The organism is Bacillus sp. EU55, from assembly GCF_038005925.1.
In the GTDB taxonomy this organism is placed as follows: Bacteria; Bacillota; Bacilli; order Bacillales; family Bacillaceae; genus Bacillus; species Bacillus velezensis.
The window spans coordinates 172501-287843 of the sequence record NZ_JBBOUE010000001.1; the positions used below are offsets into that span (position 1 = coordinate 172501).

The 115343-nt window shown below is 45.7% G+C and carries 101 protein-coding genes, 5 tRNA genes, 7 pseudogenes and 1 other annotated feature (2 of these 114 only partly in view); of the genes and pseudogenes, 77 read left to right on the plus strand and 36 right to left on the minus strand.

Features of this window, described 5'->3' with window-relative positions; genetic code table 11:
- A protein-coding gene (locus tag NYE50_RS01005; RefSeq protein WP_172870144.1) for an MFS transporter crosses the window boundary here: on the minus strand, positions 1 to 1191 show its 5' portion. Its footprint begins 21 nt before the window's first position; the window shows 1191 of its 1212 coding nt (coding positions 1-1191); it begins with the start codon at positions 1189 to 1191; its stop codon lies beyond the left edge, outside the window.
- Between the two features lie 229 nt (positions 1192 to 1420).
- Between NYE50_RS01005 and NYE50_RS01010 the strand changes: the two genes are divergently transcribed.
- The 5 genes from NYE50_RS01010 to NYE50_RS01030 all read left to right on the plus strand — a co-directional run bounded on the left by NYE50_RS01010 (position 1421) and on the right by NYE50_RS01030 (position 7414).
- On the plus strand, positions 1421 to 2689 hold the full coding sequence (locus tag NYE50_RS01010; RefSeq protein WP_007408029.1) for an aspartate aminotransferase family protein: 1269 nt from the start codon (positions 1421 to 1423) through the stop codon (positions 2687 to 2689).
- Positions 2686 to 3636: an inositol monophosphatase family protein gene (locus NYE50_RS01015; RefSeq protein WP_014416764.1), complete on the plus strand. Its 951-nt coding sequence runs from the start codon at positions 2686 to 2688 to the stop codon at positions 3634 to 3636. Before NYE50_RS01010 ends, NYE50_RS01015 begins: the two co-directional genes overlap by 4 nt.
- Positions 3611 to 4657 carry a zinc-dependent alcohol dehydrogenase gene (locus NYE50_RS01020; protein ID WP_003156784.1) on the plus strand — a complete coding sequence of 349 codons (1047 nt, stop codon included), beginning with the start codon at positions 3611 to 3613 and terminating at the stop codon, positions 4655 to 4657. The genes NYE50_RS01015 and NYE50_RS01020 overlap by 26 nt, the downstream gene beginning before the upstream one ends.
- Positions 4658 to 4888: 231 nt before the next feature.
- Positions 4889 to 6322, plus strand: a complete 1434-nt coding sequence (locus NYE50_RS01025; RefSeq protein WP_224988730.1) for a SulP family inorganic anion transporter — start codon at positions 4889 to 4891, stop codon at positions 6320 to 6322.
- 150 nt (positions 6323 to 6472) lie between these two features.
- The gene (locus NYE50_RS01030) at positions 6473 to 7414 is read left to right on the plus strand and encodes a bile acid:sodium symporter family protein (protein ID WP_088056555.1); all 942 of its coding nucleotides are present in this window, start codon (positions 6473 to 6475) and stop codon (positions 7412 to 7414) included.
- Here NYE50_RS01030 and NYE50_RS01035 read toward each other — a convergent pair.
- The 12 genes from NYE50_RS01035 to NYE50_RS01090 all read right to left on the minus strand — a co-directional run bounded on the left by NYE50_RS01035 (position 7403) and on the right by NYE50_RS01090 (position 20963).
- Positions 7403 to 8155, minus strand: a complete 753-nt coding sequence (locus tag NYE50_RS01035) for an alpha/beta hydrolase (protein ID WP_224988731.1) — start codon at positions 8153 to 8155, stop codon at positions 7403 to 7405. The two genes, NYE50_RS01030 and NYE50_RS01035, sit on opposite strands and share 12 nt — an antisense overlap.
- Positions 8152 to 9162 (minus strand): iron ABC transporter permease FeuC, encoded by a 1011-nt coding sequence (feuC, locus tag NYE50_RS01040; RefSeq protein WP_038461736.1) that lies wholly within the window; start codon positions 9160 to 9162, stop codon positions 8152 to 8154. Before feuC ends, NYE50_RS01035 begins: the two co-directional genes overlap by 4 nt.
- Position 9163: 1 nt before the next feature.
- Entirely contained in the window at positions 9164 to 10171 is a 1008-nt protein-coding gene (locus tag NYE50_RS01045) for a FecCD family ABC transporter permease (RefSeq protein ID WP_007609051.1), read from the minus strand.
- A gap of 19 nt (positions 10172 to 10190) precedes the next feature.
- Positions 10191 to 11147: an ABC transporter substrate-binding protein gene (locus tag NYE50_RS01050; protein WP_003156778.1), complete on the minus strand. Its 957-nt coding sequence runs from the start codon at positions 11145 to 11147 to the stop codon at positions 10191 to 10193.
- 87 nt (positions 11148 to 11234) lie between these two features.
- Positions 11235 to 12830, minus strand: coding sequence for a bacillibactin transport transcriptional regulator Btr (gene btr, locus NYE50_RS01055; RefSeq protein WP_172870143.1), 1596 nt, complete (start codon positions 12828 to 12830; stop codon positions 11235 to 11237).
- A 137-nt stretch (positions 12831 to 12967) separates the two neighbouring features.
- Positions 12968 to 14212: an exo-beta-N-acetylmuramidase NamZ family protein gene (locus tag NYE50_RS01060; protein WP_159353714.1), complete on the minus strand. Its 1245-nt coding sequence runs from the start codon at positions 14210 to 14212 to the stop codon at positions 12968 to 12970.
- Positions 14213 to 14227: 15 nt separating this feature from the next.
- Positions 14228 to 16141, minus strand: coding sequence for a glycoside hydrolase family 3 protein (locus NYE50_RS01065; protein WP_224988732.1), 1914 nt, complete (start codon positions 16139 to 16141; stop codon positions 14228 to 14230).
- 46 nt (positions 16142 to 16187) lie between these two features.
- Complete coding sequence (pbp4b, locus tag NYE50_RS01070; protein ID WP_224988733.1) at positions 16188 to 17471, minus strand: penicillin binding protein PBP4B; 1284 nt, start codon at positions 17469 to 17471, stop codon at positions 16188 to 16190.
- Positions 17468 to 18859 carry a PTS transporter subunit EIIC gene (locus tag NYE50_RS01075; RefSeq protein ID WP_224988734.1) on the minus strand — a complete coding sequence of 464 codons (1392 nt, stop codon included), beginning with the start codon at positions 18857 to 18859 and terminating at the stop codon, positions 17468 to 17470. Before NYE50_RS01075 ends, pbp4b begins: the two co-directional genes overlap by 4 nt.
- 127 nt (positions 18860 to 18986) lie before the next feature.
- Positions 18987 to 19916, minus strand: coding sequence for an N-acetylmuramic acid 6-phosphate etherase (murQ, locus tag NYE50_RS01080; RefSeq protein WP_159353716.1), 930 nt, complete (start codon positions 19914 to 19916; stop codon positions 18987 to 18989).
- A 99-nt stretch (positions 19917 to 20015) separates the two neighbouring features.
- Entirely contained in the window at positions 20016 to 20492 is a 477-nt protein-coding gene (locus NYE50_RS01085) for a GNAT family N-acetyltransferase (RefSeq protein ID WP_007408015.1), read from the minus strand.
- 18 nt (positions 20493 to 20510) lie between these two features.
- Positions 20511 to 20963 (minus strand): DUF523 domain-containing protein, encoded by a 453-nt coding sequence (locus tag NYE50_RS01090; RefSeq protein ID WP_014416775.1) that lies wholly within the window; start codon positions 20961 to 20963, stop codon positions 20511 to 20513.
- Positions 20964 to 21143: 180 nt separating this feature from the next.
- Between NYE50_RS01090 and NYE50_RS01095 the strand changes: the two genes are divergently transcribed.
- The 16 genes and pseudogenes from NYE50_RS01095 to NYE50_RS01170 all read left to right on the plus strand — a co-directional run.
- A tRNA-Glu gene (locus tag NYE50_RS01095) sits at positions 21144 to 21215 on the plus strand.
- A gap of 3 nt (positions 21216 to 21218) precedes the next feature.
- A tRNA-Val gene (locus NYE50_RS01100) sits at positions 21219 to 21294 on the plus strand.
- Positions 21295 to 21299: 5 nt separating this feature from the next.
- Positions 21300 to 21372 (plus strand) — tRNA-Thr (locus NYE50_RS01105).
- 19 nt (positions 21373 to 21391) lie between these two features.
- Positions 21392 to 21476 (plus strand) — tRNA-Tyr (locus NYE50_RS01110).
- A 4-nt stretch (positions 21477 to 21480) separates the two neighbouring features.
- A tRNA-Gln gene (locus NYE50_RS01115) sits at positions 21481 to 21552 on the plus strand.
- Positions 21553 to 21781: 229 nt separating this feature from the next.
- Positions 21782 to 22345, plus strand: a complete 564-nt coding sequence (gene sigW, locus NYE50_RS01120) for an RNA polymerase sigma factor SigW (RefSeq protein WP_159353717.1) — start codon at positions 21782 to 21784, stop codon at positions 22343 to 22345.
- 13 nt (positions 22346 to 22358) lie between these two features.
- Entirely contained in the window at positions 22359 to 22985 is a 627-nt protein-coding gene (gene rsiW / locus NYE50_RS01125) for an anti-sigma-W factor RsiW (RefSeq protein WP_003156765.1), read from the plus strand.
- 165 nt (positions 22986 to 23150) lie between these two features.
- Entirely contained in the window at positions 23151 to 23972 is an 822-nt protein-coding gene (cdaA, locus tag NYE50_RS01130) for a diadenylate cyclase CdaA (protein WP_003156763.1), read from the plus strand.
- Positions 23965 to 25404: a CdaR family protein gene (locus tag NYE50_RS01135; protein ID WP_159353718.1), complete on the plus strand. Its 1440-nt coding sequence runs from the start codon at positions 23965 to 23967 to the stop codon at positions 25402 to 25404. The genes cdaA and NYE50_RS01135 overlap by 8 nt, the downstream gene beginning before the upstream one ends.
- Positions 25405 to 25421: 17 nt before the next feature.
- The gene (gene glmM, locus NYE50_RS01140; protein WP_007408011.1) at positions 25422 to 26768 is read left to right on the plus strand and encodes a phosphoglucosamine mutase; all 1347 of its coding nucleotides are present in this window, start codon (positions 25422 to 25424) and stop codon (positions 26766 to 26768) included.
- Between the two features lie 431 nt (positions 26769 to 27199).
- On the plus strand, positions 27200 to 29002 hold the full coding sequence (gene glmS / locus NYE50_RS01145) for a glutamine--fructose-6-phosphate transaminase (isomerizing) (RefSeq protein ID WP_159353719.1): 1803 nt from the start codon (positions 27200 to 27202) through the stop codon (positions 29000 to 29002).
- A 522-nt stretch (positions 29003 to 29524) separates the two neighbouring features.
- Positions 29525 to 30973 (plus strand): Eco57I restriction-modification methylase domain-containing protein, encoded by a 1449-nt coding sequence (locus NYE50_RS01150; protein WP_224988735.1) that lies wholly within the window; start codon positions 29525 to 29527, stop codon positions 30971 to 30973.
- Positions 30954 to 33260, plus strand: a complete 2307-nt coding sequence (locus NYE50_RS01155) for a sensor histidine kinase (RefSeq protein WP_224988736.1) — start codon at positions 30954 to 30956, stop codon at positions 33258 to 33260. The genes NYE50_RS01150 and NYE50_RS01155 overlap by 20 nt, the downstream gene beginning before the upstream one ends.
- Before the next feature lie 12 nt (positions 33261 to 33272).
- Complete coding sequence (locus tag NYE50_RS01160) at positions 33273 to 33938, plus strand: hypothetical protein (RefSeq protein ID WP_224988737.1); 666 nt, start codon at positions 33273 to 33275, stop codon at positions 33936 to 33938.
- A gap of 5 nt (positions 33939 to 33943) precedes the next feature.
- Complete coding sequence (locus NYE50_RS01165; protein ID WP_224988738.1) at positions 33944 to 34555, plus strand: HNH endonuclease; 612 nt, start codon at positions 33944 to 33946, stop codon at positions 34553 to 34555.
- Between the two features lie 1043 nt (positions 34556 to 35598).
- A pseudogene (locus NYE50_RS01170) lies at positions 35599 to 36141 on the plus strand (DUF4885 family protein); the annotation flags it as partial.
- Positions 36142 to 36193: 52 nt separating this feature from the next.
- On the opposite strand, the gene NYE50_RS01175 reads toward NYE50_RS01170, so the two are convergent.
- The 3 genes from NYE50_RS01175 to NYE50_RS01185 form a co-directional block, all read right to left on the minus strand.
- Entirely contained in the window at positions 36194 to 37039 is an 846-nt protein-coding gene (locus NYE50_RS01175) for an aldo/keto reductase (protein ID WP_079890943.1), read from the minus strand.
- A gap of 110 nt (positions 37040 to 37149) precedes the next feature.
- Positions 37150 to 37842, minus strand: a complete 693-nt coding sequence (locus NYE50_RS01180; protein WP_007408978.1) for an LrgB family protein — start codon at positions 37840 to 37842, stop codon at positions 37150 to 37152.
- The gene (locus NYE50_RS01185) at positions 37812 to 38216 is read right to left on the minus strand and encodes a CidA/LrgA family holin-like protein (RefSeq protein WP_003156751.1); all 405 of its coding nucleotides are present in this window, start codon (positions 38214 to 38216) and stop codon (positions 37812 to 37814) included. The genes NYE50_RS01180 and NYE50_RS01185 overlap by 31 nt, the downstream gene beginning before the upstream one ends.
- Before the next feature lie 195 nt (positions 38217 to 38411).
- Here NYE50_RS01185 and NYE50_RS01190 point away from each other — a divergent pair, with 195 nt between their 5' ends.
- The 12 genes from NYE50_RS01190 to NYE50_RS01245 all read left to right on the plus strand — a co-directional run bounded on the left by NYE50_RS01190 (position 38412) and on the right by NYE50_RS01245 (position 48571).
- A complete protein-coding gene (locus NYE50_RS01190; protein WP_060562998.1) occupies positions 38412 to 38843 on the plus strand; it encodes a MarR family winged helix-turn-helix transcriptional regulator in 432 nt (143 codons plus the stop codon).
- A 424-nt stretch (positions 38844 to 39267) separates the two neighbouring features.
- The gene (locus NYE50_RS01195) at positions 39268 to 40653 is read left to right on the plus strand and encodes an amino acid permease (protein WP_022552512.1); all 1386 of its coding nucleotides are present in this window, start codon (positions 39268 to 39270) and stop codon (positions 40651 to 40653) included.
- Positions 40654 to 40745: 92 nt separating this feature from the next.
- Positions 40746 to 41459 carry a YjjG family noncanonical pyrimidine nucleotidase gene (locus tag NYE50_RS01200; RefSeq protein ID WP_021495325.1) on the plus strand — a complete coding sequence of 238 codons (714 nt, stop codon included), beginning with the start codon at positions 40746 to 40748 and terminating at the stop codon, positions 41457 to 41459.
- 10 nt (positions 41460 to 41469) lie between these two features.
- Positions 41470 to 42600 carry a sensor histidine kinase gene (locus NYE50_RS01205; RefSeq protein ID WP_159353723.1) on the plus strand — a complete coding sequence of 377 codons (1131 nt, stop codon included), beginning with the start codon at positions 41470 to 41472 and terminating at the stop codon, positions 42598 to 42600.
- 4 nt (positions 42601 to 42604) lie between these two features.
- Positions 42605 to 43249 carry a response regulator gene (locus tag NYE50_RS01210; protein ID WP_159353724.1) on the plus strand — a complete coding sequence of 215 codons (645 nt, stop codon included), beginning with the start codon at positions 42605 to 42607 and terminating at the stop codon, positions 43247 to 43249.
- A 141-nt stretch (positions 43250 to 43390) separates the two neighbouring features.
- On the plus strand, positions 43391 to 44326 hold the full coding sequence (locus NYE50_RS01215; RefSeq protein WP_224443489.1) for an ABC transporter ATP-binding protein: 936 nt from the start codon (positions 43391 to 43393) through the stop codon (positions 44324 to 44326).
- 8 nt (positions 44327 to 44334) lie between these two features.
- Positions 44335 to 45522, plus strand: a complete 1188-nt coding sequence (locus NYE50_RS01220) for an ABC transporter permease (RefSeq protein ID WP_021495321.1) — start codon at positions 44335 to 44337, stop codon at positions 45520 to 45522.
- Complete coding sequence (locus tag NYE50_RS01225; RefSeq protein ID WP_014416794.1) at positions 45519 to 46661, plus strand: ABC transporter permease; 1143 nt, start codon at positions 45519 to 45521, stop codon at positions 46659 to 46661. Before NYE50_RS01220 ends, NYE50_RS01225 begins: the two co-directional genes overlap by 4 nt.
- A gap of 13 nt (positions 46662 to 46674) precedes the next feature.
- Positions 46675 to 46854 (plus strand): hypothetical protein, encoded by a 180-nt coding sequence (locus tag NYE50_RS01230; RefSeq protein WP_159353727.1) that lies wholly within the window; start codon positions 46675 to 46677, stop codon positions 46852 to 46854.
- A 103-nt stretch (positions 46855 to 46957) separates the two neighbouring features.
- Positions 46958 to 47434, plus strand: coding sequence for a DUF4879 domain-containing protein (locus NYE50_RS01235; protein WP_224988740.1), 477 nt, complete (start codon positions 46958 to 46960; stop codon positions 47432 to 47434).
- A gap of 80 nt (positions 47435 to 47514) precedes the next feature.
- Positions 47515 to 47763 carry a sigma-G-dependent sporulation-specific acid-soluble spore protein CsgA gene (locus NYE50_RS01240; protein WP_029974790.1) on the plus strand — a complete coding sequence of 83 codons (249 nt, stop codon included), beginning with the start codon at positions 47515 to 47517 and terminating at the stop codon, positions 47761 to 47763.
- A 109-nt stretch (positions 47764 to 47872) separates the two neighbouring features.
- Entirely contained in the window at positions 47873 to 48571 is a 699-nt protein-coding gene (locus NYE50_RS01245; protein WP_100261577.1) for a YqeB family protein, read from the plus strand.
- A 45-nt stretch (positions 48572 to 48616) separates the two neighbouring features.
- Here NYE50_RS01245 and NYE50_RS01250 read toward each other — a convergent pair whose 3' ends face one another.
- On the minus strand, positions 48617 to 48877 hold the full coding sequence (locus tag NYE50_RS01250) for a hypothetical protein (RefSeq protein ID WP_003156732.1): 261 nt from the start codon (positions 48875 to 48877) through the stop codon (positions 48617 to 48619).
- Positions 48878 to 49057: 180 nt separating this feature from the next.
- Here NYE50_RS01250 and NYE50_RS01255 point away from each other — a divergent pair, with 180 nt between their 5' ends.
- Positions 49058 to 50677, plus strand: a complete 1620-nt coding sequence (locus tag NYE50_RS01255; RefSeq protein WP_159353728.1) for an APC family permease — start codon at positions 49058 to 49060, stop codon at positions 50675 to 50677.
- A 404-nt stretch (positions 50678 to 51081) separates the two neighbouring features.
- Entirely contained in the window at positions 51082 to 52971 is a 1890-nt protein-coding gene (locus NYE50_RS01260; RefSeq protein ID WP_029973956.1) for a glycosyltransferase family 2 protein, read from the plus strand.
- A 68-nt stretch (positions 52972 to 53039) separates the two neighbouring features.
- On the opposite strand, the pseudogene NYE50_RS01265 reads toward NYE50_RS01260, so the two are convergent.
- Both NYE50_RS01265 and NYE50_RS21890 read right to left on the minus strand, forming a co-directional pair.
- Positions 53040 to 53180, minus strand: a pseudogene (locus NYE50_RS01265) (glycerophosphodiester phosphodiesterase family protein); the annotation flags it as partial.
- Positions 53178 to 53285, minus strand: a pseudogene (locus NYE50_RS21890) (glycerophosphodiester phosphodiesterase); the annotation flags it as partial. The pseudogenes NYE50_RS21890 and NYE50_RS01265, both read right to left, overlap by 3 nt.
- A gap of 347 nt (positions 53286 to 53632) precedes the next feature.
- Here NYE50_RS21890 and NYE50_RS01270 point away from each other — a divergent pair.
- On the plus strand, positions 53633 to 54835 hold the full coding sequence (locus NYE50_RS01270) for a hypothetical protein (protein WP_021495315.1): 1203 nt from the start codon (positions 53633 to 53635) through the stop codon (positions 54833 to 54835).
- 65 nt (positions 54836 to 54900) lie between these two features.
- The gene (locus NYE50_RS01275) at positions 54901 to 55149 is read left to right on the plus strand and encodes a DUF2651 family protein (protein ID WP_031304552.1); all 249 of its coding nucleotides are present in this window, start codon (positions 54901 to 54903) and stop codon (positions 55147 to 55149) included.
- A gap of 181 nt (positions 55150 to 55330) precedes the next feature.
- On the opposite strand, the gene NYE50_RS01280 is transcribed toward NYE50_RS01275, so the two are convergent.
- Entirely contained in the window at positions 55331 to 56218 is an 888-nt protein-coding gene (locus NYE50_RS01280; protein WP_014416802.1) for a glycerophosphodiester phosphodiesterase, read from the minus strand.
- A 95-nt stretch (positions 56219 to 56313) separates the two neighbouring features.
- Positions 56314 to 57637 (minus strand): annotated as a pseudogene (gene glpT, locus NYE50_RS01285) (glycerol-3-phosphate transporter).
- A 334-nt stretch (positions 57638 to 57971) separates the two neighbouring features.
- Between glpT and NYE50_RS01290 the strand changes: the two are divergent.
- Positions 57972 to 58214, plus strand: coding sequence for a DUF2651 family protein (locus NYE50_RS01290; RefSeq protein ID WP_109566659.1), 243 nt, complete (start codon positions 57972 to 57974; stop codon positions 58212 to 58214).
- Positions 58215 to 58269: 55 nt separating this feature from the next.
- On the opposite strand, the gene hpaB is transcribed toward NYE50_RS01290, so the two are convergent.
- The 3 genes from hpaB to NYE50_RS01305 form a co-directional block, all read right to left on the minus strand.
- Positions 58270 to 59715 carry a 4-hydroxyphenylacetate 3-monooxygenase, oxygenase component gene (gene hpaB, locus NYE50_RS01295; protein ID WP_182072780.1) on the minus strand — a complete coding sequence of 482 codons (1446 nt, stop codon included), beginning with the start codon at positions 59713 to 59715 and terminating at the stop codon, positions 58270 to 58272.
- A gap of 150 nt (positions 59716 to 59865) precedes the next feature.
- The gene (locus NYE50_RS01300; protein WP_029973953.1) at positions 59866 to 60753 is read right to left on the minus strand and encodes a hypothetical protein; all 888 of its coding nucleotides are present in this window, start codon (positions 60751 to 60753) and stop codon (positions 59866 to 59868) included.
- Positions 60754 to 60824: 71 nt separating this feature from the next.
- Positions 60825 to 63032: a glycoside hydrolase domain-containing protein gene (locus NYE50_RS01305; RefSeq protein ID WP_224988742.1), complete on the minus strand. Its 2208-nt coding sequence runs from the start codon at positions 63030 to 63032 to the stop codon at positions 60825 to 60827.
- Positions 63033 to 63410: 378 nt separating this feature from the next.
- On the opposite strand from NYE50_RS01305, the gene NYE50_RS01310 reads away from it, so the two are divergent.
- The 9 genes from NYE50_RS01310 to trhO all read left to right on the plus strand — a co-directional run bounded on the left by NYE50_RS01310 (position 63411) and on the right by trhO (position 70656).
- Entirely contained in the window at positions 63411 to 63854 is a 444-nt protein-coding gene (locus tag NYE50_RS01310) for a Ser-Thr-rich GPI-anchored membrane family protein (protein ID WP_159353730.1), read from the plus strand.
- A 264-nt stretch (positions 63855 to 64118) separates the two neighbouring features.
- On the plus strand, positions 64119 to 64589 hold the full coding sequence (locus NYE50_RS01315) for a helix-turn-helix transcriptional regulator (protein WP_003156718.1): 471 nt from the start codon (positions 64119 to 64121) through the stop codon (positions 64587 to 64589).
- A gap of 71 nt (positions 64590 to 64660) precedes the next feature.
- On the plus strand, positions 64661 to 65731 hold the full coding sequence (locus NYE50_RS01320) for an iron-containing alcohol dehydrogenase family protein (protein ID WP_224988744.1): 1071 nt from the start codon (positions 64661 to 64663) through the stop codon (positions 65729 to 65731).
- An 81-nt stretch (positions 65732 to 65812) separates the two neighbouring features.
- Entirely contained in the window at positions 65813 to 66967 is a 1155-nt protein-coding gene (purT, locus tag NYE50_RS01325) for a phosphoribosylglycinamide formyltransferase 2 (protein ID WP_032870218.1), read from the plus strand.
- A gap of 477 nt (positions 66968 to 67444) precedes the next feature.
- Positions 67445 to 67978, plus strand: a complete 534-nt coding sequence (gene pssA, locus NYE50_RS01330; protein ID WP_007409002.1) for a CDP-diacylglycerol--serine O-phosphatidyltransferase — start codon at positions 67445 to 67447, stop codon at positions 67976 to 67978.
- Complete coding sequence (locus NYE50_RS01335) at positions 67969 to 68457, plus strand: DedA family protein (protein ID WP_003156711.1); 489 nt, start codon at positions 67969 to 67971, stop codon at positions 68455 to 68457. Before pssA ends, NYE50_RS01335 begins: the two co-directional genes overlap by 10 nt.
- Entirely contained in the window at positions 68450 to 69265 is an 816-nt protein-coding gene (locus NYE50_RS01340; protein WP_015239079.1) for a phosphatidylserine decarboxylase, read from the plus strand. The genes NYE50_RS01335 and NYE50_RS01340 overlap by 8 nt, the downstream gene beginning before the upstream one ends.
- Before the next feature lie 42 nt (positions 69266 to 69307).
- On the plus strand, positions 69308 to 69583 hold the full coding sequence (locus NYE50_RS01345) for a hypothetical protein (RefSeq protein WP_014416812.1): 276 nt from the start codon (positions 69308 to 69310) through the stop codon (positions 69581 to 69583).
- Positions 69584 to 69687: 104 nt separating this feature from the next.
- Positions 69688 to 70656 (plus strand): oxygen-dependent tRNA uridine(34) hydroxylase TrhO, encoded by a 969-nt coding sequence (trhO, locus tag NYE50_RS01350; protein ID WP_014416813.1) that lies wholly within the window; start codon positions 69688 to 69690, stop codon positions 70654 to 70656.
- A gap of 36 nt (positions 70657 to 70692) precedes the next feature.
- Here the strand turns inward: trhO and gltP are convergent, their stop codons facing one another.
- Positions 70693 to 71943 (minus strand): glutamate-aspartate/proton symporter GltP, encoded by a 1251-nt coding sequence (gene gltP, locus NYE50_RS01355; RefSeq protein ID WP_007409006.1) that lies wholly within the window; start codon positions 71941 to 71943, stop codon positions 70693 to 70695.
- A 369-nt stretch (positions 71944 to 72312) separates the two neighbouring features.
- Between gltP and NYE50_RS01360 the strand changes: the two genes are divergently transcribed.
- Both NYE50_RS01360 and NYE50_RS01365 read left to right on the plus strand, forming a co-directional pair.
- Positions 72313 to 73380, plus strand: coding sequence for a branched-chain amino acid aminotransferase (locus NYE50_RS01360; RefSeq protein WP_015416722.1), 1068 nt, complete (start codon positions 72313 to 72315; stop codon positions 73378 to 73380).
- A 164-nt stretch (positions 73381 to 73544) separates the two neighbouring features.
- Positions 73545 to 75113, plus strand: a complete 1569-nt coding sequence (locus NYE50_RS01365) for an IS1182 family transposase (protein ID WP_340762868.1) — start codon at positions 73545 to 73547, stop codon at positions 75111 to 75113.
- Positions 75114 to 75219: 106 nt separating this feature from the next.
- Here NYE50_RS01365 and NYE50_RS01370 read toward each other — a convergent pair whose 3' ends face one another.
- From NYE50_RS01370 to NYE50_RS01385, 4 genes are all read right to left on the minus strand, one after another.
- On the minus strand, positions 75220 to 76623 hold the full coding sequence (locus tag NYE50_RS01370) for an amino acid permease (RefSeq protein ID WP_224988810.1): 1404 nt from the start codon (positions 76621 to 76623) through the stop codon (positions 75220 to 75222).
- 113 nt (positions 76624 to 76736) lie between these two features.
- The gene (gene mmuM / locus NYE50_RS01375) at positions 76737 to 77684 is read right to left on the minus strand and encodes a homocysteine S-methyltransferase (protein ID WP_224988812.1); all 948 of its coding nucleotides are present in this window, start codon (positions 77682 to 77684) and stop codon (positions 76737 to 76739) included.
- A gap of 115 nt (positions 77685 to 77799) precedes the next feature.
- Entirely contained in the window at positions 77800 to 79236 is a 1437-nt protein-coding gene (locus tag NYE50_RS01380) for an alanine/glycine:cation symporter family protein (protein ID WP_095061516.1), read from the minus strand.
- A 24-nt stretch (positions 79237 to 79260) separates the two neighbouring features.
- Positions 79261 to 80244, minus strand: a complete 984-nt coding sequence (locus NYE50_RS01385; protein ID WP_007409011.1) for a glutaminase — start codon at positions 80242 to 80244, stop codon at positions 79261 to 79263.
- Between the two features lie 243 nt (positions 80245 to 80487).
- Between NYE50_RS01385 and NYE50_RS01390 the strand changes: the two genes are divergently transcribed.
- The 4 genes and pseudogenes from NYE50_RS01390 (at position 80488) to NYE50_RS01405 (ending at position 84341) form a co-directional block, all read left to right on the plus strand.
- On the plus strand, positions 80488 to 81780 hold the full coding sequence (locus NYE50_RS01390) for a sensor histidine kinase (protein WP_063096089.1): 1293 nt from the start codon (positions 80488 to 80490) through the stop codon (positions 81778 to 81780).
- Position 81781: 1 nt separating this feature from the next.
- Positions 81782 to 82729: a DNA-binding domain-containing protein gene (locus tag NYE50_RS01395; RefSeq protein WP_011996260.1), complete on the plus strand. Its 948-nt coding sequence runs from the start codon at positions 81782 to 81784 to the stop codon at positions 82727 to 82729.
- A 295-nt stretch (positions 82730 to 83024) separates the two neighbouring features.
- Positions 83025 to 83789 (plus strand): annotated as a pseudogene (locus tag NYE50_RS01400) (macrolide 2'-phosphotransferase).
- A gap of 48 nt (positions 83790 to 83837) precedes the next feature.
- Positions 83838 to 84088, plus strand: a binding site (T-box leader).
- Between the two features lie 88 nt (positions 84089 to 84176).
- The gene (locus NYE50_RS01405) at positions 84177 to 84341 is read left to right on the plus strand and encodes a tryptophan RNA-binding attenuator protein inhibitory protein (RefSeq protein WP_007409016.1); all 165 of its coding nucleotides are present in this window, start codon (positions 84177 to 84179) and stop codon (positions 84339 to 84341) included.
- A 38-nt stretch (positions 84342 to 84379) separates the two neighbouring features.
- Here the strand turns inward: NYE50_RS01405 and NYE50_RS01410 are convergent, their stop codons facing one another.
- A complete protein-coding gene (locus NYE50_RS01410; RefSeq protein WP_003156684.1) occupies positions 84380 to 84763 on the minus strand; it encodes a DUF2512 family protein in 384 nt (127 codons plus the stop codon).
- A gap of 153 nt (positions 84764 to 84916) precedes the next feature.
- Here NYE50_RS01410 and NYE50_RS01415 point away from each other — a divergent pair, with 153 nt between their 5' ends.
- The 4 genes and pseudogenes from NYE50_RS01415 (at position 84917) to tatC (ending at position 88357) form a co-directional block, all read left to right on the plus strand.
- On the plus strand, positions 84917 to 85345 hold the full coding sequence (locus NYE50_RS01415) for a cell wall hydrolase (protein ID WP_003156683.1): 429 nt from the start codon (positions 84917 to 84919) through the stop codon (positions 85343 to 85345).
- 263 nt (positions 85346 to 85608) lie between these two features.
- Positions 85609 to 87360 (plus strand): annotated as a pseudogene (locus tag NYE50_RS01420) (alkaline phosphatase D family protein).
- Between the two features lie 12 nt (positions 87361 to 87372).
- A complete protein-coding gene (locus NYE50_RS01425; protein ID WP_003156681.1) occupies positions 87373 to 87570 on the plus strand; it encodes a twin-arginine translocase TatA/TatE family subunit in 198 nt (65 codons plus the stop codon).
- Between the two features lie 61 nt (positions 87571 to 87631).
- Positions 87632 to 88357, plus strand: coding sequence for a twin-arginine translocase subunit TatC (tatC, locus tag NYE50_RS01430; RefSeq protein ID WP_089072404.1), 726 nt, complete (start codon positions 87632 to 87634; stop codon positions 88355 to 88357).
- Here the strand turns inward: tatC and pcp are convergent.
- Positions 88354 to 89001: a pyroglutamyl-peptidase I gene (gene pcp / locus NYE50_RS01435; RefSeq protein WP_022552532.1), complete on the minus strand. Its 648-nt coding sequence runs from the start codon at positions 88999 to 89001 to the stop codon at positions 88354 to 88356. The two genes, tatC and pcp, sit on opposite strands and share 4 nt — an antisense overlap.
- Positions 89002 to 89072: 71 nt before the next feature.
- On the opposite strand from pcp, the gene NYE50_RS01440 reads away from it, so the two are divergent.
- Positions 89073 to 90200 (plus strand): aminotransferase class V-fold PLP-dependent enzyme, encoded by a 1128-nt coding sequence (locus NYE50_RS01440; protein ID WP_159353735.1) that lies wholly within the window; start codon positions 89073 to 89075, stop codon positions 90198 to 90200.
- A gap of 34 nt (positions 90201 to 90234) precedes the next feature.
- On the opposite strand, the gene lmr(B) is transcribed toward NYE50_RS01440, so the two are convergent.
- Positions 90235 to 91674, minus strand: a complete 1440-nt coding sequence (gene lmr(B), locus NYE50_RS01445; RefSeq protein ID WP_224988814.1) for a lincomycin efflux MFS transporter Lmr(B) — start codon at positions 91672 to 91674, stop codon at positions 90235 to 90237.
- Positions 91675 to 91710: 36 nt separating this feature from the next.
- Positions 91711 to 92277: a TetR/AcrR family transcriptional regulator gene (locus NYE50_RS01450; protein WP_007409030.1), complete on the minus strand. Its 567-nt coding sequence runs from the start codon at positions 92275 to 92277 to the stop codon at positions 91711 to 91713.
- A gap of 177 nt (positions 92278 to 92454) precedes the next feature.
- On the opposite strand from NYE50_RS01450, the gene NYE50_RS01455 reads away from it, so the two are divergent.
- The 4 genes and pseudogenes from NYE50_RS01455 to NYE50_RS01470 all read left to right on the plus strand — a co-directional run bounded on the left by NYE50_RS01455 (position 92455) and on the right by NYE50_RS01470 (position 96682).
- Positions 92455 to 93570, plus strand: a complete 1116-nt coding sequence (locus tag NYE50_RS01455; RefSeq protein WP_159353737.1) for a type II asparaginase — start codon at positions 92455 to 92457, stop codon at positions 93568 to 93570.
- Positions 93571 to 93766: 196 nt separating this feature from the next.
- Positions 93767 to 94411, plus strand: coding sequence for an esterase/lipase family protein (locus tag NYE50_RS01460; protein ID WP_016936851.1), 645 nt, complete (start codon positions 93767 to 93769; stop codon positions 94409 to 94411).
- Between the two features lie 137 nt (positions 94412 to 94548).
- Entirely contained in the window at positions 94549 to 95619 is a 1071-nt protein-coding gene (locus NYE50_RS01465) for a helix-turn-helix domain-containing protein (protein WP_017419344.1), read from the plus strand.
- 129 nt (positions 95620 to 95748) lie between these two features.
- Positions 95749 to 96682, plus strand: a pseudogene (locus tag NYE50_RS01470) (aldo/keto reductase).
- Between the two features lie 43 nt (positions 96683 to 96725).
- Here NYE50_RS01470 and NYE50_RS01475 read toward each other — a convergent pair.
- Positions 96726 to 97721 (minus strand): DUF5105 domain-containing protein, encoded by a 996-nt coding sequence (locus NYE50_RS01475; protein ID WP_224988816.1) that lies wholly within the window; start codon positions 97719 to 97721, stop codon positions 96726 to 96728.
- A 106-nt stretch (positions 97722 to 97827) separates the two neighbouring features.
- Between NYE50_RS01475 and NYE50_RS01480 the strand changes: the two genes are divergently transcribed.
- The gene (locus NYE50_RS01480; RefSeq protein WP_159353738.1) at positions 97828 to 99234 is read left to right on the plus strand and encodes a YcdB/YcdC domain-containing protein; all 1407 of its coding nucleotides are present in this window, start codon (positions 97828 to 97830) and stop codon (positions 99232 to 99234) included.
- A 200-nt stretch (positions 99235 to 99434) separates the two neighbouring features.
- On the plus strand, positions 99435 to 100793 hold the full coding sequence (locus tag NYE50_RS01485) for a YcdB/YcdC domain-containing protein (RefSeq protein ID WP_159353739.1): 1359 nt from the start codon (positions 99435 to 99437) through the stop codon (positions 100791 to 100793).
- Here NYE50_RS01485 and NYE50_RS01490 read toward each other — a convergent pair.
- Positions 100790 to 101293, minus strand: coding sequence for a M15 family metallopeptidase (locus NYE50_RS01490; RefSeq protein ID WP_159353740.1), 504 nt, complete (start codon positions 101291 to 101293; stop codon positions 100790 to 100792). The two genes, NYE50_RS01485 and NYE50_RS01490, sit on opposite strands and share 4 nt — an antisense overlap.
- Before the next feature lie 109 nt (positions 101294 to 101402).
- Between NYE50_RS01490 and NYE50_RS01495 the strand changes: the two genes are divergently transcribed.
- The 6 genes from NYE50_RS01495 to NYE50_RS01520 all read left to right on the plus strand — a co-directional run bounded on the left by NYE50_RS01495 (position 101403) and on the right by NYE50_RS01520 (position 107874).
- Positions 101403 to 102524 (plus strand): response regulator aspartate phosphatase, encoded by a 1122-nt coding sequence (locus NYE50_RS01495; RefSeq protein WP_224988818.1) that lies wholly within the window; start codon positions 101403 to 101405, stop codon positions 102522 to 102524.
- Positions 102525 to 102640: 116 nt separating this feature from the next.
- Positions 102641 to 103420 carry a glucose 1-dehydrogenase gene (locus tag NYE50_RS01500; protein WP_021495285.1) on the plus strand — a complete coding sequence of 260 codons (780 nt, stop codon included), beginning with the start codon at positions 102641 to 102643 and terminating at the stop codon, positions 103418 to 103420.
- An 81-nt stretch (positions 103421 to 103501) separates the two neighbouring features.
- Positions 103502 to 105181: a glycoside hydrolase family 13 protein gene (locus NYE50_RS01505; RefSeq protein WP_094296353.1), complete on the plus strand. Its 1680-nt coding sequence runs from the start codon at positions 103502 to 103504 to the stop codon at positions 105179 to 105181.
- Positions 105182 to 105367: 186 nt separating this feature from the next.
- The gene (locus NYE50_RS01510; RefSeq protein WP_029973931.1) at positions 105368 to 106327 is read left to right on the plus strand and encodes a metal ABC transporter substrate-binding protein; all 960 of its coding nucleotides are present in this window, start codon (positions 105368 to 105370) and stop codon (positions 106325 to 106327) included.
- 54 nt (positions 106328 to 106381) lie between these two features.
- A complete protein-coding gene (locus NYE50_RS01515; protein WP_021495283.1) occupies positions 106382 to 107077 on the plus strand; it encodes a metal ABC transporter ATP-binding protein in 696 nt (231 codons plus the stop codon).
- Positions 107035 to 107874 (plus strand): metal ABC transporter permease, encoded by an 840-nt coding sequence (locus NYE50_RS01520; protein ID WP_224988820.1) that lies wholly within the window; start codon positions 107035 to 107037, stop codon positions 107872 to 107874. The genes NYE50_RS01515 and NYE50_RS01520 overlap by 43 nt, the downstream gene beginning before the upstream one ends.
- Positions 107875 to 107917: 43 nt before the next feature.
- Here the strand turns inward: NYE50_RS01520 and NYE50_RS01525 are convergent, their stop codons facing one another.
- Positions 107918 to 108913 carry an LLM class flavin-dependent oxidoreductase gene (locus NYE50_RS01525; RefSeq protein WP_224988822.1) on the minus strand — a complete coding sequence of 332 codons (996 nt, stop codon included), beginning with the start codon at positions 108911 to 108913 and terminating at the stop codon, positions 107918 to 107920.
- A gap of 275 nt (positions 108914 to 109188) precedes the next feature.
- Between NYE50_RS01525 and NYE50_RS01530 the strand changes: the two genes are divergently transcribed.
- From NYE50_RS01530 to NYE50_RS01560, 7 genes are all read left to right on the plus strand, one after another.
- A complete protein-coding gene (locus tag NYE50_RS01530; RefSeq protein ID WP_061861821.1) occupies positions 109189 to 109785 on the plus strand; it encodes a TerD family protein in 597 nt (198 codons plus the stop codon).
- A 23-nt stretch (positions 109786 to 109808) separates the two neighbouring features.
- Positions 109809 to 110390 carry a TerD family protein gene (locus tag NYE50_RS01535; protein ID WP_003156648.1) on the plus strand — a complete coding sequence of 194 codons (582 nt, stop codon included), beginning with the start codon at positions 109809 to 109811 and terminating at the stop codon, positions 110388 to 110390.
- 32 nt (positions 110391 to 110422) lie between these two features.
- The gene (locus tag NYE50_RS01540; RefSeq protein WP_003156645.1) at positions 110423 to 111001 is read left to right on the plus strand and encodes a TerD family protein; all 579 of its coding nucleotides are present in this window, start codon (positions 110423 to 110425) and stop codon (positions 110999 to 111001) included.
- A 38-nt stretch (positions 111002 to 111039) separates the two neighbouring features.
- Positions 111040 to 111813, plus strand: a complete 774-nt coding sequence (locus tag NYE50_RS01545) for a TerC family protein (RefSeq protein WP_003156644.1) — start codon at positions 111040 to 111042, stop codon at positions 111811 to 111813.
- Between the two features lie 73 nt (positions 111814 to 111886).
- Positions 111887 to 113509: a YceG family protein gene (locus tag NYE50_RS01550; RefSeq protein WP_159353744.1), complete on the plus strand. Its 1623-nt coding sequence runs from the start codon at positions 111887 to 111889 to the stop codon at positions 113507 to 113509.
- Positions 113510 to 113515: 6 nt separating this feature from the next.
- Positions 113516 to 114604, plus strand: coding sequence for a toxic anion resistance protein (locus tag NYE50_RS01555; RefSeq protein WP_007609246.1), 1089 nt, complete (start codon positions 113516 to 113518; stop codon positions 114602 to 114604).
- A gap of 111 nt (positions 114605 to 114715) precedes the next feature.
- Positions 114716 to 115343: the 5' portion of an MFS transporter gene (locus NYE50_RS01560; RefSeq protein WP_045508657.1), read on the plus strand. Its footprint extends 575 nt past the window's final position; only the first 628 of its 1203 coding nucleotides appear in the window; the start codon lies at positions 114716 to 114718; its stop codon lies off the right edge, out of view.

Genomic DNA, 115343 nt, shown 5'->3' on the forward strand with positions numbered 1-115343 from the left:
GTTATGATTTTGAAGATTGTTTGATTTTATTGTCTCGAGCATTCTTAAACTGAACACAATCAGCAGCATAAGGAGCATCAGTGCAGTAAACAGCCAGAACGCAGTTTGTACGGGATATTCATCTAAGCTCCAGCCGACGGCGATCGGAAGGAGTGAACCTCCTAATCCGTTTGAAGCGAGCAGAATACTGGTAGTTGTTTCTGTCTTTCCGGGATAAAAATGATTCGTGATGATTAGGGCTATTGCAAACATGCCTGCCATGAACAGTCCTAAAAAGAAGCAAAGGGCAAAACCGAACCATACGTTTTTACTTAATGCTAATACGGTAAGTGCTGCCAGACCGCCAATGCTTATGAGACGGAGATAACGGTGATATGTCAGCTTTTCTGATACCGGGCCTGTTAATAACCTTCCGATGATCATACCCGTCCAATACACTGTAACTGTTATTGTTGCCAAAGAGTTGGGGATATCCCATTTCTCAGCGAAGATGGAGGGGATAAAATGTACAATGGAAACTTCACTGCCGCCGTAAAAGAAGAAGTAAGCACCCGCCAAGGCAATAAAAAGCAATCCTTGTGACCGATAACCGGTGCTTTCTTTTTGAGTGTCAGCAGAAGAGACCTCTTTGCGGATGAGAAGCTGATCAATACTGCCGAAACTCATCTGCTTCCATGCGATTAAAAGTGCAAAACTGGATAACCCTAATACTAAAAAAGCAATTGTCCACATGTGGTTGTTGATAAGAAAGCCTGAGAGCAGAGGCATGAAAAGCGCACCTAATCCGTAGGCCACTTCCATCTTGCTCATGGCCACAGCCTGTCTTTCTTTAATAGCGGTGAGGATGATCGTGCCTACGCAGGATTCCACCAGTCCGGCGCCAAGCCCTGCGATGCTGACGAGAAGAAAGAGCAGCGGCCAGGGCGGCAGGAAGGTGATGAACATTTCACAGCTGATGAGTGCCAGGCCAAAGATAACGACGTTTTTGCGCCCAAGCTTTTTCACCATGTATGGCATTCCGATGACACCGATGAGAAAGCCCATGAACTGAGAGAATACCAATACTCCGCCATTACTGTAGCTTTGTGAATAATGTGTGAGTAACTCAGGCAGTACGGCTCCCAGAATAACAAGTGTAAAAGCAATCGATCCATAAGAAAAACAGCTTATCCACAGCAGACGAGTTTTCATCATTTTATCTCCTTATTGGTAAAATAATATTTCTCTCTACTCGTATGACCATGATGTTTTTACAAAAAATCCAAGTATTGTTACTATATCACATAACTTTTTCTCGTACATCCCTTATGGTAACGTTAACAAATTGTTAACATTTTTTACAAGAAACATCGTTGACATTATTTTCAATAATTTATACGATAAAAAGCGAAATTCTAATAATTTCATAGGGGTGGTATTTGTGGGAACGAAGGAAATCACGAATCCAGACAGCTTGTATTACAGTGTTGACGATGTAGTAATGGAGCGCGGAGAAGGGATTTACCTGTACGATCAAGAGGGAAATGAGTACATTGATTGCGCTTCTGCCACATTTAACTTGAATTTAGGATACGGTAACAAAGAAGTCATTGATACGGTTAAAGAACAAGCCGATAAGCTGATCCATGTGACATCATCCTTTCAAACAGACGCCGTAAATAAACTGGCAGAAAAACTAGTAGAAATCGCCCCCGATAATCTCACAAAAGTACACCCTAAAGTCAGCAGCGGTTCCGGTGCAAATGAAGGAGCTATTAAAATGGCTCAGTATTACTCCGGAAAAACCGATGTCATCTCCTTATTTCGAAGCCACCTCGGACAAACGTATATGACTTCCGCTTTGTCCGGCAACTCATTCAGAAAAGAACCTTTCCCGCCGCAAATTTCTTTTGGCCTGCAAGTCCCCGATCCGTATTGCAGCCGCTGTTTTTATAATCAGAAACCTGATTCATGCGGTATGCTGTGCGTAGAAAGAATTAATGATTTTATTGAGTATGCGAGCAATGGAAAAATTGCCGCCATGATTATTGAACCGATATCCGGAAACGGTGGAAACGTCGTTCCGCCTAAAGAGTATTTTAAACAGCTGAGAAAGCTTTGTGATGAACATGATATCGCCCTGATTTTTGATGAAATTCAGACCGGGTTCGGACGGACGGGTAAAATGTTTGCCGCGGACCACTTCGATGTGAAACCTAATATGATGACGGTAGCAAAAGGGCTCGGGGGCACAGGCTTCCAAGTCGCCGCCACTCTGACGGAGGACAAGTATACCGGGCTTCCGGGGTATACGCACTCCTTCACGTACGGCTCAAATGTGATGGCCGCCGCTGCCGCGTGTAAAACCATAGATATTATGCAGCGCCCGGGATTTTTGGAAAATGTAACGACAGTCGGTCATTATATTATGGATCGCTTAGAAACGATGAAAGAGGATTTCGCTTTTATTTCTGAGGTAAGAGGCGTCGGTCTTATGATCGGTGTGGAGATTGTTAAAGAGAACAATGAACCGGATGTGGAGCTGACCAATTATATTGCTAAACGGGCAATGGATTACGGGCTGATTCTCCGGACATCCCGTTACGGATTCGGAAATGTATTTAAAATCCGTCCGCCTTTAACCATTACACTTAGTGAAGCCGAAGTGCTCTGCTACAGACTTCGCAAGCTATTGGAGGAAATCAAGTGAGAGACTATATCATTGGGCTTGGACAATTTGTTTATCAAAAGGTGAAAAATCAAAAAGGCACGCTGAAAAACCGGCTTGTAAACGGCTATTCTCCGGGAGGCGACGCCCAATTTAACATAGACGCCGCTGCTGAGGAGGCGGTGCTGGATTATATTCAAGAAAAGGGCCATCCGGTTGCTTTTTACACGGAGGATGGCGGCCTGAAGCTGATTGGAGAAGATCCGCAATATATTTTAATTGTAGATCCGATAGACGGAACGCGCCCGGCCGCCGCGGGACTTGAAATGTCGTGTATTTCGATTGCGCTTGCTTCGTATAAGCCAAACGCAAAGATTAAGGATATCGAATTTGCTTTTTTACTTGAATTGAAATCAGGCGCTTATATGTACGGTGATATATACAGCGATGCGATTCATTTTGAAGGGTATCATGGAGAATTGCCGAATTTGAGCGGAGTGCGGGATATTAAAAATATGTTTTGGAGCCTTGAATTTAACGGGCATCCGGCGCAGCTGATGACGGACGCATACGGCCATCTGATTGACCAGTCGGCCAATAATGGCGGGGTTTTTGTTTTCAACAGCGCTTCTTATTCGATTTCGCGAATAATCACGGGGCAGATGGATGCTTATGTGGATATCGGTAATCGTCTGCTGAAAGATGATCCGAAGCTGCTTTCAGATTTTCAGCAGGTCGGGAACGGGCAGGTGCTGCATTTGTTTCCTTATGATATTGCCGCAAGCGTCTTTTTGGCGAAGAAGGCGGGAGTGGTCATTACGGATGCATACGGCCGGTCTTTGGACGAAACACTTCTGACAGATTTAAGTTATCAGAATCAGCAATCATGTATTGCGGCATCAACGAAGGAGCTTCATCAAACATTGTTAGACCAAATCCGCTGGGGCAGAAAGGAAGAGAAATATGAAGGCGTTGGTCTGGACTCCTAATGATAAGCTTGAATATCAAGAGGTGGACGAGCCTCAAATTCGGAAATCCAATGATGTGAAAGTGAAAATTTTCGGCACCGGTATCTGCGGAACGGACTTAAATGTGCTGAAAGGAAAAATGAATGCAACCCATCATATGATTATGGGGCATGAATCGGTGGGAGCGGTCGTAGAAATCGGACCGGACGTGACAAATGTAAAAGTCGGAGACCGCGTCGTGATAGATCCTACGCAGTTTTGCGGGAAATGTCATTATTGCCGGAGAGGGCTGACGTGTTATTGCGAAACCTTCGAGGATTGGCAGCTCGGAATCGGGGCGCACGGAACGTTTGCGGAATATTACGTGGGGGAAGACAGGTTCATGTACAGAATTCCGGATTCAATGGAATGGGAGCGGGCCACATTGGTTGAGCCTCTCTCTTGTGTGCTGAATGTTGTGGACAAGGCTTCGATTCAGCCGGAGGACTCGGTCTTGGTTTTGGGGTCGGGACCGATCGGACTGCTTGTGCAAATGATGGTGAAAAAACTGGCGCGATTGACGGTTGCGACTGAAATAGGCAGTTTCCGAAGCGAGGCGGCGAGCCGGATATCGGATTATGTCTACCACCCTGAAGCATTAACCGTGGATGAAGTGAAACGGATTAATCAAGGAAGAAAATTTGATGTGATTTTTGACGCGATCGGCAATCAGCTTGATTGGGCTTATCCTTTTATTGAAAAGGGAGGCAGAATCGTGCCGATGGGCTTTGATGATACGTATGAGATGACGGTCAGGCCGTACCAGCTGCTGTCAAACGGCGTGACGATTGTAGGCACAGGTGAAGCCCGCCAGATCATGGAGGCCGCGTTAGCATGCGCGTCCGACCTTCCGCAGCTCTATGATTTTATTACGGAAAAGACGGAACTGAAGAATTATGAAGAAGCCATTGATCATCTCATGGGCATCGACCCGGTGACAAAAGAAAGAAAAGATATCAGCGCAATAAAAACGATTCTTGTGTCTGATCCGGAACTTTTATAAAAGCGGAAACGGCTCCAGTGAGAGCCGTTTTCTTTTCTTATTTATACGGTCTTGCACATTTCTTTAAAGTTTAATATGATACTCTTTGTTAACAATTCCTTTCCTCAATGACATTATACTCTGAGCGTGTCCTCTTTTTCCCCGTAAGATTGCCTCATATTCCCCAGATGAAAATCAATGTTTCCAACTGATAGGGTGCGGATTTTTATAGTGAAAAGGAGTCGTTATCATTTGAAAGATTATACGTTACAGCAGCAATGGTTCGGGAATGTCCGTAAAGACATTCTGGCCGGTATTCTGGTTGCTCTCGCTCTGATCCCTGAGGCGATCGGATTTTCAATTATTGCAGGTGTCGATCCGATGGTCGGCCTTTATGCATCATTTTGTATTGCGATTATTATTTCTATCTTCGGCGGCAGACCGGGAATGATTTCAGCCGCTACGGGTTCAATGGCGGTTGTCATGGTGACATTGGTGGCTGATTACGGGCTGCAGTATTTGTTTGCGGCAACCATTTTGACAGGTATTATTCAATTTATTCTAGGTGTCAGTAAGATAGCGAAATTGATGAAATTTATTCCGCGTTCGGTCATGATCGGATTTGTGAATGCTTTGGCGATCTTGATTTTTTCTGCGCAGCTGCCGCAGTTCAAAGGAGCTTCATGGGTCATGTACGCCATGCTTGCCGGATCACTGGCTATCATATATCTATTGCCGAAGGTTACGACGGCTGTGCCGTCTCCGCTGGTGGCGATTATTGTCATGACGATCATTGCGGTGGTCTTCCATGCGGATGTCCGCACGGTCGGTGATATGGGCGGGATTACAAGTTCACTTCCGCATTTCTTGATACCGGATGTTCCGTGGACGTTTGAGACATTGCGGATTATTTTCCCGTATTCACTGGCGCTTGCATTCGTCGGATTGCTCGAGTCATTGCTGACAGCCCAGATCATTGATGAAATGACGGATACGGATAGTGATAAGAACAAAGAAAGCCGCGGACAAGGCATCGCCAATATTGTGAACGGATTTTTCGGAGGCATGGCCGGATGCGCCATGATCGGCCAGTCTGTCATTAATACGAAAGCCGGCGGACGCGGCCGGTTATCGGCTTTTACGGCCGGAGCGTTTTTAATGTTTTTAATTGCCGTATTAAGCGGTATCGTCGTGAAAATTCCGATGGCTGCGCTGGTGGCCGTGATGGTTATGGTGTCCATCGGCACGTTTGACTGGTCGTCGATTAAAGGTTTGCGGAAAGCGCCCCTTACTGATTCGATTGTTATGGTTATTACCGTCTTGACGGTCGTTTTGACAAATGATTTATCAAAGGGCGTTTTCGCGGGTGTGCTGCTAAGCGCGATCTTTTTCACGGCTAAAATTTCTAAGCTGAAGATTGTGTCACATTCCGAACAGAATGATGTCAGGACATATAAGGTAACGGGACAGATCTTTTTTGCTTCCGTGTCTGAGCTGATGAATGCCATCGTTTATGATGAAGGTGTGAAGCGGATTGTCATTGATTTGACTGATGCCCATGTCTGGGATGATTCTGGAGCGGCGGCTCTTGAGAAAATTGTCGGCAAATGTAAAGAATACGGGATTGAAGCTGAATTAAAGGGATTAAATCAGAAAAGCCGAGATTTAATGAAACAAATGGCATAGAATTTGTGAAGTCCGGATGAATATATCCGGGCTTTTTTTCGGTTAAATTTGCCGGTGTGCATTGTTATAATGAATGAGACTTGAAAACCGTATATAGGGGACTTGCATATGATGTGGCTTCAGAAGTTGAACCAAGTGTTGGGGAGAATCATGCCTCTGTTGACTCCGTCAAGTGTGGCGGCGGGTGTGCTGTTATCTCAGCATATCAGCTGGATGGCCGGCGCTGTGCCGTGGATATTTGCATTTATTACATTTACGGGCAGTCTGAGTGCCAATTTTCAATCGCTGAAGCGCAGTATCGAGAAGCCGCTCCCGATGATCATGGCATTGTTTGTTCTGCATATTTTCATGCCTGTTTTTGCATGGGGAAGCGGCCATCTGATTTTCAGCGGTGACCCTTTAACTGTGACGGGGCTGATTATGGGTGTGGTGATTCCGACCGGAATTACGAGTTTGATTTGGGCTGCGATGTATAAGGGAAATGTCGGATTGACGCTGTCTATTATCCTGGTTGATACCGTGCTTTCTCCTTTTATCGTACCGTTAAGCCTGTCTGTCCTGGCCGGGGCGAATGTTCAGATGGATGTGTGGGGAATGATGAAAGGGCTGGCGGAGATGGTGGTGATTCCGTCCATCGCAGGGATGATGGTCAACCAGTTTTCCCCGCCGGTAAGGACTCAGGCGATAAGCCGGTCGCTGTCTCCTTTTTCAAAAATCTGTCTGATGATTGTCATTGCCATTAACAGTTCGGAAATCGCGCCGTATGTCACGCACGTGGATATCAAATTTGCGGGCATCGCAGGTATGGTATTTTTTATTGCCATGACGGGTTATGCCGTGGCTTGGCTGATCGGAAGACTGATGAAGCGGAGCCAGGATGAAATCGTGTCTCTGATTTATACAGGGGGCATGCGCAATATCAGCGCCGGAGCCGTTCTCGCCGTGTCTTTCTTTCCGTCTCAAGTGGCGGTTCCGGTCGTCATCGGGATGCTCTTTCAGCAAATCCTTGCCGCTTTGTTCGGCTATTTGCTGAGACGCTTTGAACTTAAGCCGGTCGTGATGAAGTATGAAAAAAACCGCTCAGCTACGTGAGCGGTTTTTTCCGTACAGCCAGCTTAGTGCTGCATTGAATTGTCGTTTGAATGCTTCTTGATGGTGCACGGCGCCTTCTTCAACAGTGAAAGAGAGCTGAGATTGAGAAAAGCCTTTTTGCCTCAGGCTTTCATGCACGTCTTTATTTTGTCGGATCATGGTGTTTTGGATGTTGTTTTTATGCTCAGCTTCGCGGCTGCCTACAGACATATAGATACGCCGCCGTGCCGGACGCAAAGATGCGGAGCGGACATAATCTGCTGATTTTTCATACCAGAAGGAACCGGAAATACAGCCGATTCTGCCGAATATTACAGGCTTTTGTAGCATCGCGTATATCGAAAACAGTCCGCCTAATGACGCGCCGATCAGTCCTCTTGTTTCCGGATGTGCAGAAATGTGATGCATATCTTCTACAGTTGGAATGATGGCATCTGTCAGCTCCTCGAGAAAGAGCCTCCCTTTGCCGCCGAAATCATGAAATGCAGGGCTCAGGGAAGTCGCGGGCCACGGTGTGTACTCATCGAGCCTGTCAGCCGGTTTGATGCCGGCAAAAATCAATTCGGGAAGTGTTCCGTTCGCAAATTGGGATTCAAGCTTATCCATCTGTTCTAAAAACAAAGAACCCCCGTCCAGTACGTACACACAGGGTAAAGCCCCTGTTTGAACCGAATAGGAGGGAGGAAGATACACAGTGCATTCCTTTCCGTTTATCCGGTGTGCTGTAAGTGTGCCCCTCATGCATCCAGCCCCTTCTTTTGCTTAAACAGAAGAAAAAAGAAATAAGGAACGCCGAGAATCGCAAGAATAATTCCCGCCGGCACTTCTGAAGGCTGAAAGAATAATTTGCCCGCAAAGTCGGCGGATATGACGAGGAGCATACCGACCAATCCGCTGACCGGTAATGAGTATCTGTGCTCAATCCCGGCGAGCCTGCGGGAAATATGGGGCGCGATCAGCCCGACAAATGCCATGCTGCCCGCTGCGGTTACACATGCGCTGATCAAAGCGATGCAGGCAATGAGTAAAATCGTTTTTTCTTTATTGGTTGAAACACCGAGACTTTTCACCGTGTCCTCATCGAAACGAATGGTATCCAGCAATGACGTTTTCGCCATAAGAAGAGGAATGAACAAGATCAGCCACGGAAGGATCGCCGTAATGGTCATCCAGTTTGCCGACCAGATGCTGCCGTTTTTCCAAACCATCGCCATCTCATAATCCTGCGGGTCCATTTTTAATGAAAGAAATAAAGACAGCGCGCTGAATCCTGAATTCATGGCGATCCCGACGAGAATAATTCTGCCCGATTCCAGATGCCCCCGGTGCCAGGCGAAAATATAGATCAGCACGGCCGCCATCAATCCTCCGATGAGGCCGAAGACAGGCATACCCATCGCAGAGGCAAGTGCCGTCGCTTCAGATTGTCCCTGAAACAGAAGCATAAACGCGACGATTCCCGCTCCGGCTCCTGCATTAATGCCCAGAATACCGGGATCGGCAAGCCCGTTTTTGGTAATGGCCTGAATAACGGCTCCGGCTATCCCCAATCCGAGCCCGATGGCAGCAGCCATGACAATGCGCGGCAGCCTCAGCTGAAACAGCAAAATGTCATATTGCGGATTCGGATGGATGCGGAAAAGCGTACTGAGCAGTTCACCCGGCTTTGCGGAAAAAGAACCGCTTGTCATGCTGAAATAGCTTACGAGCAATATGAGAGCAATCAGAATGATATAAATTCCGGCCATTTTACGCACCACGCTGATCCCCTCCTTTTCTTTTAATCAAATAAAGAAAGAAAGGAACACCGATGATAGAAGTGACAACTTCAATAGGCGTCTCAAACGGATAATTGATGAATCGGCTGGCAAGGTCGCAAAGGGTCAGGAAGACGCCGCCGATGATGCACGCGCATGGGATCAGCCTGCTGTAGTCCGATCCGACGAGAAAACGTGTGATGTGCGGAACGACCAAACCGACAAAGGCAATTTTTCCGGCGAGTGCCACCGAGCTTCCGGTCAATATGACAACGGCCGCCATCGCCATGAGTTTGATGGTTCTTTTCTGCTGTCCCAGACTTTTTGAAATGTCGTCTCCTAATGATACGGCAGTGACCTTTTTGCTGAGAATCATGGCCGTGATGATTCCGATCGCAAAAAACGGGACGGCCAGTTTCAAAAAATCAGGGTTCATTTGATGCAGTCTCGCACTGTACCAAAAACTGAGATCCTGCGAAATTTGAAAATAAATCGAAAGCGCAGCCGACAGACTGCTGAGAAGCATACTGGTCACCGTTCCGATAATGGCAAGCTGCACCGGGGTAAAACCGCCGGGAAGAATGGAGGCCAGCCCGAAAACAAGAGCGGCGCCGAATGCGGAACCGATAAACGAGTATATGATCATTTCAATGGATGTCGATTGAGGGAGCAATACCATGCAAAGGGTGATGATAAAAGCGGAGCCGTCCGACACACCCATGATCGAAGGCGAGGCCAGATAGTTCCGTGTGATTCCCTGCATGAGCGCTCCGGAAACAGCAAGGGCGGCGCCGATAAACATAGCGCCGGCAGCCCTCGGGATTCTTGAATGCCATATGATCTGATGGTCGGTATTCTCCGGATTAAAGTGCAGCAATGCGGAGAACACGGTATGGAAGTCAAGCTGCTTTGCGCCGTATAAAACGGAAAGCAGCAGTGACAGAACAATGGCAATCGGTGAAGCAATGATAATAATGTGTGTCCGCCGTTTTGCATACATGTGAAAAACCTACTCTTTATTAGTCTTGAGTCAATTTGTCAGCCGCAACCTGTAAGAAACTGATTTTACTCCATGCGGTTCCGCCTTGGGCTAATGGATCAATCGTATTGACGTATACATGGTCTTTTTTGACTGCCTTCAGGCTCTTCCAGATCGGATTTTTCTCTAAGTCTTTCAAAGCGTCCGGCTTATCTGCGTTTTCGTCATCAGAGAATTGTACGAAGATATGGTCAGGGTTCATTTCGCTTAATTTTTCAAGAGAAATCAGTTCCTGCGCTTTCGCCGCTTTGACTTCGTCCGGCGCCTTCAGGCCTAAATCACCGTAAAGCGTGGAATTGAAATAAACTTGTTCAGGATAAATATAAATATTGCCTTGTCTGATTCTGATGACCAGCGCGTTTGACTGTTTCGCTTTGCTGTTGATCTTTGTTTTTGTCTTTTTCAGGTCCTGTTCGTAATCTGCGATGATTTTTTTCGCTTTTTTCTCTTTATCTGTAAGCTGGGCGAGCAGCATCATGTTTTCTTTCCAGTTTGATGAGATATGAGAGACAGGGATCGTTTCAGCGGTGCCGCTCAATTTTTTCAACGTTTTTTCCGGGAATTTGGTTGATGCCAGAATGACGTCCGGCTGCAGCTCAAGAATTTTTTCCATGTTCGGCTGCATTTTTTCTCCCGTTGATACGGATTTATCTGTAATATCTTTAAACAGTTCCGGGAATTTGCCGGAGAAAGAAATTGCTCCTGCCGGATGAACGTCAAGCAATTTGGCGTCTTCCATTGATTCTACGCTGCCTGTAATGGCGATTTTGTCAGTCGGCGCTTTTACTTCATATGTTTTTCCTAGATATTCGATTTTCTTTTTATCTGAAGAAGCGTCCTTTCCTTTACTTGCTGTATCGGATGTTTCTGAGCTTCCGCAAGCCGCGGCCGTGAAAGCCAAAAGCAAAATCATGAAAGCGAATGCCAATTTCTTCATCTATTGTTCCTCCTGTTCAATTGATAACTATTATCAATTGGAATTATAGAGAATGAATTGGGATAAGACCATGGATAATTTCCGGCATTACCATGGACGATCTTCGGATAAAATGGAAATGCTTTGCTCGATCATCCGCTGATGTCCGCTTGGAGAATATTCAATCCACGGGTCAGATGAAATGGGAAACACGCGTTTATTGCTGACGGCTCTAAGGTTCTGCCATATCCCGGTCTGCTGAATCCGCTGAAAATAACGAAGCGTTTCCGGTTCTTTACAAGTGAAAAGCATGATGCAGTCAGCTTGGCAATCCGCCAGCATTTCCAAGGAAATCTTTTCGTCAGGAGCAAAAGATTCCGGTTTTGCGGAGGCAAAGCCTAAATCACCGAAGAAGACATCCTCAATACTGTTGTTATGGGCGATGTACATATTTTCTTTATATACACGGACAAATAAGAACCGCTGATGCCGCACGTGTTTAAGAGCATCTTTCGCTGAATGGGCGAGACTTTGATAAGCTTTAAGCCAGTGCCGCGCTTCCTGCTCTTCATTCAAATATGCGGCTGTGCGAAGAAACTGGTCTCTCCAATTCTCTTGAGCCGGAAGGTAAAAAACGTCAGTGATGTCATTCAGGCGCTGTTTTTCTTCTTCACTGACAGAATCAAGACTGAAAATGATGTCCGGGGCAGCTTGGGACAGCGTTTGCAGGTTCTCTTCCCAATTTGCATTATAACGGTAAGCACTCAGGTGAACCGGAATATCGGAAGAGAATTGTTTGTAATAATAGGCCGTCCATTTCGGGTGCAGCGCCGCAGCGTAAGGCACGTGATGCAGAGGAATCAGATGCCCCATCGTTTCTTTTCCGTACGCGGCCATTTTTACGCGCCTTTTTTTCATATAGCTTGTAGGTGAGCTGCCGGTATGTTTTTTAAAGATGCGGCTGAAATAAAATTCGTCCTGGTAGCCGATTTGATGAGCGATTTCCCGCAGTTTGCAGTTTGCCTTGGCCATCAGTTTTTTCGCATTGGTTATGCGGATGTCTGTGATATATTCAGTTACGCTCTGCCCGTATAGTTTTTTAAAGGTTTCACTGTAGTGCTTGGGACTGATTCCCGCCATATGAGCGAGCTGGGTGAGCGTGATTTTTGTGTCGGACTGAGCATGTATGAATTGTTTTGTCTGTTCGATCGCCGCTTTCGTATTATTTTGATGGCATACTTTTGCGGCATAAAGGTCGTACATCAGCTGCTGAAAGTCGGCTGTATATTTCATTTTCTGCAATGCATCCGCCGATCGCACGTTTTCAGAAAGTGACTGAAGCCGGCTTGTCAAATGATCAACCGTTTGTATATTCATTTGCTGAAGTCCGTGGAAGATGTCTTCCCCGTTATCCGGAAGCATCGCTTCATCATCTGATGAATAGGAGAAAACACGGAGTCTGACGATATACAAATGGATGCCGCCTGACGATATAGGGGCAATATTGAATGTCTCATCACAAGGACAGATGTAGAGCGTTTCCTTCTGCAGCGGAAAGCTGTCTGTTCCGATATCAATTTGTCCCTCGCCTTTCACATGAAAGATCAATACGGGGGAATCAGTGAGCTGATGCTCTGACAGAAGGTCGGCTGTTTTTTTTACGGAGATGATATCAATGGGCTGAAAGAATAATGTGTTTTTCATAAGAAACCACCTTTTAGGAAACATTCATTTAAATGATAACTGTTATCAATGAAATTGTACCAAATAAATGAATGTTTTCCTATAAAAAGCGGAAATGTGAAATGCGTCAAAATGTTACACGTGTAACACGAATTTTGTCAGTATATGAGGTATTGTTTTCTTAGAGTTTTGAATTGGTCCAGCCGGCGTTGATATGTGCCGGTGATGTCTTCAATGGAAGCGCCTTTTTCTATTTTTTTGCGTACCCAGCCGTTACCGATCAGCTTGTCAAAAGAGCCTGTCGGCAAGAACGAAAAGTCATTCGGATATAAGTCATGCATGGTTTTCAGAATGGAAAGCCCTGTTTTTGCCGCTTCAAATGTGTTTCTGTTTGTTACGTAGACTTGTACGCCGTGGCACAGCTTGCCCTGGTGCTTGGAGAAGCTGGGGATAAATGATGCGGCTCTGAAGGTGACGCCCGGAAGCTTGAGACTGTTCAGGCGTTCTTCGAGCTCGGTGCTTTTCATATAAGGCGCGCCGATCAGTTCAAACGGCTTTGTCGTGCCCCTTCCTTCGGATACGTTTGTGCCTTCGATTAGTCCTGTCGCCGAATATGCGAATATGCTGTCCGGGGTCGGGATATTAGGCGAAGGGAGGACGAACGGCAGGCCGGTATCTTCAATCGTCATCGTCCGCTTCCAGCGCTTCATTTTTACGACGGTGAGGTCGGCGCCAATATGAAACTCTTTATTGAATAAAAGAGCAAGCTCACCGATCGTCATGCCGTGCTTCAGCGGGATCGGATACAGTCCGACAAATGAAGCGTAATCCGGTTCAAGAACCGGACCGTCCGGATTTCGTCCGCCTTGCGGATTCGGCCGGTCCAAGACATAAAAAGGAATGCCTTTTTCTTTGGCCGCTTCCATGGCATAGGCCATTGTATAAATGTAGGTGTAGTATCGCGTTCCGACATCCTGAATATCGAAAATCAGCACATCTGTATCTTTCAGCATGTCAGGCGTCGGTTTCCTCGTTTCCCCGTACAGGCTGTAGACGGGAAGCCCTGTTTTTTCGTCTATATAGGATGTGACTTTGTCTCCGGCCTGAGCATCGCCGCGGACACCGTGCTCCGGTCCGAATAATGCCGTCAATTGGATGTCTGGTGCCTCATACAGCACGTCAACGCTGCTTTTCAATGAATTGTTCACACCGGTCGGGTTGGTGATCAGCCCGACCCTTTTTCCCTTCAGTTCCTGTTTATAATCTTTCAGCAGGCGGTCGATGCCTGTTTGGATGCTTGGTTTCTTGGCGGTATGAAGGTTTCTGTCAGAAGCCGCCGAGACTGCCGTCATAGCACTGATGACGACAAGTCCGGCGAGAAGTGCAGCCGTATGTGTTTTCATAATCAGCCCTCCTGTTTAAAGCGGTTTTCCGGTCTTCAGATTAATACCGAAACCATAAGGATACAGTGTCGTTCCCGGATGCGTGACGGAAGGAATGTCAGCGGGCAGCCTGCCTTGCGGTGTTGTCTGTCCGAATATCGCTTCAATGCCTGCCGGAATGTTTGGCTGGAGGAATTGTCCGTCTGTATATCCTTTAAAGCCGTAGACTGCGATAAGGGCTTCAGCTTCTTCAAAATTCGCGGCGTCGTAAGGATTACGCAGGCTCATCAGCACAAAGGGTTTTTGGTTCGATTGTGCGGCTTTCATGACGGCCCGCGGAAATGCAGTTGTCCACTTGCCGGGATCTGTGACGGAATCGTCAATCACGCCGTCGTTTACGACAGGGTCATTTTTTACGACATAGGAGCCTGTAATCACGTAATCCGCATCAGATACCAGCTTTTTGTGTTCATCATGAAATGTGCGCTCGGCGAAGTTCATTTTACTGATGGTTACCGGCCGGATTTTTTTCTTCTTGATGAGCTGCCGAATGGTTTGTTCCATTGACGCTGTTTGATCTTCATAAGGAGCGGCAATGAGAACGCGGCTGTTCTTTTTCGGTTTGAATGGGAGCGTGCGGTTTTTGTTTTGTAAGACGGTGACGGACCTTTCCGCGATTTGTTTTTCAGCTTTCAGGTGATTTTTGCTGCCGACGGTTTTCTTTGCTTTTGAAATCTTCTTTTTCAGATTTGTCTCTTTCGGTGCGGGATATATCCCTCTTTTTATTTTCAGGGAAATGATGCGTTTCACCGATTTGTTAATTTGCTGAAGCGGAATTTCCCCTTTTTGTACCGCCTTTTTTAAAGCGGAATGAACCCGGGCAAAGCGGTTTTCCGTTTGCAGCGATGTCACTTGGGCCGGCATCAGGGCAATATCGACTCCTGCTTTTACTGCCATGACGACCGCCTCTTCTTGGCCGAAATGATCGGCTATGGCTTTCATATTTAATGCATCCGTAACGATGACGCCGTTAAATCCCATTTCCTCACGGAGAAGATGAGTCATCACTTTTTTCGAGAGTGTGGCGGGTACGAGGATGTCTGAACCGTCCAGCTTGCTTTTATAGGTTGTATCGTCAAAAGCGGGAAATTGCACATGGGCTGTCATGATCATATCAGCTCCGGCCTGAATGGCCTTCCGGAACGGATAAAGTTCAATCTGACGCAGCCTTTCTTGATTGTGGGTGACAAGCGGAAGGCCGTAGTGGCTGTCGACATCCGTGTCGCCGTGTCCCGGGAAATGTTTGACGGCGGCAGCGACATCCTGCTTTTGCTGAGCCTTCATTGAGGCAAGGCCGAGTGAAGCTGTCAGATCTCGGTCTGAACTGAACGACCTGACGCCGATGACAGGGTTTCCGGGATTATTATTGATATCGAGAACGGGAGCGAAATTCGTATTAATGCCCAGTGCTTTCAGTTCTTTCCCGATAATGGCGCCGGTCTGGGACGCGTAGGCTGTTTTTCTAGCGGCTCCGAGCGCCATATTGCCTGGGAAATGAGTGCCTTCACCAAGTCTAGTTACGATGCCGCCCTCCTGATCAATGCTTAATAATAGCGGAATATCAGGGCTCGCCTTTTGAAAGGCATCTGTCAGGCGTACCGTTTGCTCAGTGTTTTTTACATTTTCTGCAAATAAGATAACGCCGCCGAACCGGTACTTTTGAATAAGCCCTGCGACTTCGTCATTCATTTGGGTAAGAGCCTCAGGTGATGACTGCCCCTTTTTTTGCCAATTGCGAAAATCAGGCATGAGCATCTGCCCTAATTTTTCATCTAATGTCATACGGGATACCGCTTGTTCCGCCTGTGACGGAATGTCCGGTTTTGTCGATGCATGATGCGTGCCGAAAACAATGAACAACAGTAATACAGCTGAGATGACAAGTTTCATGATGGTGCCCTCCTGCCGTCATAGTTTGGACAAAAGACATGGGTTATCATTCAATGGCTTCATAAATCGTTTTTATGACGCTGCCGTAGCTTCCGGTCGGGAAATGATCCCCTTCAAAAACATTCGGGTTTTCACCGGGACTGACGACGGGGGAATGCTTTTTATTGGTCAAAAGTGCGATCCCCAGCTTATAAGCGGGATCAATAATCGTGACGGTGCCGGTCCATCCCGTATGGCCGTATGCCTGCCTGCTTGCATAAGGGCCGAACATCCACTCCATATCCGGGCTGCCGTTTTTCCGCCAGCCGAGAGCAAAAGTCGGATCAGAGGATGCCGCCGTTGTGAACAAATCGGCCGTTCTTTTATTGAAGAGAGAAACGTGTTTATAACTGCCGCCGTTCAGCATGACTTGAAGAAGGACGGCCATATCATCAGCTCTGGAAAACAGCCCGGCGTGACCGGACACCCCTCCCATGGAGTAAAATGCTTTTTCATCGTGAACTTCCCCCTGCAGCGTATACGTCCTGATGTGAGGGAAATGGATGACTCCGTCACGTGTGTTGCCTAAACGTTCAGTAGCTGCGAATGCTTTTTCTTTAAAGCCTTTTTGCAGCGGATTGAACAGTGTGTGCGTCAGTTTCAGCGGTTTGTACAGTTCTTGTTCCGCATAGGCATCAAGGGTTTTTCCGGTTATGTTTTCAATGATGCAGCTGAGAAGCATGTAACCGATATCGCTGTATACGTGTTTTGTTCCCGGTTTGTATTCAAGCGGGATTTGGGTGAGAAAACGGATCGTTTTATCCCGTTCTTGTGAATACAAAGGGCCTGCGGTGTCCGGCTGATAGAAATAAAAGCTTGCCGGCAGACCGGATTGGTGCTGGAGCACATCGATGACGCGAATGCGGTCTTTTTCTTGAATCGGATCGCTTTTTCTGTCTTTGAAATCAGGAAGGTAAGCCGAGACTTTTTGATACACATCAAGCTTTCCCTGGCTGACGAGTCGCTGTAATGCAAAATTGGCCGCGTACATTTTTGTATTGGAAGCTAGATCAAACATGGTTGATGTTTTCATTTTTTTCGGACGGGACAAAAGGGTGTTCCCGTCATATTTTTTGCTGTAGCCGTATGCTTTCTTTTTGATCACCCGTCCGTCCTTTACGACGACGAGGACGGCTCCGGGGAATCCAGCTGCGATGTCTTTTTCAATCATTTGATCAACCTTTCTGAGCTTTGCTGCGTCGTATAATTTGGATTGGGCTTCGGCTTTGTGCTGCGGCAGGAAAGAGAGGCTGATGACCATTGTGAGTATGGCGGCTGTCAGTGTTTTCATATTCTGATCCCTCCCGGTTTAGTCAAATTCAGCAGCGCCATGTCATCCTTAAATCCGAACGCATAAGTGAAGACAAAGCCCGCCGCGTAAGAGATGAAGAGACCGATGATATACAAAACGATTTGAGCCGGCTGTACGAGAAACGAGAGCGGAAGGCCGGAGACACCGATTGAAAAAGTAGCCACCTGAAAATGGGCTTGAAACGCGCCGCCGATTCCCGCCCCTAAACACGCCGTCAAAAACGGCCGGCCGAGCGGGAGCGTGACGCCGAAGATGAGCGGCTCTCCGATTCCGAGCAGACCGGATGGAAGTCCTCCGCCGATCGCTCTTTTCAATGAGGCTTTTTTTGTTTTCATAAAGATGGCGAAGGCCGCCCCTACTTGACCCGCGCCTCCCATCGCGAGAATCGGAAGAAGCGGGTCATCTCCGATTGATCGGATTAATTCCAAATGTACGGGGGTCAAGCCTTGATGCAGGCCGGTGACGACAAGCGGCAGGAAGGCGGCTCCCAGTACAAACCCTGAGAGCACTCCCCCGACATTCAGCAGTGACAATAAACCTGATGTAATCAGATCAGAAATAAAACCGCCTGCAGGGATAAACACGACATATGTCACCAGCCCGGTGATAAGTAAAGACAATGTAGGCGTGACGATAATGTCGATGGATTGATGGACGTACTTTCTGATAAACCGTTCGGTATAAGCGATAAAAACCGCAGCGAAAAGAACGCCGATTAATCCTCCCCTGCCCGGGAGCAGATTCTCTCCGAACAAACTGATATTGGCGATCTCAGGGTTAAGGATCAATATGCCCGCAAGGCCGCCCATCGCGGGTGTCCCGCCGAATTCCTTCGCCGCATTGATGCCGACAAGGACGCCGAGGTAAGTGAACAAGCCTGAACCGATAACCGTTAAAATAAGTGCGATTTGGGATTCTTTCGGGAGCCAGCCGGCCTGAATGACGGCTTTCGTAATACCGGTGATTAAACCTGATGCAATGAGTGCGGGAATAAGGGGGATGAAGATGCTTGATATTTTTCTCAGAAACCGTGTGATGGGTGTGGTGTTTTTTCTGTTGAGATCGGCTTTTTTCCGTGAGGCGGCTTCTTTTAAATCAATGTTTTTTCCGGATGACATAAGTTTTGCGAAAGCGTCGGCGACATGATTGACGACACCCGTGCCAAGGATGATCTGCAGTGTTTCGGCTTCGACGACGCCTATTACCCCGTCAAGCTGTTTCAGCGCTTCAATATCCGTTTTGTCCTGATCTAAAGGTGTAATCCTCAGGCGTGTCATACAGTGGGTAAAGCCTGAAATATTCGATGAACCGCCGCAATTGTCCAGGATATCTTTGGCCAGTGACTGATAAAATGCCTCTTTGCTCATGGAGATCCTCCTTTGTCCGTGCGATTTTTCCCGGGGAGCTGTGCCTGAAACGCGTCCTAAAAGCGCCTGCGCCGATTATGAAAACGGCGCGGGCTCGTAAAAGCACATTATTTCCACCAAAGAACGATCAGCGTTCTTTTTCTTTTGAAACGTGCTGTTCAATGGCTTTGTCAATGAAGCCGTCTGATTCTTTGAGCAGTGCCTTCGCGTGTGTTTCGTCCGAATTCGTCTTCAGCATGACGATTGCCGTTTTGACATGGCTGCCTGCGGCCTCAAGCGTTTCTTTTGCCTTGTCGTACAGAACGCCCGTGATGCTTTGGATAATGCCGATTGCGCGTTCTTTCAATTTTTCGTTGCTGACATGAACGTCCACCATTAAATTTTCGTACACTTTACCGCTTTTGATCATCACGGCCGTGGAAATCATGTTCAGAATCATTTTATGTGCCGTCGCCGCTTTCATTCGTGTTGACCCTGTAATCACTTCGGGGCCGACGACGACTTCGATGCTGTGATCGGCATAAGTGCTGATCAATGAGTGTTTATTGCATGTGAGCGCGACAGTTTTGGCGCCGATTGTTTTTGCGTATTTCAGCGCACCGGCCGCATACGGCGTGCGCCCGCTTGCCGCGATGGCGATCACGGTGTCTTCTGAGGTAAGTCCAATCGTTTTGAGATCGAGAGCGCCGGTTTCCTCGCTGTCTTCTATACCTTCAGCCGCTTGCAAAAAGGCGTCTGCCCCTCCGGCCATCAGACCGATGACGGTGTCGGGACTTACGCTGTATGTAGGCGGGCATTCAACCGCATCCAGTACACCGAGCCTGCCGCTTGTGCCCGCTCCCGCATAAATCAGCCTGCCGTTTCGCCGTAAGGACTGATGGGCGAATTGAACGGCAATCTGAATATCGGGCAGCACCTGCTGAACGGCTTCAGCCACTTTGAAATCCTCTTCGTTAATGATGCGGAGAATTTCCATCGTGTCTGCTTGATGGATTGAAGCGGTCTGCGGATTTCTGGTTTCTGTGGTCAATCTGTGAATGTTAAGCCGGTCTGTCATGATTGTACCCTCCCAAGTCGTTAATACTTGAAGTATATGGGCTTCTGAATAGATGTTTCAAGAAAAATCGGCAGGGATGAGATGGATAATCAAGCGCTTTCACAAAAAATGATGCAGAATGTGCTGTTCACCGATCGGGCCGATCCTGCGCCGCCCTTTATCAATAAAACCGGAAGACCGGTACAGGTTCTTTGCACGATGATTGCGATGGTTTACTGCAAGCACGATTTCATCACACCAAGGAAAGTAATTTGCGACAAAAGCGGGGAGCTGCAGCATCGCTTGTTTGGCATAACCTTTTCCCTGATGCGGTGCATGTAAGGACAGCGCACTCAGCAAAATGGCAGACACATTGTTCGAATACGGGGCAATGGTTTCTTTTGAGGTATGTAAAATAAAAAAACCGACGGGGCGGTCTTCTTTTAAAATGACTGTCGGGTAGCGATCCCGGATGACAAGAGCCTGCGGCAGGACATCTATCGGCAGAGCTGTGAACTTTTTATCTTCTTCACTCAGCACAAACCCGTTAAGCCCGTCTGCATGCTCCGGTTTATAAAAGGACAGGGCTACATCCATGATATCTACTCTCCTTTTTTATAATTGATCCAATTCATCTTCTGATAGAACACGGCAGCCTGCCCGTTTTAAAAGAGCGGAAGTGATGCCGTCTCCGAGTATTTTTTTTCCTGAGAAAGTGCCGTCATAGATAAAGCTGCTGCCGCAGGACGGACTGTTTTCTTTAAGGATGACCGTTGCGGCGCCTATTTCTTTTGCGTATGCTAACGTTTTTTCCGCGCCGTCCATATATAAAGCCGTAACGTCTTCGCCTGATGCCGTTACGATTTTTGCCGTTCCGTTCAGCACGTCTTCGCCCGTGCCGCCGATGATTTCCGCCGGTTCGCGGGGAGTGGTGAAGCCGCCCAAAAGTTCGGGGCAGACCATAACAGCTTTCTTTTCTTCTACGAGTCTGCGGATTTTTTCCGAAGCGGCGTGAGAGCCGTTATACCTGCATTCGATACCGCCGAGACAAGAGCTGACTAAGATCATCTGTGTCCATTCCCTTCAATATTTTGATACTTTCATCATAAATGAAATAAGAGAGGAGGGATGAGTTTTTCAGTTAAAAAACGGGTAAAAAAGTTTGAAAATAAAAAAAATAATTTTTCTCTTTACAAATGGGGTACAACCTGTATATAATAACTTTTGTCAGCTCGACGCGGACACAACGGCCCGTTGGTCAAGCGGTTAAGACACCGCCCTTTCACGGCGGTAACACGGGTTCGAATCCCGTACGGGTCATATGGAGGATTAGCTCAGCTGGGAGAGCATCTGCCTTACAAGCAGAGGGTCGGCGGTTCGAGCCCGTCATCCTCCACCATATTTGCCGGCCTAGCTCAATTGGTAGAGCAACTGACTTGTAATCAGTAGGTTGGGGGTTCAAGTCCTCTGGCCGGCACTGTTTTTTAAAAAAATACGGAGGGGTAGCGAAGTGGCTAAACGCGGCGGACTGTAAATCCGCTCCCTCAGGGTTCGGCAGTTCGAATCTGCCCCCCTCCACCATTTTTGGGCTATAGCCAAGCGGTAAGGCAACGGACTTTGACTCCGTCATGCGTTGGTTCGAATCCAGCTAGCCCAGTATCAGACACCTTTTGCATAAAGGTGTCTTTTTTTATCAGCATTTTGTTTCGATTTCTGATTGTTCATCAGATATACTATTTTTAAGCTGCTGTTAAGGCAGTATATTCTGTATTTTCCATCTACACCCTGCCTGAAATTTGGTAAAATAAATGTAATAAAAAAATGAAACCTTTTAAAACAATCAACGTATAGATACAGACCGGTGAAGGGCAGAGGTAAGATAAAACATGGAAAACCTGATTAAAAAAAGAATCAAGCAAGTCAAAAAAGGCGATCAAAATGCGTTTGCAGAAATCGTTGACCTTTATAAAGATAAGATTTACCAGCTTTGCTACCGCATGCTCGGCAATGTTCACGAAGCGGAAGATATTGCGCAGGAAGCTTTTATCAGAGCGTATGTCAATATCGACAGTTTCGATATCAACAGAAAGTTTTCAACGTGGCTTTACAGAATTGCGACCAACCTGACCATTGACTGCATCCGCAAGAAAAAGCCTGATTACTATCTGGACGCAGAAGTAGCGGGAGCAGAAGGGCTGACGATGTATTCGCAGATCGCCGCGGACGGGGTTCTCCCTGAAGACGCTGTATTGTCATTGGAGCTGTCGGACACAATTCAGAAAAAGATTTTAAAGCTGCCTGACAAGTACAGAACGGTTATTGTATTAAAGTATATTGACGAACTCTCTTTAATTGAAATCGGGGAGATTCTGAATATCCCTGTCGGCACCGTCAAGACAAGGATACACAGAGGCAGAGAGGCTCTTAGAAAACAATTGAGGGATCTTTAAGTGGGGTGATGAAATGAGCTGTCCTGAACAGATCGTGCAGCTTATGCATAAGCATCTTGATGGAGATATCCTTCCTGAAGATGAAAACGTATTAAAACAACATTTGCAGTCGTGCGGGAATTGCAAACGGCATTTTCATGAAATGGAGAAATCCGTAGCACTCGTCCGAAGCACATCGCATGTCACGGCCCCTGCTGATTTTACTGCCAAAGTTATGGCGAATCTTCCAAAAGAGAAAAAACGCGCTTCTGTAAAACGATGGATCAAAACTCATCCGATGATTGCAGCCGCAGCGGTTTTTGTGATTTTAATGGGCGGCGGTTTTTTCAACAGCTGGCATAATGACCACAATTTCAGTGTGTCCAAACAGCCGAACCTTGTCGTGCAGAATCACACGGTCACCGTCCCTGAAGGCGAGACCGTAAAGGGCGATGTCACAGTAAAAAACGGCAAGCTGTTCATTGAAGGAAAAGTCGACGGCAATGTGACCGTCGTCAACGGAGAAAAATACATGGCCTCAGCCGGACAAGTCACCGGGCAGATTGAAGAGATTAACCAATTGTTTGACTGGGTCTGGTACGAACTGAAATCGGCGGGTCAGGGCGTCGTGAGCGCTTTGGACCCGAATGAAGATGAGTAAAGCGTATAATCGCTTTACTCTTTTTTTGTGCATCGCCGCGCTGGCTCATTTCACTTGAGAAATCAAAATGTGGTATAATGAGCACGCTATATGATGTACATATTGCTCATGCAGCACAATTCATAACAGAAAAACGAAATGACTGAATTCTTGGAGGACGAGGAAATGGCTTTTGAGGACATCCCATTTTTGCAATACCTCGGCAATGCCGTTGATATTCTCCTTGTTTGGTATGTGATATATAAATTAATCATGGTCATACGCGGGACGAAGGCGGTTCAGCTTTTAAAAGGAATCGTCGTCATCGTATTGGTCCGGATGGCCAGTTCATATTTGGGACTCAGCACGCTTCAGTGGCTGATGGACCAAGCGATAACATGGGGATTTTTAGCGATCATCATTATATTCCAGCCTGAGCTGAGACGGGCGCTTGAACAGCTCGGACGGGGCCGGTTCTTTTCCAGGAGCGGAACCCCCGTGGAGGAAGCGCAGCATAAGACAATTGAAGCGATTACAAAATCGATCAGCTACATGGCGAAACGCCGCATCGGCGCACTCATCGCGATTGAGCGCGATACGGGAATGGGCGATTATATTGAGACGGGCATCCCGCTTAATGCGCAGGTCAGCTCGGAGCTTTTGATTAATATCTTCATCCCGAATACACCGCTGCATGATGGAGCGGTCATTATGAAAAATAACGAGATTGCGGCGGCTGCCTGTTATCTGCCGCTTTCTGAAAGCCCGTTTATTTCAAAGGAGCTGGGGACGCGTCACAGAGCGGCTGTCGGCATCAGTGAAGTGACGGACAGCTTAACCATTATTGTATCTGAAGAGACGGGCGCCATCAGTGTGGCCAAAAACGGAGACCTTCACAGAGAATTGACGGAAGAAGCACTGAAAGAAATGCTTGAAGCCGAGTTTAAGAAGAACGCCAGAGATACTTCTTCTAACCGCTGGTACTGGAGGGGCAAGAAAAATGGATAAATTCTTAAACAACCGCTGGGCTGTAAAGATCATTGCATTGCTCTTGGCGCTGCTGCTTTACGTTGCGGTTAACAACAACCAGGCGCCGACTCCGAAAAAGCCGGGGGAATCCTTTTTTCCGACATCAACGACTGACGAGGCTACGCTTACTGATATTCCTGTAAAAGCATACTATGATGAAGCGAACTATGTCGTCACCGGCGTGCCCCAGACCGTAAATGTCACGATTAAAGGCTCGACAAGTGCGGTGAAAAAGGCGAGACAGACGAAGAATTTTGAGATATACGCCGATATGAATAAGCTGAAGACCGGGACTCATAAGGTCGAATTGAAGGCGAAAAACGTATCGGACGGCCTGACGATCTCCATTAACCCGTCAGTCACGACGGTTACGATTCAGGAAAAAACGGCTGAGAGTTTTCCCGTGGAAGTTGAATACTACAATAAAAGCAAAATGAAAAAGGGATACACCCCTCAGCAGCCGATTATCAGCCCGAAAAACGTGCAGATTACAGGTTCGAAAAATGTGATTGATAACATTTCACTTGTCAAAGCATCCGTGAACCTTGAAAATGCAAATGAGACCATTGAAAAGGAAGTGAAGGTGACCGTCTATGACAAAGACGGCAACGCACTTCCTGTTGATGTTGAACCGTCAGTCATTAAAGTGACAGTTCCCGTAGCCAGTCCGAGCAAAAAGCTTCCTTTCAAAATCGAAAGGAAGGGAAGTCTTCCGGACGGGGTGAGCGTTGCGAGCATTGACTCGAATCCGAGTGAGGTGACGGTTTACGGCCCGCAGGATGTGCTGGATTCACTGGAATTTATTGACGGCGTATCTCTTGATTTAGGCAAAATTGATAAAGATACCGATATCAATGCCGATATCCCGCTTCCTAAGGGTGTCACTAAGGTATCACCGGAAAAAATCACGCTTCATGTTAAAGTGGACAGTGAAGACAAAAAGGATTTTGACAATGTCGGAATCAAGACGGTCGGACTGGGAGGCTCACAGCAGATTGAGTTTCTCGATCCTGAATCGCAGGCGATAAATATTACGGCCAAAGGCTCTCCCGCCAACATTAAGGCGCTGAAAAAGTCGGACATTGAACTGTATGCCAATGTCTCGGACTTGGATGACGGAGAGCACTCTGTAAAGCTTGAAGTAAACGGCCCGCAAAACGTCACATGGTCCCTGTCAAAAGACACGGTTAAGATCAAGCTGACTTCTAAGAAAAACACAAGTTCAAATAAAAATAACGGCGGTTCCGCTGATTCCGGCAATAAGAACGGCACAAGCGGAGACGCAGACAAAGACAAGAACAAGAACCGGGAAGACGACACTGACAGCGATCAGAATAAAAGTCAAAACCAGGATCAAAATCAAGACCAGGATGAAGACGGATCAAGTGCTGATTCTTCTTCAACAGAATGAAAAAGGAGCGATACAAAATGGGCAAGTATTTTGGAACAGATGGTGTAAGAGGTGTTGCCAACAGCGAGCTTACGCCAGAGCTGGCCTTTAAAGTTGGGCGTTTTGGCGGTTATGTCCTGACCAAAGATAAGCAGCGCCCGAAAGTGCTGATCGGCCGTGATACACGTATCTCCGGACATATGCTGGAGGGAGCCCTTGTCGCCGGACTTTTATCGATCGGAGCTGAAGTGATGCGCCTCGGCGTTATTTCTACGCCAGGGGTATCCTATTTAACGAAAGCCATGGATGCTGAGGCGGGCGTCATGATCTCCGCTTCTCACAACCCCGTACAGGATAACGGAATTAAATTTTTCGGAGGGGACGGCTTTAAGCTTTCTGATGAGCAGGAGGCCGAGATTGAACGTCTCATGGATGAACCGGAAGATAAGCTGCCGAGACCGACAGGCGCGGACCTCGGGCTTGTGAACGATTATTTTGAAGGCGTTCAAAAGTATCTGCAATTTTTAAAGCAGACGGCGGACGAAGATTTCACAGGCATTCATGTAGCGCTTGACTGCGCCCATGGTGCGACATCTTCCATTGCGACGCACCTTTTTGCCGATCTCGATGCTGACGTATCTACAATGGGGACGTCTCCGAACGGATTAAACATTAATGATGGCGTCGGTTCTACTCACCCGGAAGCGCTGAGTGCTTTCGTCAAAGAAAAAAACGCCGATATCGGCCTTGCGTTTGACGGAGACGGCGACCGCCTCATTGCCGTTGATGAAAAAGGAAACATCGTCGACGGTGATCAAATCATGTACATATGCGCGAAGTATTTGAAATCAGAAGGCCGTCTGAAGGATGATACCGTCGTATCGACCGTGATGAGCAACCTCGGTTTCTACAAAGCGCTTGAAAAAGAAGAAATCAAAAGCGTTCAAACGGCAGTCGGCGACCGCTATGTCGTAGAAGCGATGAAAAAAGACGGCTATAATGTCGGCGGCGAGCAGTCAGGGCACCTTATTTTCCTTGATTACAACACTACCGGCGACGGTCTTTTGTCCGCGATCATGCTTGTGAATACGCTGAAGGCGTCCGGCAAAACCCTTTCAGAACTTGCGGATGAAATGAAAAAATTCCCGCAGCTCTTAGTGAATGTGAAAGTGACGGATAAATATAAGGTAGAAGAAAACGCTAAGGTGAAGGCCGTTATTTCTGAAGTGGAAAAAGAAATGAACGGAGACGGCCGGATTTTAGTGCGCCCGTCAGGCACCGAACCGCTCGTCCGCGTGATGGCCGAAGCGAGAACAAAAGAGCTTTGTGACGAATATGTCACAAAAATCGTGGATGTCGTGCGGACAGAAATGGGAGCGGAGTAGCGAAGTTTATAAGCAGAGAGCGAACAAGACAAGTGCGATCAGCATAATATGATAGTAAACATGATGCCGGGGCGGCAAAAAATAATTGACCGTCCTTGGCACATGCTGTAAAATCAAGCTTGTTCAGCCTTTGTTTTTCACTTGCAGGAAAGGCGGGATTGTTTGCATCTTTTATAATTACAGCGCCCGAACTAAGCGCCCGAAAAACGGCTTAGTTGACGAGGATGGAGGTTATCGAATTTTCGGCGGATGCCTCCCGGCTGATTCATTTAGATCACAGCCGTAAGGATTTCTTCAAACCGGAGGGGCGACTCTCCGAACAAAGAGAAATCACATGATCTTCCAAAAAAACATGTGGGAGGGGACGATTGAAAGTCCCCTTGTAATTTGACTTTCTTCGTCTCCTTTTGCACCTTTAGGAGGAAGAAAATATGTGTGGAATTGTAGGTTATATCGGTCAGCTTGATGCGAAAGAGGTTTTGTTAAAAGGATTAGAGAAGCTTGAGTACCGCGGCTATGACTCTGCCGGTATCGCTGTGGCGAATGAGCAGGGCGTGCATGTGTACAAAGAAAAAGGCCGCATCGCCGACCTTCGGGAAGTGGTGGATCACACGGTTGAATCTCAAGCGGGAATCGGCCATACACGCTGGGCGACTCACGGCGAACCAAGCTTCCTGAACGCTCACCCGCATCAAAGCGCACTCGGCCGCTTTACACTTGTTCACAACGGTGTGATCGAGAACTATGTTCAGCTGAAGCGCGAATACCTTGAAAGCGTTGAACTGAAAAGCGACACGGACACTGAAGTAGTCGTCCAAATGATCGAGCAATTTGTGGCGGGAGGACTTAGCACGGAAGAAGCGTTCCGCAAAACACTGACTCTGTTAAAAGGTTCTTACGCAATTGCATTATTTGACGGTGAAAACACAGACACCATTTACGTTGCAAAAAACAAAAGCCCTCTGTTAATCGGTCTTGGAGATACGTTTAACGTCGTGGCATCTGACGCGATGGCTATGCTTCAAGTAACGAATGAATACGTTGAGCTTTTGGACAAAGAAATGGTGATCGTGACAAAAGACGAAGCCGTGATTAAAAACCTTGACGGTGAAGTCATGACACGTGCGTCTTATATCGCTGAGCTTGACGCCAGTGATATCGAAAAAGGCACATACCCTCACTACATGTTAAAAGAAACGGATGAGCAGCCGCTTGTCATGCGCAAAATCATCCAAACGTATCAGGACGAAAACGGCAGACTGGCCGTGGCCGGCGATGTCGCTGACGCCGTGGCGGAAGCGGACCGCATTTATATCGTGGCTTGCGGAACGAGCTACCATGCCGGTCTTGTCGGGAAACAATATATTGAAATGTGGGCAAACGTACCGGTTGAAGTGCATGTAGCGAGTGAATTCTCTTACAACATGCCGCTTCTGTCTAAGAAGCCGCTCTTTATCTTCCTTTCTCAAAGCGGAGAAACAGCGGACAGCCGCGCCGTGCTTGTTCAAGTCAAAGCGTTGGGTCACAAAGCGCTGACGATTACAAACGTTCCGGGATCAACGCTTTCCCGTGAAGCGGATTACACATTGCTTCTGCACGCAGGCCCTGAGATCGCGGTTGCATCAACAAAAGCGTATACGGCTCAGATTGCCGTCCTCGCGATCCTTGCATCCGTTGCAGCAGAACGCAACGGCGTTGATATCGGTTTTGATTTGGTCAAAGAATTAGGTATCGCGGCAAACGCCATGGAAGCCCTCTGCGACCAGAAGGACGAAATGGAAATGATTGCGCGTGAGTACCTGACTGTTTCAAGAAACGCTTTCTTCATCGGCCGCGGCCTTGACTACTTCGTATGTGTCGAAGGCGCCCTGAAGCTGAAAGAGATTTCTTACATCCAGGCGGAAGGCTTTGCCGGCGGCGAGCTGAAGCACGGAACAATCGCTCTGATTGAAGAAGGAACACCGGTCTTTGCGCTTGCGACACAAGAACACGTCAACCTGAGCATCCGCGGAAATGTGAAGGAAGTCGCAGCCCGCGGCGCCAACACTTGTATCATCTCGCTGAAAGGCTTAGAAGACGCAGACGACAGATTCATCCTGCCGGAAGTCAACCCTGCGCTTGCTCCGTTGGTATCTGTTGTGCCATTGCAGCTGATCGCTTACTACGCTGCACTGCACCGCGGCTGTGACGTTGATAAACCGCGCAACCTTGCGAAGAGTGTGACTGTGGAGTAGAGGGAGGTTTCCCTCCCTTTAGATTACAGTAGTCTTATAAAAATTAATAATTAGAATCAATTTCGATAAAAAGCAATCTCTTCAGAAAACTGAAGAGGTTGCTTTTTTGATATTTCTCATAAGTTTGGATGGGGAATGAAAAGGTATTAATTGAGGCTTTTCACAAATTAATATCCAGAGTTAAATAAATTTTATTAATATTGCCACCCTACTAGAAAATGCATTCAATGGATAGTATAACTAAAAGTCGCTATGCTATCGCTAACATTTTGATGTATAATTGGGATAGGTTAATAAAGCTCAAGCGAAAAGAGGGGTATACATATTTCCGGAATATAGAAAGTTCATTTAAGACTAAAAGTCTATAATTTGCTGATAAGTATATAGAAATAATCTAACAAATCGAAAATAATAGTACAAAATGAATCGATTCACCCTTATAATATTAAAATTAAGAAATTCAATAATATAACTATCATAAGTAGTAGATTTGTGGTTTCTGTAGGATAGAAAGGAATTACCATGAATAAAAAATGTCAAGTATTTACGCCTGGTAAAATAGTAGAAGAAATGTTAGACAAGATAGATTACAAAAAAAAATTATACGGAAAAAAGGTATTAGAGGATTCCTGTGGAAACGGAAATATCTTATTGATGATAGTAGAAAGATATATTAACTCTTCCATAATTGAGGGATATTCTCTAACTTCTATTAAAAGAGGATTGGAATCAGATATATATGGTATAGAAATTGACAGGATACATTATAAAAAGTGTTTAGTGAATTTAGACCGTATAGCTGAAAAATATGATATGCATGATGTTCACTGGAAAGTTTTCAATGAGGATAGTTTGAAAAAAAAATGGGAAATAAAATTTGATTATATTATAGGTAACCCACCTTACATAAAATACAGTGAAATAAACCCTGATACAAGAAGGTTTATAAAGGAAACCTTTATAACATGTTCTATCGGGAAGTTTGATTATTGTTATGCTTTCGTGGAATCAGCTTTAAATAATCTGAATAAAACAGGAAAACTAATATATTTAATTCCTAATAGTATTTTTAAAAATGTTTTCGGTAAAGATTTAAGAAATTTATTGTTAAATAAATTAAATGAAATTATAGATTACACTGATTTTAAAATATTTCCAAATGTATTAACTTCTTCGGCTTTAATTCTAGTTGATAATAATAGAATTTCTAATGAAATCAAATATTGTGATGCGAAAAAGGGATTTAATCATAAAATTTCTAAATCAAATCTAGGTGAAAAATGGGTGTTTAAAAAAGAAAGAAAAAAAAATAGTAAGCATATAAATAAATTCAGTGATTTTTTTAGTGCTTCTATATCTATAGCTACTCTTCTAAATGAGGCTTTTGTCATTAAAGATTTTGAATATATTGGAGAATATATTAAAACAAAGAATAATTATATTGAAAAAGAAGCAATTAAAAGAGCAATGAGTCCGAAATCTATGAATTATAATAAATCTGAAATAATTATATTTCCGTATTACTATAAAAATAATAATTTAAAAAGATATACAAAAAAGGAGTTTGGAGAAAATTTCCCGGAAGCTGTAAGATATTTGAGAAAATTTGAAGATAAACTAAAAAAAAGAAAATCGAGTAAGAATACTGAGTGGTTTGAATATGGGAGAACGCAGGCATTAAAAAATCTCAATCAACATAAATTACTATTATCTACAGTAGTTACTAAGAAAATAAAAGTCTATGAATTAGATGAAGATTGTATTCCGTATTCAGGTATATATATTATCTCTAAAGGGTCAAAAGATCTGAATATTGCGAAGGAAATTCTCCTCAGTGAAGATTTTTTTAATTATGTTAAAGATATTGGAATAAATGCAAATGGAGAATCTATAAGAATTACAGCTAATGATATTAATAATTTTGAATTTAATTTAGAGGAGTTGATAAAAAATGGGCACAATGAAATATAAAATATCATCTCGCACAGCTTTATTATTAGGGCGTGAAAGTGTATCTAAAGTAGAAGGAGCTATTATTGAGTTAGTTAAAAACACCTACGATGCAGATTCTGATTTATGTTATATTTATTTTGATCAATTAAATGATAGTTTATATATATTAGATAATGGAGTTGGTATGACAAAAGAAATAATAGAGAATTGTTGGATGATTATTGGTACAGATAATAAAAGAGAAAATTATAAATCCAAAAAAAATAGGATAAAATCTGGGGAAAAAGGAATAGGAAGATTTGCTTTAGATCGCCTAGGAAGTAAATGTGAAATGTTAACTAAAAATTTCAAAGAGCAATTGATACTATGGAAAAATGATTGGACTGAATTTGAGGAAACCGGAAAGACCATAGATGAGATAGAAGCGGAATTTGACTATCTGGATTTAAACTTTATAGATATTATACCGGAAGAGATATTAGAGAATATTCATGCTTTAGAAAAAAGCTTAAATATTAAATACAATATGGAAACAGGAACGATTATAAAGATTAGTGATTTAAGAGACATCTGGACCGCTGAAAAGATAGATGGTTTATTTGACTCTTTGGGTTTTTTAATACCTCCTTCAGAACAAAAAGAGTACGTAATATGTGTTCAAAAATCTCCAAGTGAAAAACATATTGTCATAGAGAATCAAATTTCTGATGAATTTGATTATAGATTAAATGCAGAATTTGATGGAGAACAATTTAAAGTATTCTTATATAGAAACGAATATGATTTAGATGTAATTCCAAATGAGCTATTTGAGTTAGAAGAATTTCAAATACATCCTTTTAAAAAGGAAGACTTTAAAGCAAAAGAAATTCTAATTGAGCAATCTATTTCACAATTATTAAAAACTAGTAGTGAGAAAGAAATTGAAAAAGCTAAAAAAGTAGGACCATTTAAATTTGAATATACTTTTATGAAGCTAGGATTGACTGCTAAAGATAAAAAAATGTTCTTTTATAAAGAGATAAGCAAAAATAGAAATGATTGGATGGATTTACATAATGGAATAAAAATTTACAGGGATAATTTTCTAGTTAGACCCTATGGTGATCAAAAATCTGACTCATTTGATTGGCTTGGAATAGACGCGAAAAGAGCAAATAACCCTACAGCTGTTGCAAGTAAATCTGGCCGTTGGAATGTTCGTAATAAACAAGGACAGGGAACAATTTTTATTTCTAGAGTTTTGAACGATAAAATTTCGGATAAATCTAGTCGTGAAGGATTGATAGAAAATGAGTATTTTACTATTTTCAAAGAAATGATATTAGGTATTATAGCTTTGTTTGAGCAAGACAGAGCATATATAGCTAGAAATATGAAGAAGTTTAATCAAGTAATAAATCAAAAGGAAAAAACTAAGCAGGAAGCCAATAAGATTGCGAAAGAAATAATTGAGAAAAAACGACAGACGGAAACAAATTTTTTAAAATTTATAAAAACAAAGGCAACTACAGAAACAGAAACAGAAACAGAAACACAAACAGAAACAGAAACACTCGCTAAAGCTGTAGAATATTATCGCGAAGAAAGAGAAGAATTAATATCAGAAATCAAGTTGCTGCGAGAGTTAGCTACAAATGGTTTAATCACAACATCCATAGTGCATGATTTAAAAACAATAAGAGCGAATTTAACTAGCAGAGTTGAGGTTATTAGAAGAAGTATTGATAATAATCCTAATATATTAGAAAGGAGTTTAAATGATTTGGAGAGATCTGATGTATTTTTGAAATCCTGGATAAGTGTAATCATAAATCAAAAAAAAGATCGAAGAAAAAGAACTAAGAAAAATCTTACTGAAACTATAAAATCGATCGTTAATTTAATAAACCCTATTTTGAGTCAGAAGAATATCATTGTAGATATAAAATCCGATAATCAAGTCTATAAAAAAATATTCTCTTCAGATTTTGAAAGCATCATTTATAATTTAATAATTAATTCGATTGAATCTTTTGAAAAGAGAAGTCCTAAAGAGAGAAAAATTTTTATTAATTTAAAAGCCCTCGAGAAAGAATTCATTTTATTATATAAGGATAATGGAAAAGGATTAGATGATATATTTCAGGATCCAAATGAGATTTTTAATTACGGGGTTACAAGTAAATGTGATAGGAATGGTGTTAAAATTGGTACAGGTTTAGGTATGTATATTGTTGCTGCTACATTAAGAGAGTATGATGCTAAATATAAAATTATAGAAAGTAGTAACGGTTTTGGATTAGAAATGAAATTTAAAATATAAAAGGAGATATAAATGGATACTTTTAAAGTGGGAATTATAGATGATGACTCTTCCAAAGTAACTCAAATTATGTATAGAATAACGAATGGGTTTGAGAATGCAAATTATGAAAAGCGAGCCAAATATTCAAATATAAAAGTTGAAGCCTTCGAAATAGAAATCGAACAGAATATTCAAGTTACAGTGAATAATATAATTGAAGCGGATATAGATGGATTAATAGTTGATTATAAATTGTCATCATATAAGAACGTAGATTATTCAGGAGTAGATGTTGCGACAGAATTAGAGAAAATTAAATATGACTTTCCAATCTTTGTACTGACTTCTTATGAAGATGATCTTTTTGTAAATGAGATTTTTAATTCATACCAAGTGTTCGATTTTGACAGATATCTTAATGAAGATTCAGAAAGAATAGAACTAAATTTTAAAGTAATAGAGCAAATTTTGAAAACAAAAAAGCAACAGAAAAAATGGGAAGACGAAATATTAAATTTATTACCATCTGCAGGAACTAGCCTTGAAGTTGATAGTAAATTGATTGATTTAGATGACAAACTCGAAAAGTCATTGAATGGAAAAAGTATGGTGCCGAGAAAATTAAAAGAGGAACTGCAATCAGATAAAATAACTGAGTTACTAAATAAATTAGATGGAATTATCGAGAAGGAGTAATAGATTTGTTAAATATTCATCAAATAAAGCCTAAGAGAACATATACAGGGGAGAAGTGGAAAAGCAATACTTCTAATAAAAAAAGACTAGCAAAAGATTTTAACAATAGATGTGGTTATTGTGACGATTTAGATACGTATGGTGGGGGTTATAATGTTTATCACGTAGAGCACTTTGCTCCTAGAGAAAAATTCAAAGAATTACAATATACTTATGATAATTTGTTATATAGTTGTCCTTATTGTAATATATCAAAATCCAATAAATGGGTTGGAGCGACATCAAATGAGAATATATTAGGTGAAGAGGGTTTTATAGACCCATGTGGTAAAGAATATGACGATCACTTAAAGAGAGCAGTAAATGGACGTATTATATACAAGACTTCTATAGGTTTTTATATGTATAAAGAATTGAAATTATATTTGAAGAGACATGAAATACTTTATAATCTAGAGAAAATAAGATTGAAAAGGAATCAATTAAAAGAAAAAATTGAAATTAAGAAGAATGCTTGTTTAGACTATTCGATTTTAGAATATACATATAAAGAATTATGCGTCTTATTCTGTGAATATTTTGATTTGATATTCGAAGAAGATGTCGTGCTTAGTTAATTAAATAATCAACTCTTTTATCTAGAAAGAAGAAAAGCTCGTTTCTGATTTCTGATCAGTCTTTTTCATTATGTGAGAGTTTCTTCTACTATAAAAGGACTTTATCGATCTATTGAATATTGTTGGAAAACCCTGTTTGAAATACTTATACAGGATTTAAAGTGCATTTTATTCTCAAATTTTTCTTTTTTAGTGCGTTCGCATCTTATCTGCCATTCATTGTTCACCTTCTAAGGGATACGTCGTTATTTTGAGATGACGTCTCTTTTCTAAATCCAAGTAAGATTAGTGGTTCATATTCGGAGAAGAAAATCAAGCTCCTGTTGATTGACATATTTTAAGTGCACTGAATCTCTCCAAATCCCTATAGGGCCTGGGTTCTGATACTTTTCTTTACAAATCTGCATGTACCGCATCTTCAGCGGTCTTAGCAGTTAAAAATATTCACTTTTTGCAGTTCATATATTCTACTCGGAATTAAAAGCTTAGACAGTTATCGACATCTATGTCTAAAGTGGAGCAATTATTGCTTCGTCTCCTCTATAAATGTAAATATAACAGTTTGTACAAAACTAAATTAAAATAATTCGAAATTTAACCAGAAATTTATTTTCTTATATTACTCTTTCAATGTTACTTGAAAGGGGGAATGTTATGAGGAATTACATAAAGCTATAAAAATCTTACTTTTCTTGTGTTCTTATTTTTGTCAGTCTCTGTCTTTATCTATTACATATACCAATTAAGTGAGGAGGCACCACTTATAAAAGGCAAAGAAACACAAGTCAAAAGAAGGCGGTAAAAGGATGAATGTGTATCAAGAGGGGAGAGGAAAAAATACATTTGTGTTTATGTCATGATATGGTATCGCTGTACTGTTTTTGGAATGGTATATATTAATAGTAAGTATTCGAAGAAAACAAGATTGCGGTAGAGGAAAGACCGGGCTATGGATACAGTGACTCGTACAACGATGACAGCAATATTGATAAATTGTTAGAACAGACGAGAAAAGTGCTTATGAAGAGCGGGGATAAACCTCCGAGGGTGCGAATCTTACATTTACGATATCACCGATTGATTATCTGTTAAAAGTGAGCGGGACTGACGATAAAGATCTCACTCAGCAGATTGAAGCCGTCTTAAACTCCGGGGAAAACAGCAAAGAGCTGTTTGCGCACATCATTCGCAGCCGGAGTGATGACTCCTCGCAGTTTACGCCGGAAGCATATGAGAAATATCAAGTCATTCGGGAAATGTATGAGGTGACCGGCTATCATCTGAAAGACTTGCAGATCGTGGACGGAAAGTACGTCACAGAAGACGGCCGTGACCTTTTAGACGTCTATAAGGAAGCGCTGCAGCTCGATCCTTTGTTGAAACATACGGCGGCAGAAGCGGCCGCCCATTACGGACAGGCGCTCACGAAGCTTGCGAGAACGGGTTATGATGCCATTCCTGATTTGGTGCTGTCCATTGAGTATAAAAACGGATCTCTGCGTGATGTCGGCCAAAGCAGGCAATACGGATCTGGAGATACAGGTTGGCTTTCTGAATGGAAACGGGAGCTGGGTGTGCGTATATAAATTGAGAAAAAAGCTGACAAATGATGCCGTCAGCTTTTCTTTATGTCTTTTCTTAAAACTCCTCATACTCCGCCGGGTCTTGGCCGTTTATGCGTCCGTCGGGGCGGGTAAGCGAGTCGATGATGTTCATGTCGTTTTCATCAAGAGAGAAATCAAAAACAGAGATGTTTTCAAGCTGGCGCTCGGGCGATGCTGATTTTGGAATCGGGATGGCGCCCAGCTGGATATGCCAGCGTAAAATGACTTGAGAAATGGTTTTGCCGTATTTGTCCGCAATCTGTCCGAGTTTTTGATCGTTCAATACTTCACCGGCGCGGGATAACGGACTCCATGATTCTGTCACGATGCCCTGTTCTTCGTGCCATTGGCGCTGCTGCTGCTGATTAAAAGCGGGATGCAGTTCAATTTGGTTGATGCCTGGCTTTACGCCGGTTTCACGTTCGAGCCGTTCGATATGCTCAGGCAGGAAATTGCAGACGCCGATGGATCGGATCAGGCCCCATTTTTTCGCATCAATCAGTGCCTGCCATGCTTCCGTGTAGCGGTCTTGTTTCGGATTCGGCCAATGGACGAGATACAGGTCATAGTAGTCCAGACCGGCGCGGTATAAAGATTCTTGGATGGTTTGTACAGCTTTGTCATAGTCATGGTAGCGTCCGGGCAGCTTGGACGTCACGTATAGCTGTTCTCTCGGAACAGAGCTTCTGCGGATGGCTTCTCCGACCGTCCCTTCATTTTCATAGTTATAAGCGGTGTCAATCAGACGGTAGCCGATATCAATGGCGCTGGTAATGGCATGAACGCCATTGTTTCCATTAAGAGCGTATGTACCGAAGCCGATCGCGGGAATGCTTGTCCCATCCAGCAGTTTCTTTTGCGGAATTGTCCCAGTCATCATTAAATCCCTCCTTGTTTTCTACTTTACCATTATTCTTACAAATGAAACATAATAATGGAAGGAAATGAGATGATCCGCACATGAAAAAAGCTGACGGAGAACCGTCAGCTTTAAATTTGAAACATCCATGCTACGACGGGGCCGAAGACCGACCCTAACACGGCGCAGAGCGTCATGGAAACAGAACTCATGGAGACCGTTAATTCTCCGTACTCCATTGCTTTTGAGGTGCCGAGCGCATGGGAAGCGCTCCCGAATGCAATTCCTTTCCCGAGTGAGCTGCGGATGCGGATCCACTTGAGAAGCAGCGGTCCTAAGATAACGCCGGAAAACCCTGCGATCATCACGAACACGACTGTCATGGAAGGGACACCGCCGATACCGGACGCAATCTGTATGGCGACAGGCGTCGTAATTGATTTTGGGATAATTGACAAAATCAAACTCCGGCTGATGCCGAACAGCTCTGCAAATAGCAGGCCGCTGACCATTCCGGAGAATAAACCGGCCAACACGCCGCCGATGATCGGAAACATATACTTGATTAACACCCGGCGCTGCTTATAAAGCGGGTATGCCAAAGCCACCACGGCGGGGCCGAGCAGTGAATTGATCCATTGGCCGCCGATCATATAGTCTTTATACGAAATATGAAAAACAAGCAGCACGGCGATAATGAAAATCGTAGTCGTCAAAACCGGTATGAGAAAGGGATATGGAAAGCGCACATATAATTTCACCATAGCCAGATAGGCGGCGGCCGTGAACAAAATTATAAGGATTGCGATACATGCTTGCTGCACTTCTTTTTCTCCTTTCTCTGATTGGCTTTGTGCTCTAACAGCTGGCTGGCGTACCCTGCGGCGATCATTGTGACGATGGTGCTCAGCACGATGATCAGAAACAGAGCAGCCCCGCTGGCGGAAAACAGTGACGGGTAATTGATGACGCCCGTCATGGCCGGAATGAATAACAGCGGAAGAAAAGACAGCAAAAATCCGGCTCCGTCTTCAATCATTTTGACGGGAATGATCTTAACCGATAAACATATGATCAGCAGGATCAAACCGATGATACTGCCGGGAATGGGCAGGTGAAAGAACTGCTGAACGGCTCCCCCGATAAAGGAAAATGCGAATAAAATAATGATTTGCAAGATGATGCGTATGACTTTCACGACAATGCTGTTCTTTGGAGAAGAGCAGCTTCCCCCTTTCTTGATGCTTCGATATGTTTCTTTACTTTTTGCGCATATATTTGTACTATACAAATATATGTATGCAAAATCTTTCTATATGTTTTCTGAGTAAATGTGCATATGTTTGTATTATACAACTAATATTGCTGTTGTCAATTGTAAGGAGTGAGGCTGTTGTCAAAACAAGATCCGATTGAATTAATTGAATATGAGCTCACCACTTTTATCAGGAGAGCTGTTTATCTTGATAACTCCGACCGTAAAATCGGACATCTGGAAAGGGCTGCGTATTTATTATTACGGCAGCTGGATGAATTCGGGCCGGCGCGAGTAAAGGAATTAGCCGAATCTTTTAAGCTGGATATTTCCACATTGTCACGCCAGGCAGCGGCCTTGGAGTCGAAAGAGCTGATCCAGCGTTTTTCCGATCCTTCTGACGGGCGGGTCAGTCTGTTTGCGATTACGAAGCTTGGCAAACAGAGGTTAAAAGCTGATAAAAAGATGCGTCTTGATCGATACCGACATATGCTTGACGATTGGTCAGGCGATGAAAAAGAAATATTCGGCCGGCTTTTGCTGCGGCTGAATGAGGCATTTATCGATTAATGTATGATTTTTGCCGGTTAAGCAGGATTATGGCGTATACAAGGGAGAATGGAAGAGAGTAAGACTTTACGCCATTCTGCTTAGCAAAAATAATATTGAATAGGGGGCGGAACATGTTTCTCCAGGGACATCCTGTTTCTCGGAGGCTGCGGCATTTATTATCTCAATATTCATAATTCAATAAAAATGAAAGCGCTTTATTTTTAGTCTGTTGGTTTAGGGTGCAAGGTGTTTACCTGAAAAAAACAATTGTATTTTCCACGAAAATTTATTATGATGGAATAAGGAAATTGGAGATTATATAACAATAGAAAGATAGAATATTTCTAATATTGCGGGAAATGAAGAGTGAGTTAGGTTCAACAGGTGCACCTTCTGCTTCATTATTTCACATATATCAGAGCTGTTAAGAGGAGGAAGCGAAGTGGCAAACAAAGAATTAAAGAGAGGCTTAGGCGCGCGTCATATACAGATGATTGCGCTGGGCGGCACGATCGGTGTCGGTTTATTCATGGGGTCATCCAGCACGATCGGATGGACCGGGCCGTCTGTCCTGCTGGCTTATGCGATCTCAGGTATCTTTATCTTTTTTATCATGCGTGCGATGGGCGAAATGCTCTATGTAGAGCCGAGTACAGGGTCGTTTGCGACGTTCGGCCATAAGTATATACATCCGTTAGCCGGCTATATGACGGCGTGGAGCAACTGGTTTCAATGGGTGATCGTCGGGATGTCTGAAATTATCGCCGTCGGTTCGTATATGAAATATTGGTTTCCTGATCTGCCGGCATGGATTCCCGGCATTATCGCCATGGCCATTCTCGGTGCGGCGAATTTAATTTCGGTAAAATCTTTCGGTGAGTTTGAATTTTGGTTTGCTATGATCAAAATCGTCACCATTATTCTGATGATCGTGGCCGGAATCGGGATTATTTTCTTCGGTTTCGGTAACGGAGGGCATGCGATCGGATTATCTAATTTATGGTCGCACGGCGGTTTCTTCACAAATGGTTTTTCAGGATTTTTCTTTGCCTTGTCTTTGGTTGTTGCGGCCTATCAAGGGGTCGAACTGATCGGGATTACGGCAGGGGAAGCGAAGGACCCGCAAAAAACGCTGCGAAGCGCGATTCAGAGTATTATTTGGCGGATTTTAATTTTCTACATCGGTGCGATTTTCGTCATCGTTACCGTATATCCGTGGAATGAGCTTCACTCACTCGGCAGTCCGTTTGTTTCGACATTTGCGAAAGTCGGGATTACGGCGGCGGCCGGTTTGATTAACTTTGTTGTGATTACCGCTGCGATGTCCGGATGCAACAGCGGGATATTCAGTGCGGGACGCATGCTTTATACATTGGGCGTGAACGGACAGGCCCCGAAATTCTTTAAGAAAGTTTCTTCGAGCGGTGTGCCGATATTCGGTACGCTTGCGGTATTAATCGGACTTGTGATCGGTGTCGTGCTGAACTACATCGCGCCTCCGAAAGTTTTTGTCTATGTGTACAGCGCGAGTGTGCTGCCGGGAATGATTCCGTGGTTCGTCATTTTAATCAGCCATCTCGGTTTCAGAAGAGCGAAGGGCGCTGAGCTTGATAAGCATCCGTTTAAGATGCCTTTTGCGCCGTTTACAAACTATTTGACGATCGCTTTCTTACTCATGGTATTGATCGGCATGTGGTTTAACAAAGATACGCGGATTTCTTTGGTTGTCGGGGTGATTTTCCTGGCGATTGTGACGGTCAGCTATTATGCGTTCGGTATCGGCAAGCGCATGCCTGGTGAAAAATCGAAAATAGAAGACGCTGTATAATTCAAAAAGACACCTCTCTTACAGGGGTGTCTTTTTCGGCTTGTCCGCGAGTGGTATACTGGTTAAAAAAAGCAGAACCGGGGGAAACATCGATGAGTCATTACCGTACGTTATTATTTGATATAGACAATACGCTGCTGGATTTTACCGCTTCAGAAACCGATGCTCTTCAAAAATTGTTTCAAGGTTCAAAGCTGGAGCTGACGGCAGAGGTGGAAGCCCGTTATAAAGCGTTAAATCAGGGGCTGTGGAAAGCGTTTGAAGAGGGGGAAATGACCCGCGATGAAGTGGTGAATACACGGTTTGCCCTTTTGTTTAAAGAATACGGCCTCGAAGCCGACGGCGTGCTGTTGAATCAGGCGTACCGCCAATACTTAGAAGAAGGGCACCAGATGATAGACGGAGCTTATGAGCTGATTGAACGGCTGAGTCCTTTATTTGATTTATACATCGTGACGAACGGCGTCTCAAGATCACAATATAAGCGGCTGGGCGACTCCGGTCTGTATCCGTTCTTTAAAGATGTGTTTGTATCTGAGGACACGGGTTTTCAAAAGCCGATGAAGGAATACTTTGATTACGTGTTTGCGAGAATTCCCGGTTTTTCTGCCGAGGGCGGACTTATTATCGGCGATTCACTGAGCGCGGACATAAAAGGCGGTCAGATGGCGGGAATTGATACGTGCTGGTTTAATCCCGGAAAGAAAGCAAATGAGTCCGGAATCATCCCGACGTATGAAATTCATTCGCTTGATGAGCTGTATGATGTGCTGAACGTGGAGCGGAAAGCCGCCGCTCATTTGTAAGGAGAATACGATGAAGATTGCACATACGAAGTTACTGATCAGGGGTTTTGCATTACTATCAATCTTTCATGCGATTCTTCAGCTTCCTCCCGGCCGGGGGGAGCTGAAGGTTTTTTTGTCTGTGCTCGTGATGATGCTGACGGCTAATGACTGCCTGCGGCCGCTGTATATGAAGAGAAGGCCTGCTGTATATCAAGGCTCTTTTCTCCTGAGCAGCGTTATCGCGGGAGTTCTTTTGTACAATGTCTATAGTGTGGGGACACAGGCTGTAATGGTGCTTTTATTGGCGGAGGTGCTTATTACTGATAAGCAGATTTCGGCTGTTTTGTTAACGATGAATGCCGCCGCATTTGCCGCCGCTTTATACGCCGGCGGAGCGGGTGTCAGTGATATCGTGCCGCCATACTTCATCATGTTTGCGGTGATTTATTTATATCGGAAAAACCTGCAGGAGAAGTCGAAGGTTGAATTGCTGAACCGAGAGCTGAAGATCGCTAATGATACACTGAAGGAATATTCAGACCGGATTGAAGAACTGGCCGTTACGAAAGAAAGAACAAGAATTGCGCAGGAGCTGCATGATTCTCTCGGTCATTATCTGGCTGCTCTGAAAATGAATTTGGAATTTGCCGGGAAGACAGCCGGGCATCAGCCGGACAAAGTGAAGCAGATCATTCATAAGGCGCATGATCTTACGAAAGAATCCATTTTAAAGCTTCGCCAGGCCGTTATGCTGCTGCAGGGCTCTTTGCCGGGGCGGGGATTTGAGCAAGAGCTTCGTGACATTTTCAGCCATTTTCAAGAGGCGGGAGGCATACGCTTCGAGCTGGAGATGGATGCGGCCATAGAAGCGGAACAGCCGGATGTGAAGCATTGTCTTTATCAATCCGTTCAGGAAACGATTACGAATACGATAAAGCATGGACATGCTTCATATGTTTCTGTCCGGATTCAAAAAAACCGAAACATGATATTGGCGCATATTCATAATAACGGCTCAGCCTGCGGAACGATCATAAAATCAAATGGTCTGAAAGGAATTGAGAAAAGAGCAGCCGCACTTGGCGGAGAGGCTGTTTTCTCGTCTGGGAAGGAAACGGGTTTTGACGTGAAAATAAGGTTTCCGTGCAAGGAGGATTAATCAAGTGAATGTCATGATTGCAGACGACCAGTCCATTGTGAGAGAGGGGCTGAAAATGATTCTGAGTCTTCACGAAGGAATTCAAATATCGGGAGAGGCTTCTTGCGGCGAAGAGGTTCTCCGGCTGCTTTCTCAAACCGAAACTGATGTGATTTTGATGGATATCAGAATGCCCGGTATGGACGGAATCGAAACGACAAAAGCGGTAAAAGCGCGATATCCGTCCGTAAAAGTCATCATTCTGACAACGTTTGAAGATGATCACTATATTTTTGCCGGGCTGAAAAGCGGAGCCGACGGCTATCTCTTGAAGGATGCTGATTCAGATGAAATTATCGCCTCCCTTCAAGCCGTTTATGAAGGGAAGATGATGCTGAATCCCAAAATCACGGTTTCCGTCGTAAAAGCGCTGAACAATATGGAGATCCCTGCGGTGCAGAAAGAGCCGCGGACAAAGCTGAAGGAGATTCTCACGCCGAGAGAGCTTGATGTGGCGAAACACATTATGGAAGGCAAAAGCAATAAACGCATTGCCGCAGACTTATTTCTGACTGAAGGCACTGTGAAAAACTATGTATCCAGAATCCTCGATAAACTTGAAGTGTCAAACAGAACCGAGCTTACTTTATATTTGCAAAAATTGCTATAACCCCGCTTCACCCTCCTCTCTCTCTTTTTATCACTAAACATATGACGAAAGTAATATCCATATCGAGTACGAAAGTGAATAGAAAACAAGGATTGCCGAGAGTAGAATAAGTGCAGACATGACACAAGGAGTGCTGCATGAATGCTCGAATTAACGGATTTGACAAAGAAGTACGGCGATTTTACCGCTGTCAATCATATATCACTGCGCGTCGAAAAAGGCGAGATATTCGGTCTGCTGGGACCAAACGGCGCCGGTAAATCAACAACGGTGTCGATGATCAGCACCGTGCTCCCGCCGACGGGCGGAACAATCTGCATTGACGGAACCTCATTACAGGAGCAGCCTGCGGCCATAAAAAAAGTGATGGGAGTCGTCCCGCAGGAAATCGCTTTATATCAAGCGTTAAGCGCAAAGGATAATTTGGCTTTTTTCGGGAGTCTGTACGGACTGTCCGGTAGGGAACTTTGTAAACGGGTTGATGAAGTGCTGGACATCATCGAATTACAGGAACAGCGAAATCAAAGGATATCTGAGTTTTCAGGCGGCATGAAAAGACGGGTGAATATCGGGGCCGCGCTAATGAATGAACCGAAACTATTCATTTTAGATGAACCGACCGTCGGAATTGATCCGCAATCCAGACATCATATTCTTGAAACCGTGAAGACGTTAAATCAAGAAAAAGGGATGACCGTCATCTACACGAGTCATTACATGGAAGAGGTCGAATACCTCTGTGAAAAAGCGGCGATCATGGATCACGGCTCAATCATTGCCTGCGGGACGAAAGACGAATTGAAGCAGTCAGCCAAAGCCTCTGATACCCTGATCGTGAATGCAGAGGGGCTGAATGATGATGCCGTTAAAAAAATCCGCCGCATTCCCGGTGTTGCCGAGGCTGCTGTCAGCCAGCAGACCATTACGATGCTCGTCTCTGCGGCAGATCGCAATATCCTTGATATTGCGGATGATATCAGGAAAACCGGTATCACCATTAAGGGCATTCATTTCGAGGAAGCCAATCTGGAAAGCATTTTCCTCCGGCTCACCGGCAAAACGCTGCGGGATTCATAGGGGGCGTCATGAAAATATTATTCAGGCTGATCTTATTAGATTTTCGGTTATTGGCCGGAGCAAAGTCTTTCTATATAAAACTGATTCTGTTTCCGGCACTGATGATTTTTATTTTAGGAACGGTTTTTCACGGCGATTCGAAAGTGAAGCCATTTCAGACCGCGTTTTATAATGCGGATCACGCGGAGAGTTCTTTAGGCGACGTATTAAAAAATGACGTGCTGAAACAAACTGATCTCATCCGTGTAAAAGACATAGGCAGTTACCAAGAAGGGAAACAGCTTGTCGAAAGCGGCAAAGTCTCCGTTTTTGTATACGTGCCGAAAGGCTTTGCAAAAGCGGCAGAACACAATGAAAAAACAAGTATCAAAGTCATCTCGGACCAACAAGGCTCTGTAAACGGAGACATTGTGGAAATGATGGCTGATTCGTTTGTCACCAGAGTAAAAGCGGAGATCAGTGAAGAAAAAGCGGTGCTGAAGAAGTCGGAACATCTGTCAAAGGGAGATGCCAGCAAAATCATCAGCGGCCTTTCGGGTGAACGTGAACAGGCTGTCACCATTCCGAAACAGTCGGCCGGCAATCACGCGGCCCCGATTGATGCGATGCAGTATTATTCAATCGCAATGGTCGTCATGTTCTCCATTATGACCGCGTTTGCGCTCATTCACGGGATAGTGGAAGAGAGACAGCAGCACACGTTATTCAGAATCAAATCAATGCCTGTTTTACGTATCCAGTATGTGGCGGGTAAGCTTTTGGGAATCATGCTTGCCATCCTTATGCAAATGGCTGCCGTCATCATCGCAAGCAGCATCTTGTATCAGGTAAAATGGGGCAATTTGTTTGAAATATTGCTGGTTACGATTGTTTATTCATTTGCGATCGGCAGTATCGTGCTTCTTTGGGGGGTTGCTGCAAAAAACCACGAGACCGTCTCAAGCATGGCGGCTCCCATTTTATACGGATTCAGTTTTTTAGGCGGAAGCTTTATCGCAAAAGACGGCTTGCCTGACAGTTTGAAAATCGTGCAGGAGCTGATACCGAACGGCAAAGCGATCAACAGCTATGTCAGTGTCACGCAGCATGCCGGTCTGAGCGGTATTCTGGCGGATTTGGCAGAGCTTGCCGCCACCGGCGCCGTGTTTTTATGTTTGACCATCTGGGTGTTTAAACGGAAGGAGGCTGTTTCATGACGCAGCTGTTATTCATGATCAGACATCAGCTGAAACTGATGCTGCAAAATCGGGCTGCCATCTTTGCGACGATTTCCGCCCCGCTCCTTCTCACATATTTCTTTTCCTTTTCTGCGGATGGCAGTCAGCAGAAGGAAGTATATGTAGCTGATAAGGATCAGAGCGCCTATTCAGCGCAATTTATGAAAATGATTCAGACAGCCGGCCATATAAAAGTCACGAAGGTCACGGAGGACGTATTAAAAACAAAGGTTAATCATCAGGATATTTCCTTCGGATTGCTGATCGGCTCTCATTTTGAAGAAAAATTATTTTCCGGAGATGAATTGAACGTTTCATTTATTCAGAATGAAGAAAAGGGTGATGCTGTTTTGACAGAGCAGCTGATTGCGCAGCAGGCGGGCGCGCTGAAAAAAATAGTCCGCGATGCAAAAGTGATATCCCGCACGCTGCACACCGACGGGAAGCAGGCGGCAGCTGATCTCTTGAAGGATATTCAGGATCATTCCGCCGTCAATGTTGACCGCCATCACGTTTATGAAGGCGGACAGGCAGCCGACAGGCTTATCGGATTTTTAGTGATGTTTATCTGGTTCGTTGCAGTCCAAAGCCTGCGATCATTTATAGATGAACAAGAAAATCATACATATGACAGATTGCTGAGCACGCCCGTTTCCTATACGGCATATGCAATCTCTAAGTTTGCGGCGGCGTATCTTTTCGGACTTCTCCATATTATCGTGATCCTCGCTGCCGGAACATTCATGCTGCATATCCGTTTTGCTGATCATGTTTTTGCTGCGGGAGCGGTGCTTGCGGCCTGCTCGTTTGCGCTGACTGCTGTAACGATGGCCGTGATACCGTTCATGAAGAGCCAAAAGCAATTCACGTCGCTTGCTTCCGTTTTTATAGCTGTCACGGGTTTATTGGGAGGGGCTTTCTTCACTTTAGACGCGGCTCCGGAGTACATGCGGATGCTGTCGTTGTTTACTCCTGAAAAATGGGCGATCGGCTCATTTCAAAACAATGGCGGAGGCAGCATGCAGATCGTGCCGCTGAGCCTGTTTCTTGCTGCCGGTGCAGCGTCATTAGTCTTATCACTTTATATGATAAACCGTCATATGAAAAAAAACGGTTAGAAGGGTGGCTGCTTTGTATATGGCAGAAATAATCGGAATCATAGAATTGCTCGCGGGAGCCGCAATGAACGTATGGATCGGGAGGCTCGGAAAAACCTTTTTCGGTAATGATGACAGAAGTTCGAGAGTCGTGTTAAGAATCTGCGGCATCTTTCTCATGATCAACGGCGTTTCAAGAGCGTTTCATATCTAGTTCACAAAGTGTTCCGGACTCTTTTATAAAATGTAATCTTTTTCCTTGTAAATCGTGTAAAATAGTATAGGATTCTACGAAAAGAATTAGAGGGGGAAAAAACATGAAAAAGAGACTCGTTACGCTATTCGCGGCGGCCGCCGCTGTTTTGTTGCTTGTGAGCTGGTTGTGGGCTCCATCAGCGTCTGCGGCGCCGGCTCCTGCTTTAACACAAATCCGTATTATCGGTGTGACGTCTGACGGTCAGAGTTACCAATGGGAAAATATCGGGCCGAACCAAATCAGCGCATCAAAACCGATGAAGGGTACAACGGGTTATTTAGCCGTATATTTCCAAGGGTATCCGAACAATAACACGATCCAGGCGTTTAACAACGGAACGAATATTACAAATCTTACGTCAAAAGCGCTGGAAGATGAATATACGAAAAACGGCAATATCGTTACAGGCTATATTAAATATTACAGTGTTCCTCTTTCTTATGTCAGTTCAGGAACGTTCTCTTTCTCCGCAACGGGGCTGAACGGGCCGTACACACCGTTAAGCAGCGGATTTTTCTCCATTCAGGTACAGAGTTAAAACAGCCGCCCGGTGCTTTCATGTATAGTTTTTCTCTCTTTCCGGGAAGCTATTCCTAAAGAAAAGGGAGGGCTTACATGATGGACAGGACACTCGGATATTTGCGCGAGTCGCTTTCGAACCACTTGGAGCATGATGTGTGCCGAGGGATTTATAAAAAGCTTCAGGTGAAGCATTATGAAAATGAGGGCGAGTTTGTGAAAGATCTAAATGATTTGGAAATGGATGCGCTGAATCAGGTGCTTGAAAAGGAAATCAAATATGCTGAGAACGAGCAGGATGAGAAGCGCACGATGGAATTGAATGAAGTATATGAGCTCCTGTTTTAAAAAGCCTCCCGGCGGTCGGGAGGCTTTTTATTGTTTCGGAAACAGTTTACAGAATCATCCAACCCTTTGTATAATGGATAGTTGTGAAAAAAACAGACGGAGGAGAAACATGAACGAAATAAAAAAACAGACGGTTCTTGAGTTATCATCGGTTGAAAAAGCTTTGGTTTTTCTGGTGCCGCCATTATTGGGGCTGGTCATCGGATGGTTTCTGCCGGTCATTGCGAAGTGGGCCGTAACATTGGATTGGCTGCCTGTTATCGGGCCGCTGGAAATGATCGCTTCTTTTCACGGATGGAAGGCTGCGGCTGTCATCGCCGTTATCGGCTTAATCGGGGGAATGTGGCTGACGCGGACTGTTTTTAAAGAATGTCTTACGGCGGTCGTGACGGACAGCGAGGTGTCCTTAACCATATATAATGAAGAAAGCGTGTTTTCGAAAGACAGCATTTCCGGTGTGTTTACGGATGAGAAGTATCTTGTCTTATTAGGCACTGAAGGACAGGAGCTTTTTCGGGAGAAGCTTGAGCCGGCGGTTGAAAAAGCGGCTGATGCGTTTCGCGCGCATGGGTATGTCTGGCTGGGGACGGAAGATCCTTTTAAAGAAGAATACAAACGGTGGGTGCCGGACACGCCGGATTTGGAGCCGGGGGCAAATGCTCTTTTAAAAGCGAGAGAAAAGGCGCTGAAAGAGGAGGAAAAGGCTGATGCGAAAGAGCTGAAAGCGGAAATATCCAAACTGGGCATTACTGTGCGGGAGAAAGGATCGCGCCAATATTGGCGGACCTATAAAACGCCGTCTGCATAAAAAAAGCTGCCGCCGTTTGATACGGCCGGGCAGCCCGGGAACAGATTATTTCTTCTTGTCATCATAATATTGAACCGGGTACATGGAGCCTTCGGATACCATTTTGTTATCTTCAATATCTTCGGGATGCGGGTTGCCTGCTTTGTTGACGGGGAATGATTCAATATCCTGCTTCCCGGAGAGCGATGTTTTCATATTGCGGATAAAGTTCATCACCTTTTGGCGGTTTGATTTATCTTTGAGCAGGTAGGAAGTCACTCCGACAGTCGACACGGCAAGTCCTGAAATGAGCAGTTTTTGTTTCACGATAAAAACTCCTTTCTATTTCTGGCTTGCAGTAGTTATTCCCGCTTAACGGCTGTTTAAACATCTGAAGGGTAATTTTGGCTTTCCGCTTTAATGCGATAAAGATTGACAAATCTATTTTCAGAATAATATTATAAATATAGCGCTGGAGTCATATTTTAATTGGAAGGTGTTAACTTTATGAATCAATTACATCGCAGAATGGGAACGTTTGCACTCATGATGGTCGGACTTGGGTCGATGATTGGCTCCGGCTGGTTATTCGGGGCGTGGCGGGCGGCTCAGATTGCGGGACCTGCCGCAATTATTTCCTGGATTATCGGTATGATCGTTATTTTGTTTATCGCACTTTCTTACAGTGAATTGGGTTCAATGTTCCCGGAAGCCGGGGGAATGGTAAAATATACTCAATATTCTCACGGATCATTTATTGGATTTATCGCAGGATGGGCAAACTGGATTGCGATTGTTTCCGTTATTCCGGTGGAGGCGGTTGCGTCTGTTCAATATATGAGCTCATGGCCGTGGGAATGGGCAAAATGGACAAGCAATCTCGTTCACAACGGCACTCTTACGGGAGAGGGGCTCGGCTTCGCATCCGTATTACTGATTATTTACTTTTTACTGAATTTTTTGACAGTTAACTTATTTTCAAAAGCGAATTCATTGATTACCATATTTAAAATCATTATTCCGGGGCTGACAATCGGAGCGCTGCTGTTTACCGGTTTTCACGGCGGAAACTTCACATCCGGTTCAAGCATTGCGCCGAACGGCTGGGCAAGCGTGCTGACGGCGGTGGCCACATCAGGTATCGTATTTGCGTTTAACGGGTTTCAAAGCCCGATTAACATGGCCGGAGAAGCAAAAAATCCCGGCAAATCGATTCCGATTGCGGTTGTCGGTTCGCTGCTGGTCGCAACCGTCATTTACGTCCTATTGCAAATCGCATTTATCGGGGCGGTTGAACCTTCCATGATCGTTCACGGCTGGAGTCACCTGAACTTCAACTCTCCATTTGCCGATTTGGCGATCGCATTGAATATCAACTGGCTTGTCATTATTCTTTATGCGGACGCGTTCGTATCTCCGTCAGGAACGGGTATCACTTATACCGCTACGACGTCCCGCATGATTTACGGCATGGAAAAAAATAAATATATGCCGAGCATTTTCGGAAAGCTTCATCCGCTGTACGGCGTGCCGCGCCAAGCGATGATTTTCAATCTGATCGTATCGTTTATCTTTTTGTTTTTATTCAGAGGATGGGGCGTGCTTGCTGAAATCATTTCCGTTGCGACGCTGATTTCTTATATCACGGGTCCCGTGACGGTGATGACGCTGCGGCGGACGGCGGCGGATTTGTACCGGCCTCTCCGTCTGAAAGGCCTCAGCGTGGTTGCACCGCTCGGCTTCGTGTTCGCGTCTCTCGTGCTGTATTGGGCGCGCTGGCCGTTAACAGGGCAGGTGCTGTTTATCATTTTGATCGGCCTTCCGATTTATTTCTACTACCAAGCGAAAGCGAAGTGGAAAGGATTCCGCAGAAACTTTAAAGGCGGCGTCTGGATGGTTGTCTATCTGCTCAGCATGATGGTCATTTCATGGCTCGGAAGTGAAAAATTCGGCGGTCTGAACATCATTCCGTACGGCTGGGATATGGGGCTGATCGCAATCGTTGCCCTTGCCTTCTATGCGTGGGCGCTGAAGAGCGGATTCAAGACTGAGTATTTGAAAGACGCCAAAGCAATCAATGATCAATTAAAAGGCGGACAGGCGGAAGCTGCTGCCGGAAAAGAATAAGTTATAAAAAGTTGAAGTTTTTGAGAGTCTGGGCCTGTAAGCGCAGGACAAAGGCACCTTTAAGTTGAAAAGCAGGTATCATACCTGAAAACGACTTAGAGGTGTTTTTTTATGGGTAAAATTAAAAATCCGCAAAGTATCGTATTTAGGATTAAATGAAGTGAGCTTTCCAAATTCAAAGAGAAATGAATCAAAGCATTTGTTAGGGATCTTATGGAAAATTCGATTTAATTATTGGAAATATTCCATCTTATTATCTAGACTACGGTGGCTAGGTTTAAAAACACATTAAAATTTTTAACCCATATTTATAAAAGAAAGAAATTATGGTAAACTTTTAAAATTGGATTCGAATAATTCTGGACTTGTTTTTATATAGGAAACAATAATTTAGGAGAAAAAAGATGATATTTACTGTAGCTATTCCGGTTTATAATGATCAAAACACAATTAGAGATTGTCTCGATAGCGTAGTGAACCAAACAGTTGGAGAGGACAAACTTGAAATTATCTGTGTAAATGATGGTTCAACTGATAAAAGCGGTAATATTTTAGATGAATACATGAGCAAGTACAAGTTTATTAAAGTAATTCACCAGCAGAATAGCGGCGCACCTGGCAGACCGAGGAACAAAGCTATAGAAGCAGCAACAGGTGATTATATTTATTTTCTAGACGGAGATGATTATTTAGGACCTGAAGCTTTAGAAAAGATGGAAGAAAAAATAGTTCAGTATCAAAGTGATATAATTATCGGCCGTTATGAAGGAATTAATAGAGGTGTTCCTGTGGCTGTATTTAAAAAGAATCCAGATTGTTTTTCCTTCCCTGGTTCCAATGCTCTTTTTACTATGAGTGCTCAAAAGCTATTTAAACGGGAGTTATTAATTAAACATAATATTCGTTTTCCGGAACACTTCTCTCTAGGAGAAGATCAACCGTTTATGATTCAAGCGTATGCATATTCAAATTCCATAGCCCTTGTTAAAGATTACCCGTGTTATTATTTGACCAATCATCAAACAATAGGAAGGGTTCAACTTACTAAGAAACCATTATCAGGTAAAAGTTTTATGTTCAGAATCGAAGAAACATTGGCATCTATTGAATTACTGAACCTTGAAACAGATAAAAAACGGCTGATTTTCTTTCATTACTGGGAAAGGATTATGGAAGTGGAGTTAAGCGCTCTGATTTCAAAGTCTTTTCTAATTGAAGATAAAATCTATATTTTTAATACATTAAAGAAAATGCTTGACAAGTATCAATACTTAGATTACTACCAGCAGTTTTCTTCCCGCCATAAACTCTTATTACGTTTAATTGAGAAAGGACAATTGGAGGATTTAATTGCTTTCTGGTACGCTGAAAAACAACCTGGTAACATGGTAGTACAACATGGGAAGGTCTATCCAAAACCAGAATTAGCATACAATTTGGCCTTGCATGAGTCCATTTCCTTTCATCGTAATAATAAATTTGAAGGAGAAATAACAAAAATAGAGAAATTAGAGAATGCCGTTTTGTTAGAGGGTTTTTGTTATCATTCACATGTTGACTCCTCAAATGAGCGTTTATTTATCGAAGTCTCTTTGAGAGAACAAAAAGATAAAACAATTTCATTTCCAGCTTATAGAAGCCTTTTTGAAAAAAAATATCCTTTTGAAATAGATACGCAAATTATAAAAAAAGAAAAAGTTACTTATTTTTATGCATATATTTCTATAGAATCTTTACTCCATTTAAATAGCGAAGATGGTATATTAGATTTAAGATTAATTAGTAAGATAGAAGATTATACGAAATCATTGAGATTAAAATCGAAAGAAAGCGTTTATTTAAAAAATGCTTCTTATATTGCAAAAGGATGTAAAGAACCTATCGTTATAAACTCGTATCTAACTAAATGGGGTAATCTTTCTCTTGTTGTTAAACATCAAATGTTACATTTTAAAAACTTTGTGTTAACCTGCAGCGGTTCTAGGATTAAAGGACATTTTGATTGTGAAACAGATTTAAGTTTTGGAGAACAAAATTCTTTCCAGGTGAATTTTGGAAGGTTTCTTGTGTTTAAACCTGATGTGGTACTTAAAGATTCTACCCGAAAAAAAATGTCATATGATTTTAGTTTTGAAGTAACTAAGCAGGAGTTAAAACAAATTAAGCTAAAAAAGAATGCAGAAGTGATTATTGGTCATTTGCAACAAAGTGTTCCTGTTATTTATAAGGGCAAATCTATTAAAGCAAAAGTTAAGAATATACTAAGACCGTTATTTAAAGGGAGAAATATTTAAAATTAATATTATAAAACTGCACGCGATATACGTGCAGTTTTTGTTTTGAAATCTTTAGATTCGTAAACCTATTGATCCCTATTAGATTTAACAAAATTAAATATATCCGAATAGTTGGTAAACACACCGGTTACGCCCCAATTCAGCAGACGGCGCATGTCCGCTTCGCTGTTTACGGTGTAAGAATGAAGCAGAAGGCCGTGGCTGTCAGGAGACAAAAGGTTTCCTTTTCCCACCGCCGATACAGGCGTGACGATGAGTGACAATAAACCGAATGAAAGCAATACTAAAGCAAACAACTTATGTTTCCGCATGTTTTCTTCCGCCTTATCAATAACTGTCTTCCGTATTAAACAATGAATGTAAAAGATATGTTGGGCAACTATTAATCTTTTATGTGTTTCTTTCTTCTCCGTAACTTCATCCGTTTTCCTGTACTCCAAGTCAAAGTTTTAGAGACAAAACAAATAATTAACCACAGAGAAAATATAGTACGCAAGTCGTGTTTGAAATAATTGTATAATAAATTAAAATATAGAAAAATAAACAAATAATTGATGGTAATAAGTATGAAAAAGCGAAAATTTTTTGTAACATTCTGCATCGTCACTCCCTAAGTTTATTTAGGGAGTCATTATTATTTTAAGGAGTGAGATTATATTTGAACAAAATTAAGTGGTTAATTATAATTGCGGTCATAGTATTAATAGGTATATTTATATGTATCGGAACTTTTAAATATACTAATACAGTTTCTGATGTTAAACAAACTGAAACAGAAAAAGAAAAGAATTTCTTGAATGATAAAATTGCAGCTATATATTATTCAGCTACAATAGATTACCCTAAAGATGGGAGTTATACTGTATATATTGATGAAACAGGAAAAGCAACAGCTGTAAAAGGAGATGCTATTGAAGTTGGAACCATTGCACAAGATGAAAAAAACATAGTTAGACAGGACAAAAAAGAAGTTTATATGATGGGCGATAACTTCAAAAAATTCCCGATGCAACATCAAGTACATACAAGTTATGGGCAGTCATCGGGTCATTTAATAAAAGGGAATATCTTTTATTTTTTGAATAATCAAGAAGTCGGTAAAAACCATTATAATAGCTTAATCAGATGGGGTAACAGCAATGGATTTCATGAAAAAATTATTCCGGGTTTCTATACAAGTACCGGTAATGACGGTGAATATATTTACGTGATAAATGAAGATTCTTCAATCAAAACACCGACTTTCCAGGATGTTAAAATAGATAAAGACAAAGTTACAGTAGGGAAAGGAACAACAATTCCTATATTGAATGAAGAAAATTGGAGTGTTTATTCACAGATAATAGTTAAAAAAAGCTCAGCCTTCTTTATACTATATAACCAAACGGATAAATCAAACAAAGTACAATTCAAAGTAGCAGAAATAGATTTAAAGCATAATAAGTTTAAAGGGGCATATCCTTTAGGCAGTTATAATATCCCTGATGAAATTTCTCAACTGGCAATTCCTCTTTCCACTAATAACTTTTTTGTAAAAAATGACACTTTATATCATTTGGCAGCTAATTCAATACTTTATACTTTTGATCTGAAAAGTATGAAGCCGAAGAAAAAACTCCCATTACATAGATCAACAAAATTTGAAAACCAAGCAAAATTCACTTATTTTGATGAGTCTGAAATTTTCTTGTTAGAAATAAGCAAGGGTGGGAAATATGTGATTAATTCTTACTCTTATAAAAACGGAAAAAAATTAAAATCTACTCCTATCAGAGGACTTGAAAAAATTATTAACAATACCCATGTTTCTGAATATGACTTTTTTATGATTAAGAAAAACAAAGAAGTATGGGGTAATTAATATAATGGCTAGACAGCTGAGTGAGTATACTTAAGGGGAAATTAAATTCACAAAGGAGAATAATAATGGATGAGCTAGATCTTGCTTTTGGTATTTTACCACTTTCTATTATCGTCTTATCGATCATATTCACTTATATTTTCAAAAAAGTGTATATAATGCCGCTTGTCAGTATAGTTGTTTCTGTCATACTAATGTTTACTGTTTTTAATCTATCTTTCTGGGGATGGGTTGTTGTCTATGGTTTAGTATCACTTATATTATCGTCTATTACAAATAGTATAAGAAAGAAAATAGATAATAGAAATAAATAATTATATCCTTTTGTTTGTAAGGTATCATAGGTAATTCACAATTACAGTGATACCTTTAATTAATATAAAGGTGAATGTAAGCTTGAATAATATGCTCCGCCCGCTACATAACCCATGCTGGCGTTTGCATTATCGGGTGAAAAAACATGGGTTCGGCATCATCTCCGAACCCATGCTGGCTTTATGATTTGTATTCTTTTTTAACTTTTTGGAATATATCCGCATAGTTGGTAAACACACCGGTTACGCCCCAATTCAGCAGACGGCGCATGTCCGCCTCGCTGTTCACGGTATAAGGGTGAAGCAGAAGGCCGTGGCTGCGAATGTTTCGGACATTTTGAGCGTTCAGCGCTTTGTAATCCGGTCCGATTCCGACGGCATATGTTTTAATGTCCGTTAAATCTGTGTCAGTCATTGACGTCATCTGTTCCGCTTCAAGCAATTGGACGGCGGGAAGTTTCGGATCGAGCTGTTTGATTTTCAGAAGGCTGTCCCTGCTGAAAGACTGAATGATAACTTGTCCAAGTTTCGCATGCTTACCTGCCAATTTGTATTTTTTCAGTGAAGCGATCAGTTTTTCTTCCATACCCGGATATGTTTCGGGCGCCTTTGTTTCAATATAATAGTTTGCATGTCTGCCGAACCGTTTTAACACGTCATCAAGTGTGGGAACGCGAAGTCCGGCGTATTGCGGTTTTGCTTTTTCCGGATAGGCCTTATTGAACCAAGAGCCGGCGTCGAGCTTTTGAATCTCGGCTAATGTATGATCCTTCACCCAGCCTTGTCCGTTTGTGGTGCGGTCCAATTTTTCATCATGCATGACGATCAGCTTGCCGTCTTTTGTCATTTGTAAATCCAGCTCAATATAGTCAGCCTTCATTTTTTGCGCAGTTTCATAAGAAAGGATCGTGTGCTCCGGGACATACCCCGAAGCACCGCGATGGGCAATGGTCAAAATTCTGTCAGGAGACAAGAGGTTTCCTTTTCCCGCCGCCGATACAGGCGTGACGATGAATGACAATAAACCGAATGAAAGCAATACCAAAGCAAACAATTTATGTTTCCGCATGTTTTCTTCCCCCTTAAAAATCAATATCTGTCTCTAGTGTAGAAAATCGTTGTAAATGCTGTACTGCAAAAATATTAATCTTTTATGTTGTTTTCTTACACATGCTCCGCCCGCTTGCCCGTATTCCACGTCATAGCCAAGAAGACGATGGACAGCACGCATGAGGAGATAAGCATGATAAAGCCGCCGTTCCAGTCAAAGCGGTCTACGACATAACCCATGATGGCGTTGGCGAAAGCAGAGCCTCCGATGTCCGGTTAAGCCGGCTGCCGTTCCCGCCGCTTTTTTAGGCGCAAGGTCAATGGCCTGAAGCCCGATCAGCATGACAGGTCCATAGATTAAGAAGCCGATGCTGATCAGCGCGATATTATCGATGAGCGGATGACCGGCAGGGTTAAGCCAGTAGACCAATACAGCGATAAATACGCCGGCCATGAACAGTACGCCTGCCGGCGCGCGGCGGCTTTTGAAAAACCGGTCGCTGATCCAGCCGCACAAAATCGTTCCCGGAATTCCCGCATATTCATAAAGGAAATAAGACCATCTGGAGTCTTCAGGAGAGAATCCTTTCGCTTCCGTCAAATAAGTCGGCGCCCAGTCAACGACACCGTACCGCACGAAATAAACAAAGACATTGGCAAATGCGATATACCACAGAAATTTATTATTCAGCACGTATTTGAAAAGAATTTCTTTGGTCGTCATCTCTTTTTCCTGGTCTTTGAACGCATGTTTCGGATAGTCATTCCGGTATTCTTCAATCGGCGGAAGCCCGCAGGATTGCGGCGTGTCCCGAACGAGAAGAACAATCACAAATGAAATGACGATGGCGATAATCGCCGGAAAGAAAAACACGCTTTTCCAAGTAACAAACATGGCGATGCCGAGAGTCACGAGCGGGGCGAGAATACCTCCGCCTATGTTATGGGCGACATTCCATATCGACATTTTCGTGCCGCGTTCACTGATGGAAAACCAATGAGCCATCGTCCGTCCGCAAGGCGGCCAGCCCATCCCTTGAAACCATCCGTTAATAAACATAAAAATGAACATAATCGTCACGCTTGACGTGACCCATGGCATGGAAACAAATAAAATGTTTACGACACCTGACAAAAACAGACCTGTCGCAAGGAAATACCTCGGGTTGCAGCGGTCAGACACCATCCCCATAATAAATTTACTGAAGCCGTAAGCGATTGATACGGCCGCAAGCACCAAGCCGAGTTCCCCTTTTGAAAACCCTTGTTCCTGAAAATAAGGAATAGCGAAGGCAAAGTTTTTGCGAAGCAAATAATACCCGGCATACCCGATGAAAATCCCCAAAAATACTTGCAGCCTGAGCCGTTTATAGGCCGCATCCGTCTTTGAATCATCCAATCTCTCAATATGCGGAGCCGGCTTAAACAATTGAAACATCATATCCTCCCCTTTGCTGAACGTCTATCATGATGTATGTATGACTCCTTTCCTTGAAAATGACAAAAAGAACCAGAAATCACCCTTGTGAAAGGGCGGGGTTTCCTGGTTCTCCTCATCTCCATCCAAAAATCATTAACTTGTGTATGATAGCGCTTTCTTAAATTATCACAGTCTGACGTGAATGTAAACGCTTTAAGGAAAGTTTTCATTTTTTTGAATAAATAACCGGAGGGAATATCAGCCGGAGCGCGAAAGATTTGAAGTACTCGATTTTGTACTCAGGCATAAGATGTGTTAGGCCGAACTAAGAAAAGCGAAGGGAGTGCATCTGTTGATTGATGAATTGGATTTTGCGTTCGGTGTTCTGCCGCTTTGTATCATCATCTTGTCAGTCGCCGGAACGTATCTGTTTAAAAACGCGTTCATTATGCCGGCTGCCGCTTTAGCCGTTTGCCTTATATGCACATTTACCGTATTGAATGTCTCGTTTATCGGGTGGGCCGTCGTGTACACGCTTGTCTCTTTCGCGTTATCGCATATTACGATGGTGGTGATCAGCCAAAATAAAAAATAGGATCGGCGGCAGCCGATCCAGCTATCATAAGCAGAGATGCGCTCTCTGCTTTGTTTTATTTATGAATGTGCAGGAATTCCTTGATGACCGCGGTCTGTTCTTCTTTCGGATAGCTTCTGTACAGATGGCTGGTTAAGCGGACGGGGTCACCGAAGAAGTACCGCTCATATTGTGTCTGTCTTGTTCCGAAGGGGCTCATGGTCAAATCCCATGCGAGGCGGAACACTTTTACCCGGTCCTCAGCGTTCAATTCGGCCGCCTGCAAATATTGGTCAAGGTCTCCTCTGATGTCAGAACGGAACGCTTTTTCAGTCGGCAAAGTCACCATTCCGCTTGCCCCGATCAGCTGAATGATTTCCGTGAAGCGCGGGTAGATGTCGGGAAAAATCGCGCTGACCACACGAAGCGGAGTGACACTCGGACGCATATAACCCCATTCATCTGTTTCCGCATCATTCTCCGATTTTTCTAAAAGGGCTTTCATCGTTTCCAGACCGGTGATGATTTCAGCCATCTTAGCCTGAATATGCTGATATTCGCCCACATCTATTGCTTCGACAAGCGTTTGGGCGAGGCCCAGGAGAAACTCCGTCTTTACAATTTGTCTCGTGATAACTTGATGAAATGCGAAGGCGTTAAAAGAACTTTTCATATTAAAATCAAAAGCCGCCTCGTAATTATTATAAAAAAATACGCGTTCCCAAGGGACCAAAACGTGATCAAATACAACGATAGAATCCATTTCTTCATATCTTGAGCTGAGCGGATAATCAAACGCTGATTTTCCGAGTACGAAAGATTCCCTGCAGATGAATTTTACTCCCTTTGTATTGGAAGGGATTGAAAAAGCGAACGCTTCATCCGATTCAAAATACATTTTAGGCAGAGAAACCACGAGCACTTCATCCGTCAGGCCGCCTTGTGTGGCTAAAATCCGGGCGCCGTGTATGATGAGGCCTTTTTCATTTTTATCGACGACTTTTGCCGAGATAGGTGTCGGCGATACGTTTACACCCATTTGTGAACGATTCACCTGAGGGGTGATAAACGTGTGCGTAAAAGAAAGATCCTGAGCAGCAGCGCGTTCGTACAGCGCTTGAACATGTTCCGGAAAACAATGATCGCGGTCTTTCAAAAGCGCGGCGGAGGAGGCGAAGCTCATCAGCACGGTATTCATATAATCCGGGCTTCGTCCCATCATTCCGTGCGTGTGTCTGGCCCAATGTTCGAACATGTTTCTTCTTCTTTTTACGTCTTCTTTCGTTTTCGGCTGCAGGTATGAAAGCCCGGCCCGTTCTTTTTTACCGGGAAGACTGTAAGTCATTTGATCTTTCATATCCGGTTTCGTTTGCAAATCATAAAGAGAGCGCTTCGTTTCCAGAAGGCCCTTAAATGCGGGATGTTCAGAAATCTGTCCCTCGATCTTTTCACCATCAAGCCAAATCTCATTTCCAAGCTGATTTAATCGGTCAATGAACATTTTGCCATTAATGATACCCATCATGTCGCCCTTCTTTCTTTGCAGATCCACTACCTCATTATATTGAAAACGAAATTGGGTGTTCCGGTTATTTCCAAAGGGGAAGAGCCTTTTTTGATAAGGGGGGTGAAGGGATTGCATAATAAAAAAACCCCTTAAGCAGAGGGGTTTTTAACTGATCATGTCTTTGTATCGTTGTTCGAGGACAAAGTCTATCATTCCGGTGATACGGGTGTTTTCAGCGTTCTTTGTAAAGTGAGGAATGGAGTGCAAAGGCCCTTTTTGGTATAGTTTCAGCAGTTTTATTAGATATATTAAGCCCCTGGCGAATAAAAAAAGCAGGAGATACGGAAGCAGGCGGGGAACATGAACATAGCTGACTTGACCTGAGAAAAGTGCAGTCAGAAACATAGCAATAACGCTTCCGATAAAAATCCATTTCATAAAATCAAATAATGAGGAGTCAGGTTTGGAAAACTGATTTTTCAGCTTGAATAACTTCTCAGTATCTTGTTCTTCAAGACATTTCATCAGTTCTTCATCATTTTTACAAGAGCTAATCTGCTTCATGCTTTCTTCGAGTGTATCATCACTTTGTTTACCGCCCGCTAAAGAAGCCAGTGTACGATATTTCTTTTCCAGATTTGTATTTATCATATTTATAACCCGGAAGGAGTAAGTGTTTCTTCTTAAGCGGCTGTCAGGTAACCGGTCTTTCTTTTCGCGCGAAAAAAACATATAAAACGCGACAATACATCCGATTGTAAACAGTGAAAACACTGCCGGCAACAGATCAGATAAAATGGGAACAGGTATGAGTGTTTTGACTTGAATAAACAAGAATGAAGTGAAGATCAACGCCATCACTATACAGCAAAAAGCAATCTTCATGAGCATTTGAAAAGGAAGAGCCGGAGCAGAGTAATAGTACTTTAAAAGACTGAGCGTATGTACATCCTGTTCAGCTAAAAAGTCCATCATTTCTTGTTCATTCTTACATTTTAACAATCTTTGTGCGGTTTGCTTTGCTGTGTTAAATGCAGATTGATTTTCATTCAATGAGTGAAACCTCCAAAAAAATAATAGGAATAAAACTGCATGAATGAGATATTCATGCAGTTTTTCTTTGATTAGTAGAGATCAGTCATATAAGCGTAAAGAGCTAACAAAAATACGGCAAATTCAGTTACCGTTTCTACAGTTTTATTCCCAGTCGGTTTTTCAACTGTAAGGATTTTAGAGGTAAAATAGAAAGCAGACAGGCCTGCAACAATAACGAGGCCTGAAGGGAGAAGATCCCAGTCCTTCGCTAATTCACTTTCTGCAGCTGAAACCGGTACACCTTTATACGTTTTAATTCTAAACGTAAACATGGTCGTAAGTCCAGTTGTGGACCCATCGGCAACTGGAATGTCAGGTGTATAGATTTTAATTGAAACATCTAATGATTGAGCAGATGGGGTCACTGCCATTTCCAGATAACCGTTTCTTACAGATAGGCTCAGATTGTCTAATAAATTTTGATAAGAACGGATGTCTGAAGCCGTAAGTATTGTTTGTGTATCTCCCAGTAAACCAGTAACATATGCCCCGGGCTTTCCATTCGTTATTGTCATTGTATTAGCAGACCCCTCACTTGGGATCGTATACAGAATTGAAGTAGACAATAAGATATCTAAAGTTGGAGAGGCTAAAATGGTTTCGGTTGTACCGAATTCGAACATCATATTGGCAAGACCGGATGCATTCTCTAAATCTGGAATTGTTGACAGGATATTGGTTAATGTGTTTAGTCTTGCATCATACACAGGATCAGAAGGCGGATGGACGCTGCTTGCACCCGAGTCTTTTCCGGAGTATCCGTCTTTGTCAATGGCGACTTTTCCCGCTCCGCTTCCGATCGTTCCTTCATAAAATTGATCAAAAGCCCAGTTTTTCGGCATCGGGTATCCGAGGTTGCCGCTGAATCCGGTCGACATGTTAGCCGTAAAGCTATATTTGGTCAGACCTGCTTCTGACGTCCGGATACAAATGTTTCTCGGTCCGTATACCCCGATTTCATATTTCGGCGCAGTTGAGAACGCCTGCATTTTCATAAAAGCTGACTTGATTTCTTGAAAGTAAGGGATGATTTTATCTGTGACTTCATAATCATACGCATCGAAATCGACGGCAAAGTAAATGGTCGTTCCTGACGGGAAGCCTAATCTTCGGGCGGCTGATGCAGCGCTGTACGCATCTCTCGTTCCTTGGTCTTTTACAAAATAAGAAGATTCATAGCCGCCGTCCTGATAAATCGGAAATACGCTTAAGCCGGCATTGAAAATCGTGGAAAGTTCTTTTGACGTTAACGCTTTCGATGTCAGTCCGCTGCTTGTCCGCACATTCCCGGTCAGATATCTTCCCACGATCTTATAGCCATTCTCACGCAAAGTTTTAGCCGTATCTGCCGTCAAAATGGCAGCGGTGTCACAAGCTGAAGCAGCACGGGTTGTGTCGCCTGAGCTTGATAATAAAGCTTTAATCGTCGGCATGTCCGCATAACCAGTCTGCGGCAGGCACATAAACTTTTGGAAAGCTTTCACTGCCGAGACAACTCCGACGCCGTATTTTCCGTCGAATTCACCGGGATCAAACGCTTCCCCATTACAGTAAAGCGCGTATTGAACAATCAAAACAAAGCCTGTCCGTGAATCGCCGGGAGTCAAGGTAGGACATAAGCTGGTCGTTCCGTTTCCGAAAAATCCATTGGCGACGCTTGTGCTCATGCCTTCTTCTTTTTGCAGAGCATAAATGAGAGCCTTGTTTGTACCGCGGGCATATAAGCCGTCACAAGGCATCAAGCCGATGTAGTCATTGTAATCCCGGTTCAGGTTCTGCTGGATTTGGCGGATTCTTTTGTCGCCTCCCGCTACTAACCGAAAAGCGCTCATATCCAGCAAGGCTTTCATAATGAGTGCCGTGACGATGCCGTCTTGCTTAGTGAGCCCGGCCGCTTTTTGAAACTCTTTTACAGCGCTTTCGGTATTTTCATAGAAAACGCCTGAAAATCCGCCGGGGTTAAAACCTTTACACCACAGCGCCCCTTGCAGAATGTAATTCATGTTTGTCGGCTTAGAATCGGGAGCCTGCTTTTTCAGCGGTTTAAACAATCTTTGTGTCGTCGGTCCGAAGTTATCGGCGGGTTCTGAAATACCAAGCTCAATTTGAAGCGCCCGTGTCAGACCGTAAATGGTATCCCAGCCTGTTTTTCCGTTTTCCGGCACCTTGTTGTACCCGTGTCTGCCTTTGTACGTCTCATTCAGCCATTGTTGTGTTTCCAGGACCATTTCGTCCATTGCAATCCCTCCATTATGTGTAGTGTGCGTTCATTCATAGGTGGCAAATGTATGACAGTTTGTCATGGGTTTATGAGTTTGTTCAAGCAGGGACAGCCCCATCATACAATCGCAGCACAAACGCCGAAAGAGAGGCATTGATAGGAAAAGATCTCTCTATGACAATTGATACAATAACAGCAAAATAGATAGCGGTTTAAAGTAACTTTATCACTTAGTCAAAAATAACAAGAATCATAAGTAGTAGTCATATAGTCATTTTCAGGGCTGTCATACCTCTTCCTGCAGTCAAAATGGTTAGTTGGACGGATTTATGATTGGCTATATTGTCATTAACATAAATAGGGTAAATAGTTACAGGAAGGAAGGATTTTCTCGATGAAAAGCAAAAAGATTTTTAAGTCGCTCATCATTATTTTTACTCTTTTAATCAGCGGAATTGGTTTTATGGGTTTTTCTTCTCCGCAAAAAGCAGAGGCTAAAGACTGGCTTCATACTTATAAAAGCGGGTATTTCACTAACTATGTGATCAATACATATCACCCTAAATTCACTAAAACGACAAAAAAGTACAGCTTGAGAGCCGTGACTTTTAAATCCAACAGTAAAGGGAAGGGCACGTATAAAATATACGTCCAAAAGCAAGTCAACGGCAAAGGTGCCTGGAAAACAATCAAAACCGCCAATGCAAAGAAAAATGGAACGACTTATTTTGAAACACCTTCGTTAAAAAAAGGGGCTTCATACAGATTTAAAATGGTCAATCAGGGTTCGAAAAAACGTGTCAATTATAGTGCAAGATGGATTGTATTCGCTTCATAATGCCGATTTTCCGGTCTATAAAGTTTTAGCTGCTGCAGCTGCGGCAGCTTTTTATTTTCTCCGGAGCTCAACCGCCAGGGAGCCCGCACCTGTCTCTTCGGGCGTACGTTTGTATTCACCGCATCATTCTGGATTATGCGGAAAGGTACATCGCTTCAATGATAAGCCAAATCCCGGGTTCTTTTGATTCGTTTGAAAATGTTCTGATATAAAAAAGGCGTGCCGCGGTGTAAAATGGCTATATTGATAAATATGGAGGTTGAGATGGATCAAGATTATATGACTGAGCTTGTCTCAGTCCAGCTGAAGAAAATCCGGTCGGAGAGAGGCTACACACAGGAGAAAATGGCGGATGTGATCGGCCTTTCTAAAAAGTCGCTGGTGCAGATTGAGAAAGGGCGGGCGCTTGCGGAATGGCCGCACGTTGTGGCGGTTTGCGCGCTTTTCAGATCAAGTGAAACACTGCAATCCGTATTAGGAGATGATCCGCTGGAGGTCATTGAAACGGTTGCTCACCGCACAATTGACAGGCCGAAGGGGAAGACGATGGGCGGCAAGGTGTGGTGGAAAGCCATCGAGAAAAAAGGCGAGTTCCGCTTGCAGCAGCATTTGATTTCCCACCATTACCGCATCCTTGATTCCTATGATGATCTGTGGTTCAGCAGTTTTGAAAAGGCAGAGGCTTTAGAACGGCTTGATGAGCTGTTTTTGGAGGCGGAAGAAGCGAAGCGCTGAGCACCTCCGGTTGATGTATTTTCTGACAAGTGGGAAAATATATATAAATTCCAGCCAAAGGAGAGATTCGAATGAAGCCTGAAGATATCGTCCGAAGCGGCCCGAATCAGTACATATGCAAGGAAGGAATCGCAAAAGAACTTCCGGGGCTGCTGGAGACATTCAGAAAACCCGTTATTGTGGCCGGAATCAAATCCTATCAGGCGTTCTCCGATTACAGCGGCGGTTCTTCCTGGGATGTGATTCAGCATAAAGGATACTGTTCACCTGAGACGGTGCGTAAGGTCTGTGAGCAGGCGGAAGACGCGGATGTGATCATCGGTATCGGAGGCGGCACGATTTTGGATTTGGCAAAAGCGGCGGCAGACCGGCTTGATATAGAGGCTGTGATGGTTCCTTCCATTGCGGGGACGTGTGCGGCAAGTACGCCGTTAAGTGTCATGTATGATGAGAACGGCAATTTTATCAGAGTGGATTATCATAAGCGTTCAAGCTATTTGACGCTTGTTGATCCGCTGTTTTTACTTTCCTCTCCCATTGAATATATGAAAAGCGGGATCGGTGATACGCTGGCGAAATGGTATGAGGCTGAGGCGGTCATCAGAAATACGGAGGAGGCGGCGCCGCTGATGGCGCAGGCGGGGCTGAGACAGGCGGAATATATCCGTAATCTGTTATTGCGTTACAGTGAAGCGGCCGTCGGAAGCATGGAGAAAGGCGAGCTGTCCGTGCCGTTCATCCATACGGCGGAAACGATCATTATGCTTGCGGGAACGGTCGGCGGGTATGGCGGCCGTTTGTGCAGGATGGCAGGGGCGCATGCGGTCCACAACGGACTCAGTTTTCTCCAGGAGACACATCAGGTGCTGCATGGCCAGAAGGTTGCTTACGGCATATTGGTGCAGCTCGCGCTCGAGAATCGGAGACCTGAGATTGAGGAGCTGCTTCCGTTTTACCGCCGGCTCGGTTTCCCTGTCAGCCTCTGTGATCTCGGCATCCTTGACAACCATGAGGAAGCCAAGCGCCGTATTGCTTCTCACGCCTGCCGGGCGGAAGAATCGTTATGTTTAATGGGGCAATATCGCGAGAAGGACGTGTCAGCTGCGATTGAATCGCTCGAATCAGCGCAAAAGACAGGATAGAGCTTGTCATCTATCTTGTCTTTATTTTTTGAATATTTCCGTTATAATGAGTGGGGTATAGAAAGGGAGGGGCCAAAGGACATGTATCAGGCGAAGAAGATGTTGTTATTAGGATCAGGCGAGCTGGGGAAAGAAGTCGTCATTGAAGCGCAGCGGCTCGGGGTTGTCACTGTAGCCGTTGACAGCTATGAGCATGCTCCCGCCATGCAGGCCGCGCACAAAAGCTATGTGATTGATATGCTTGATAAAGCGCAGGTCAGAGAAGTCATTGAGAAAGAAAAACCGGACTTGATCGTGCCGGAAGTGGAAGCCATTGCGACGGATGAGCTGCTGAAGCTTGAGGAAGAAGGTTTTCACGTCATTCCGAATGCGCGTGCGGCAAAGCTGACGATGGACCGTGAAGGCATCAGACGGCTTGCGGCAGAGACGCTTCATCTTCCGACTGCCGGCTATGAATTCGCGAATACATATGAAGAATTTAAAGAAGCGGCGGAAACAATCGGCTTTCCGTGCGTGGTAAAGCCGCTGATGAGCTCTTCCGGAAAAGGGCAAAGCGTGTGCCGCTCGGCTTCCGGGCTGAAAAGCTGCTGGGACATGGCGATGGAAGGCGGCCGGGTGAAAAACGGCCGGGTCATCGTTGAGGAATTCATTCCGTTTGAATCAGAAATCACTCTTCTGACAGTGCGCGCGGCGAACGGTACGTCCTTTTGCGCGCCGATCGGACATGAACAAAAAGACGGTGACTATATTGAATCATGGCAGCCTCATCATATGACGGAACAGCAGATCAAAGAGGCGAAACACATTGCGAAAAGCATAACGGACGAGCTCGGCGGATACGGTTTGTTCGGGGTGGAGCTTTTCCTTACTGAAGATAAAGTATATTTCAGCGAGGTGTCTCCCCGTCCGCATGATACAGGGCTCGTTACGCTTGTAACGCAGAATTTGTCAGAGTTTGCGCTGCATGTCCGCGCGGTATTGGGATTCCCGATTCCGGAAATCACTCAGCTGTCGCCGGGGGCAAGCCGTCCGCTGAAGGCGCCAAAAGAGCTTGCTGATTACGCGGTTGAAGGTTTGGAGAAGGCTTTGGGGGTAAAAAGCACTCAGGTCCGCGTATTCGGTAAACCCGTCACGAAAGTTGGACGCCGTATGGCGGTTGCACTTTCTGCAGCTGAGACCGTTGAAGAAGCCAGAGAAAGAGCGGCCGAAGCACTCAGTCATTTATCAATTACATAAAATGATCTTAAAAGGCGTTTTTACCGTAATGGTAAGGCGCCTTTTTTGTTTGGACAGACTATATACTGGAAAACGGGGTTGTGAGATAATGTATGAGGCCGTTTTGTGCCGGCTTTTTAATTCATGAAACTTTTTATGTCCGCAATCGTTATATGTAATGTTCTCATTTCACGGAGAAGGAAATAACAATACATCATACGGCTTTTCATTCATCAAGAACGGACAATCCGGATCGCGGCATGGAATATTTAAGCAGGGTAATCCGGAATAGAGGAAACCATGATTGCTTACCTTAATATGAACGGCGAAAAAACAAAAATCACCAGATTAGATTGTTCAAATAACACCAAATGCTGTATAATAAAAGAATTTGAATGATAGCATTGAAAGAATTCCATTTTATGTTTCCGTAAAATGAATTCTTTATTCATACGCAGTCCGATTTGATATGGTTTTAATTGGAGGTTTGTGTAAACTGTGAATTATATACCTAGTATGATTACAATTGGAAATTTTATTTGCGGGCTCTTATCGATTCATTCCCTTTTGTATCATAATATACACTCTGCGGTGATCTTTATTTTCACCGGGATGTTTCTTGATTTCTTTGACGGTTTGGCCGCCCGTAAGCTGAACGCGGTATCGGAGATGGGAAGAGAGCTTGACTCCTTTGCTGATCTCGTGACGTTCGGCGTAGCGCCGTCCATGCTCGCTTACAGTGTTTCACTATATACGATTCCGTTCATCGGAATTTTAATCGCGCTTTCCTACAGCATCTGCGGGATGATCCGTCTTTCCAGATTTAATATTGAACAAAGCAAGCTGCCGACGTTTATCGGGATGCCGATTCCGTTTGCGGGTATGTGTCTTGTCATTTTGAGCTTTATCAATAACGCTTTTCTTCTGGGGGCGGGAACGATCGCGCTCGGTTATTTAATGGTCAGCAACATTAAATTTCCGCACTTTAAAAAACAGGCGCCTGAAAACCTGGAGAGCAGAAGATGGAATTAGTTCAGCAATTAATATCCGATTACGGATATATCGCAATTTTTCTTATGCTGACACTCGGTATTATCGGATTGCCTATTCCGGATGAAGTCATGATGACGCTTGTGGGCTACTTCGCTCATTTAAACGTGCTGAATTACGGGCTCTCCATTCTGATCAGCTTTATCGGAGCGCTCCTTGGGATGATTATCAGCTACTTCATCGGCAGAAAAGCCGGCCGGCCGTTTATTAATAAGTTCGGAAAATGGGTCGGCCTGAAGGAAAAGAGGATGGAGAAAGTAGACAGGTGGATGAAGAAGTACGGGCCGTACACCATTATTTTAGGTTATTTCATCCCCGGCATCAGACACGTGACCTGCTACTTTTCCGGAATCGGCAGAATGGAATTCAAAACCTACTTATGCTTCGCCGCCATCGGAGCGTTTTTATGGTGTTTTATTTTTATTACTATAGGAAAATTCATAGGAGTAATCAATGTTTAATACTGCCGCTAAAGTTCTTTATCGTTCATTGATTGAACTGACTAATAATCGATTGACGTCTTATCTCATTAAAAACTTCTGTGAATCGAAACTGAGCAAGCCGATGATTCCGCTGTTTTCCAAACACTATCGCATCAACTGGAATGAAACGGAACGCACGGCTTCTGACTTTGATTCACTGGCGTCATTTTTTATTCGTGATATTAATTTGAATCTCCGCCCCGTGGCAAAAGAGAAGAACGCCATCGTCAGCCCGGTGGACGGCGTCGTTCAGACGGTGGGCATGATTAATCCCAATCAAACTTTCATGGTAAAAGGGAAGGATTATTCGTTCGCTGAACTGACGGGGTTTAAAAGCGCCGATCACAAGTATAACGGCGGGTGTTTTGCCGTGCTTTACCTGAGCCCGAGACATTACCACCGCTTCCATTCTCCCGTCAGCTGCACGTATCAGAAGCTGGCCGAGCTGGGGAAACGCTCCTATCCCGTTAATACGATGGGGTTAAAGTACGGGAAAGATGTGCTCTCAAAAAATTACCGTTATGTGTACGAGCTGACCCGTGCTGATCAGCAGATGCTCATGATTCCGGTAGGTGCGATGAATATTAACTCGATCGTTCAGACAAACACCGGAAACAGGCTTGAGACGGGGGAAGAGCTGGGCTATTTTTCATTTGGATCGACCGTTATTTTAGTATTCGAGAAAGATATGTTTACCCCTTCGGATAACCTGACTGAAGGCCGTGAATTACAGGTCGGCCAGATCATCGGTTATGCGGAGTCACAGGAGGAGGCGTCCGCTTTATAAAAGCTGCTCCTCTTTTTTATATGGTGTAAGGAAGTGAACATTATGGAAGAAAAGGATTTGGCAAAGCTGATAGAACAGTACCGGCATACAGGCGATCAGCAAATTCTTGAAGCCGTGCGGGACGCATGCCGGCCTGTCGTTGAGGCGCTCATCTCAGAACTGGCTGAAGACAGCGCCGATCTTCTGCGGACAAAAGGCCGTGAACGTTTTCCGTTTATTATCGGCAAGTATCAGACCGCGGCCGGCCTTTCGCTTGAGACCTTTTTGCGCAATACGTATCGGTTTTATTTTCAGCAGGTTTTAAAAGGCGAAGCGTGACTGGAAGAAAGAGTACGGACGGAAATGTTCATCTTTCGCCCGTTTTCCTGTATGATATAGTAGAGTGTGCGATCATTAATATAATTGAACAGGGTGTATAAATCATGGAAAAACAATATAGAGTTTTACTTTATTATAAATATGTAAAGATTGATGAGCCTGAGGAGTTCACGGCTCAGCATTTGAAGTTTTGTAAGGAGCTCGGTCTGTTAGGCCGTATTTTGATTTCTGAGGAAGGCATTAACGGTACGGTGTCCGGAACGGTTGAACAGACGGAACAATACATGAATGCGCTGAAAGCTGATCCGCGCTTTGCCGACATGCCGATCAAAATTGACGAGGCTGACGGACATGCATTCCGCAAAATGTTTGTGCGCCATAAAAAAGAATTGGTGACGCTTCGTCTCGAAGATGATGTTGATCCGAATGTCACGACGGGCAAGCATTTGAAACCGAAAGACTTTTATGAGCAAATGCAGGACCCTGACACGATCGTGATCGACGCCAGAAACGACTATGAGTATGATCTCGGTCATTTCCGCGGAGCGGTCAGACCTGATATTGAGGCGTTCCGTGAGCTGCCGGACTGGATTGAAGAGCACAAAGACATGCTTGAAGGCAAAAAAATCCTCACGTACTGCACAGGCGGCGTACGCTGTGAGAAATTTTCCGGCTGGCTGCTGAAGAAGGGCTTTGAAGACGTGTCCCAGCTTGACGGCGGTATCGTCACTTACGGTAAAGATCCTGAAGTGCAAGGGCAGCTGTGGGACGGACAGTGCTACGTGTTTGACGAAAGAATCAGCGTACCGGTCAACCGCGTAGAGCACGTTATCATCGGAAAAGATTATTTCACGGGTGAGCCGTGCGAGCGTTATGTGAACTGCGCAAATCCGGCATGTAATAAAAAAATGATCTGCACACCTGAGAATGAATACAAATACATGCGCAGCTGCAGTCACGAATGCCGTACGAACGAACGCAACATGTATGTGAAAGAGCACGAAATGACTCAGGAAGAAATCAATGAACGCCTTGCTTTGATTGAAAAAGAGGATCATGCGGCGATTGATTAATAGAAAAGACCACCAATAAGGTGGTCTTTTTTGTGTTTACATACTTTCTGTCCGGGCGGTCTGGTCTGCCGTGACGGGTCCTTTATATTTGAATGCTTTTTCCCACTTGGACACGACAATGCAGGCGACCGCATGGCCGGGCACGTTGACGCCGGTTCTCGCCATGTCCATGACGCGGTCGACACCGGCAATGATGGCGACGCCTTCCGCAGGGAGACCGACGGCATTCGCTGTCGCCAGAAGCACGACGAGTGAGCCTGACGGGACGGCGGCAATGCCTTTGCTTGTCATGACGAGGACAAGCATCATCAGAAGCTGCTGAGAAAGCGGCATTTCCACATGAAACGCCTGCGCCAGAAAAATACAGGACACCGATAAATAGAGGCTTGAGCCGTCACAGTTCAGCGATAAACCTGACGGAACCACAAAGGAGACGACCCGCTTCGGACAGCCATATTTCTCCATCCGATCCATCAGCTGAGGCAGAATGGTTTCTGTGCTTGTCGTGGAGAAAGCGATCAAAAACAGATCCCAAATCATTTTTAGCACTTCAAAGTATTTGATTTTAAAGATAAGCCCCACGATCGGAAACAGAACGAAGAGTATCAGGAACAGCCCGAGGAACACAGTGCCGATCAGCTTCAGCATCGGAAGCAAAAGCGCGATTCCGAATTGCCCGACAGAGGCGGCCATCAGGGCGAGAACGCCGATCGGAGCGGTGACCATCACCATCTGCGTGAGTTTGAACATAATATTTGCCGTGGATTCGAAGAAACTCATGACAGGTGCGGAGGCTTTGCCGATGCCGGCTGCGGCAACACCGAATAAAATCGCGAAAAAAATGACGGCGAGAAGATCGTTTTTCGCCATGACGTCAATGATGTTAACGGGGATAATATCAAGAAGCATTTGTTTCAGGTCGACTACTTTTTCCGTATAGCCGGAAAGCTCGTGAATATCTTTTTTAGCAAGATGAGAGAGGTTAAGTCCGACTCCCGGCTTCAGCACGTTCGCCAATAACAGACCGAGCGCCAGAACAAGCGTCGTAATCACTTCGAACCAAATAATCGTTTTGATGCCGAGACTGCCCATTTTTTTCATACTGCCGCTGCCGGCGGCTCCGATGACAATGGTTGAAAACACGATCGGCACGACAATCATTTTAATCAGGCGGATAAATCCGTCTCCGACGGGCCGCAGCGCCATCCCGAAATCCGGGAAGAAATGGCCGATCAATGCTCCGATGGCTAAAGCGATCAAAATCTGGAATGCGATAAATTTTTTCAAGCGAATCCCCCTTTTACTTGCGCATTTCATACGTAATTCGTGAAGCAGGCGGCAACCACCTTCCTATCCGCCATAAATTTGTCACATTATTGACTGTGCGAAAGAAAGGATTGCTTTACATTATGTAAGCGCAATCATTTAATATGACAGAAAGTCCTCATTGGAAAAAATGAAGGAGAATAAAATAAAGTTAGATTTTCGCTTGAAAATATCAAAAATTGTGATAATTATCCTCTTATAAGTGGTATATTTGATATGATACGGTCAACTGCATTCTCATATATCTGTGCATACAAGATTCGGACAGAGAAAACAGGCAGCTTATAAAAGACTGAAAATTTAAACAATTACAAGAAAGGTGTGCTTTTGTTGAATCAACTGATTGAAAGACGTAAGGTCACAGCAAGAAAAGAAAAACCGGATTCCGCTTCATTGGGATTTGGCAAGTACTTCACTGATTACATGTTTGTCATGGATTACGAAGAGGAGAGAGGGTGGCATGATCCGAGAATCACACCTTATGAACCGGTCCATCTGGATCCTTCCGCATCGGTTTTCCATTACGGGCAGGCCGTATTTGAAGGGCTGAAGGCTTACAGGTCAGAAGACGGCCGGGTGTTGATGTTCCGTCCTGACCAAAATATAAAACGGCTGAATAAATCGTTACGGCGGATGAGCATGCCGCCTCTTGACGAGAAGCTGGCGCTGGAAGCATTGATACAATTGGTGGAGCTGGAGCAGGAATGGATACCGATAGAAAAAGGAACCTCTTTATATATCCGTCCGTTTGTGATTGCGACTGAGCCTTCTTTAGGCGTCCGGCCTTCAAAGCGTTACAAGTTCATGGTTGTTCTGACGCCTGTCGGTTCGTATTACGGCGATCAGCTGAAACCGATCCGGATTTATGTGGAGGATGAGTATGTGCGTGCCGTCACCGGCGGAGTGGGCGACGTCAAAACGTCCGGAAATTATGCGGCCAGCTTACAGGCTCAGCGGAAAGCCGAAGAACTGGGGTATGATCAGGTGCTTTGGCTCGACGGGGTGGAAAAGAAATATGCCGAAGAGGTAGGGAGTATGAATATCTTTTTCATCATAAACGGAGAGGCCGTAACGCCGGCGTTAAACGGAAGCATTCTCGGGGGCATCACACGCGCATCTGTGATAGAGCTGTTAAAAAGCTGGGGCATCCGTGTCAGGGAAGAACAGGTCGCCATTGATGACATCTATGAGGCTGCGATGAGAGGCGAGGTGTCAGAGGTATTCGGTACGGGAACCGCGGCCGTCATCTCGCCGGTCGGCGCGCTGCACATTCACGGAGAAACGATTGAACTGAATAACGGTTTGATCGGTGAAGTGTCAGAAAGGCTCTATGAAACGATTGCCGGCATCCAAGTCGGGAAGGTGCGGGATTCGTTCAGATGGGTGGTTGAAGTATAAATGAAAAGGGGCTGGGACAAAACCCACCTCTAAGACGAAAAAAACGGTGAAATTTTACGACGAGTAAACTTTCACCGTTTTTGATTATTTTACAATAAAAAATAAGGACAACTTCTGATAAAATTAAGTTACCATACAAAATCTAATCAGAAAGAAGTGTCCTTATGTTTAAAGATTATACCATGAATCAAATCGTTTTGCCTTTAGATTTAGAAGTAAAGTTACAAAATAATGATATTGCCTACCATGTCCATCATTTAGTGGAAAGTATCCCTCAAGAAGCGTTTGAACCATTTCTTCGAAATGAAGGTTGTCCTGCCTATCATCCACGCATGATGCTTAAAATTATTCTATGTGCCTACACTCAATCTGTCTTTTCAGGGCGTAAAATAGAGGCCCTATTAAAAGACAGTATCCGTATGATGTGGTTAGCTCAAGGGTATGAACCAAGCTACCGTACAATTAACCGATTTCGTGTTCAACCAGTAGTGAAAGATTTAATCCGTCAATGTTTCATCCAATTTCGCTGCCAATTGATTGAAGAAAAACTGATCGATCAAGAAGCGATATTTATCGATGGTACAAAGATTGAAGCGAATGCGAATAAATTTACGTTTGTCTGGAAGAAAGCGATTGAGAAATTTCATCAGCGTTTAATTGATAAGTCAAACCAGTTGTACAATGAGTTGCTTGAGAACGAAATCATACCCCAAATGGAACGGGAAAGTGATGAACAGCTATCATTTGGAGAGCTCACTCAAATGGTTCAAAAAGTAGACGAAGTAGTGACCGAATATGATAAACAAATAGAAGCATCTTCAGACGTTACGGAACGAAAAGCCTTACGAAGGGAACGAAAATACCCGAAACAAGTGCGTAAACAGTTGATTGATTTTATCCTAAGAAAACGGAAGTACCAACAGGATCTTAAAATCTTTGGACCACGTAATAGCTATTCTAAAACAGATCTAGATGCGACATTTATGCGAATGAAAGATGATTATATGAAAAACGGGCAATTGAAAGCTGGTTACAATGTACAAATCGCAACGGAAGGTCAATATGCGCTTGCTTATAGTCTATTTCCAAACCCAACAGATACACGTACGTTAATTCCATTTTTAGATGAGATCGAGCAACATTATTTCGAGTTACCGAAACATATAGTTGCAGATGCAGGTTATGGTAGTGAACAAAACTTTAGTGATATTCTCTCAAACAGAAACCGAGAAGCACTGATAACATATAACATGTTTTTGAAGGAACAAAAGAAAAAGTACAAACAAAATACATTTAATCCTGATAACTGGGTATATGATCAAGAAACCGATACATATACGTGCCCTAATCAGAAACGTTTAGAATTTCAATATCATTCTGTCCGAACGGACGCTACAGGTTTCCAAAGGAGTTTCAAAGTCTACGAGTGCGAAGACTGTTCAGGATGCCCATTCCGTTCATCATGTACCAAGGCAAAAGAAGGAAACAATCGAAAACTAATGGTGAACAAAAAATGGGAACAGCAAAAAGAATATGTGAGAGCGAAGCTTTCAGAAGAGAAAACGAGTGCCATCTATCGAAAACGTAAAACCGATGTGGAACCAGTTTTTGGATTCTTGAAGGCTAATTTGCGTTTCACTCGATTTTCTGTACGAGGAAAATCGAAGGTAGCAAACGAAATGGGTCTCGCATTAATGGCAGTGAATTTAAGAAAATTCACTGCCAACTTCTAAGGTAATAGAAGAATTTATACATAAAAATAAAGAAAGATGAATTTGAGTACCCCCAAATTCACCTTTCTCATTATTTGAAGCTAGTTTTGTCCCAGCCACTTTTCGGTTATTGGGATTTTACGGCTTGCACGCGGGCTCTGCTTTTCCGGTTTTTCAAGTAATAAGCGGTGTAGCAAACGGCCATAAATGCAATTCCGCAATAAAGGGCGATGGCCTGGTTCGGATCAAAAGCGATGCCGATACAGGAGGCGAGGCATAGGAGAAAGGCCGCTATCGGTACGGCCGGATATCCCGGCGTCCTGTATTTCAAGTCTGAAAGCTGGTGCCCTTCTTTCAGAAACCGTCTTCTGAACAAAAATTGCGATGCGGCGATGCTCATCCACACAGCCACTACCGCAAATCCTGAGACGGAGACGAGAACAAGATAGACTGTATCCGCTGCAAATACGCTTGACAACAACGACAGAATGCCGCCGATCATACTGAAGATCAGAGCGTTAAAAGGAATGCCTTTAGAGGTCAGCCTGGCAAAGGCGGGATGAAGCTCCCCTTCTTTAGACAGGGACCACAGCATACGTGATGACGCGTACAGCCCTGAATTGGCCGCAGACAGAAGCGCTGTTAAAATGACGAAATTCATCAGATCGGCCGCATAAGGCACGCCGACTCTGTCAAATACCGTGACGAACGGGCTTTCAATCACACCGGCTTCCTTGATGGAGATCATCCCTGACAGCACAAAAATCGTTCCGATAAAGAAAAGCGCCAGCCGCCAGACTGTGGTTTTAATGGCGCGCGGAACGGTTTTTTCCGGATCGGCGCTTTCCCCTGCGGCGATTCCGATCAATTCCGTCCCTGAAAAAGCGAAGTTTACTGAAAGCATTGTCATCAGTATCGGGAAAAAGCCATTTGGAAAAAGGCTGCCGCCATCCGTAAAGTTCGACAGCATAGGTGCGGCCTCACCGCTTTTCATCGGGACGATGCCGAACATCGCCGCTCCGCCCAATAAAATAAACAGTAAGATGGCTAAGACTTTAATGCTTGAGAACCAAAACTCCGATTCAGCAAAAAATTTCACGGAGAAGGCGTTTAATAAAAAGATGAGAAGAGCGAATACCGCACTCCACATCCAAACTGAAGTATGCGGGAACCAGCGCTGCATGAAAAGCCCGGCCGCCGTGAATTCAGAGCCCAGCGCCACCGCCCACGTCAGCCAGTACAGCCATGCGACCGTAAAGCCCGTCGCCGGCCCAATATAGGTTTTCGCATAAGTATGGAATGCGCCCGTCACGGGCATAGCTACTGACAGTTCACCAAGGCAAAGCATGACAAGATAGACGATGCCCGCGCCCAAAAGGTAAGCGAAAATGGTGCCCGCCGGACCCGCCTGATGAATGGTATACCCAGAGCTTAAAAACAGCCCCGTTCCGATCACACCTCCGAGTGATAGCATAAAGAGGTGTCTGCTTTTCATACTTCTCTGAAAATTCGTCTCGTTCTTGTTGTTCATTGTTTTCCAACTTTCTGCGAGGGCCGTTCTAATAAAAAATCTCATGCCGGCGAACGGCACGAGATTCCGGCGAACCGGCTTTTTGAATAGAATATACAAACTATTCCGATTAGTCAAGTTGTTTTTAAGGTCTTGGCCCAATCGGCAATGGCCTGAATGTCCGCAGGTTTCGTCCGGCAGCACCCTCCGATCAGGCTCACGCCGTTTTCGTACCAGCTTTGCGCGCTTTTTCCGAAATGGTTTTCGCACGCTGCGCCTTTCCAGGTTTTTGTCACTGGGTCATATTGTTCGCCGGAGTTCGGATAGGCGATAATCGGTTTGGACGTTGCCCGTTTGATTTCTTGTACCAGCTGCGGAATATGTTCGATCGGTGTGCAGTTGATGCCGATCGCTGCGATTTGGCTGCAGGAGTCAAGCAGGGCCGCGCATTCGGAAATAGGCGTGCCTTCGCTGATATGCCGTCCGTCTTTGGCGCTGAAGCTGATCCATGCATAAGTGCCGGGGAATTCCTCCAGCAGCCTTGTGATCGCTTTTGCTTCTGACAGGCACGGAATGGTCTCGCAGGCCAAAAGATCGGCGCCGGATTCTATGAGAGCTTTCATCCGGGGGCGGTGAAAGCTGATCAGCTCATCCTCCGTCAGTCCGTAATGCCCGCGATATTCTGAGCCGTCAGCGAGGCTCGCGCCGTAAGGTCCGATAGAAGCGGCGACCAAAGGTTTGGGCCGGTGTAAACGGTTTTCTTCATGCGCCCAAAATTCATCGCGTGCATGTGCGGCAAGTTCAACAGATGTCTGAATGAGACGTATCGCATCGGCTTCAGGGATGCCGCGCGCTGCAAATCCTTCGATTGTCGATTGATAACTGGCGGTGATCGCGCAATCAGCGCCGGCGGCAAAATATTCTGCATGCACCTGTTTGATCAGTTCGGGCCTCTCCAAAAGAATTTTGGCCGACCACAGATCGTCATGTAAATCACACCCCATCCGCTCAAGCTCGGTTGCCATCGCGCCGTCTATGATCATCACCGGGTATTCATTTAATATTTGTGTAATGGGATTCATAGGCCTTCCTTTCTGACTTTACTGAAAATATATAAAAAGGGTAATGGACGCTTTTCTCTTTGTCAATGAACCGGCAGAAAAAAGGTGTTCAGGACGCTGCCCGAACACCTTTTGTTTAGGAAATGTGTTTGCCTTTCGCACTTTTCGCGATGTCTGAATACTCCCAGCATTCGATCCCTTCATCATCAGGGAGCACATCTCTGTAAAAGACGGGGTCCTTTCCGGCTTTCTTTTGCCGGACATAATCGCTCAAAGCGGCAAACGCTTTTTTCGACAGAAGGAAAATCGCGATTAAGTTCACGACCACCATTAAGCCCATGAACAAGTCAGCCATATCCCACACAAGCTGGACTTTGGAAATACAGCCGAACAGTACCATTCCGAGCACGCAGATGCGGTAAATGAACAGCCATTTTTTGTTCTGGCTTAAAAATCCGATATTGGTTTCTCCGTAATAATAGTTGCCCATCAGAGCGCTGAAGCCGAACAAAAGCATTAAGACGGCAAGGAAACCTGACGCCCACGCGCCGACATGGTCGCTCAAGGCGGCCTGAGAAAGCGCGATGCCGCTCAGTCCCGGCTGGTGATAAGCGTCTGAAAATAAAATGATAAGCGCCGTGCTTGTACAAATGACAAGCGTATCCGTCAGGACGCCGAATGCCTGAATGAGCCCCTGTTTCACCGGGTGGCTCGTCGTAGCTGTCGCCGCCGCGTTCGGAGCGCTTCCCATACCCGCTTCATTTGAGAAAATCCCGCGTCTTACACCTTGCATCAAGGCCGCACCTAAAGCGCCGCCCGCTGCCTGATCAATGCCGAACGCATTTTTTACGATTAGCGACAGAACGCCGGGCAATTGGGTGATGTTCGTCAGAATGACAAAGAAAGCGACACCGATATATAAAACGGCCAAAACGACTACGATGTATTCCGCCATTTTCGCAATTCGTTTGACGCCGCCGAAGATTACGCCGCCGAAAACCAAGATTAACATAATGCCCAATGTAAGCCGGCTGGTGCCGAATGCGTTTTGAAAGGCGACGCTGATCGTATTGGATTGAACGGAATTAAAAACAACCCCGAATGACAGTGTGATTAATACGGCGAACAGCGCGCCCATCCAGCGTTTCTTCAGGCCTTTTTCCATGTAATAGGCCGGGCCCCCGCGGAATCCGTTTTGATCTTTTACTTTATAAATTTGGGCCAGCGTGCTTTCAACAAAGCTTGAAGCCGAACCGATGACTGCGATAATCCACATCCAGAAAATAGCGCCCGGACCGCCGAGTGCGATCGCAATGGCGATTCCGGTAATATTCCCGGTTCCGACACGCGCCGCCATACTGATGCAAAATGCCTGAAACGGGGAAATGCTGTTTTTTGTCCGGGCGGCCGCGCCTTCCTTCAAAACCCGGATCATTTCCTTCAGCATGCGGACTTGCAGACCCTTTGATCTGAACGTAAAAAACAGTCCCAGAGAAAGAAGCAGTACGATTAACAGTTTTGACCATAAAAAATCATTTGCCGAGCCGATTACATTTTCAAGGAATTCCTGCATCCAATCACCTCTTGGTTCGTTTGATTAAAAAATACTGAGCTCCCACTCCTGTGCGATATGTTTCAGCAGCATGCCGCCGGTCAGGCTGTTGCCGTATTCATCAATGGCCGGACCGTAAATGCCGATGCCGCAGCCGTTATGAAAAGGCTGTTCTCTTCTGGCGCTTGGGGGAACCAATGCCATAATGCCGCCGGATACCCCGCTTTTGGCGGGGACGCCGACGAAAGCCGCATATTTGCCTGACGCATTGTACATCCCGCACGTCAGCATCAGGGCTTTGGCGAGTTTTGCGACATCTTTCGGAATGACCTGTTCCCGTCGGATCGGATGGTAGCCGTCATGCGCAAGTATCAATCCGATTAAAGCGATGTCCTCAGTTGTACCCTCCATGGCGCACTGCTTTAAATACACTTCAAGCGTTTCTTCCACATCCGCCTCGAGAAAGTTCGTTTCTTTTAAATAGTAGGCGAGCGCTCTGTTCCGATGCGCGGTCTGCCATTCAGAACGGAAGACTTCCTCGTGAATGTGAGGGCGTTTTCCTATTAATTTTTCAAAAACGGAAAAGAGATATTCTAATTTATCATGCGCCGTTTCACCCGGAAGCAGCGAGGCGACGGTAATGGCGCCGGCATTGATCATCGGGTTGAAGGGCTTCCCGGGTTTATGGATTTCAAGCCGGATGATAGAATTAAACGCATCACCCGTCGGTTCCACGTCCACACGATCCAGCACGTAAGAAATGCCTCTGTTCATGCAGGCGGCAATAAAGCTGATGACTTTTGAGATGCTCTGCAATGTGAACGGGACATTCCATTCACCGGCATGAATCATTGAGCCATCCGGCTCTAATATGCAAATGCCCAGCTGAGAGTCGTTGATTTCTCCGAGGGCGGGTATATAATTTGCGCTTTTTCCATTGACGGAAAACGGTCGGTAATGCTCGACCCAATCTTGTAAAAGTGAAGCCAGTTCCTCTTTTTCAAGGCGCTCTCTGACCATATCTTTCATAACATTCCTCCTCTATTGCAAGCCTGTCCGAAGCGGAAACCGGTCTTGGAAAACGTTTTCAAAAGTAGCTTGTTCCATGTTAATGTATAATGACATCTACAGAATCATACAAAATACGACAAAATCATTCTTAAAATAAGCCGATAGATTTATAAATCAGCCGGAGCGTCCCGCCATTCGGGTCTAAAGAAATTTGCGGACTGTATCGGTCTTGTTCAAAATAGACAGAAGAAGGAAGTGATTATGATCAGGCTCGACTATTTACTGAAAAAAGACGGCTATCTTTTCGCCCTTATGCTGATCACCGTGCCGCTGGCGGGGGAACTGAAATTTTACCCCCTGAATGAGGTATATCGGATCAGCTTCGGCGCCCCGGCTTTTTTCTTTTTTCTGCTGCTGCTTCGGCATGTGCCGGCAGTATTGTCAGGGCTGTTGACAGGTGCAGCCGTTGTGGCATTCCGGATCGGCCTGGCGTGCTGGGGAGGAGAGCATGCCGGCTTTACGGAGGCTTTTTTCAGCCAATATCCCAGTTTCTTTTTTTACTTTACATATGCCTGCTTGTTTTATGTGCTGAAGGTCAGGCTTTTTTGGGATCGGCCGCTGATGATCGGGTTTCTCGGTTTTCTCATTGAAATTGCGTCCGATGCCGTTGAAATGACGGTTCAGTTTTCCGGCGGCCGGCAGATTATGATGCCGGACAAGCTGGCGGATATTGCGGTTATCGCTGTTTCTCACACATTTATTGTGCTGAGTTTTTTCAACGTGATGAAGCTGCACGAATCTCAGGTCAGGGAAAAACAAACGAGAAAGCAGCATGAGCACATGCTGATGATTGTGTCCAACTTATATGAAGAAACGATTCATTTGAAAAAAACGCTGAAAACGACGGAGCATGTGACGAAAGAATCCTATCAGCTATATCGGGAAATGAGCGGGAACGACCGGGAGCTCGGTAGCCGAATGCTGCGCCTTGCGGGAGAAATTCATGAAGTGAAAAAAGACAATCAGCGAATATTCGCCGGTTTGTCGAAGCTGATTTCCAATGAGAGATTCCGGGATTACATGAATGCCGCCGATCTGGTCGGCATCGTCATCCGAATCAATGAAAAATACGCCGAATCTTTAGGCAAGGACATTCAATTCCGGAGCGTGATTGAAGGAGAACATCCCGATTATCACGTCTTTACCGTCCTGTCGATCTTAAATAACCTGACCGCCAATGCCGTCGAAGCCATGGGTGACAGGGGTGAGATCCGCCTCGCGCTGCGCAGGGCGGAAGGAGAAAAGGCTGAATTTCAGGCGGAAGATGACGGTCCCGGCATTCCGGAAAAAATCGGAGAGGTCGTTTATGATCCCGGGTTTACGTCCAAATACGATGAATTCGGCACACCTTCAACGGGCATCGGGCTTACTTACGTGAAGGAAATCGTAACTGAACTTGACGGAGACATTTCCTTTCATAACAAGCCAAAAGGCGTCATATTTACGATTAAACTGCCGGTGAAGCATTTGATTGCAGAAAGGATGAACTCATAATATGCGTTTTTTTATAGCTGATGATGACCGGGCGATCCGTTCCATTTTAAAACAGATGATCGAGGACGAGGACTTAGGAGAAGTCGTCGGTGAGGCAGAGGACGGAAGCCAGATTGAAGGGCATTATCTCCATTTTAAACAAGTCGATATTTTATTAATTGATCTGCTGATGCCGGGTCGGGACGGGATTGAGACGATCCGGCATCTTCAGGGATCGTACAACGGAAAAGCGGTGATGATATCGCAGGTGGAGGCAAAGGAAATGGTGGGAGAAGCTTATTCTCTCGGCATCGAATACTTTATCCACAAACCGATCAACAAAATCGAGATCGTCACCGTTTTGCGAAAAGTAAAAGAGCGGATTGAACTGGAAACCTCGATCGGCGACATCCAACACTCGTTAAGCCGTCTTATTCAGCGGAATGAGCCGAAAAAAAGCGGGCCGGGGGGGATGCGCGAGAAATCAATCAAAGAAACAGGAAAATTTCTTTTATCGGAATTAGGCATCGTGGGAGAAAGCGGGGCGCATGACCTCATGGCCGTCCTTCACTATTTATTTGAGGATGAACAGGCGGAAAGAAACATCCCGTCTTTAAAGCAGATGTTTACAAACGTCGCCATCCGGAAGCTGGGGCCTGCGGCGGCACAAGCCGAGGTTAACAGGGAAATCAAAGCCTCGGAACAGCGGATCAGAAGGGCCGTCATTCATTCGTTAAACCATTTCGCTTCATTGGGCACAACTGATTTTTCAAACCCCAAATTTGAATATTACGCCTCGAAATTCTTTGATTTCCCCGCTGTCAGCAAGAGAATGAAAGAAATGCAGGCTAAGGAAACCGTGCCGCTTTCTCCGGTTAAAGTGAATATGAAAAAATTCATTCACGTCTTCTTTTTGGAGGCGAAAGATTTACGCGAAGGATCAAAATTTGTCAGCGGAGGCAGCCGGTAAGCTGATAAATAGGGTTTACGTATATAAGGTTTTTGTGTAAAATAATGTTAACTAAAAAAGAACGGAGGGGTCCTGATGGCAAGTCAAAATCCGGTTTTCGCACTAATAAAATAGTGTCAATGTCTCTGCCTTGAGCGCGGAGGAAACCGGGATTGTCTGCCTGAATAAAGGAACCTGAAGTAATAGTGAGGGGGCGGCGATTATGCCGCCCTCTTTTTGGCGTCTTCACATATCTCTTTCTCCCCCGCCTCAGGCGAAGCTCTGTGTCAGTAAATAAGGGAAATGGGGAAACGAAATGACAAAACAAAGGGAAATAGAAACCGTTCTGAACATCGCAAAGGAAAATGGCTTACGGTTAAAGTATGAAGGGGCGGACATAAATGAAACGGGTATGGACTTCCAAGTCGTATTTGCTGAAGATGACAGCGGCATGACATGGGTGCTCCGAAAGCCGCGCCGTCCCGATGTTATCGAAAGAGCGGCTGCAGAAAGCGGCGTTCTCGCGTTTCTCCGCAGCCATGCCGCGGTAGCAGTGCCCGATTGGCGGATTCATACACCGGAACTGATCGCTTATCCGAAACTGGACGGAATACCAGCTGCCGCAATTGATCTGGATAAGAAACAGTATGTCTGGAATATGGAACACGAGCCGCCTTCAGACGGTTTTGTCGGCTCGCTTGCCGCGGCATTAGCCGAGCTGCACGGGGCAGACCCGGATGCGGCCTCCAGATCCGGAATTGAAATCATAAAACCGGATGACGTCAGGCAAAGGGCGGCGGAATCAATGGATCACATAAAAAAAGAAATCGGGGTCTCAGAGCCGCTTTGGAAAAGATGGCAAACGTGGATAAATGACAGTTCGTACTGGCCTGATTTTTCCGCGCTGATCCATGGCGACTTGCATCCTCCGCATATTTTTGTAAACGAAAATCAGCATGTGACATAATGGCAGGCCGCTTACCCTGTGGAAACGGCGAAGTTTGCGCTTCAGACGGGGCAAGAGGAGCATATGCAAATGGCGCGGGACATGCTCGGCCTGACCGATCCGAAAGGTTATTGACTTCCGCCGGATGACAGCGTATGATACATTTTAAAATAAAAGAACGGATGAACAATGCTGAGGAAGAGTAAGTACGCATCAGCGCGCGGGGTTCAGAGAGTCGGTGGCCGCTGTGAACCGATCCCCGTCCGGTGCCGAATGGGCTTCTGAATTGCTGCGCTGAAATGACAGTAGGCGGTGCCGGGATTCTTTCCCCGTTATCAAGAAAGGAGTATTGAAACCGTGTGTTTCTGTACTTTTTGAGAGAATGGCTTATCAGCCGTTAATAAAGGTGGCACCGCGAAAACCTCGTCCTTTGATGGACGGGGTTTTTTTGTATTGTTAAGGAGGTGATGGCCATGGAAAGTGACTGGAGACGGGCAGACAATCAAAAAAGGAGGGATATTCATGGTGATCGCAACCGACGATCTTGAGCTCACGTGTCCGCATTGTGAAGGAACCGGCGAGGAGAAGGAAGGGACGCCCTGTCCGAAGTGCGGCGCGAAGGGCGTCATATTGACCGCTCAAGGAAATACGCTGCTGCATTTTATCAGAAAGCATATTGATCAGTGAAATCAAACGAAAAAGGCCGTTATCCGGCCTTTTTTACGTTATTCGGACCGGGGTTCTAAAAAACGGGACCCGCCCAAGTCTTTTCTCATCAGATAAATATGGAAAAAATATTCTCCGACGGCGATGATGACGGCGGAAATAAGAGCGGCAAACGCCAGTCTTCCCCCGGAAATGCCCATGGACAGCGGCATTCCCATCAGCCAGACGACAAGAAACGCGATTCCGAAATCAGCGGACGCCGCCGTGATATTATTCCATCTCGGAAGCACGTACAAGTCGCCCGTAAAGTAGGAAACGGCTCCCAGCACAATGGTCATCAGCAGCACGTCGCCGAATGTAAAGCGAAAACCTAAGCCGAGTATCAGATACAGAATAATGATGGTCATAATGCCTTTAATGGCAAGCGCTTTAATGTGTTCCATGCGAATTCCTCCTTATGGAAATCATGTTAGTATGTTTCCTCATAACGTGAAATATAAACCCTTTTTTCGTGAACATTTGTTTTCTGGCTTTTGGCTGTCATCACTGGGCCGCTGCTGAATATGATGAAAGGAGAAAATACGGGAGGTGTCATGATGGCAGTCGTAAAAGCGTCGAGCGCCGATGTCGATCTAATGGCAAGGCTGCTCAGGGCGGAAGCGGAAGGCGAAGGGAAGCAGGGAATGCTTTTGGTCGGCAATGTGGGAATCAATAGGGTGCGGGCGAATTGTTCTGATTTTAAAGGCCTGCGCACCATCAGGCAGATGGTGTTTCAGCCGCACGCGTTTGAAGCGGTGACTCACGGATACTTTTACCAGAGACCGCGTGAATCCGAGCGGAGGCTTGCCCGCAGGAACATTAATGGAGAAAGGTTTTGGCCGGCTAAATTCAGCCTGTGGTATTTTAAGCCGCCGGGCAACTGCCCGCAGACTTGGTATGGCCAGCCGTTTGTCGCCAGATTCAGATCCCACTGCTTCTATCAGCCGACAGGTGAGACGTGCGAAAACGTGTACAATACATTTTAATCCCGGGCGCACCGTTCTTAGAATGAACGGTGTTTTTTTAATTTTTTGTGAAGAAAAATAGGAAAAAAGTGTGCTTGACGGATGACAAGCCAAAAAGAAACAGAGGGGGTTTTCTCCCGGCGGGGCAAGGTTTGTCGAAACAATGTGAAAAATGTCTCCCGCCGTCCATTTTTCAGCCTTACAAATCCTTCACACTTCTTCATAGCGGTTTAACATTTCTTTTTTATAATAAGGGCGATCAATGAGACGAAAGGGGAACTGACATGACACATGACGGCCGTTTAGATGAATGGATCAAGGAATTGGAGAACAAAAGTTTTCAGAACAATACGTTTGACCGCCGCGCATTTATACAAGGCGCCGGGAAAATCGCCGGTCTTTCCCTCGGGTTAGCGATCGCGCAATCCATCGGCGCGTTTGAAGTGAATGCCGCTCCGAAATTTTCAAACTATCCGTTCACCCTCGGCGTAGCCTCCGGCGACCCGCTGTCTGACAGCGTCATTCTCTGGACGCGTCTTGCCCCTGACCCGCTGAATGGGGGCGGCATGCCGAAGCAGGCCGTGCCGGTAAAATGGGAAATCGCCGCTGATGAACATTTCCGTCACATCGTCAAACGCGGAACGGAAATGGCCAAGCCGAATCTCGGGCACTCCGTTCATGTCGAGGCGGACGGGCTCAAGCCCAATAAAGTGTACTATTACCGGTTTAAAAGCGGGCATGAGCTCAGTCCCGTCGGCCGGACGAAAACGCTGCCCGCTCCCGGCGCTGACGTATCCGCCATGACGTTTGCGTTTGCCTCATGCCAGCAGTATGAACACGGCTATTATACGGCGTATAAACATATGGCGAAGGAAAAGCTTGATCTCGTGTTCCATCTCGGAGATTACATTTATGAATACGGACCGAACGAATATGTGTCAAAAACGGGAAATGTCAGGACGCACAGCAGCGCTGAAGTGTATACACTGTCAGATTACCGCAACCGTCATGCCCAATACCGCTCTGATGCCAATCTGAAAGCCGCCCACGCCGCATTTCCGTGGGTCGTGACGTGGGACGATCATGAGGTGGAAAACAATTATGCCAATGTTATCCCTGAAAAAGGCCAATCCGTTGAAGCGTTTGTGCTCAGGAGGGCCGCCGCTTATCAGGCTTATTATGAACACATGCCGCTCAGGCGCATGTCATTGCCGAACGGTCCTGATATGCGGCTGTACAGGCAATTTTCTTACGGCAATTTAGCGTCGTTCAATGTGCTTGATACAAGACAGTACAGAGATGATCAGGCCAACGGCGACGGGAATAAGCCGCCTTCTGATGAGTGGAGAGACCCGAAGCGTACATTGATGGGGACAGAACAGGAGCAATGGCTCTTCGGCAATTTAGCCGCCTCAAAAGCGAAGTGGAATGTGCTGGCGCAGCAAATCTTTTTCGCGCAATGGAATTTCGGAACAACCGCCAATCCGATATACAGCATGGATTCATGGGACGGCTACCCGGCTCAGCGGGAGCGGGTCATCAATTTTATAAAAAGCTAAAACCTGAACAATGTCATCGTGCTGACAGGTGATGTTCACGCAAGCTGGGCGTCAAACCTGCATACCGATTTTAACCAAACGAATTCAAAGATTTTCGGAGCCGAATTCGTCGGGACTTCCATTACATCTGGAGGAAACGGGGCGGATAAACGGGCCGATACGGATCAGATCTTAAAACAAAACCCGCATATTAAGTTTTTCAACGATTACCGCGGCTATGTCCGCTGTACGGTGACCCCTGCCCAATGGAGAGCGGATTACAGAGTGGTGCCGTACGTGACGGAGCCGGGGGCTGAGGTATCCACGCGGGCTTCATTCATTTATCAGAAAGACCAGACGGGGATTCGGAAGGTCTCTCAAGCTGCGGTTGCAGGCGGTTTAAAGCAGTCGAACGAGGTGGAAGAGGATCGTTTCTTCGCCCATAACAATGCGCATGAAAAGCAAATGAGAAAGAAACGGGCCAAAATCTCACAATAAGGAGGCACACTCATGTTTTCAAATATCGGCATTCCCGGATTGATCCTGATTTTCGTCATCGCTCTCATCATTTTCGGACCTTCAAAGCTTCCGGAAATCGGCCGTGCAGCCGGCCGCACGCTGCTTGAATTTAAAAGCGCCGCAAAAACACTGGTCTCAAATGAAGAGCCGGACAAGCAGACGGCTGAGAAAGACAAAACGGCAGGCTGAATCCTGACATGGGGGCAGACGAATCCGCTTCTGCCTCTTTCTCTATAAGGAGGATGTACGATTGGATAAAAAAGAAACCCACTTGATCGGGCATTTAGAGGAAGTCCGGCAGCGTCTCATTAAAACCGTTATCGCCTTTCTCGTGTGTTTTATCGGCGCCTGCTGGTTTGTGCAGGATATTTATGACTGGCTGATCAAGGATTTGGATGGCAGGCTGGCCGTTTTAGGGCCGAGCGAGATTTTATGGGTGTATATGATGATTGCGGGAATATGCGCCCTTACGGCAGCGATTCCGGTTGCGGCCTTTCAGCTCTGGCGTTTTACGGCGCCGGCTTTGACCCCGTTTGAACGCCGCGCCGCTTTGCTTTACATTCCGGGGCTTTCGGTTTTGTTTATCATCGGAATTTCCTTCGGGTATTTTGTGCTGTTTCCGATTGTGCTCGGATTTTTAACACAATTGTCCGCCGGCCATTTTGACATGGTATTTACGGCGGACAAGTATTTTACCTTTATGCTGAATCTTACATTGCCGTTCGGATTTTTATTTGAAATGCCTCTGGCCGTCATGTTTCTGACACGGCTCGGAATCGTGAATCCAACCCGGCTGGCAAAGGCGCGGAAGCTTTCGTATTTTGTGCTGATCGTCGTCTCTGTGCTGATTACGCCTCCGGATTTTATGTCTGACTTTCTCGTCATGATTCCGCTGCTCGTCCTCTATGAAATCAGTGTGACGCTGTCCCGCATCGTTTACCGGAAGAAATGGGCCGAGGCGCCGTCTGCAGCTTAGTGAAGTTCGCCTCCGCCGGTCTCAATATCGTCCTCATGCGCCGCGGCGGTCACCGCGGCGATTTTGAGCGCTTTTGTCACGAGATCCAGGCTGAGGCTCGGCGCAGACTTCTGCAAAGTTTGCTCCGGAATGTACGGGATGTGTATAAACCCGCCGCGGATGTGGGGATGATGGCAGGCGATTTCATCCATCAGGCCGTAAAAGAGATGATTGCATACAAACGTCCCCGCCGTGTAGGATACAGCCGCGGGAATGCCTTCCTTTTTGATTTCCTCAACGATCCGTTTGATCGGAAGGCCGGTCCAATAGGCCGCGGGACCGTCTTGAGAAATGTTTTCCCCGACAGGCTGGTTTCCTTCGTTATCCGGTATGCGCGCCTCATTGAGATTGATCGCGACCCGTTCCGGCGTGATCTGCATTCTGCCGCCTGCCTGTCCGACACAGATGATAATGTCAGGCTGATGCTTTTTGATCGCCTCGCGCAGTACGGCAAGAGACTTATAAAAAACGGTCGGCACTTGTTCGGATACGATAGAGGCGGGGCCCTCAGCGGCACCGTTCAGCCGTTTGACCGCTTCCCATGAAGGATTGACCGTTTCCCCGCCGAAGGGGTCAAAGCCTGTCAGCAATACTTTTTTCTCCATATAAAACCCTCCTTTTCTTTTTACCATACTCTATAATGGACATATATTCCTGCCGAAGGGGGAAACATGTCTTGAATTCGCCTCTGGTGCAATACCGATCTTTATTTCCGGCGCTCCGCACACATACGATGCTCGCCAGCTGCTCTCAAAGCGCTCTTGCCCTGCCGGTTTCAAAAGCGATCAATGACTACCAGGAAAGCCTGCTTCAGCATGGCGGAAACTGGGAAGAAGCCATTGGACGAACGGAGCAGGCAAGGTGTGAATTTGCGAAATTGATCGGCGCCCATCCTGAAGAAATCGCCGTTTTACCTTCAGTAACGGCTGCTGTCTCTGCCGTCGTTTCTGCTTTACCGGATAGCCGAAAGAAACAGGCGGTGTATACGGAATTGGATTTTCCGGCGATCGCCCACATTTTGAAGGCGCAGACTGAGATGGAGCTTTCAGTCGTGCCGTCTGAAGATGGAATGATCCCGTTAGAGCGGTATGAGACATACATATCGGAGCAGACGCTTTTCACCTGTGTGCCCCATGTGTCATATACGTCGGGTTTTGTCCAGGATATGAAGCGCATTGCCGAGATATCCGCAAAGAAGGGATCGCTTCTTTTTGTCGATGCTTATCAATCGGCGGGGCACATCCCGATTGATGTAAAAGAATGGGGAGTTGATATGCTGGCCGCGGGTGCGAGAAAGTATATGCTCGGCATACCGGGAACGGCGTTTCTTTATGTCAGAAAGGAACTTGCCGAACGGCTGAAGCCGAAAGTCACCGGGTGGTTCGGGCAGCAGCGGGCGTCGATGCTGGATTTAACCCGTTTTTCTTATGCGGACGGAGCCAAACGCTTTGAGACCGGAACCCCGGCATTTATCAGCATATATGCGGCACAGGCGGCTTTATCTCTAGTAAACGATGCCGGCACAGACCGCATTCACCAAGAAGTAAAAAAACTCAGCGCATTTGCGTATGAATACGCTTCTGAAAAAGGACTGAATCTCACAGGGCCGCCGTCTGCCGATGACAGACCCGGCATGATTTCCATACGGGATGAAAAAGCGGCGGAAACGGCTGCGCTGTTGAGGCGGAAAAACATCGTATGCGCACCCAGCGGACAAATCATCCGGCTGGCGCCTCATTTCTATAACACGGCCGATGATCTGATCTATGCGATTGATGAACTGGCTGAAGCGCGCGGTATATAAAAAACAGCAGACTCACGGGGAGCCTGCTGTTTTCTTATGAGTGATTCACTTTGACCCGTTTCATAAAGAAGGCGCTGATCAAGCCGATAACAGCGACAATCATCGCGAAGATAAAGGCGTGCTGGACGCCCGCAATCAGCGCGTGAGAGTATGCGGAAGGATCATTCGGGTTTTTCGCGGTGCTCATATAATTCTTCTGCCCGGCTGCCATGATGCTGACCGCCACCGCAGTGCCGATTGCGCCGGCCATCTGCTGGAGCGTATTCATAATGGCCGTTCCGTCCGGATAAAATTCCGGCGGCAGCTGGTTTAAGCCGTTCGTTTGCGCCGGCATCATGATCATGGAAATGCCGATCATCAGGCACGTGTGGAGCACGACGATGAGAATGGCCGTTGAAGCGCCGTTAATGTTTGAGAAAAACGAAAGCACAGTTGCCGTGATGACAAATCCGGGAATGACAAGCCACTTCGGCCCGTATTTATCAAACAGACGCCCCGTCACCGGAGACATAAAGCCGTTTAAAATACCGCCCGGCAGCAGGATGAGCCCGGACGTAAACGCCGTCAGCATCAGTCCGCTTTGTAAATACATAGGCAATAGGAGCATTGTCGATAAGATAACCATCATACAGATAAACACAATCACGACACCGAGAACAAACATCGGATAGCGGAAAGCGCGCAGATTCATCATCGGCTGCTTCATTGTCAGCTGCCTGATGGAAAATAAGATGAGCGCGATCGCACCGACAGTGAGCGAACCGATAACCGTCGGGCTTGACCAGCCGTCTGATCCTTCGCCCGCATTGCTGAATCCGAATACGATGCCGCCAAACCCGATCGTAGACAGAATAATGGAAAGCACGTCAATTTTCGGTTTTGTAATGTCAGACACGTTCTGCATGTAGGCGATGCCGAATAAAAGAGCCAACACAAGAAACGGCAGAGAAATCCAGAAAATCCAATGCCAGTTCAAATGCTCTAACACAAGCCCTGAAAATGTCGGACCGATCGCAGGAGCGAACATGATGACAAGCCCGATCGTCCCCATCGCCGCTCCGCGTTTATGCGGCGGAAAGATGACGAGGATTGTATTAAACATCAGCGGCAGCAGCAGCCCGGTTCCTAAAGCCTGCACGATTCTCGCCGCCAAAAGAAACGGAAAGCTCGGCGCAAGCGCTGCAATCAGCGTGCCGATAATGGAAAAAGCGAGTGAAACGATAAACAGCTGTCTCGTCGTAAACCATTGCAAAAGCAGACCCGATACCGGGACAAGAATACCGAGAACGAGCAGATAGCCCGTCGTCAGCCACTGGACGGTCGCAGGAGTGATATGTAACTCCTTCATCAGGTCAGTCAGGGCGATATTCAGCGCCGTTTCACTGAACATGCCGATAAACCCTGCCGTCAGTAAAGAAATCATGATCGGCATGACTTTATATTGTTTGGAAGGCTGAGCGTTTTCCAAAATCATTCTCCTCTCTTTCTATACGTACATGTCTCTCGTATTTTATGTCTTCAGCAGGTTGGGGATTTGTTTAGAAATATGGAGGATCGGCATTTTGTCTTTTTTGGCTAAGGACACAATGATGCCGCCTTCTATCATGGCATTTAAAACAGTGCTGATTTCCGCCGCTTTCTCATCAGAAAAACCGGCTGATCTCAATTTGCCCGCGAACAGATTCTCCCATTCCTGATAAGCGCTTTGACAGGCCTGCTGGAGCTTTTCGCTCTTTAAAGCAGTCTCGGCAGCCAGTAAACCGACAGGAAACCCTTCAAAGTTCTCCGGACATGTGAATTGGCTTGATAAGTCCTGTAAAAACGCTTGAATGCTTTCCGCAGGATCAGGATGGGCATCAAGGCTTTCTTTTATTTTCATACGGATATAATGGCTCATTTCATTGACAGCCTCAATGGCGAGCTGCTCTTTGCCGTCCGGAAAATGATAGTAAAGAGAACCTTTCGGCGCACCGCTTTCTTTAATAATCTGATTCAGCCCCGTGCCGTAATATCCCTGAAGCTGAAACAGCCTGGTTGCCGCGGCGAGGATTTTTTCACGAGAATCTCCATAGCTCATAATGTTCCCACCTTACTGATTTTTGACAAATTTAAAATATAGTGACTGGTCTATTATCTTGATTTCACATGACGGTGTCAAGGTTTTTTAACGGTTATTTTCTTCGGGAGGTTGCCTGACAAGCGCGTTGACCGGTGAGAGGAAAATCTTCATAAATAAAGAAAAGGAGAGAAAAGAATGAAAAAACAATTTATGCCCTTCATTACATTTATCACGGCTCTGCTCTTCATCGCGGCCGGCTGCTCCCAATCTCCTCAAGCGAAAGAAACACCGCCCCGGATGGCAGCCGCAGCCCCAGCGAAAAAAGACGGACTTCCGAATGTTAAAATTCTTGCCGCCGGCGGCACAATTGCAGGCGCTGCTCCTTCAAAGACGTCCGCTACGGAGTACACGGCGGGGGCATTCGGAGTTGATGCCCTGATTCAGGCCGTTCCGGAGATAAAAGAGGTCGCGCATGTGAGCGGAGAACAGGTTGTGAATATAGGCAGCCAGAATATGAATAACGAGACACTGCTGAAACTTGCAAAACGGGTAAACAAGCTGCTCAAGTCTGATGATACAGACGGCATTGTCATTACACATGGAACAGAAACACTTGAGGAAACCGCCTACTTTCTCAATCTGACGGTCAAAAGTGACAAGCCCGTTGTTGTCGACGGGTCAATGAGGCCGTCCACGGCGATCGGAGCAGACGGGCCGTCCAACTTATATAACGCTGTAAAAACAGCGGCTGCGCCTGATGCGAAAGGTAAGGGGACGCTTGTCGTATTAAATGACAGAATCGCTTCGGCGCGCTATGTGACAAAAACCAATACAACCGCGGCAGACACATTCAAATCGGAAGAGATGGGTTATATCGGAACAATTGCTGATGACATCTATTTTAATAACATCATGACCCGAAAGCATACGAAGGATACAGATTTCAAGATAGACAAACTTGATAAACTGCCGCAAGTCGATATTATATACGGCTATCAAAATGACGGAAGCTATCTCTTTGAAGCTGCCGTAAAATCAGGGGCGCAAGGCATTATTTTTGCAGGCCCGGGAAACGGCTCAATGTCTGATGCGGCGCATAAAGGCGCCGTAAAGTCGGTCAAAAGCGGGCTGGCGGTCGTCCGCTCCACAAGGACGGGAAACGGAACGGTAACACCTAATCGAGAGTATGAAAAAGACCATTTGACAGCTTCAAACTCTCTCAACCCTCAAAAAGCGCGGATTCTGCTGATGCTCGCGCTGACAAAAACGCATGACCCTAAGCGGATTCAAACCTATTTCAATGAGTACTAGGAGAAGAGAACCGGGTGTTCTCTCCTTTTTTTGTTTGCCGTATTAAAGTATAAGTGTGCTTTCGGGAAAGGGGCGTCTTTCTCATTTTTCCGCCTCTTTTTCAATTGTTGAAAACAGTAAAAAATACTCTATTTTTTCCTTTTCTTCTCTAATAAAATGAAAAATTGCAAAAAATTACATAAAAGGAGGAAAGTTCATGAAACAAATCAAAAGCAAAATCCTAGCGATTCTTACAGTCTGCATGCTCTCCGTCATTTCCGTATTTGCCTTCCAGCCGACCGTATCGAAAGCTTCCTCAGAGCATAACCCGGTTGTCATGGTCCACGGAATCGGCGGGGCGTCCTTTAACTTCGCGGGAATCAAAACGTACTTGGCATCCCAAGGCTGGTCAAGAAATGAGATGTACGCCATTGATTTTCTGGACAAAACCGGAAACAACAGACACAATGCACCGAGACTGTCCAATTACGTGAAAAAAGTGCTCAGCGAAACAGGTGCGAAAAAAGTCGATATCGTCGCGCACAGCATGGGCGGCGCCAACACGCTCTATTACATTAAAAATCTTGACGGCGGAGACAAAATCGCAAACGTCGTCACACTGGGCGGAGCGAACGGCCTTGTGACCAACCGGGCGCTTCCGGGGACTGATCCGAACCAAAAGATTTTATATACATCGATTTACAGCTCAGCGGACTTAATCGTCATGAACCCGCTGTCACGGCTGATCGGCGGGAAAAACGTGCAGATTCACGGTGTCGGACACATCGGACTTTTGATGAACAGCCAAGTAAACGGGCTGATTAAAGAAGGTCTGAACGGCGGCGGACAAAATACAAATTAACAGTTTCAAAGCCCCGGAGAATGAGAATATCCCGGGGTCTTTTTTTTCTTCCATATTCTTTTTTCGCCGTAAACCAAGCCCTCTGAAGTTATTTTTGTTAAAATAATAAAGTTATATCAGAATTCGGAGGGTTTATTGTGGGAAAAGTGAAAAGAAATGCCCCTTGCCCATGCGGCAGCGGGAAGAAATATAAAAAATGCTGCGGAAGCAAAGAAGCTGCCATTCCGGCAGACATCGCGGCAAAAGAAGCGAAACAGATTCAGGAAAGCCTAATGGAGTACGCCTTTACAGCACATAGAGACGGCATATCATCATTTATTAACCAGCACGCATTCATTACGGAGCTGGACAGACAGACAAAAGACATCGGAGTCTTCAACCTCGGCATCTGGGGAATTTTCTTCCGTCCGCTGGCAGGCGGCAAGACGATTTTTGAAGAATATCTTCAGAAAAAAGCCGGCGGGATCAACCGCCCGAAAACACGGGAAATCGTTGAATCATGGAAAAGCATGACACCTGCCGTTATGGTGCTTGAAGATGTGAAAGAAGGAATGATTCACTTTGAAGATGTGATGACGAAAAAACAATTCAAAGTGGAAATGGACGTCAGCCAGCAGGATCTTCCGCCGGCGGGAAGCCTGATTCTCGGCTATCCGATCCACGAAGCGGAAAAAGCGGAGTTCTTCATGCAATTTACGATCTTCCCTGTGAAGCGGACCGAAGCTCTAATCAGCAAAGTGAAAAAGGCGGCGGCCCCGGCCCTTGCGGAAGGCAAATCGCCTGAGCGCTTTATGCAGGAAAACTTCGACACTGTGCTGGCCGCTCTTTTAACAACTGCGGAAGAGTCTGAGCAGGCTGCTGAAGAAAAACAGACAGAGTGGGCGAACGACATGGAGAAGGAAACGGCGGACGCCATTGAAAAAGGCCTGAGCGGGGATGAATACCCGGCTGAGCTGGTTCCGGCCGTGATTGATCTGTGGAAAACGTTCTGTGTCAAAAAAACACCGACGATCAGAAAGCCTGAAGCTTTCGCGGCGGCGGTCGAATATTACGTGAACAGCATTTCTCTGAACGGCGCGTCCGTTTCTCAAGCCAAGCTGGCGAAGAAGTACGGCGTCAGCGCCTCAACGATTTCCAGCCGCTATAAGGAAATCGAGGGTGCTCTCACGGATGAAGCCGAACGCTTCGCCGCAGCTCTGACATCTTAATACACAGCAAAAAAACCTTGAAGGGCAAACGCTTTTCAAGGTTTTTTCTATAGATAGGCTCTCAGGCAGGATAATTCTTACCGGTTATCTAATACTAAACAGAGCGATAAAAGGAAGGGAGCCTGAGCCATGGATGAGACACGTACGCTGGGCAGGACGGATTTACGGGTAAAGCGTATCGGCTTTGGCGCTAATGCGGTCGGAGGACATAATCTGTTTCCGAATCTTAATGATGAAACGGGAAAAGAACTCATCCGCACAGCGCTGGACGGCGGCGTCAATTTTATTGATACGGCGTTTATATACGGTTTGGGGCGTTCCGAAGAGTTAATCGGTGAAGTTGTCGCAGAGCGCGGCGTGCGGGACAGCCTCGTGATTGCGTCAAAAGGCGCGCACAAAGAGGTCAACGGACAGATCGAGCTGGACAACAGCCGTGAATTTCTCCGGAGTGAGGCGGAAAACAGCCTGAAGCGGCTGAAAACAGACGTGATTGATTTGTATTACGTCCACTTCCCTGACGGCAAAACACCGCTCTCGCGAAGTGGCGGGCACGTTAAAAGAACTGAAGGACGAAGGGAAAATCAGAGCAATCGGCGCGTCCAATCTCAGCTTCCGGCAATTGCAGGAGTTTAACGCCGACGGCTATTTAGAGGTTTTTCAATCGGAATATTCACTGATTCAGCGTGAGGCGGAGCACGATCTGCTGCCTTATTGTGAAAAGAACGGCATTTCCTTTATTCCTTATTTTCCGCTTGCTTCCGGCTTGCTGACGGGAAAGTTTACAAAAGACACAGTCTTTGAGGACAGCCGAAAGAACAGGCCGCCGTTTCAGGGAGAAGCTTTTCACCAAAACCTGGAGCGAGTGGATAAGCTTCGGGCCGTTGCGGAAGAAAAAGGGGCGCAGACAGCGCATATCGCACTCGCATGGCTTCTGTCGCAGCCGGCGGTGGATGCGATCATTCCCGGAGCCAAACGCCCCGACCAGCTGAAACACAATCTGGACGCGCTTCATGTGCAGTTAACCGAGGATGAGGTTCAATTTATCAGTGACATCTTTAAGTGAAAATAAAAAAAGGAAATAGCCTGCGCTATTTCCTTTCTTGTTGTCAGGACGTTTTCAAAAACGCTTCTGTCAATCCTTCCAGATCGGCGTCTGTATCCAGATACCACTGGCCGCGGGCGTTTTTCTTCATCTCGATTTCTCTTGTAACGGAAGAAGAAGCCGGTTTCAGGCGCATAAACTCTTCCGGATAGACAGAAAGAAGGTGGCTGACAATTTCGTTTTCATCAGCATCAGGGTGCTTTCCGGCATAGTCTTGCACGCGGTCTTGCAGCTGGCCCGCAAGCGGAGACATATCAAGCGGCGTCACTTTTGCTTCAAGGACGGCTTTTTTGCCTGACATGGATTTGGTATGCACCTTGAGCTCCGTGTTATCCCGAAGCGCTGATGACATGGCGTCAATAATAGCGGTAATGGCTTTTGAATCCGCCTGTTCTTGTGAAATGCCTGCTGAGGTGATAAAGCTGGCTTTCGCCGATTCCTGATATGCGGCGGCCGTCATTTTTTCATTTACACCGGTCAGGCGGGTGAAATCTTTATTGTGCTTGCCGTACAGCATCACATCAATGTAGGCGGATAATGCGTCCGCCGGGTCAGGTTTTGCGTTTGAGGCTGTGCCTTTGACTTTCAGTTTATAAGATAAAGGCTTCGCGTCTTTTGCCTGCGGCTGATATACCAATTCATAGGATTTGCCTTCGTCAGCCGTGAAGGACAGATTGCCCGTCACTGTCTTACCCGCATGAAGCGTGCCGCTCTGCAACAAGTCTTCCTTATCGGCCTTGGCTGTTTTTGCGTCATCCTGATAAAGCGAGAAGTCGCTGCTTTTGACGGTAAGCGGGTCTTTGCCCGTATTTTTGACGGTGACCGTTACTTTCAGCGCGGCCGAATGTTCAGTATCGTCTGAAGCGGCCCATGCCGTATCTTTTATTTTCACTTTCGCCGTGCTGCTTTCCTGGCCGCCGCTCGTTTCGCTGCTGCATGCGGCGGTAAATGCCGTGAGAAGCAGAATGAAAAACAAGGCGCTCATTTTTTTGATGGACATCTGGTTTACCCCCTGTTGTTATTAATTCGATAGTCATGAAGACAGACAGGTTAATTATACTAGTTTTGTATAAAAGAGTCTTGGTGGAAGAAAAGGAAGTGTTATGATGAAAAAAGAAGAGTTGAAACAGCTGGCTCTCCGAATCGGAAACGTACCTGCCCGCTATGAGAGTAATGTGGAAGAATACCAGGAAGATGAGGTTCTGTTTTGGTGGGAAGATAAGAATGATCCGGAAGCCGGCATCATGGTCGAATTAGACCGGGACGGAAAACTGAAATACTTATCCCGTCCGGCTTTCCGGACTGATCTGCCGCCTCTTTCGGAATCGGACATAGAAAAACGGATGCGGGCGTTTTTAGAAACCCATCGTCCTGGGGCACTGGCTGAGTTCGAGTTGGAAAACAGCGGCTCCGCCAATGATGGCGATGTGAGATATTCCTATGTTCAGATGGCTGACGGTCTGCCGCTCCCGCTGACCGGGTTTTACGTCGATCTGTCTTTGACAGGGGAAGTAACCGGCTTTTCTTACCATGGGAAGGCCGATAATCTTGTAAGACCCGGAACAATTGCGGACAAGCGGGAAGCATTGGCTCACTTTGTCAAACATATTGAAGCAGAGCTGTTGTTCACCGTGCTGCATCAGTCCGTCTATGTGCAGGGGGATGACAAGCCCCATCTCGTCTATGAAATCGTGTCTCCGACGCGGCCGATATCGGCCGATCTGAAGGAAGAGGAAGAGAATGAAGAAATAGACGAATATGAAGAGCTGGAAGACGACACGCTGCCGTATGTCCCGTTTTCACGCCCTGCACCTGAAGCGGAAAAGATGAGCATCAATGACATGATCGGGCTGCATGACGGTTTTTATAAAGAGAGGGAAACTGATCTTGGAGACGGCCGCATCGGCATTGCCTGGCGTCCTGAAAAAACAAAATCCGTACGGGAAGATAAAAGCTTTGAAAGTCTGTTAAAAGAACGGAATGAACACGTATTGAAAACAAGGTATGATAAAGAATCGGGCCGGCTCACCGGGGTGATGTCATTTATAAAAGTTGAAGGCGAACCGGTGTTTTCCGAGGAAGAATGCCATCACATGGCCATCCGCTTTTTATTCGCCATGTTTCCGGAAGCGGATCAGTATTTCCGGGTTCAATATGATGAGCCGGATGATGAAGGAGAAAACGTGGGACTTACATATAAGGCTTGTTCGGGCGGCGTTGATTTGCGATTCGGAGAGGGGAGAATCTGTGTCAGCAAAAAGACGGGTCTTGTCACTTTTTATATGCCGCCGGAAATTGATCCGAAAGAGCTCCAGGAAATCGATCCCGTTCCTTCATTGACATTGGGAGAGGCGAAGGACGCGATCCGCCGGGCCATCAAAGCAGAGCTCGCTTGGGACCGTTGTTACGATGACGACAGATGCGGAAAAGTGTACAGGCTCGTATACAAGCCGGTTTTCCCGCGGTTTATTGAGGCTCATACGGGAGAAGCGATCATGAGTTTAATAGGCTGAAGGTCATAGGCGTTCATCCCGGGGCTTTCACGGGGAATGTGACATTTGTATGAAAAAGAGCCGCTCTGAATACGGCTCTTTTCCCTCTTTGCTAAAAATAGACACATAAAAGGCACTTTCTTCCCTTTAAAAGGATAAGGACGTTTTTATATAATAAAAAACAGTTCTTTTTTATACACTCTTCTGAAAGGATGACCCCATTGCTGAAAGAACATCTGAGAAAAAAAGCGCTGGAAATCGGGAACATACCGCCGCACTATGAGCTTGAAATAGAAGATTATGATGAAAAACAAAAAACGAAAGCCTATTATATATGGAAAGATCGTAACCAGCCGGATAAAACGGTCACGATTGAGCTGGGCGACGACGGATCTTTGCTTACCTATTCACGCAACGACTGTCCGGGTTCAGACATGCAGCTGTCAGACGCCGAATTAAAGCTGACGGCTCTTCGGTTTGCGGCGAGACACCGCCCGCTTACTTTTATGAATTTCATCTTTCAGGCGAAGGAAGAACGCAATGGGTGCATCCGATTTATCTATACAAAAAAAGTGCTCGGCCGGCCGCTTCCCGATTCAGGTTTTTTCGTTGATGTAACCAGGAGCGGCTTCGTCGTGCAGTTTATCTATTACGGGGATAAGGGTGAAGCGCCCGTTCCGGAAACATTCGTCGATCGGGAAAAAGTCGTCTCGCATTATATGAGTGTGCTGACATTCAGTCTCGTCTATGATGTGGTCAATTTTGAGAAAATACCGCGTCTCGTCTATGAACCGATTCTGCCGGCTTACAGCTATCCGGCCGGTGAAGATGATATCGTGCCGGATCAGCAGCTTTGCGAAGACAGGAATGAGCCGGCAAAACCGCTTCCCGCGTTTGAACATAAACGGGAAATCAGCCTGGATGAATTAATGGGGTTTACCGCGGATATGGTTCAGACGCGCCGGCGCGATCTCGGGGATGAGATCGGAACGACATGGCGGAAAGGGTCGGTTCCGGAACGGAAAGATTTGAGTATCGAAAGCTATTTTGAAAGCAGCAACAAAAATACAATGAAGATGAAAACGGACAAAAAGACAGGGAAAATGACAGCCTTTAAATCTTTTATTGAGCATCAAGGCCCGGCCTTTTATTCTGCGGAAGAGTGTGAGGCCGTCGCGCTTCAATTTTTATACAAGCTTTATCCGAGAGCGGACGAGTTTTTTAAAATGAACCCGCTGAAAACGGACGGAAGGGGCAGGTTCCGCTTCCATTTTTCCATATGGCATCAGGATATTCCGCTGCGGTTCGGCGCTGCGAGAATACTTGTCAGTCCCGTAACGGGGCTTGTGGAAGCTTACATGGCGCCTGACATTGACCCGGAGCAGCTGGAGAAGATCAATCCGGTGCCGGCCGTTACTCCCGAAGAAGCAAAGGCCGCTTTTTTATCCGATTTCCATCTGGGGCTGGAGTGGCAGCGCGATTTTACGCCGTCCGGCAATGAAGGATATAAGCTTGTGTACAGGCCTGTCTATCCTCCGTACATTGATGCGCAAAAGCGAAAAAAGAAAAGGTTTTATTAGCCAGGGATCATTTGTAAATGAGGATAATCTTTAAAGCCTCTCCAATCGCCTCCCCAATCAAAACCGAGCTTTTTGGCAATCGATACGACCTCAAGCCAATCGGGCGTGCCGTTTCGGTTTCCGTCGTACGTCATATCCCAAATCAGGCTTCCATCCTTTTTTTGCAGGGCGAAGTCGATCGCAAGGCCGTAATTGTGGTAAGATTCCCCGCCTTTTGCGTAGGTGACGATATTTCCTTTTTTTGAACGTCCTTGACGGTACAATTCGTTTTGTTCCTCAATTGATCTGAAACCCTCTGTGATAACGACGGTGATGCCTTTTTTCAGAGCGGCCGTCTGCAATAGCTCCGCATTCTGTTTCACGAGCGGATGAAGAGCGTTTGGAATGGCTCTGTCTTGTAATGCCGTCTGCGGCCTCAATTCTTTCTGCACATAGGAAAAACATAGGTCTGCGGAAAAGAAGAAGATCAAAAGCAGCGCAATTCTGACTGATAGTTTCATGGTGAATTCTCTCTTTCTTTAATTGGTTAAAATCTTTGTTTGCTCACTGCCATAAATTTGCTATGATAAAATATAACATAATTAGTAGCCGGAGGAAGGAGGCAAATCTATGAAATCCAAGATTCCATCTGAAGAAGTGGCCGTAAAGATGAATGAATGGTATAAGCTGATCCGCGCGTTTGAAGCCGATCAAGCTGAAGCGCTGAAGCGGGAGATTCAATATGAACTCGAAGATATGGAAGAGAACCAGGATTTATTGTTGTATTTTTCATTGATGGAATTTCGGCACCGCATCATGCTGGATAAATTAAAACCCATGAAAGACGGCGACTGCCAGCCTCCGTTCTCTGAAATGCTCACTGAGATTGAGATGAACCAGCAAAAGCTGACCGGCTTACTGGAATATTATTTTTACTATTTCAGGGGAATGTATGAATTTAAGCAGAAAAACTTCATCTCAGCGATTTCTCATTATAAGCGGGCTGAGGAAAAACTTGAATATGTGGAAGATGACATAGAGAAAGCCGAGTTTTTGTATAAAATTTCTGAGGTGTACTATCATATCAAGCAGACTTTCTTTTCGATGAATTACGCAGGACAGGCGCTTGATATTTACAAGAAATATGAATTATACGGAATGAGAAGGGTGCAGTGCAAATTTATCATTGCCGGAAATCTGATGGACGCCCAGCAGCATAAAAAAGCGCTGGAATACCTCGAATGCGCCTTGGAGCACGCGGAGCGGCTTGATGATCAATATATGATTGCTGCGGCCTATTATAATATCGGGCACTGTATGTACAGTCTGGGTGACTTTTGCAAAGCGGCGGAGGATTTTGAACGGGCGGCCGCCGGATTTGAAGCACACAGCTTCCGGCAGGTCATCCAGGCTGTTTTTTCACTCACGCATATCTACTTTAAAACGGAAAAATACAGTGAAGCCGCCGCCAGCTGCGCGCGGGGCATGAGAAGCGCGGCGGAATGGGAAGATGAGATCTATCTGACGAAATTCCGTCTGATTAAAGAGCTTTATCAGGGGGAAGGCGGACAGGATTCGCTCAAAGAGTATTTTGACATTCTGGAATCAAAAGAGCTGTTGGCTGACACAGAGGAACTGCTTCAGGACGCGGCTCATTTCTTTCATCAACGGGAGAACTACAAAGCGGCATCTTATTTTTTCAGCAGGCTTGTCGGCGTGCAAAAAAGGCTGCAAATGAACAACTACGCATAATGAAAAAAAAGAACGAGGGAGCTTCGGTTTCATCGTTCTTTTTATGATCTCTTTTGTTTTCAGCCGATCAAAACCGGGTACATGCTCTGTATTAACATCAGGGAGGAAAAGAGACAATGTATCAGGATTTACAGGGAAAAACAGCAATCGTAACAGGTTCTTCGAAAGGAATCGGAAAGGCCATTGCCGAACGCTTCGGCAAGGAGCGGATGAATGTGGTTGTGAACTACCTCGGTGATTCCGCCGGAGCGGAAGAAGCGGCGGACATCATTGAGAAAGCGGGAGGCCGAGCCGTCACCGTAAAAGCCGATGTATCCTCAGAAGAAGGGATTCAGGCGCTGTTTCATGCCGCGCAGGAGCATTTCGGGGGCGTGGACGTGATGGTCAACAATTCCGGCTTTAACGGAGCCGAAGCGATGCCCCATGAAATGAGCCTGGAGGATTGGCAAAGGGTCATCGACGTCAACGTGACCGGCACCTTTTTGGGGGCGAAAGCGGCACTGAAACATATGCTCGAGCGCGGCAAAAAAGGAACGGTCTTAAACATATCGAGCGTTCATCAGCAAATACCGCGTCCTGAAAACGTGCAGTACTCGGCATCCAAAGGCGGAATCAAAATGATGACGGAAACGATGGCGCTCAATTATGCAGACAAAGGCATCCGGGTGAATGCCATCGCTCCCGGCACGATCGCCACGGAGTCCAATAAGGATCTGGAAGATGAAACACATAAACAGGCCCAGCTGAAAAAAATTCCGATGAACGCCTTCGGCAAACCGGAAGAAGTCGCCGCGGCCGCCGCATGGATGGTGTCGGAAGAAGCGAGTTACGTAACCGGAACGACACTTTTCGTCGACGGAGGCATGACGCTTTATCCGTCTCAGCTGGACAGATAAAAGAGGGGGGAAACCTTCTCTTTTTTGTTTAGGGAAGGATCATAAAGGAAATGGTTCTCTAAAAAACAGGAGGGCCGCAAGATGGCAAGTGACTGGTGGAAAGACGCCGTTGTCTATCAAATCTATCCGCGAAGCTTTCAAGATACGAACGGCGACGGCATAGGCGACCTGCGGGGGGTTATCGCGCGTCTCGATTATATAAAAGAACTTGGCGCTGATGTGATATGGATCTGCCCGATTTACCCGTCGCCAAACGTTGATAACGGCTACGATGTGACGGATCATCAAGCGATTATGGAATCCTACGGAACGATGGAGGATTTTCACGATCTGCTTACAGAATGCCGCAGCCGCGGATTAAAGCTTGTGATGGATTTCGTCTTAAATCATACATCCACGGAGCATCCTTGGTTCAAAGAGGCGGAAATGAATCCGGACAGCAAATACCGCGATTATTATATTTGGCGGCCGGGCACCGCGGACGGCCCGCCGACCGATTGGGTGTCGGATTACGGACAATCCGTCTGGCAGTACGAAGAACATACGGGCGAATATTACCTGCATATGAACGCCGTCAAACAAGCCGATCTGAATTGGGAAAATCCCGAGGTTCGGCAATCAGTATACGAGATGATGAGATTTTGGCTCGATAAAGGCGTGGACGGATTGCGAATAGACCAGCTTCATCTTCTGTCAAAAAAAGAATATTTGCCGCCATATGAAGATTACATCGCCCGCCGGGCCGATCCGAAGCCTTTCCGGCCAAACGGGGCACGGATACATGATTACTTAAAAGAAATGACGAAAGAGGTATTTTCCAAATATGACGTGATGTCAGTCGGCGAGGCCGGATCAGTGACGCCTGAGGAAGGGCTGGTCTACACGGGAACCGATGAGCATGAACTGAATATGATTTTTCATTTTCAGCATATGGAGCTTGATCAAAAGCCGGGCCAAGAGCATTGGGATGTAAAACCGCTTGAGCTGTCCGATTTAAAGAAAGTGCTCACAGACTGGCAGGAAAAACTGGAACATCAAGGCTGGAATACGCTGTATTGGTGCAATCATGACCAGCCCCGGATCGTATCCCGTTTCGGAGACGAAAGCACATACCGCAAAGCATCCGCCAAAATGCTTGCCGCCCTGCTTTATTTCATGAAAGGCACGCCGTACATTTACCAGGGGGAAGAAATCGGCATGACAAACGCTCCGTTTGACAGAATAGAGGATTATCAAGATATTCAGACCGTCAATATGTATCATAAAAGGGTATTTGAAATGGGCCGCAACAGAGAAGAAGTCATGGCGTCCATTATGGCGAAAAGCCGGGACCATGCCCGTACACCGATGCAGTGGGACGGCAGCAAGAATGCCGGATTTACGGAGGGCGAACCGTGGCTCACGGTCAATCCCAATTACAAAACCGTCAATGCGGCCGAGGCTCAGGATGATCCCGATTCTATATTGAACTTTTACAAAAAACTGATCCGCCTGCGAAAACAGTATGCTGATATCATAAAAGGCAGCTACACGCTGCTGCTTCCTGATGACCCGCAGCTGTTTGTATATGAAAGACAGGCAAACGGACAAAAACTCATGTCCATCAGCAACGTATCGAAAGAAGAGGCCGCCTTTTATTGGCCGGACGGCTCCGAACCTGAAAGGGCCGAGCTGCTTCTCAGCAACTATGAAAATGACGGCGGCACGGAATCCCGCATCACATTCCGCCCTTATGAAACAAGAGTTTATCTGCTTGCCTGATATGTGATACGACGTCCCCGTCCATACATGGCGGAGGCTTTTTAGGTAAATCGGATATCAATTTAGAAAAAAAATATCTTGCAAAACGTAATTACTTCGTTTTATTATGGTATAGGTAACAAATGAACGAGAAAGTACGCTTTGGAAATCGTCATCATTCTGATTTACAGAACAGGGGGAAACGGCTTGTTTAAAAAATGGAGCGGAATCATTGTCATTGCGGCATGCTTTTTAATCGCGGCGGGCTGCGGCAATTCATCTTCAAAAGGTTCGTCAGGTTCTTCGAAAAGCGGCAAACTGCACGTCGTGACGACCTTTTATCCTATGTACGAATTTACGAAACAAATTGTCAAAGACAAAGGCGATGTAGACATTCTCATCCCGTCTTCGGTCGAACCCCATGATTGGGAGCCGACGCCGAAGGATATCGCCGGCATTCAAAACGCCGATCTTTTCGTATACAACAGCGAATATATGGAGACATGGGTTCCTTCAGCGGAAAAAAGCATGAGCTCTGATCATGCGAAGTTTGTAAAGGCGTCAAAAGGAATTGACTTACTCGAAGGTTCGGATGAAGAGGAAGAGGAACATGGACACGGCGGTCATGACCACAGCCACAGCATGGACCCTCACGTGTGGCTCAGCCCGGTTCTTGCGCAAAAAGAGGTCAAAACCATTACGGCGCAGATCGTAAAACAGGACCCGAAGAATAAAGCATACTATGAGAAAAATAGTAAAGAATATATTGCAAAACTGCAGGATCTTGATAAACTATACCGTACAACATTAAATAAAGCGGCGAAAAAAGAATTGATCACACAGCACGCGGCATTCAGCTATCTCGCCAAAGAATACGGCTTAAAACAAGTCGCGATTGCAGGCCTTTCTCCTGAAGAAGAGCCGAGTGCGGCCAAACTGGCAGATCTCAAAACGTTTGCCAAAAAGCATGATGTGAAGATCATCTACTTTGAAGAAGTTGCATCGCCTAAAGTTGCAGATACACTTGCCGGTGAAATCGGCGCGAAAACGGAAGTGCTCAATACACTGGAAGGTTTAAGCCAAAAAGAACGGGATAAAGGCATCGGTTATATCGACATTATGGAGAAAAACCTTGATGCACTGAAAGATTCGCTATTGGTTAAATAACATAGTGTGCGCCGCGGGGTGCACACTATTTCTATGCGGGAAAGGAAGGTCAGCATGAATCTCGTTACATTAAAAGATATCGTTTTTGGTTATTCGCATACACCGGTGCTTGACGGCGTGTCGCTGGAAATCAAAAGCGGCGAATTCGTCGGCATTACAGGACCGAACGGCGCGTCAAAATCGACGCTGATGAAAGTCATGCTCGGCATGCTCAGACCTTGGGAAGGAACGGCCGAGATCAGTAAAAAAAACGCAGCCGGAAAACGCCTGACAATCGGCTATGTTCCGCAGCAGATTTCTTCATTTAACGCAGGATTCCCAAGCACGGTTCTGGAGCTTGTGCAATCAGGCCGTTATACGAAAGGAAAATGGTTTAAACGATTGAACGAAACGGATCACCACGAGGTGGAAAACGCGCTGAAGATGGTGGAAATGTGGGATTTCCGCCACCGGAAAATCGGCGATTTATCCGGCGGACAGAAGCAGAAAATCTGCATTGCGAGAATGCTTGCGAGCAATCCGGATCTGCTGATGCTTGATGAGCCGACAACCGCGGTTGATTATGAAAGCAGACAGGGTTTCTACGAATTTATGCACCATCAGGTGAAAAATCACAACCGCACCGTCGTCATGGTGACACACGAACAAAACGAAGTACAGCAGTATCTGGATAAAGTCATACGGCTTGAGAGGGGGGAAAAAGGCGGATGGAAATGTTTGACTTGGAATTCATGCGACGAGCTTTTCTAGCGGGAAGCATGATCGGAATTATGGCGCCGATATTAGGCGTATATCTCGTGCTGAGAAGACAGGCGCTGATGGCGGATACGCTGTCTCATATTTCATTGTCGGGCGTGGCCATCGGTTTTTTTCTCAGTACCAATATTACGGCGGCGAGCATCGTTGTCGTCACGATCGGAGCGATCGGCATTGAATACATGCGGCGGGCGTACCGTACATATTCAGAGGTATCTATCGCAATCTTAATGGCGGCCGGGCTGTCGTTTGCGATGTTTCTGATCAGCCTGTCAAAAGGCGGCGCGTCGATGAGCATCGATCAATATTTATTTGGATCGCTTGTCACGGTCAGCCAGCAGCAGGTCTATATTATCGGAGGCATTACCCTGCTGATTCTGCTTTATTTTATTATACTAAACAGACCGCTCTACCTGCTTACCTTTGACGAGGCGACGGCTAAGACATCAGGCATTAACACAAACCTCCTGTCAATGTCATTCAGCATCGTGACGGGGCTGGCGATTTCGGTCATTATTCCGATTATCGGCGTGCTGCTCGTTTCCGCGCTCCTCGTACTGCCCGCGGCTTTTGCAATCCGTATTGCCAAAGGGTTTAAATGGATGTTTGCGGCGGCCATTATTATTTCTCTTTTCAGTGTGTTCATGGGGCTGACGTCTTCGTACCAGCTCGGAACGCCTCCGGGGCCGTCAATCACTTTACTGTTAATCATTCTGCTTCTGCTCGGGTTTACGCTGCAGGGGATTTGGAATGCGTTTAAAAAAGGAAAAGAACGAAAAAACCGCCGTTAAGCGGTGCAGCAGTCTCATCTGCTGCTCCGTTTGACGGCTTTTTTTACAGAAATATATCAGCAAGACGCTCATATGACTCTTTTTTTGCTTCGAAATCAAAGACGTTGCACAGCACCATTATCTCTTTTGTCTGATACCGCTCGGAATGTTCAAGCAGACGGCGTTTCACTGCGGCAGGAGAGCCGATCACCATCCGCTTCCTGTTTTCTTCTATCTGTTTACGGTCCTCCGGCGAATACGGATAAGCCTTCGCTTCTTCCACACTCGGCACGCGGCTGTCGGCGCCTTTTCCGACACGAAGAAGCCATAAATCCTGGCTTAACGCGAGTTCTTCCGCTTTCTCATCCGTAGCCGCGCATATGACGAAAATGGCACAGAGCGAGGCGGGAGCGGAAAAATGGGCGGAGGCCCGGAAATGGTCCCGATAGATCTGAAAAGCTTTTTCCCCGCGTTCCGGATTAATGAAATGGCCGAAGACATAGCCCGCACCTTGAAGAGCGGCGCGTCTGGCGCTGTTTTCCCCGAGGCCGAGCACCCAAAGCTGCGGGGCTGTTTCAATCAAAGGCGCTGTTTTTATTCCTGCATAAGCGTGGTCCGAGGGAATCGAATCTGTCAGAAAGGATGATAAATCCTCAAGCTGCCTGTTAAACTCGGTCATGCTTTTCTTTACCCCGTCTGTGAGGGCGAGCCGGATTTTCGTTGTGCCGCCCGGTGAGCGTCCGACCCCGAGGTCAATCCGGTTCGGATGCAGCGCCTCAAGCTGACGGAAAGTTTCCGCGACTTTATAGGGGCTGTACTGCGGCAGCAGCACGCCGCCTGATCCGACACGGATGGACGTTGTGGCTGCGGCGGTATGAGCGATCATAATTTCCGGCGAAACGCTTGCGAGCCCTCTTGTGCCGTGATGCTCGGCAAACCAGTACCGCTTATAGCCCCACCCTTCACTGAGGCGGGCGAGCTCCGCTGAACGGCGGAGCGTCTCGTGCGGCCCGTTTCCTTTGGATACGGGCGCCTGATCAAGTATGCTTAAATCAATCACTCGTCTGCCCCTTTCCTGACATGTATTGATACAAGGATAGGAAAAATGTTCAGTCCCCGTCAATTTCTTTGTTTTCTCTATTCTCTCCGGAACGAAGGAGAATATAGGAAGTGATTTTTCGCCGTTTTTCGCCAAAAATTCTTATGTTTTATGAAACTTTGATATAATAAAAGACGTATATCTTAATAAACACCGGGATTCTTGTCCCGGAATTTAGTAAAAATGCGCACTTGCGGCGTGCTTAGCGGCACCCTTACAGAATAGGAGTGAATCATATGGCGATCTCTTTACAAAAAGGACAGCGGATTGATTTAACAAAAGGAAAAACCGGCCTGTCAAAACTGCTGGTCGGACTCGGCTGGGACCCTGTATCATCCGGGGGCTTTTTCGGAAAGCTGTTCGGCGGAGGCGGTGCCAATATCGACTGTGACGCTTCCGTACTGATGCTTGAAAATGATAAAATGACAGACAGCAAAAACGTCATCTATTTCGGCAATCTGAAAAGCCGGTGCGGCGGTGTCGTACATACGGGTGACAACCTGACGGGTGAAGGCGACGGCGATGATGAACAAATTCTCATCGATTTAGCGAAAGTGCCCGCTCAGATTAATAAACTTGTATTTGTCGTCAATATTTACGACTGCGTCAGACGAAAACAGGACTTCGGCATGATTCAAAACGCGTTCATCCGCGTTGTTGATCAGGCTAATCGCGAAGAACTGGTGACTTACAATTTAAGAGATAACTATTCAGGCAGAACGAGCCTGATCGCGGCTGAAATCTACCGCCAGGACGGCGAGTGGAAATTCGCCGCAGTAGGAGAAGGCACAAACGATACAAAAATCGGCGATATCGTTAACCGATACGCCTAAACGATAAAAAGGAGAGTGCACTCATGGCAATTTCATTGGCAAAAGGACAAAAAGTAGATTTGACTAAAACAAATCCGGGTCTTTCTAAAGTCGTTGTCGGCCTTGGCTGGGATACAAACAAATACGACGGCGGACATGATTTTGATTTAGATTCCAGCGTCTTTCTATTAAATGAAGCAGGAAGATGCGCGTCGCCCGATGATTTCATTTTCTATAATCAGCTTGAAGGCGGAAACGGCTCTGTCGCACATTCAGGCGACAACCTGACAGGCCAGGGCGAAGGCGATGACGAAAGCGTAAGGGTCAACCTGAGCGCGGTGCCTGCCGCTATTGACAAAATTTCATTCGTCATCACGATTCATGAAGCGGAAGCCCGCGGCCAAAACTTCGGACAAGTTTCCAACGCGTTCGTGCGCATTGTCAATGAAGAAACAAATGAAGAGCTGATCCGTTATGATCTGGCTGAAGATTTCTCAATTGAAACAGCCATTATCGCAGGGGAGCTTTACAGACATAACGGCGAATGGAAATTTTCCGCGATCGGCTCAGGCTACCAAGGCGGACTGGCCCGTATTGCGACAGATTACGGCCTGCAAATCGGCTGAACCATATCAAACACAGAAGGGAGAGACAGCACATGGCAATTCAATTGGCGAAAGGACAGCGTGTTGATCTGACAAAAACGAACCCCGGTCTTACAAAAGCGGTGATCGGCTTAGGCTGGGATACGAACAAGTACTCCGGAGGGCATGACTTTGACCTTGACGCGTCGGCTTTTCTTGTCGATGCCCATGACAACTGTGTAAATGATCTTGATTTTGTTTTCTACAATAACCTGGAACACCCGAGCGGGGGCGTCATCCATACGGGAGACAACCGGACGGGCGAGGGCGAGGGAGACGATGAACAAATTATCGTCGACTTCTCAAAAATACCCGCAAATATTGAAAAGATCGGCATCACCGTCACGATTCATGATGCGGAAGCGCGCGGCCAAAATTTCGGACAAGTGTCTAACGCGTTCGTGCGCGTCGTCGATGAAAACAGCCAGAATGAACTGCTTCGTTTCGATTTAGGGGAAGACTTCTCGATTGAAACGGCGGTTGTCGTTTGTGAGCTTTACCGCCATGGGGCTGAGTGGAAGTTTAACGCCATCGGCAGCGGGTTTTCCGGCGGTCTGGCATCACTTTGCCGGAATTACGGCTTGCAGGTGTAAGCAGGAAATTACCGTTTTACTAAATAGGAGGAAAAAACTTGGATTTTCTACATCATATTATGTCGACCTACGCTTCCTTTTTTGATTGGAAAATGTGGGGTGAGGTGCTGACTGACCCTGTATCATGGGGGCTGATCGGTTCCTTGGTTCTGCTGGAAGGGCTGCTGTCGGCCGACAATGCGTTAGTGCTTGCGGTGATGGTAAGGCATCTGCCTGAAAAACAGCGGAAGAAAGCATTAACATACGGATTGTTCGGGGCATATATTTTCCGTTTTATCTTTATCGGGATCGGAATGCTGCTCATTAAGTTCTGGTGGATCAAAGTGCTTGGCGCGCTGTACCTGGCTTGGCTCGTCATTAAGCATTTCTGGATCGGAGAAGGTGATGACGATACGGAAGGCATGAAGAAAAATTCATGGATGGTCCGTACGTTCGGAATTTTCTGGGCCACTGTCGTTTCAGTTGAGTTAATGGATCTGGCCTTCTCTGTTGACAGCATTCTGGCCGCGTTTGCGGTATCGGAAAAAGTGTGGGTGCTCTTGATCGGCGGTATGCTTGGCATTCTCATGATGCGTACAGTCGCAAAAGTATTCCTTGTTTTAATTGATAAAATCCCTGAGCTTGAAAATACGGCTTTTGTGCTGATCGGGATTATCGCCGTGAAAATGGCGGCGAGCGCCTTTGATTATGAAATGCCGCACGTGGTGTTCTTCGGAATCATCATCGCTGCGTTTGTGGTAACGTTTATTATCCACTATTTCAACAAACAAAAGCAGGTTCAAGAGCAAACGGCTGCATCTAAAGAAGAATAAAACAAAAAAGGAGGGAGAGTTTCATTTCCTTCCTTTTTTGTACCGATAATCATGAAGAGAAAGGAGGAAAATGATGAAGCAGGAAGAATTGGTGATCCGAAAGGCCGAGCCGGAAAACGATGACTGGGAAACGTTTCTGATGCGGCCGCTGCCGGAACGTCCCGGTTATGAGCGGGAAAACGGGCTGGCGTTTACCCGGCTTGCCGTCCGGATTTTGGGCACTCCTTATGATGAGACGGAGTATTACAATAAGCTTTTCGAGCTGTCTTCTCATGAAAACATCCATGTGTTAAGCGAGACGCTGGATAAGACCATCGCGCCTGAAACGTTTCAGGCGCTCCAGCACATCCATTCGGTCAATCAAAAAGAGAAAGGGCTTTCGGTTTCCAGGTTTGTCGCGTTTCTCGATGGGGGCAGGCTGCTTGCCAAACACGCTGATCCGCTTATGCACCGCCGGCTGAGAACCGCGTTTATGACGCTTTTGGAAACCTTTGCGGACCGGCATGAAAACGGGCTGAATCATCCCGATTTCCGGCGTGTGCTCTTGGATGTGTCAAAGTTTTCGCTGAACCATCTGAATCCATGGCTCGAACAAGCCGATATAGAGCGTGAGATGCCGAAGGTGGTGTGGTATGGAGACGCTACCAAAAGCCAGCTCTATTTTCTCTATTATATAATGCTGATCGGCTGTGACGTCCTATTGTTTCATCCGGCTGCGGAAGATCCGTTCAGCTTGATTGATCCGGATGAGGAACTCAGCTTTGTGATAAAGCTCCCCGCAACAGGCGGCCTTGAGCCATTCCCGAAAGAAAAGCCGGACAGAACGTCCACGACGGCCTACCGGTCAACGAAAGAAATTGAGCATGTGCTGAATCATGAGGAATCTATGATGTATAAGCCTTGGCAGTTCAGGGATCATACCCCGCAGTCCGTGACCTTAAAAACGACGTATGATGAGTTATTTCTCATTGCGAAGGAGCGGGCGTTTATCCGGCCGCAATTTAAAGCGGACAGGGAGCGGGTGGCCGTTCCGAACCTTTTTGCGAAAGTGATGGGGGTTTCCAAAGATACGAAAGAATATTGGAACAGACTCCATACCGCCGCGGACTATCAGGAGACACACATGATCCGCAGTTTTCCGTTTACGGAAGAGCTGAAAGCCAACTACCAGTATCACTACAGTCAGGTTTTGAACGAAGAAGGAGCGATTGACGCGGACAGGCTGAAAAGAAGCAACATCTGGCAGTACAAGCATCTGCCTTCAGGTGTGCAGAGCGCCATCGCCAATGTGATTTCTGACATGTGCAGAAACCCCGGGCTGAAGGCTTTGCCCGGGGAGCAGGCAAGGGATGCCGCAATCTATTTGTTCCGCCAGGCGACGAACCTGCCCGCTTCGCTGCTGCAATTGATTCAGACGTTTGATTACGCCCAAACCGTTCCGAAACTCGTTTTATATCATACGGAACAAAATGGCGAACTCACACGTTCTGACGCTGCCGCTCTGTTGTTTTTAAATAAATTCGGCGTCGATATCATCTTGTATAATCCGCCGGGCCATCAGGACATTGAGCATTATATAGAAGAAAGCCAATTTGATGTCCATTGGCTGGAGGACATGGTATTTCGGCAGGAATATAAGGAGCCGTCACTCGTAAGAAAGCTGTTTAGAACCATTACGCAAAAGCAGGGAGAGTAAATAAACATGACAGAAAATCAAAATCCGCTTGTTCTTGATAAAAATGAAGAGATTTCTGAACAAAAAGCAGATGACATCAGGGTGCAGCTGCGCCAAGACCCTGAGGTGCAGCGCATTTCACAGCAGATTGACGTGAAAAACCAAATGGAGCTGCTTGAGTACGGAAAAGAACCGGCAGTTGAAATCTCGAAGTTCTCCGACCGCATCTTAAATATGATGAAAACAACAAGTGTCACGGATTCAGGCACAATGCTGACGCAGCTCGGAAAAATCATGGACCGTTTTGACAAAAATGATTTCGATGAACCAAAAGGATTTCTCGCTAAAATGTTCAAACGCGGCAACAGCATGATTGAAAAGATTTTTCAAAAGTACCGCACCCTGGGCGGAGAAATTGAAAAAATCCACGTCGAAATTTCAAAATACAAAGATGAAATGGCAAAGACGAACCATACGCTGGAAGAGATGTATGAAAACAACATTAACTACTACATGGAGCTTGAAAAGTATGTCGTTGCCGGGCAGATGAAGCTTGAGGAAATGCAGGCGCTCATTCCTTCTTATGAAGAAAAAGCGGCCGGCGGAAACCAGCTTGCGCAAATGCAGCTTGATACGCTGCGTGACGGGCTTCAGGCGCTTGAGGAACGTGTCTATGATTTAGATATGGCGCGGATGGTAGCGCTGCAAACGGCGCCGCAGATCCGCCTCCTTCAGCGCGGAAATACGAAGCTCATCGGGAAAATCAATTCCGCTTTCGTCATTACGATTCCGATTTTCAAAAACGGCATCATTCAGGCTGTCACAGTCAAACGGCAAAAGCTTGTGGCTGATTCAATGAGCGAGCTGGACCGCCGCACGAATGAAATGCTGAAGCGAAACGCTGAAAATATTTCAAACCAAAGCGTGGAAATTGCCCGTATGGCAGGCCGTCCGAGCATTGACATTGAGACGATTGAAACGTCTTGGAATACGATTGTCAGCGGTATGCAGGAAACGAAACAGATCGAAGAAGAGAACAGACGTATCAGAGAAGACGGCGCGAAACGGATTCAACAGCTTCAGGATAATATTAAAAACGCAGTCTTAAAGAATTAACACACCCCGCTTGCTTACGGCAAGCGGGATTTTTTTCGAAAAAGATAATGACAATGTGTAAAGACAGGTGTAAACTTATACGGTAATCATTTTCGATTTGAGGTGCTGCTTATGAACAAACAACCTGCCGTCACTCCGCGAAAACTTCTGGCGATTGCCGGAATGGGCTGGCTGTTTGATGCGATGGATGTCGGAATTTTGTCGTTTATTATCGCTGCGCTTCACACTGATTGGAATTTAACACCCGATCAAATGAAATGGATCGGAAGCGTCAATTCCATCGGTATGGCAGCGGGCGCCTTTGTATTCGGAATGCTGGCCGACAGGATCGGCCGGAAAAAAGTGTTTATGATCACGCTGTTATTCTTTTCTGTCGGAAGCGGCATATCCGCTTTCGCAACGGGATTGACGGTTTTTCTCATATTGCGTTTTCTGATCGGAATGGGGCTTGGCGGGGAACTGCCTGTCGCCTCGACGCTCGTGTCAGAAGCGTCCGCTCCCGAAAAGCGGGGACGGATCATCGTGCTGCTTGAGAGCTTTTGGGCCGCGGGCTGGCTTCTTGCGGCGGTGATTTCCTACTTTGTCATACCGTCATTCGGCTGGCAGGCCGCGCTGCTCTTAACGGCGCTGGCCGCATTTTATGCGCTGTACTTGCGGAAAAGCCTTCCGGAATCACCGGCGCATCAGGCATTGCCGCAGAAAAAAAGCATACGCGGGCAGGCGGGAAGTGTCTGGACGA

What these genes read in the sequence shown, in the direction of transcription:
- glmS (WP_159353719.1), top strand. Translation starts at nt 27,200, where the DNA reads ATGTGTGGAATTGTAGGTTATATCGGTCAGCTTGATGCGAAAGAGGTT.
- NYE50_RS01495 (WP_224988818.1), top strand. Translation starts at nt 101,403, where the DNA reads ATGAAATCCAAGATTCCATCTGAAGAAGTGGCCGTAAAGATGAATGAA.
- NYE50_RS01260 (WP_029973956.1), top strand. Translation starts at nt 51,082, where the DNA reads ATGATATTTACTGTAGCTATTCCGGTTTATAATGATCAAAACACAATT.
- NYE50_RS01450 (WP_007409030.1), bottom strand. Translation starts at nt 92,277, where the DNA reads ATGAGCTATGGAGATTCTCGTGAAAAAATCCTCGCCGCGGCAACCAGG.
- NYE50_RS01215 (WP_224443489.1), top strand. Translation starts at nt 43,391, where the DNA reads ATGCTCGAATTAACGGATTTGACAAAGAAGTACGGCGATTTTACCGCT.
- NYE50_RS01310 (WP_159353730.1), top strand. Translation starts at nt 63,411, where the DNA reads ATGAAAAGCAAAAAGATTTTTAAGTCGCTCATCATTATTTTTACTCTT.
- NYE50_RS01390 (WP_063096089.1), top strand. Translation starts at nt 80,488, where the DNA reads ATGATCAGGCTCGACTATTTACTGAAAAAAGACGGCTATCTTTTCGCC.
- mmuM (WP_224988812.1), bottom strand. Translation starts at nt 77,684, where the DNA reads ATGAATCCCATTACACAAATATTAAATGAATACCCGGTGATGATCATA.
- NYE50_RS01220 (WP_021495321.1), top strand. Translation starts at nt 44,335, where the DNA reads ATGAAAATATTATTCAGGCTGATCTTATTAGATTTTCGGTTATTGGCC.
- NYE50_RS01530 (WP_061861821.1), top strand. Translation starts at nt 109,189, where the DNA reads ATGGCGATCTCTTTACAAAAAGGACAGCGGATTGATTTAACAAAAGGA.
- NYE50_RS01315 (WP_003156718.1), top strand. Translation starts at nt 64,119, where the DNA reads ATGGATCAAGATTATATGACTGAGCTTGTCTCAGTCCAGCTGAAGAAA.
- NYE50_RS01515 (WP_021495283.1), top strand. Translation starts at nt 106,382, where the DNA reads ATGAATCTCGTTACATTAAAAGATATCGTTTTTGGTTATTCGCATACA.
- NYE50_RS01255 (WP_159353728.1), top strand. Translation starts at nt 49,058, where the DNA reads ATGAATCAATTACATCGCAGAATGGGAACGTTTGCACTCATGATGGTC.
- NYE50_RS01415 (WP_003156683.1), top strand. Translation starts at nt 84,917, where the DNA reads ATGGCAGTCGTAAAAGCGTCGAGCGCCGATGTCGATCTAATGGCAAGG.
- NYE50_RS01550 (WP_159353744.1), top strand. Translation starts at nt 111,887, where the DNA reads ATGAAGCAGGAAGAATTGGTGATCCGAAAGGCCGAGCCGGAAAACGAT.
- NYE50_RS01075 (WP_224988734.1), bottom strand. Translation starts at nt 18,859, where the DNA reads ATGAGCAAAGAGGCATTTTATCAGTCACTGGCCAAAGATATCCTGGAC.
- NYE50_RS01410 (WP_003156684.1), bottom strand. Translation starts at nt 84,763, where the DNA reads ATGGAACACATTAAAGCGCTTGCCATTAAAGGCATTATGACCATCATT.
- NYE50_RS01520 (WP_224988820.1), top strand. Translation starts at nt 107,035, where the DNA reads ATGGAAATGTTTGACTTGGAATTCATGCGACGAGCTTTTCTAGCGGGA.
- NYE50_RS01090 (WP_014416775.1), bottom strand. Translation starts at nt 20,963, where the DNA reads ATGATCTTAGTCAGCTCTTGTCTCGGCGGTATCGAATGCAGGTATAAC.
- NYE50_RS01035 (WP_224988731.1), bottom strand. Translation starts at nt 8,155, where the DNA reads ATGAGGGGCACACTTACAGCACACCGGATAAACGGAAAGGAATGCACT.
- NYE50_RS01020 (WP_003156784.1), top strand. Translation starts at nt 3,611, where the DNA reads ATGAAGGCGTTGGTCTGGACTCCTAATGATAAGCTTGAATATCAAGAG.
- NYE50_RS01490 (WP_159353740.1), bottom strand. Translation starts at nt 101,293, where the DNA reads ATGAAACTATCAGTCAGAATTGCGCTGCTTTTGATCTTCTTCTTTTCC.
- feuC (WP_038461736.1), bottom strand. Translation starts at nt 9,162, where the DNA reads ATGGCCGGAATTTATATCATTCTGATTGCTCTCATATTGCTCGTAAGC.
- NYE50_RS01245 (WP_100261577.1), top strand. Translation starts at nt 47,873, where the DNA reads ATGAACGAAATAAAAAAACAGACGGTTCTTGAGTTATCATCGGTTGAA.
- NYE50_RS01225 (WP_014416794.1), top strand. Translation starts at nt 45,519, where the DNA reads ATGACGCAGCTGTTATTCATGATCAGACATCAGCTGAAACTGATGCTG.
- NYE50_RS01235 (WP_224988740.1), top strand. Translation starts at nt 46,958, where the DNA reads ATGAAAAAGAGACTCGTTACGCTATTCGCGGCGGCCGCCGCTGTTTTG.
- cdaA (WP_003156763.1), top strand. Translation starts at nt 23,151, where the DNA reads ATGGCTTTTGAGGACATCCCATTTTTGCAATACCTCGGCAATGCCGTT.
- glmM (WP_007408011.1), top strand. Translation starts at nt 25,422, where the DNA reads ATGGGCAAGTATTTTGGAACAGATGGTGTAAGAGGTGTTGCCAACAGC.
- NYE50_RS01275 (WP_031304552.1), top strand. Translation starts at nt 54,901, where the DNA reads ATGGATGAGCTAGATCTTGCTTTTGGTATTTTACCACTTTCTATTATC.
- NYE50_RS01340 (WP_015239079.1), top strand. Translation starts at nt 68,450, where the DNA reads ATGTTTAATACTGCCGCTAAAGTTCTTTATCGTTCATTGATTGAACTG.
- pcp (WP_022552532.1), bottom strand. Translation starts at nt 89,001, where the DNA reads ATGGAGAAAAAAGTATTGCTGACAGGCTTTGACCCCTTCGGCGGGGAA.
- NYE50_RS01500 (WP_021495285.1), top strand. Translation starts at nt 102,641, where the DNA reads ATGTATCAGGATTTACAGGGAAAAACAGCAATCGTAACAGGTTCTTCG.
- btr (WP_172870143.1), bottom strand. Translation starts at nt 12,830, where the DNA reads ATGAAAAACACATTATTCTTTCAGCCCATTGATATCATCTCCGTAAAA.
- NYE50_RS01380 (WP_095061516.1), bottom strand. Translation starts at nt 79,236, where the DNA reads ATGCAGGAATTCCTTGAAAATGTAATCGGCTCGGCAAATGATTTTTTA.
- NYE50_RS01175 (WP_079890943.1), bottom strand. Translation starts at nt 37,039, where the DNA reads ATGATGACTGGGACAATTCCGCAAAAGAAACTGCTGGATGGGACAAGC.
- NYE50_RS01135 (WP_159353718.1), top strand. Translation starts at nt 23,965, where the DNA reads ATGGATAAATTCTTAAACAACCGCTGGGCTGTAAAGATCATTGCATTG.
- NYE50_RS01045 (WP_007609051.1), bottom strand. Translation starts at nt 10,171, where the DNA reads ATGTATGCAAAACGGCGGACACACATTATTATCATTGCTTCACCGATT.
- NYE50_RS01200 (WP_021495325.1), top strand. Translation starts at nt 40,746, where the DNA reads ATGAGTCATTACCGTACGTTATTATTTGATATAGACAATACGCTGCTG.
- NYE50_RS01555 (WP_007609246.1), top strand. Translation starts at nt 113,516, where the DNA reads ATGACAGAAAATCAAAATCCGCTTGTTCTTGATAAAAATGAAGAGATT.
- sigW (WP_159353717.1), top strand. Translation starts at nt 21,782, where the DNA reads ATGGAAAACCTGATTAAAAAAAGAATCAAGCAAGTCAAAAAAGGCGAT.
- NYE50_RS01085 (WP_007408015.1), bottom strand. Translation starts at nt 20,492, where the DNA reads ATGGATGTAGCCCTGTCCTTTTATAAACCGGAGCATGCAGACGGGCTT.
- rsiW (WP_003156765.1), top strand. Translation starts at nt 22,359, where the DNA reads ATGAGCTGTCCTGAACAGATCGTGCAGCTTATGCATAAGCATCTTGAT.
- NYE50_RS01240 (WP_029974790.1), top strand. Translation starts at nt 47,515, where the DNA reads ATGGACAGGACACTCGGATATTTGCGCGAGTCGCTTTCGAACCACTTG.
- NYE50_RS01405 (WP_007409016.1), top strand. Translation starts at nt 84,177, where the DNA reads ATGGTGATCGCAACCGACGATCTTGAGCTCACGTGTCCGCATTGTGAA.
- NYE50_RS01505 (WP_094296353.1), top strand. Translation starts at nt 103,502, where the DNA reads ATGGCAAGTGACTGGTGGAAAGACGCCGTTGTCTATCAAATCTATCCG.
- NYE50_RS01280 (WP_014416802.1), bottom strand. Translation starts at nt 56,218, where the DNA reads ATGCGGAAACATAAATTGTTTGCTTTGGTATTGCTTTCATTCGGTTTA.
- NYE50_RS01335 (WP_003156711.1), top strand. Translation starts at nt 67,969, where the DNA reads ATGGAATTAGTTCAGCAATTAATATCCGATTACGGATATATCGCAATT.
- NYE50_RS01425 (WP_003156681.1), top strand. Translation starts at nt 87,373, where the DNA reads ATGTTTTCAAATATCGGCATTCCCGGATTGATCCTGATTTTCGTCATC.
- NYE50_RS01320 (WP_224988744.1), top strand. Translation starts at nt 64,661, where the DNA reads ATGAAGCCTGAAGATATCGTCCGAAGCGGCCCGAATCAGTACATATGC.
- NYE50_RS01385 (WP_007409011.1), bottom strand. Translation starts at nt 80,244, where the DNA reads ATGAAAGATATGGTCAGAGAGCGCCTTGAAAAAGAGGAACTGGCTTCA.
- pbp4b (WP_224988733.1), bottom strand. Translation starts at nt 17,471, where the DNA reads ATGAAAACACTGACAGCCGCCATACTCACAATGGTCATCAGCCTCTCT.
- NYE50_RS01030 (WP_088056555.1), top strand. Translation starts at nt 6,473, where the DNA reads ATGCCTCTGTTGACTCCGTCAAGTGTGGCGGCGGGTGTGCTGTTATCT.
- NYE50_RS01150 (WP_224988735.1), top strand. Translation starts at nt 29,525, where the DNA reads ATGAATAAAAAATGTCAAGTATTTACGCCTGGTAAAATAGTAGAAGAA.
- NYE50_RS01060 (WP_159353714.1), bottom strand. Translation starts at nt 14,212, where the DNA reads ATGAAAACACATACGGCTGCACTTCTCGCCGGACTTGTCGTCATCAGT.
- NYE50_RS01535 (WP_003156648.1), top strand. Translation starts at nt 109,809, where the DNA reads ATGGCAATTTCATTGGCAAAAGGACAAAAAGTAGATTTGACTAAAACA.
- NYE50_RS01365 (WP_340762868.1), top strand. Translation starts at nt 73,545, where the DNA reads ATGTTTAAAGATTATACCATGAATCAAATCGTTTTGCCTTTAGATTTA.
- NYE50_RS01345 (WP_014416812.1), top strand. Translation starts at nt 69,308, where the DNA reads ATGGAAGAAAAGGATTTGGCAAAGCTGATAGAACAGTACCGGCATACA.
- NYE50_RS01050 (WP_003156778.1), bottom strand. Translation starts at nt 11,147, where the DNA reads ATGAAGAAATTGGCATTCGCTTTCATGATTTTGCTTTTGGCTTTCACG.
- hpaB (WP_182072780.1), bottom strand. Translation starts at nt 59,715, where the DNA reads ATGGGTATCATTAATGGCAAAATGTTCATTGACCGATTAAATCAGCTT.
- NYE50_RS01480 (WP_159353738.1), top strand. Translation starts at nt 97,828, where the DNA reads ATGAAAAAAGAAGAGTTGAAACAGCTGGCTCTCCGAATCGGAAACGTA.
- NYE50_RS01455 (WP_159353737.1), top strand. Translation starts at nt 92,455, where the DNA reads ATGAAAAAACAATTTATGCCCTTCATTACATTTATCACGGCTCTGCTC.
- NYE50_RS01205 (WP_159353723.1), top strand. Translation starts at nt 41,470, where the DNA reads ATGAAGATTGCACATACGAAGTTACTGATCAGGGGTTTTGCATTACTA.
- NYE50_RS01475 (WP_224988816.1), bottom strand. Translation starts at nt 97,721, where the DNA reads ATGTCCATCAAAAAAATGAGCGCCTTGTTTTTCATTCTGCTTCTCACG.
- NYE50_RS01305 (WP_224988742.1), bottom strand. Translation starts at nt 63,032, where the DNA reads ATGGACGAAATGGTCCTGGAAACACAACAATGGCTGAATGAGACGTAC.
- NYE50_RS01540 (WP_003156645.1), top strand. Translation starts at nt 110,423, where the DNA reads ATGGCAATTCAATTGGCGAAAGGACAGCGTGTTGATCTGACAAAAACG.
- NYE50_RS01370 (WP_224988810.1), bottom strand. Translation starts at nt 76,623, where the DNA reads ATGAACAACAAGAACGAGACGAATTTTCAGAGAAGTATGAAAAGCAGA.
- NYE50_RS01395 (WP_011996260.1), top strand. Translation starts at nt 81,782, where the DNA reads ATGCGTTTTTTTATAGCTGATGATGACCGGGCGATCCGTTCCATTTTA.
- purT (WP_032870218.1), top strand. Translation starts at nt 65,813, where the DNA reads ATGTATCAGGCGAAGAAGATGTTGTTATTAGGATCAGGCGAGCTGGGG.
- murQ (WP_159353716.1), bottom strand. Translation starts at nt 19,916, where the DNA reads ATGACAGACCGGCTTAACATTCACAGATTGACCACAGAAACCAGAAAT.
- NYE50_RS01155 (WP_224988736.1), top strand. Translation starts at nt 30,954, where the DNA reads ATGGGCACAATGAAATATAAAATATCATCTCGCACAGCTTTATTATTA.
- NYE50_RS01460 (WP_016936851.1), top strand. Translation starts at nt 93,767, where the DNA reads ATGAAACAAATCAAAAGCAAAATCCTAGCGATTCTTACAGTCTGCATG.
- NYE50_RS01160 (WP_224988737.1), top strand. Translation starts at nt 33,273, where the DNA reads ATGGATACTTTTAAAGTGGGAATTATAGATGATGACTCTTCCAAAGTA.
- NYE50_RS01065 (WP_224988732.1), bottom strand. Translation starts at nt 16,141, where the DNA reads ATGAAACTTGTCATCTCAGCTGTATTACTGTTGTTCATTGTTTTCGGC.
- trhO (WP_014416813.1), top strand. Translation starts at nt 69,688, where the DNA reads ATGGAAAAACAATATAGAGTTTTACTTTATTATAAATATGTAAAGATT.